Genomic DNA, 115343 nt, shown 5'->3' on the forward strand with positions numbered 1-115343 from the left:
CAAGAGAAAAGAAAAAGAGCAAATCAAAAGAAGTTGTCTATGACGAGACAAACGAAGACTGGCTGATGATGCAGGATGAGCTGAACACATTCATCCCTGACACAACGGCCATGCTGGAAAAGCTCCTTGCAGAAAAAAGAAAGAAAAAAGTGTTCGGACGTGATATCTTCAACAACAAGGACCTTACGTTCGAGCCCAACATGAACATCGCCACCCCGCAGAATTACATTTTAGGCCCGGGCGACGCTGTTTATATCGACATATATGGCGCATCACAAAAGACTATAGAAAGCACCGTTTCACCCGACGGAGAAGTAACAATAGAAGGTTTCGGCCCCGTACAGGTAAGCGGTCTGACCGTGGCACAGGCAAATGCACGCCTGCGCTCTACGTTAGGAGCAAGATACAGCAGTTCGAAGATAAAGCTAACTGTTGGTCAGACACGCTCGATAATGATTAACGTGATGGGTGAGGTGAAAAACCCTGGAACCTACACTCTTCCTGCGTTTGCAACAGTATTCCATGCCTTGTATATGGCAGGCGGTACAAACGATATAGGTACGATGCGTAACATCAAGGTATACAGAAATAACCGACTGGTGTCTGTTGTGGACATCTATGACTATATCCTGAACGGAAAACTCACAGGCAACGTCAGACTTGCCGACAACGACGTCATTTCCGTTGGTCCTTACGACTGCTTGGTAAATATTACCGGAAAGGTGAAAAGACCGATGTACTATGAAATGAAGCGAAACGAAAGCGTTGGTACCTTGCTGAAATACGCCGGAGGATTTACAGGAGATGCATATAAGAAATCTGTACGCATTGTCAGAAAGACAGGAAGAGAATATTCTGTCTACAACGTTGATGAATTTGACATGAGTGCATTCCATCTTGCAGACGAGGACTCTGTAAGCGTTGACTCTATCCTGCCCCGCTTCTCTAACATGGTTGAGGTCAAGGGTGCCGTGTTCCGTCCCGGAATGTATCAGGTAGGAGGCGACATCAACAGCGTAAAAACACTTATCGAACACGCCGACGGTCTCCGTGAAGAAGCCTTTACTGCACGTGCCGTAATGCACAGGATGAAGAAAGACCGTACACTCGAGGTCGTTCCTGTTGACGTGGAAGGCATATTGGACGGCACCGTTCCTGACATACCTATACAAAACAATGACGTGCTGTTCATCCCGACTAAACAGGAGATGATGGAGGAACAGACAATCACAATACACGGAGAGGTGCAATACCCGGGTATTTACAGATATGCCGACAACGAAACCCTTGAGGACTTCGTCTTGCAGGCAGGAGGCTTAAAGCAGACAGCCTCAACAGTAAAAGTGGATGTGTCAAGACGAATTGTAAACCCGAAGGCACTGACAACTGACTCAGTCATTGCCCGCACTTACACATTCGCCCTGAAAGACGGTTTTGTGATTGACGGCACACCCGGCTTCAAGCTCATGCCGTTCGACGAAGTGTATGTCCGCAAGAGTCCCGGCTACTACAAGCAGCAGAATGTTGTCGTTGAAGGCGAAGTAATGTTCAGCGGTACATATACGCTCTCTAAGAAGAATCAGCGTCTGAGCGACCTTATAAAGAGTGCCGGCGGCGTTAACGGCCGTGGCTATGTTGCAGGTGCACGCCTCGAAAGAAAGGTGAACGAGAGCGAACGCGCACGTATGGAAGCCGTGCTCAAAAAAGCCAAGGAAGAGGCAGAACAAATGGAAATAGAAGCTGCTAAGGAAAACAAGAAAATAGATCTTAAAGACAGCGAGAAAATCAAGAAATTTGAAATACCTGAGTTCTATTCTGTCGGAATAGAATTAGACAAGGCCCTAGCCAACCCCGGATGCGATGCAGATATCGTTTTGCGTGAAGGCGACAAAATCATCGTACCGCAATATAACGGAACAGTAAAGATAAACGGTGCTGTGATGTATCCTAACACCGTAGGTTTCCAGAAGGGCAAGAAGGCTAAATATTACATTAACCAAGCCGGCGGATTCAGCGAAAAGGCAAAGAAGAGCCAGACATACATTGTTTACATGAACGGCACTATTGCAAAGGTTAGCCAAAATGCCAAGCCAAAGCCCGGATGTGAAATTGTTGTACCTGAAAAGGAAATCAACAAGATGACTATTGCTGAAAAGATGACTATCGGAACATCTGTTGCATCAATAGCAACAATGATTGCGACACTGGCAAATATATTGTAAAAAATAAAAAAATGGTTGAGAATATAGAATACAAGCTCAGGGAAATAGACCTGAAAAAGCTTCTTAACAGAATAAAGACACATAAGAAATTATTTATAATAAATCTTTCTGTTGCATTTGTTGTAAGTGCATTCTTAATTTTATGTGTTCCGAGATTCTATGTCTGTGAAGTTAAACTGGCACCAGAAACCACCACTCCAAATATAGGTGGCCTTGGTGCCTTGGCGTCGAGCTTCGGCCTAAACATGTCTAATATGGCAAATCAGGATGCCATTGTGCCAGAACTGTATCCTGACCTGATGGAATCTGCCGACTTTCAGACAAGCATGTTCCCCATTAAAATAAAATCAAATGACGGGAAAATAGAAACTACATATTACGAATATCTTGAGAAGTACCAGAAATCAGCATGGTGGGAAAAGATAATAGGTTTTGTAAAAGACTTGTTTAAAGACGAGGATGCTGAAGGCGGAGCTAGCGCAATGAAAGTCAATCCTTTCAAAATGACAAAAAAGCAAAACGACATAGCCAAACTGGTTGGGCAAAAGATTAAATGTAGCGTTGACAAGAAGACCAGTGTCATCACTATAAACGTAGAGGACCAGGATCCTTTGATCTGTGCCACCATAGCAGACTCTGCAAGGGTAAAACTGCAGCAGTTCATCATAAAGTACAGAACAAACAAGGCACGTATAGACCTGGAGTACACAAAAAATCTGTATCAAGAAGCTAAAAGACAGTATGAACGTGCAAGACAGGTATATGCGGTGTTCTCTGATGCCAATCAGGACTTGGTGCTTGAAAGCTACAAGGCAAAACTGGAAGACCTTGAAAACGAGATGCAGCTGCAGTACAACAACTATCAGCAAATAAGTCAGCAGCTTCAACTTGCAAAAGCGAAATTACAGGAAAGGACGCCTGCGTTCACAACACTACAGTCGGCATCTGTGCCACTTAAGCCTACAGGCCCCAAACGCATGGTGTTTGTTGCGTTCTGTATGATTCTAACATTCATAGGAACATCTGTCTATGTTTTCAAAAAAAATATTTAATGGTAATGAACGCACAGCTTTAATAAAAAAGAACATTGCCGGTTCCATACTTATAAAAGGCTGGAACTGCATTGTTCAATTATTGCTCGTGCCCATTACATTAAATTGTCTGAACCAATACGAATATGGAATTTGGCTTACCATCAATTCCATTTTGTTATGGATAGACCAATTTGACATAGGCCTGGGAAACGGACTCAGAAATAAGCTTGCAGAAGCATTAGCAAAAGGCGACAAGGAAAAAGCCAGAAGGCTTGTCAGCACAACATTCATGATGCTGATCATTATTGTAATACCCATTGTTCTCATTTTAAGAATAATAATTCACAATATTGACCTTCATTCGCTATTGAACATAAACAGCGCCACAGTACCAAACTTAGAGGGTATATTTGTTATTTCCATTGTATTTGTAGGCATAACATTTATCTTCAAATTTATCGGAAATGTCTATCTTGGGCTTCAACTTCCGGCAATAAACAATCTCCTAGTTGTTTCCGGCCAGACGCTGGCACTGATCTGCATATTTGTTTTGTCGCTAATATATAAGCTCACATTATTCGACGTGGCCTGCATCTACACATTGTCGCCCTTGATGGTCTACCTGATTTCGTATCCGCTGACATTTTGCAGATACAAATATCTAAGGCCTTCATTCAGGCTGTTTGATAAAACGGAGCTTAAAGAACTGTTCTCACTAGGAATATTGTTCTTCATTGTTCAGATATCAGGTCTGATAATATTTGCCTCTTCAAACGTACTGATTACGCGCATATTATCTCCGGCAGAAGTTACGCCATACCAGATTTCATACAAATACTTCAGTCTGACGATAATGGTGTTTACAATCATCACCGCACCGCTCTGGTCTGCAACAACTGATGCGTATACAAAGAATGACTGGAAATGGATAAACAACATGATGAATAAGATGAATAAAATAATGCTGGCGTTTCTCGTTCTTCTGATACTGATGCTCGCATCATCTGAATTCATCTATAAAATATGGATTGGCGGTAAAGTTGAAATAGGCTATCTGCTGTCTGCATTAATGGCAATATATATGTGTGTACTTATTTACAGCACATGTTACTCTAACATACTCTTCGGAATAGGAAAAATACGTCTGATTACAATAATAACAGCGTTAGAAGCTATAATATACATCCCGTTGGCTATATTCTTAGGCAACAGATTTGGTCTTTACGGCATCATCAGTGCACTGATATCCGTTAATCTGATATGCACTATATGCAATAAGATTCAGTTTGAAAAGCTGGCAAACAATAAAGCAACGGGAATATGGAATAAGTAAATAAAGGCAAAATGTTGACAAACATAATAATATTAATATTTGTGTTCGCAGGAATGCTGTCTTTTTTCCTGCTGTCACCCAGATTCTGCTCTTATCTTCCAAAACGTCAGATATTCTCACCATGGAATACAACTCTGATTGTATGGATTATAATTCTCACGCTCTATACTTTTGTTCATAAGGAGCTGTATGCTGTTTCTGAACAATTTGTATACGGCTTAACCATTTGGGTATTTACCTTTGTCATTACATCCGCCGTCACCTTTGTAGTTTTCCCTTCATATAAAAAAAGCCCATGGAAAGTATGCGAAAAGAATGTTGACATAATAACATTAATTACGCTGATCCTTGTTCCTATGGCCGTGTATAAAGCTGTGCAACATGCATTTATGCTCGGTTCGCCCGAAGGCCTGTTCTACACGTTAAGAGAACAGGCTGTCAACCCTGAAGAGAACCAGCTTGGCATTGTAAAATATTTTGTATACGTCATAAACACTCTGCTAATCATAGAAATATGCCGCAGCAAAATAAGGAAATGGCGCATGTTGCTTGTCATATCGCTCTGCTTTCTCTTCTTTATTGCGACAATGGGAAAGATGACATTGTTCATGTACATATTTACGAGCCTTTATCTGCTTTATGAGAAAGGAAGAATATCATTAAAGCCTATATTTTGGGGATCAGTGTTTCTTATTGCATTGGTACCGCTGATGTTTATTCTAAGAGGAAGCTCAGACACCGAAACAGATGCCGAGGTTATTGGAGACTTGCTGATAATTTATTCTGTAACATCTATCATCGCATTTGGACAACTGTCTCCATGTTCGTCTACCCAATGGGGTGAAGTAACTCTTCGCTTCTTCTATGGACTTTTTGAATCACTCGGATTCAACATAAACACCCCTCCCCCTATCGTTCAGGAATTCTGTACAACGCCTCTGCCAACTAACGTATATACAATAATGTCTTCATACTTCAAGGACTTTGGGTTTACCGGAATTTTTGTATTTGCCTTGATTGATGGATTAATTATTGGCGCAATATACAAATATTCAAAAACAGGCAACAACCTGATGATGTATCTATATGCCTATATTTTTACATTATTAGTTACCCAGTTTGTTGACGAACAGATATTCCAGGGTTTGTCATCAATCATACAGATGACCGTACTTATCTTTATTTGTCACATCAATTTGAGCTATAATAAGGAGTGATGAAAGATGGATAAATTTACAAGAAACAACAATCCTGCATCAATTGCCGTTGTGGTGGTGATTTACGGGTCGAAATTAACCAGCTGCAACGTATACAATACATTAATAAAAAATAATATAGACAACATAAGCTGTTTGCTTGTTTTTGACAACTCGCAGACAAAACAATACGAAAAGATAGATCTCCCTAATGTGAAATACGAATATGTATGGGATCCTTCCAACCCTGGACTATCCATACATTACAACGAAGCAGCAAGGTATGCCAGACAACACGGATATGAATGGATTTTGTTATCAGACCAAGATACGACATTTCCACCGGAAGCAATGGCTGAATATCAAAAGGCTTTGACGGAGAACCTTGACTGCAGTCTGTTCGTACCCATACACAAGATATCCGGCGACAGATTTCTGTCACCTGTCAGATCGTGTATTTGGAAACAGACGACATGCATAAAACCAGGCATGCATAAAATTAAAGAATATGACATTATAAATAGCGGGATGCTGATAAAAGTCGCCGACTTTATTAAAGTGGGCGGATATAAAGAAGACGTAAGCCTCGACTTTTCTGATTTTCAATTTATTGAAAGACTGAAAAGAGTCACTAAAAACTTCATCGTATTAAACATCGAATGCATACAAGACTTTTCGAATAACGCTGAAGACAAAGCAAAACTTATCAGCCGCTTTAAGAAATATTGCCAAAATGCTGCCAACTTCGAGACCAGAAGCATATATACAAAAGCCAGGATATCGTATCTTGTCTTAAAACATACTATAGCCCTCTCTGTAAGATGTAAGACAACAGAAACGTTCAAAATATTAGTCAAAAGTATAATAAAGAAATAAAGTTGCCATGATTTCAGTCTGCATAGCCACATACAACGGTGAAAAATTCATAAAACAACAATTGACTTCCATACTGGAACAATTAGCCCCCGCCGATGAGATAATCGTATCGGATGATAATTCTAAGGATAATACAAGAAATATAATTGAGGAATTAAATGACGGCAGAATAAAGATTATTGACGGGCCCGGCATGGGTTCACCCACAAAAAATTTTGAGCAGGCACTGAAACATGCTAAAGGAGACTACATCTTCCTTGCCGACCAGGATGATGTATGGAAAGAGGGCAAAGTTTCTATATGTATGAAATATCTTAAAGATTATTGTTGTGTTGTCAGCGATGCAACAGTAACCGACGGTGATTTAAAGGAGACTTCATCTTCTTTTTTCAGGCTCAACAACACAAAATACGGGAAATGGTATAACCTGCTTCTAAAGAACGGATATCTTGGCTGTTGCATGGCTTTCAGAAAAGAACTGCTAAACGCTGCCATACCATTTCCTGAAGACACCCCTATGCATGACATCTGGCTTGGAAATGTCGCAGCATTCAAATTTAATGTATGCTTCATACCCCAAAGTCTTATCCTGTTCAGAAGACATGGGCACAACAGTTCGTCAACAGCAAGAAAAAGCACCTCGTCGTTAAAAGACAAAATAAATTTCAGGTATGCGATATGCAAAGGCCTCATAAAACTGTGACGGACAACCGCTATGATGTTTTGTTACATCTAAAATATTCAAAAATTTGCTCAAAATATTTATTTTGATTAACTTCGCATTTAATTTAGAGATGGCTTAACTGCAGACAATTGAGCCTGTCATGATAAAACTTGCCTAATATACAGAAAATGATTAAAGTATCAATAATAACAACTACATATAATAGTGCCAAAACGGTTGCAAGCACGATAGAATCTGTATTAAGCCAGACATATCCTAACATTGAATATTGGATTATTGACGGGAATTCGTCCGACAGGACATTAGACATAATAAAAAAATATCAGGAACGCTTTAACGGTAGGCTGCATTATCTGTCTGAAAAAGACAAAGGTATATACGATGCAATGAACAAAGGCATCAGCAAAAGTTCGGGAGACATCGTCGGCATTCTCAACTCAGACGACTATTTCACATCAGATGACATCATAGAGAATGTAGTAAAGGCTTTTGCTGACAACAAATTAGATGCTGTCTACGGAGACATACATTTCATCGACGGAAGCAACCCCGACAAAATTGTAAGGTATTATTCGTCTGCCATGTTCAAGCCATTTTGGCTGCGCTTCGGCTTTATGCCCGCACATCCGTCATTTTACGTAAAACGTGAAGTTTATGAAAAATGCGGCAATTATTCGTTAGATTATAAAATAGCATCTGACTATGACATGATGGTCAGGCTATTTCATAAATACCAAATTAGAACAAAGTACCTTAAAAAGGATTTTGTAACGATGCGAACCGGCGGTGTCAGCACTAAAAGCATCAAGAACAGAATACTGATTACGAAAGAAGACGTTAAGGCATGCAAACGTTACGGAATATACACAAATATGTTTTTTATCTCAATAAAGTATCTTTACAAAATATTCGAATTTAAACGCTTTTCTGTAAAATAACTCGGCTGCATGAATTTATAAACGGCAATTTATAATACAGAATATATAAGTCAGCCAAATTGCTCTTTTTTGAGTTCAACTCCATATCCACTTATTTTGTTTTTACGGGCAACAAAAGTTTAATTGCATTTAAACTAAAAAAATCTGAAAGTAATAGACGTATTTTCATTAAAAGTTATACGAAACACGACCTATTTCAATAAAGACTTTAAGCTAAACCACATCCATAGGTTTCAAATCATTAATCTATTGTTTATGAGTCAAAACTCGGCCACTTTTGATGCAAAAGTGGCCGAGTTTTCTGTTGCAAACAAGTGATTATTTTTGAGCAAATCAGATATTTCGGGCTCGCCGATTTATTTTCTATATTCGGACTGCCGCCATTTTGGCAGAATAAAGCCTGCATATACCGAATAACACAAGCTTTAAAAGACTTATCTACTAATATCCGGCACAATACAAAAAAGAGTATGAACGCTATGAGAAATCATACGCGCCCATACTCCGCCTTATTTCTAATTCAAGCCAGCAAACGTCTATCAGTGAGACGGATGCTCCTGAAGATAGTTCTTAGCCTCTATTGCCGCACGGCAACCGCTTGCAGCAGCTGTGATTGCCTGACGATAGTGAGGATCGGCAACGTCGCCGGCAGCAAATACGCCGGGCACATTGGTGCAAGGAGTATTGCCTATGGTCTTGATATATCCTATCTCGTCGAGGTCGAGCCACTCTTTAAACACATCGCTGTTAGGCTTGTGACCGATAGCAAGGAAGAAGCCGTCGATAGGCAGATCATATTTCTCCTCGTCGGGTTCGCCCTTGCGCTTAACGAGGTGGGCACCCTCAACACCGTTCTCACCATAAAGGCCGAGCGTGTTGTGCTCAAACAGAATTTCTATGTTCTCAGCCTCCTTTACACGGCGCTGCATAACCTCTGATGCACGGAGGAACGGCTTGCGCACAATCATGTAAACCTTCTTTGCAAGACTTGCAAGATAAAGAGCCTCCTCGCATGCTGTGTCGCCGCCGCCTACAACGGCAACAACCTTCTTGCGATAGAAGAAGCCGTCGCATGTGGCACATGCAGACACGCCTTCGCCCTTATATTTCTCCTCGTCAGCCAGTCCGAGATATTTTGCCGAAGCACCTGTGGCAATGATTACAGTGTCGGCAGCAATAACATGTCCGTCGTCTGTTGTCAGCTTGTAAGGAGCCTCGCTCAGGTCGGCCTTAACGATAACGCCGTCGCGCATGTCTGTACCGAAGCGCTCTGCCTGCTGCCTCAAATCCAACATCATCTGATTGCCGTCCACACCCTCGGGATAGCCTGGGAAATTCTCTATCACTGTAGTCTGTGTCAGCTGTCCGCCAACCTGCAGACCGCAATACTCTACCGGATTCAGGTTAGCACGTGCTGCATATATCGCAGCCGTATATCCTGCCGGACCGCTGCCTATGATAAGGCAGCTCACTCTCTCTGCGTTTTCCATATTAATTTATAGTTTTTTTAAAAGACAAAGAAAAGCCAACAATACACCACCATGCCCCATAAGGTTGCACCGCGCTATATCATTGGCTTTTCATTTCATCTTATACAAATATGAATGTATATGTTTTTATTTCTTCAACAGTTCTTCAATCTGCTTCTCTATGTTCTCTATCTTCTCTGTAGGCTCGAAACGTGCCACAACTACACCGTTCTTGGCAACAAGGAACTTTGTGAAGTTCCACTTGATGTCTGCCTTGCTCTTATAGTCGGGATCTGCCTTTGACAGCATATCGTCAAGAATCGGAGCTATAGGATGGCTCATGTCCCATCCGGCAAAGCCCTTCTGGCTTGTAAGATATTTGTACAGAGGATCTGCGTCTTCTCCGTTAACCTTCAGTTTCTTAAAGCGGGGGAACTCTGTGCCATAGTTCAGCTTGCAGAACTCATGTATAGACTCGTCTGTGCCCGGAGCCTGCTGTCCGAACTGGTTGCAGGGGAAATCGAGAATCTCAAATCCCTGGCTGTGATATTTTTCATAAAGTTTCTCCAACTCCTCATACTGCGGTGTGAATCCGCACTTTGTTGCTGTGTTTACAATCAGCAGCACCTCGTTGGAATACTCCTTTAACGATACGTCTTTTCCTTTTCTGTCCTTGACAGTGAAATCATAAACTGTTTTCATCTTTTGTTTTTATCGGTTTATATATAAAATCTTCTACAAACTTTATGCCAAACGCTGCGACAACTGTTTATCAGTAAACTTTTGGCATGATATTTTTATCTTCTGCAAACTTACACAAAAGTTTTGAATATCCCACATCCTTTGAAGAAGTTTTTTGAAATATTTATGTAATTGCACAAAGTCAAAAATACCTTTATATCTGTTTCCGTAATACAGGAATATTTACAAACGACGGCAGGCATACTAAAAATAAGGCGGCTCGGCTATGACAAAATTCAAAAAACTACGTCTTTTATTTGACTTTGCTCTCGCCTTTCACTATCTTTAAATAAGATAGGAGGCGGCTCGGCTATGACAAAATTCAAAAAACTACGTCTTTTATTTGACTTTGCTCTCGCCTTTCACTATCTTTAAATAAGATAGGAGGCGGCTCGGCCAAGACAAAATTCAAAAAACTATGTTTTTTATTTGACTTTGCTCTCGCCTTTCACTATCTTTGTATGTCATTAAAAAAACTATATGTGCCAAAAGCCTGATATGAAACAATATGCTAAACACTACGGCTCTGCCGTTACAAAAGACACAAGACCACAGATAAAGCTGTGCCGCAAAGAGGAATTTGAAAATCTGTGGCCACAGATAAACGATATATTCGACAAGGCGCGGCAATATATGCGCCGCAACGGCAACAACGTGCAGTGGACTAACGGCTATCCGCAGAAACAGACCGTGGCGAGTGATGTTGCCGACGGGTGTTTCTATCTGATATGCCTCAACAGCCGCATTGTGGCATGCTTCTGCATGCGCCCGTCGCCCGAGCCTACTTATGCCAAGATATACAACGGACAATGGCCTAACGACGAGCCTTATAACGTGATACACCGACTTGCGTCTGACGGCACCATAGACGGCATAGCACTGCTTGCCATAAGGTTTGCCCTTGACAAAGGCAACCTGAGAGTGGACACTCACGAACTTAACTCCACGATGATCAGTATCCTAGAGAAAGAAGGATTCATAAGATGCGGCACTATTTACGTTGCCGACGGCACCCCGCGCATAGCATTCCAAAAACAAGGAACAAGACATACAAACCAAATAAACATAATGCCATGAACGAAAATGAATATAATCTGCAAAGATTCGTCGATGCACAGGAAACCGAATATGCAACAGCACTTAGCGAAATACGCAGCGGAGGCAAGCGTAGCCACTGGATATGGTACATATTTCCGCAGCAGAAAGGTCTTGGGCACAGCTACAACTCTGAATATTACGGACTCGACGGCACCGGCGAAGCACGCGCATATCTGGCACACCCGCTGCTCGGAGCGCGACTGCGCGAAATATCAGGCGCACTGCTCGAGCACAAAGGCCGCACCACAATACGAAGACTTATGGGCTCACAAATCGACGTACTGAAGCTGCGCACATGCATGCAGCTGTTTGACAGCATATCGCCAGGCGACATATTTGCCGAAGTACTCGACGCCTTCTTCAATGCCAAAGAGGAATAACCAGTGGCCAGCAATGCGGCAATCAGGGTTTTATCCTGACTCATTACATACCGAAACATATTTAATATAACCATAAAACCAAGCAAAACGATGTTAGCATACACATACATAGAGCGCGGACGGTTTGAACTTAAAGAAAAGCCCGTGCCGCAAATTAAAGACGCGCGCGACGCCATTGTGCGCGTAACCCTCGGAAGCATCTGCACAAGCGACTTGCACATAAAGCACGGCAGCGTGCCGAGGGCCGTGCCCGGTATAACCGTTGGCCACGAGATGGTGGGCATAGTTGAGCAGGTGGGAGCTGAAGTAAGAAACGTTAAGCCGGGCGACCGCGTTACGGTGAACGTTGAAACATTCTGCGGCGAATGTTTCTTCTGCAAGCACGGCTACGTGAACAACTGCGAAGACCCCGACGGAGGCTGGGCGTTAGGTTGCCGCATAGACGGCGGACAGGCAGAATATGTAAGAGTGCCGCACGCCGACAACGGACTCAACCGCATACCCGACAACGTAACAGACGAGCAGGCACTCTTCACAGGCGACATACTTGCCACTGGCTTCTGGGCAGCACGCATATCCGAGATTACGTCAGACGACACAGTAATGATAATAGGTGCCGGTCCGACAGGCATATGCACCCTGCTGTGCGCCATGCTCCATAAGCCACGGCGCATAATCGTCTGCGAGAAGTCGGACGAGCGCATCCGTTTTGTACGCAGTCATTATCCCGATGTACTCGTAACCAAGCCCGAAGACGCCGAAGCCTTTGTAAAAGCCAACAGCTGCCGCGGCGGTGCCGACAAAGTGATTGAAGTGGCAGGAGCCGACGACACTTTCGAACTGGCATGGCGATGCGCACGTCCCAATGCAATAGTTACCGTTGTGGCTCTTTACGACAAGCCGCAGACACTGCCGCTGCCCGACATGTATGGCAAGAACCTTACGTTCAAGACAGGCGGCGTTGACGGTTGCGACTGCGACGAAATTCTGCGTCTGATATCCGAAGGCCACATAGACACCACCCCGCTGATAACCCACCGCTATCCGCTAAACGAGATTGAAGAGGCTTACCGCACGTTTGAAAACAGGCTTGACGGAGTGATAAAGGTGGCAATAACCGAGAAGCAAAGGCCATAGGCAGCGCATGCCTTCACGTTGCCGGCAGGCACAGCTGAAACGGCTCTGCAGCCGACATCTCAAAGAGCCATGAAAAAAGTCTGTAAAAGTGGTTAATCTATCCGTAATCCATATCCTCTACACACAGTTATTTATTGCTAACTTTGCAAAGTGAAAGAAACATTTTGCTAAACATAAAAACGAAGGTAACATGAAGACAATAAAACTGAACAACGGAATAGAGATGCCACAGATAGGCTACGGCGTATATCAGGTTTCGCCCGACGAATGTGAACGTTGCGTTAGCGACGCACTGAAAACAGGCTACAGGATGATTGACACGGCACAGGCCTACCACAACGAGGAAGGTGTGGGACGTGCCGTGAAGAACAGCGGAATTAACCGGTCGGACATTTTCATCGTGAGCAAGGTGTGGATATCCAACTACGGCTACGAAAAGGCAAAAGCATCGATAGACGAGAGTCTGCGCAAGCTGCAGACCGACTACATTGACCTGATGCTTCTTCATCAGCCATTCTGCGACCGCTACGGAGCCTACAGGGCACTCCAGGATGCCTACAGAGAGGGCAAGCTGCGCGCCATAGGCGTGAGCAACTTTTATCCCGACCACTTTATCGACCTGGCCAGCAACGTCGACATTGTGCCTGCGGTCAATCAGGTTGAGACGCATGTGTTCAATCAGCAGACTGAAGCACAGAAGATAATGGAGGAGTTCGGCACACACATCATGTCATGGGGTCCGCTTGCGGAAGGCCGCAACAATCTGTTCAGCAACGAAACTCTCACAAAGACAGGCAACAGTCACGGCAAGAGCGTGGCACAGATTGCATTGCGCTGACTGATTCAGCGTGGCGTGATAATAATACCGAAGTCTGTTCACATAGAGCGCATGGAGCAGAATCTCGACATCTTCAACTTTGAACTTACAGATGAAGAAATGGCAGAGATAGCCACACTCGACACAGGCAAAAGTCTGTTCTTCGACCATCATGATGCCGAAACTACAAAATTGTTTATGAGCTGGCGATAGATCAGAAAATTAGCCGCTCTGATTTTCGGTTGTTATATTTAATTCCGGCAGATTCTCAGCTACGCACAACAACACCCGCGCAAATCAGCCGGAACGTTTGTCTCGTTGATTATCATCCTAACAAAGACACCATAAACAATCAAAGGGGACGTTTTTTGATTCGCTCAAAAAACGCCCCCTTTGATTTTCTTAATTCACAAAAATATTATTTTTCTGCAAGTTTTTCCTTAAACCATCTAACCACGCGGTCGATGACAGGCTGCTGAAACCAGTACATGTCGCCATGCCCGGCGTCTTCAACCTCTACATAGCTTACGTCGTTGTCTGCTTTCTTCAGCGCGTCATACAGCTGCCTGCTCTGCACAGGCGACACCAGTGCGTCTGCCGTGCCGTGCATTATCAGGAACGGAGGCAGTCCCTTGCGTATATGCCCCATCGGACTTGCCTTCATGGCCTTTGCCGTATCGCTAAGAATGCTTGCGCCAGGATAAGAGGCAAACGCCGTTCCGTGAACGAGCAGCGCCTCGGTAACGGCCTTCGATGCATGTATGTCCTGTATCTCCTTTGAATACCCCTCGCCTATGTTCATCAGGTTGCTTATGCCATAAATTGTCGCTGCGGCCTGCACATCCGAACTCTGGTCGAGATAGTCGCCCTGATCATATTCCTTGTCGCCGCCCGTAACACCTACCATCTGTGCAAGATATCCTCCTGCCGAATCGCCTATCACGCCTATGCGCTGAGGGTCGATGCCAAACCGACGGGCATGGGCACGAAGATAGCGGACGGCCGACTTGCCGTCGACCAGCAAAGCCGGAAACATGTCGGGCACGGTGCGATACTCTACTGATGCCACCACAAAGCCGGCCTCAGCCAGAGCCATGCGCATCTCTACATATCTGTCGTGTGCTGCCGAAAGAAATCCGCCGCCGGGATAATATATTATGGCCGGTTTTGGCTTGTCCGTACACGGCACGAGCAAAGTCATCTGCAGCGTGCGGTTGTCTGATGCCGATGTAATCTGCGAATATACTATGCCCGTAACGGCATCAATGCGCCCGCGCTCAATGTTCACCTTCATTGTTTCGTGTACGGCCTGCGCCTGTGCGCACACCGGGGCAGCCATAAGGGCTGCTGCCATGATCAAGTGTTTCTTGCTTTTCATCCTTCAGTCTGTTTATTATTCTGCACGAATGCAAAGATACTAAATTAAACGGAGCTTTAAAAACTTACTCCCCACTATCTCGCGCTACACCGGACAATAAAGCCTTCTGCCGTTATCGCGCCCTCACTTCTGCGCGTCTCTCACAGCACGATTCATCTATGAAAGTAGGCTTTTGGTAACATAAAAATAGGGAAATTCCTAAAAACAATATGGATTTATGCTTGCACAGGCAGACACAATGAATTATATTTGCAACAGAATATTTAAAACAGCGAAACAGAATATTAATAATTTAAAGCGATATATTATGAAAAAGTTTACATCTATCCTTGCTATGATAATGATGGCAGCCATGTCATTGACATTCGTAAGCTGCGACGACGACGAATACATAGCCGACACACTGTGGGGCGTTTGGGAAGGCGACATGTACGTAACGAGCGAGTGGAACGGACACACCTACTACTCTTCTTACTCAATCCTGGCCTTCGACAAGGATCCTTACGAGTATGCTTCGGGCACAGGCTACTGGATTGACTATTACAGCGATGCTCCGTGGGACTATTTCGCAAGCCACATAGAATGGAGAGTGAACAACCGCAACATCGAAATTTACTCACGCGAGGACGACACCTACTTCACAATATACGACTACTCGCTATCTGAAAGCTGGTTCAGCGGAACTATCATAGGCGAATATGGCGACCCCATGCAGTTCAGGCTGCGCAAGACGTCATCACCTAACTGGGGTGACTTCGAATGGGGCTGGGACAGCTGGTATGGCTACTCTTATCCTGACTACTCGCCTTCAACACGTGCTGACGGCAGCAACAACGCCGACAGACCTGTAAGAAAGTTTATGAAGAAAACGGCTGAATAACAAAATCTTTATTATCATATTCTATTTCCCGTAAGCACCCAGCTGTGCTTACGGGGAGTTTTTTATCATAAGACAGCTGTGGCTAAAAGCTTAAACACAAACCGCCTTATGCATATAATTTAATTATAAATTCTCAGTTTTATCATAACCTTATGGATAGCATAAAAAAAGTCATAGGATTACGACTAAAAACTCGGCCACTTTTGAGGTAAAAGTGGCCGAGTTACGATGCATAAACGATAGGTTAATGATTTAAAACATTTGCACATAATTTTGCTTACAGTCCACATTAACAATATCACATTTTCAGGCATACGTTAAGCAAAACAATGTGATTTAGTTACGATTTTCAGCGTCTTTTTCAATAACCGGTCTGTATACACCTAAAAAAGACCTAAATACCGAAGCCCAATATGAAGTTGGCACCATTATAATTGTCTATGCCGGCTGTGCGCGAACTGATGTGACGGAATCCCACACCGACGTTCATGTGTATTTTTCCGCGCCCTAATTTCATCATCAGCGCAGCGTCGTATATAACATTTTTCCATTCAGAACTAAGTCCTGCTGCCACCATGCCACGCACTTCGAGAGCCACGGCATCTGCTTCATATAATGTATAGCCTACTCCACCTCCGTAAACTTGCGTCCTTGCGTAGCTTTCCTGTTCGTCATAATGCCCATACAGCGTTTCTGTGTGCAGGAACAAAGACATACGAGGAAGGAGCTTATAACCTAAATTTACACTTGGCGAAAGCAGCGTGACGCCATTACACTTAGTTCCGCTAACAACTGCAAAATCAGTCAACAATCTGTCGTAAAACTTTTCCGCATTTGATGCGTTCTGCGCCCCGGCTGATGTCATTACAGCCAAAAGCATAAATAACATGATGATTTTTTTCATAATACTTTTTTTAATTTTGCTACTTCCAAAATTAGTGTTATCCAAAATTACATCCAAACTTTTTCGGCTTATCTTTTCGTGTGTGTTACATTTTTTATTTAGGCATAAAGCATTACACATCAATACTTTAGCGTCTATATTACAGAGTTTGTCAAACTAAAAATGTAACACGATGCAATGATAAAACGTTCATTTTTCTTGCTCAATTGGTATTATTTTCATACCTTTAATCAAAATTCTGAAGCAATGACAAAAATTATACTCTGCCTTATTTTATCCGTTTTAATATTAACAAATTGCAGTAACGACAACGACACACATGAAAAGCTGTCGGAAATAGAAAGACTGCTTGAAAAGGAGAAATATGAACTTGCCATGAATAACCTGTCGGACATAAATGTCAAAAGGCTAAACGAAGAAAACAAAGCATATTATGACTTGCTGATGACGCAAGCAAATTTTTGTCTCGACAAGCAAACAGATTCTGACTCCTTGATTAATGAAAGCATAAGGTTCTATGAAGAAAACAACAACAAGATTTTACTGGCCAAGGCATATTATTATAAAGGCATAACATGCTATCAGAGGGGCAACAAAAGCGAAGGCATAAACTTAATAAAAAAAGCGGAACACTTGGCCAAAGGAACAAGCGACCTTAACTTCATTACGAAAATATACATCAACTTATCTTTTATAAATATCGACACCGGCAATTATCAAACCGGACTAAGCTATGCAAAAAAGGCTCTTCAAACAGCCCGAAAAGCTAACAACAAAATTCTTGTCGCCTTGTCAATGAATAAGATTAACGCAGCATTTAATTGTATGGGGAAGATTGATAGCTGCCTAGTATATTCTCAAAAAACAATTCCTTACATAAAGTATCTTAACAAAAACGACAAATTAGAGGTTCTGACAAACATCAGCATCGGCTTTGTGAATAAAGGGCTGTATGACGAAGCTATCCTTTATGCGAAAAAGTCTTTGGAAATTAAGCCAAATGCGCACGCATATTATATCATAGGCTCAATTTATTTTGAAAGAGGAGAGAACCGGAAGGCATGGCAACTGCTGAACGACGCACTAACCACTAACGGACTTGAACTTAAGGCAGAAGTGCTGTTGTGGATGGCTGACCTTAAAAAAGAAGAGGGAAAATATAAAGAGGCGTCTGAACTTGAAGAAAGGGCTTTGGCCACAAAAGACAGCATAAAAATTAAGCAGCAGACAGAACACATGCTCAGTCTGCAAAACAATGCCGAAAGAAAGGCGGCTGATGCGCAAGCCCAAAACAGGCTCGTGATTGCCATATCAGCCGTAATGGTTTTTGCAGCGGCTGTAATGATATCCATGCTTGCATATAACCGCCGAAGAAGAAATGCGACAAAACGACAAATTGAGGACATAAGCAGAACGACGGAACAATACAGACAGAAGATAAGCGAACTCGACAAGGAGAAAGACAAGAACGAAAAGGAAATAGAGAAACTGAACAAGAAAATTGAGAGTCTGAAAGAAAGGAGAATGACGATTCTCGGCCACGGACGCATGCTTTACGATGAACTGGAAAAAGGAGGTAAGACCATAACATGGAAGAAGGACGATTATGAGGCCGTGATTGAATATTACAGGACTATAGACCCTAAAACCATAGAAAGCATAGAGCATAACTACAAAAAGCTGACTCCATATAACATTTTCCTGCTGATAATGATTAACAACGGCAAAACCAACGACGAAATTATGCAAACCACCGGCATATCATACAGCGCACTGAGAACAATGAAACACAGAATAAATAAAGTGAAGAATGAAGAGTGAAGAACAAAGAAACAGTGCTCGACGTTAGTCAATTCAAATGCATAGTAATTGCCAATAAAATCTATACGGCAAAGCTATTGAATTCTTCGTTCTTCACTCTTAGTTCTTCACTTAAACCCTTCTATCTCACGCAGTTTTTTTACGGCTTCGCCAACGGTATTAATGCCCATAACCATCATCATGCGCTTGCCGGCCACTTCCTTCAGATTGCATGTTCGCGGATTATGACCGATATAGTTTAAGACTGTGTCGAACACGTTGCTGCGATAATATGCGCTCATGGGGTTGCTCACAAACTGCATGCGCATCTGTCCCTGACGCAGGATAATCTTCTCACAGCCAAGACGCTTGCCTATACGCCTCAGCGGAACAACATGCATAAGTTCTTCGCCCTCGTGAGGCACAGGACCGAAACGGTCGACAAGACGAGAACGGTAAGCGTCGAGGTCGGCATCAGTCTGAATGTTGTCAAGTTCACGGTAAAGGAGCATACGCTCGCTGCTGCTAGGCACATACTGGTCGGGCAGATACATCTCGAGGTCGCTCTCAATGGCGCAGTCCTCAACAAAGTCGTCACCCGTAAATGTCTTGCCCTCGGCCATCTCGTCCTCATACATATCGCTGAACTCATCGTTCTTCAGCTCGGTTACGGCCTGATTCAATATCTTCTGATAAGTCTCATACCCAAGGTCTTCCATAAATCCGCTCTGCTCGGCTCCAAGCAGATTGCCGGCTCCGCGGATGTCGAGGTCCTGCATAGACAGGTTAAATCCGCTGCCAAGTTCAGAGAACGTCTCGAGAGCCTCAAGTCGGCGACGGGCCTCCTGCGTAAGCACCGACTTAGGCGGAGCAAGCAGATAACAGAATGCCTTGCGGTTGCCACGGCCGACACGGCCTCGCATCTGATGAAGGTCAGACAGTCCGAAGCGGTGAGCATCGTTGATAATTATGGTGTTGGCGTTGCTTATGTCTATTCCATTCTCAACGATGGTGGTAGACAGCAGCACGTCGTATTCATAGTTCATGAAGTCCATTATGATCTTCTCGAGTTCCTCGGGCTTCATCTGTCCGTGACCGATGGCCACGCGCGCGTCGGGCACATACTTACGTATCATGGCGGCAAGCTCCGGCAGGTTGCTTATACGGTCGTTAACGAAATACACCTGTCCGTTGCGGCTCATCTCAAAGTTTATGGCATCGGCTATCACTTCCTTGTCAAAGGTGTGCAGCTCGGTGCATATAGGATAGCGGTTGGGTGGCGGAGTCTGCATTATACTCATGTCGCGCGCACCCATCAGCGAAAACTGCAGCGTGCGCGGTATCGGCGTTGCCGACATGGTCAGCGTGTCTACGTTCACTTTCATCTTGCGCAGTTTCTCCTTTGTTGCCACACCAAACTTCTGCTCCTCGTCTATTATGAGCAGTCCTAGGTCTTTAAACTTCACGCTCTTGCCTATCAGCTTGTGCGTACCGACAATGATGTCAATCTTGCCGTCGGCAAGGTCAGTCAGCACCTCACGAGTCTTCTTTGCGCTGCGTGCGCGCGACAGATAATCAACACGCACGGGAAAATCCTTCAGTCGCTTAGAGAACGTCTGATAGTGCTGATAAGCCAGAACGGTGGTGGGCACAAGAACAGCCACCTGCTTAGAGTCGCACGCAGCCTTGAAGGCCGCACGCACAGCCACCTCGGTCTTGCCAAAGCCTACGTCACCGCAAACAAGCCTGTCCATAGGCCTGCGGCTCTCCATGTCGGCCTTAACATCGTTAGTGGCCTTCAGCTGGTCGGGCGTGTCCTCATATATAAAACTGGCTTCAAGCTCATGCTGCATAAACGAGTCGGCACTGAAGGCATAGCCCTGTTCGTGTCGGCGCGCCGCATAGAGCTTTATAAGGTCGCGCGCAATGTCCTTTATCTTCTTCTTGGTGCGCTCCTTCAGCCTGTCCCATGCCCCAGTGCCGAGTGTGCTCAGGCGTGGCGGAGTCTCGCTGTCGCGGCGCTTGTATTTTGATATCTTGTAGAGCGAGTGGATGCTCACGTCCACCTTGTCGTTGTTCTGATAAATGATGCGTATCACCTCCTGATAGCTGTTGCCTGCCGGCACACGCACCAGTCCGGCAAAGCGCCCGATGCCGAAATCCACATGCACGATATAGTCGCCCGGCTCCATCTCCTGCAACTCTTTCATGGTGAGCGCCATCTTGCCGCTGCGTGCGGCGTCAGAGCGCAGACTGTATTTGTGGAAGCGGTCGAATATCTGATGGTCGGTAAAGAAACATGCCGGCATACTGTTGTCGGCAAATCCTTCATGCAGAGTCTTGTCAACAGGCAAGAACTCTATCCGTCCGGCTTTGCCTTCGTCTGCCAGCGTGGTGAAGATGTCTTTCAGGCGTTCGTTCTGCTTGACGCTGTCGGCAAGGATATAAAGTTTATATCCGCGCAGCATATAGTCTTCAAGAGCCTTTGTCAGCAGGTCGAAGTTCTTATGGAACAGCGGCTGAGGCGTCATGTCAAACTTCAGCGTTGCCGTCGGTGTGCCCGTCGGCTTAGTGCCCATCTCCATACGTCTGAAACCAGAAACATCGGTCATAAAGCGTGCTCCGCTTATCAGCATGGAGTCGGCCCTAAGCTCCTTCATCACGGCCTGCTGCTCCATCTCGGTCAGTCCCTCGAGACGTTCTTTCTTAGCCTGCTGCGAAAAGCCGTCATGATAGGTGCGGTCTATAACGTCGCGCACATACAGAATGTCTTTAGCCACAATGATGGTGTCTTCAGGCAGAAAGCGCATGAACGACACTTTCTCGTCGGTCAGCGTTGCCAGTTCGGGCACTATCTCTATGCGCTCGCGCTTGTCGCGCGACAACTGGCTCTGCACTTCAAAGGTGCGTATAGAGTCTATTTCATCGCCGAAAAAGTCGATACGGAAAGGATATTCGCTGCTATATGAGAACACGTCGAGAATGCTTCCGCGCAGGGCAAACTGGCCCGGCTCGTAAACATAGTCAACCTCTGTAAAGCCAAAGTCGCGCAGCGTTCTTTCCAGTTGTATAACGTCGTGCGTGTCGCCTGTGCGCAGCAGCAATGTGCGTTCGTCAAGTTTCTTGCGCGACACGACAAGCTCGCTCAACGCCTCAGGACATGTAACCACATAAAGAGGATGGCCCTCAAGCGGCGCCGACAAGCGGCTGAGCACTTCGGTGCGCAATATCTCGCTGGCCGGATCGCGCTGTCCGTACTTCACCTGACGCCGATAAGATGATGGAAAGAACAACACGTCTGTGTTGCCCATAATCTGAGTAAGGTCGTGATAAAAATAGCCGGCCTCCTCGGCATCGTTAAGAACAAAAAGACACATAGGACTGACACGGCGTGCGGCCGACGCAAACATCATTGGAGCGGCCGACGCAACAAGTCCCTGCAGGAAAACGGTCGGAACAGACTTGTCTTCCAGCAACCTGACCAGTGCCGCAACCTGCGGCGACTTGGCATATAAATCAGAAATTTCCTGTATATTCATCGCGAATCCGCCGACAAAGATACAACATTAAAACGAAACGTGAATACAAATCGAAAGAAGAATGCAAAAGAACAATTCACAATTAGCTGCGCTGAACTTCGTTTCATAATTTATAATTGGCTGCACTGAACTGCATTTCACAATTTAATTAAAACGAGCCATATTTCTTAGCTATTCATCCTTAATAAAAAAGTTTCCGCCATGTCAGAGATTCATCACCTCATTTCATGGCGGAAAAAATTGTGAAACGTGGTTCGGCGTAGCCAATTATGAATCACCATCGTATCTTCCGGCCATCCTGCGTATCACCTCAGCAACTTTTTTACGGAAACTTTCGGGCGATACCACCTCTACATCCGAGCCGCACGACAATATCTCCTGTATCAGGTCGCACGTAGGGCGCATATAATACTCAAACACCGAGTAACCTTCGGCAGTCTCAACTTCCTGCTGCGAATGATGCAAAGGTTGGGAGCGCATATACGACGCATGCATTCCATACACCTTCAGACGGATTTTTACCGGATTGTCGTCACTTATAACTATGCCGAAGCTGTCTTCAAAAAACTTCTCCGGATTAAAGTCCTTGGGATAGACAAACTCCTTGTCGGTGATGTGCATATCTATTATATGGTCTAACGCAAATGTGCGTATAGAACCACATTCGACACACTGCCCCACCGCATACCAATGCTGCTTGAACAACTTTACGCAATAAGGTCTAAAAGTATAACATCCTGTCTCTTCACACCAGTAACACCTATATTCGAGCCGTGCCTCATGTCCGTCGCGCATGGCTTCAAGAATCTTTTCGAGATGCACTTTGTCCGAAGGCATATATTCAAACAATATGCGCTTGTTGAGGTTATGCCCGTCTACAAGCAGATTATTAACCGAAAAGGTGTTCAGCAGCCAGTTTCGCAACCCGTTGTTTTCCAGGTCGTCTACATTCTCGATGTAATAATAGTAGCCTCCTTTTCTGTTGCATTCAATGTTTATGTCGAAAATCTGTTCTATGGCCGCACGCCAGTTGTGGAATGTCCTTAAAGGTATGTCCTGCCCGTCGCTCAGGCTCGACCTGAGCCACCGTTCATTGATTTCCTCAAACGTTATTTTTCGCGAGCGGTAAATTACATCAACAAGCCATATATACTTGTCGAATAGGTCTTTTGTCATAATTATAGTTAAAAAGAAATGGTTTGCGAATTACACAAACGAAATTTGAGAGTTAGAAGTGACTCCAACTCTTCTTTATAGTTTCCGATATTGTCGAAGAAATCCTTGATGGCCTGTCTGAATTTCTCTTTTGTCCTGTAGAATCCGGTGTTAATGACCTTCTTCCTGAGGAACTTCCAAAGCCTTTCAATCAAATTGAGGTTCGGCGAGTAAGGCGGCAGGAATATCTGTTTGATTTTCGTCCCGTTTACCCATTCCTTGAGCTTTTTGTTGTGATAATAGCGGGCATTGTCGGAGATGATATAGATGACGGAAGCTTCGGGATGCCTTTCCAAGGCTGACTGATAAACATCCCGGGTGGATTCGGCATTGACGCTCTCACAGTCATGCGCTATCACATCTGTCACGTCATATGCATTAAGCAACCCGTTGATGTTCACCCTGTCACGACCGCTGACGGTCGGCTGTTCAAGTCTCTCGCCTTTCTCTATCCACGCATAAGTGGAACGGCTGTTGTGGGTCGGATGGACACCGTCCGCATAATAAACCACCGCATCTTCCGGCATACCGGAAAGAATTTCTGAAAGTTTCCCGGCAAAGGCCGCCTGCCTTGAGGCATCAGCCTCACAAGGGACTTCCGATGTCTTCTTATAGGTAAATCCGATGCGGTTCAGCAAGTCTGCAACCCCCTGGGGAGTGTATTCAACGCCGAATGCGGACTTTATCCAGGCCGCCACACCTTTGGCATCCGTATATATGTGCTCGCGTAGTTCCTTGCACAAGGCTGCCAGCTGACGGCTGTCAAGAAGCCCCCAATAACCCTTGTAACGGTTTTCCAGAAGTTCATCAGCACCACCATGTAAATAAGCGGAACGATAACGGTATACAGTGGAAACGTCTATTCCAAGACATGAGGACACGAAAGAGGGCGTATTACCCATGCCCAACATCAGAATGCAAGTCACACGGGCATAGTCGGAACTTCCGGCTAAATTCCGTTGAAGTTTACGCAAAACTTCCATTTCTGATGTCGACAACTGAATTTCCATAGTGCAAAGATACTATTTTTTGAATGATTTTTCGCATTTCACTTACTTTTGACTATAATTGTCTATTTATTTTTTGGTTCTAATATCAATACACAACCGACATCAGCCGTAACAATAACGGCTGACACCGGCAACACAGCATCAACAACAGCCAGCTATTTATTATTTATACGCCAAGCCACAATCCGCAACGTACAAAAAATGTAAGCCGCAACATGCACGTGCCCACAACCATGCAGACAATACTGCAGCCTGTGTACGCCAAACATGCTTATTCATAAGAAACAAAAACCCACAGCCCACCCATTTCTTTCGATTGCAAACAATATCTTACCCAAAAACAAAACCTATCGCTTCTTCTAAGCATAAGCTTATCATTATGCAAATAACAAAGCCCCGCAACATACGGATATAATCACAGAAACTGCCTCAACGGCATCATTATCCTGCCAATATTGTCTGAAATCAAGAAATTACACCATGACATCACCTAACCAAAAGTCCAATTAAGTCTTATATTTCCTAAAAAATATTTTCTTAATGCTGACTCATTTTTTATATATGTGTTTGAAAGTATCATACGAAGTTATTTAATTTTTGTGCAAAAATAAATGCCACTTATGCCAAACCGCAGCATAAGCAGCAAAAATTTTTCGATGAATTATATGTTTTTAATCCATGTCAAGTGAGAAATTCAGGCTGTACCCATACTGTATACACTATACAGCCTGTCTGTATAGGCATGAAAACCGCCTCATACGGCCTACAGCCTCATTCCTCATAATAATATTTGCCGTTGCGCAGACAGTCGCAGAAGATTATCTTGTTGTCATTATATCCGCAGCGCTCCGTAATGTCGTCAACGCGGTTGTGGCCAACAATCTGCGTATATCCATGCAGCGGGTCGGTCAGTTCGCTTATGTCTGCCCAGAATATTCCTCCGATTTTGCCTATGCGTCCTCCCCTGGCATGTCCAAGGCGCAACATGGCGTTAAACTGGACTGACTCGGGATTATTCAGCTGATGCGCTATAGGCTGAGTAAGGTCGCCCTTAAAGTCGTCTACAAACCAGCTGTGCTGTATGCCGGCATGCGTAAATATCCGGTTGCCCTGCTGATAGGCATACTGAAACAGCTCTATGTTGGCGTTGAACATAGCCTCGGCAAACCTCTCTATCTGAAAGTCGTAGCGCGAACCGGGCAGGGCCCTGTCGCAGAAATAATGCAGGTCATGGTTGCCAAGAAGCAGCACCACGTCGTCCATGCGCCGCTTCTTAAGTTCTATGATGTCACGCAGGTTGTCCAGCTGTTGCCTGCGCGTAATGTATTCATACGGGTCGAGATAGTCACCCAGAAACACGATTGTGCAGTCTTCGTGCTCATCAACTATGCTTCTCCATTTTTCAAGACCGTGAACATCTCCTATGGCTACAATAGGTTTCATTTTTCTTCTTTGTTTAGCAATTACACACTCGACTTGTTTTCTTACTCCGTCTTTTATTCATTCTCAGTATATGTGCCACAACATTGCAGTATCACAATATCTCTCTTGCAATCCATGCACAGGCCTCGGCATCAGCAAGGGCATTGTGGTGCATCGTTAGGTCGTAGCCGCAAAGGGCAGCAACAGTATGCAGCTGATGATTCTCTGCACCGGGAAAAGCCCTGCGGGCAGCGGCAAGGGTATCGTAAAAGCAGTAGTCGGGATAATCCATCTGATAAACCTTGAACGCGGCTTTAAGGCAGCCCTCGTCAAAGCCTTTGTTATGAGCCACTAGCGGCAGCCCCTCAATGAGCGGCTCCACCTGCTTCCACACCTCGCTGAACACCGGTGCCTCTTCGGTATCTTCGCGCGTCAGGCCATGCACTCTGCTGCACCAATAGGTGTAATAGTTTGGCTCGGGCTGTATAAGCGAGTAGAACGTGTCGGCAATCTCACCGTCACGCACAACCACCACGCCCACGCTGCACACCGAACTGCGCTCGCCGTTGGCCGTCTCAAAATCTATAGCCGCAAAATCTTTCATCTACACAATACTTGTTTCTGCCGCAAATTTAGCAAATTCTACACTTAAAACGTAAGCTATTTAGTTTTTTAACTCATACAGTTGTAAAGATTTATTTTCTTGTTTCCGGTTTAGCTGTTAATTCTATGCGTTATATCATCGCCCTGTCGTCATCATCCGCCGCCCCATATTCAGGCTCTGTCTCTGCCGCCATCATGCCGCAGTCGTCTTCCGGGAGAGAGTATCTCACGGTGCGGTCGCCAAGATATATATGGTTCAAGGTGTATTCGAGCGACGTCAGCGTCTGTTCACGCCTGTCTGTCTTCAGCTCACACTCCCACACCGTCATGCAGTGCCATCCCATGGCGGCCAGCTCCTGCTGCACCCTTTTGTCGCGCTGCCTGTTGCGGTTTATCTTGGCTGCCCAGAAGTCAACGTTGCTCTTTGGCATCTTGAAATACTTGCACCCTTCATGTCCATGCCAGAAGCAGCCGTTCACAAAAATGCACGTGCGATACTTGCGCAGCACTATGTCTGGATGTCCCGGCAGGCGCGGATGATTCAGCCTGTATCTGAATCCGCGTGAAAACAGATACTTCCTGACTATCATCTCCGGCTTTGTGTTTGCCGAATGTATGGCGGCCATGTTTTTGTGCCGCTGCTCCTTAGTACATCTGTCCATCCCCGCCCCTTTTCGTCAACTGTATGCTGCCGTTTTTGTCCGGCATAATGCCGTAAGCCTTTCAGTACGCCGTTATGACATGTACGGGTTTTCTGCCCTTACTTGTCTAACTGCAAAGATAATATTTTTTTATTCTTCATCAAAAACATCCGTACTTATTTTCTGACGGCAATAAAACAAAACTGCCACAAATGTTCTCATCCATATAAGCCTGCATAAAAAGCCTCATAGAATTTAAAGGCAAAAAACTGAAAGGAAAATGCATATTCTTCATTAAGAAACAATCAGAGAAAGAATCTCCATAAAGAAAACTGTAAGCAAAACAACGAGTATATGTTTCAAATCATTAACCTATCGTTTACGGTCTAAAAACAGGCCACTTTTGATGCAGAAACGGCACAGTTTTTACCGGCAAACAGGCCGGTATTTATGGCTGTCAACTACAGTCAACATTCCAGCCTGTACATTTATGCCGCTGACACATTTTTCTTATGCCGAGTTTAGGTTTACATTAAAGCCAAATCGTTATAAGGATTCGGTCTGTATTTTTGTTTTATATCGTTCTTCGTCATTTTTTTGCAGACACTTTTATAATTTGCTAACGCCGAACAGCGTTTCATAATTAGCTGCGCTGAAAACGAAGTTCGACGTTAGTCTAGTCAATGTTTTACTACAAGAAATAGGAAGTAATCGGATTAAATAAATCCTGATACTCAATTCCGGCAGATTGCAAATCAGCCGGCACAATACCAAACGTAGTGCTTGCGAATGGAAAACACATGGCGCTTTGGCTTTACATTAAGCTGATTTTCATCAGACTCTTCTTGATATAGCGGGCTATGTCAAGAAAAAGCAAACAATAAGACGGGCTGAAAACGTTAATGCACAAAATTGATAAAACTATGTACGGCATAATTACCGATTTCAGTTTAACACCTTGAACTTTTCATTTTCCTTTTTCGCCACATTAGTGAAGAAGGTTATAACATGCGGATAGAAGTTCTCGAAGTTTCCATACTTGTGCTGTTTCTTCTCATATTTTCTCAGCAGGCTCACCAGCTCAGGCATCCATCTGAAGTTGCGCTGAATCTGCTCCGACAACTCCTGTTTCACTTCTTCCGGCTTATAATCATTGTCCAACATATAACAGATTACGGCTGCGCGCACCAGCGATTCGTTTATCATTGTCTTCCAGTTGCCGTATGCCTGCTTTGCCATAGCCCATTTAGACAGCTCAAATATCTCAGTTGCCGCCTGTTCCATATCTTTCACATGACCGGGATATCGTTTCTCATCAAGCAGATAATTTACAAAAGAGTGATTAAACTCATGCACAAGCGTAGGCAGATAGTCCTTGCTGTACATCGGCTTGTCTTCCTTATCAACATAATAGCCCACAACGGCAAACACTTCTTTCTTGTTGCCTCTTACGTGTCTGTTAACTCCATAGTTTCCACCGCCGTTACAAAAGCCAATAATCACAGAAAATACTTCCTGCGGCTCTTTACCATAAAAGGCAGAATACCAGTTTGTGTCAAGATACTTTATCACATTCTCACGATAAGCCTCAAGTCCTTTTTCATACAGGGCTTTATGTGCATTGAAAAAGTCGTTGAACCTTGTATCTTTATAAAAGTTGCCGAGCTGTGTCAAAAACTCCGTCTTGTCCACCTTGCCCCATCTCTTTTCAAGCGTCGGCACTTCTTCGTCTATCAGCGAGAACGTGCCGTTCTGATTATTAAGATGTATCGCCATCGACATCACGGCATCAAAAGATATGCCGTACTTGTTTCTGAGTTCTTTCATATACTGCACAGCCGGATGCTTCGTTTGACTCTTAAAATGTTCATCCATGTCTTTTATATATTGCCCTGCCATGTCCATGTTATATTCAGGATATCCGGCCATACGTGCCAATATACTCATCAGTTCAACATTCTCATTCACCTCAGGTTCTATTGTCTGAGCCTTCGTGTCCAGCGCGTAAACGCAGAAAAGCAAAATACATAATATTATTGTTCTCATAATTTTAGATAATTATTTATGCCGTTATCGTACCATTCATCATACATACCCCCTTTCAGGTGTTTTCAATAAATTTGTCAAGTTATTTTTTGAACAGCTCCAGATGACATTTCCACGTACAGTTATTTGTATTTACAGGCAAAAATAATTTAATATAACCATAACGGCAAGAAAATAGACTTTTATTGTAATTAATTTATTATTTTGTCAATAACATTCTCTGTAACTACAGATAAAGTATTCACACTTAAAAGATACCGGAAATAAAGAACGAATTAAGAAGCACGCCAACTTTAACAAGGTGATAAAAAATAAAATCAAACATAAAAACTATACCTTATGTGAACTAAAGTTATTCATTTTTTCAGAAACAAATCATAGTATTTAACACAAGAACTAGAATCATGATTAAATACTTTCATTTTGTCTTACAATTCATAATGCATCATTTTTTAATACGATCTTATTTAATTTCTAATTTGGCTACAAAATCATATATTTTATGTACATTTGCAGTCATCATAAAAAACATATTTTTATATGAATCTTATACGTCTCAGACAAATAAATTAAAATAACATGAAAAGATTTTACGTTAAATATATTTTTCTGATTGTATTACTTATATTACCTCTTTATGCTAAAGGACAAAAGTATAATTTTATGCCTATTGATAAAGAATTTGACTCCATTGCAAGTAAATTATGTCGCATGGATTTTGAAAACAATCGTGTTAAAATAGAAATAAAAGACCTTGACAAACTATATAAAATTGCTGAGGAAAAAGGGAACAAACAATTAAAAGCCCGAGCTTTATTTTGGAAAGCCAGGACTATACAGATGAATGCATCGGCCCAACAATGCATACCTTTATTAGAGCAAGCAAAAAAGCTTTGTTCAATCAACTATGACTACGACATGGCATGCATTAATTACCAATTGGCAGGAAACTATGAACGCTACGGAAGATATCTAGAAGCATATAACCTGCTAAAATCAACCATACCTGTTTTTCAAAAATACGAAGATCATTACTTTCTCGGTAATGTATATTTACTTTTTGTACAATTATATTTAGATATTAACGATCCTGAAAACGCCAAAAGCCCACTTATGCTTGCAGGCAAAGAATATGAAAAAGTAAAATTTCCTCTTAACAGAATATATTTTTTTCAAGCTTACTTTGCTGAAGGAGAAAAAAAGTTACAACTATATAAAAAATCTGTTGAAAGTGGCAAAAAAGACTGGGGTATGACATTTCAAGCATTAACGAATATAAGCATGCTTTTCCTCGAAAAGAACCAAATTGACAGCGCAGCTATATATGATAACCATGCATTAAGCATTTTGGAAAAGAATGCTTACGGAAATCTTATTTTTACCACGCTATATAATATTAACCACATAAAGGTTCTATATGCGCAAAAGAAATACTCTGAGGCCTTGACATTGCTTCATGAGCAAGAAAAAATTACAGAAATGTTAAAGGGAGAACAGTTTCTAACCGAAATATATGAAATGCTATGGAAGGTATCAGACAAACTTGGTAAAAAAGATGAAGCATACAAGTACCTTGAGAAATACATGAACGAATATAAAGCAAGAGAAACAGAGATACGAAATCAGGACCTGCCCAAGGCTAAGGCAAGAGAGGCAATCGCGCGAAGCAACGACAGAATAAACCTACTAGAAAAAGATGCCGAGCTAAACCGTACATTAATGTACGTTATGATTCTATCTATAATTATTTTAATACTTGTCGCCGTATCTGTATTTGTATATTTATACCAACGCTATAAAATAAGGAAGATAGAAAACCGAGAATTACGAAACAGCTTACAGCAAGAATCACTTATTTACAGTATAAACCGACAAAATTTTGAAAGAGACATAAAACAAAAAGACTGCGAAATAAGTTCATCAACATTACTTTTAGCAAACAAGAACGAAGTGTTACAACAGATAAGTGACATAACAAAACGATATTCAGAGCAAAACCTGATACCAACGGAGTATGTCAAGCAAATTAATAGTGTCATTGGCGACAGTCTTAAAAATGATGACGAATGGTCTCGTTTTAAGCTTCATTTTGACTCTGTTCATCCTGGATTCTTTGTAAAGTTGAAAGAGATAAGTGCAGAACTTACAGAAAACGATTTAAGATTATGTGCGTATGTCAGAATTGGCATAAGAGCAAAACAGATAGCCGGTATGTTGTCTGTAAGTCCAGACAGTGTTAACAGCAATCGCTACAGATTAAGAAAAAAGCTCGGCTTACAGCACGGAGAAAGTCTTGATGATTTCATACGCAAGATATAACATCTTACTTACAATCCGGCACTATAATAAAAAAGGCACTATAAAATATTTTGCATAAATGGACAAATATTCTATAGTGCCTTACAACAAATACGTCTCAGTTATTCAAATATAACAATGGCATTATTATTTTAAGATTTTCTTACCCTTGTGAATATATATACCTTTACCTGGATAATTCACACGCATGCCATTAACATTATAATACGCATCATCTTCATTTGCGACATTATCATACCTTACTGTATAAATACCGGTTGTAAGTCCATCAATGGCTACCTTATCGGCGTTATCAATTATTCCATTCTTATTTATCAACAACACTATAAGCTCTGTGTTTTTCTTTTCAAGCAAATTCTTTGGTATCTCAAAAGAGCATGAATATGAAAAATGGTCTCCTTCTTTTATTGTTTCCGGTATAACTCCAGATACACCATTATAATCAGGATATATTGTTCTTGCCACATCATTATACCACATCTGATCTGCAGGAATCGTTGACGGAAGGTTTTCAAATCCGCCCATCTCTCCCATTGCGTTATCTGCATAATAATTATTCTGCTCATATCCTGTCGGTTTTCCTTCCGGAACACCAATGTCTTCATTGGTACGATGTACGTTGTTTTCAACGAGAACGTATGCCAAACGATAATCAGCCTTATCTATGTCTGCAGCAAAATAAATGTCCGTATTTGCAATAATCTCATTTGTAGCCTCATCATACGAAGCATTAAGCTGTATACCGCAGTTATTTGTCGAATTATCCATAATCTGCTTATAATATGTTTCCATATCTCCCGGATCAATCGAATACATTGTATTTCGGTTATACACACAACGAGGATACCCAGAAAGATTACATCTTGAGAAAAGCAAGTCATGATAGTCTTCAACACCAAATGACATCGCATCTGTCCATGCTGCACTACTGCAGTGAATAGCGATGCCGATGAATGAGTCCGGATATTTTTCGTTCATCTCTTTCATTGCCACAATACCTCTTACACAATAACCACACCATGTTCCGGTAACCTCTTCTGACACAAGTTTTCTAGGATATGCAGACACACGCCCTTTTACGCCAGTGCTGTCTGTGCCGCTCTTTATCCATACTTCATATTCAGAAGTCTGATTACGCGAGATATTAAATTTCTTGTCTAGGACGAAATCTGTCTTTTTGCCGGGCTCCAGTGTTCCGTCAAACTCCTGTTCATAAGTTTCACCGTTAATTCTATATCCTACTTTATAGGACGTTATGCTTTTTTCCCCTGTGGCAAAAACTTGTCCTGATACAGCCACATCACCATATTGCTGTATCACACGTCCAAGATTTGTCGTCAATCCGACATTAGACTCCACACCAACAAAGATATCATCGACATAAAGACAATTTTTATCCTGACTGTCGTTAACAAAAGCTATATATACAGTTTTTCCTGCATATGCCGAGAGATCTACAACATGTTCAGTCCAGCTGTAGCTTTCTTTTGAAACTTCAAACAAAGGCGCAGACTTGTCAAAGTCTTCAACTGCAGTTCCTTTTTCTGATATATATATTTTATATCCGTCACGATAATCCTTGTCACTAGCTCTCGAGCGCCATGAAAGCACTGTCTTTTCAGATTCTATTGCTATGGCTCCTGTCACCATCCAGTCGTCCGATTTACCTGCATTTTTATACCAAGACGTACTGCATGCCACCATATTGCCGTCATTACCCTCCTCGTATACAACCCATGGAACACCAACAGCAAATCCGAGGTTTTGCATATCCGTTGATGGTGTACGTCCGTCAACATCATGCAAAGTAAAAGCTGACGGCATGCCTTCATCAAACCCTGTACTAAAATAAGTAATCTGTGCCTTCGCACTGCCAGCAAGCAGTAAGGCCGTACATGCAATAATAACATTCTTCTTCATGTTCATAATATTTAGGGTTAATATGTTGCTACTTTTCTAACAGAATTTCCTTTCTTAATGATATAAACACCGGGAACGTTCATATTTTCAACCTTTCTTCCATCGATGGTGAAAATACTTACAGGTGCATTGTCTAAACCATATTTATCATTATCGGGCATCGTTATAGCCGATGACTCGTCTGTATAAACAACCACTTCTTCAGAGAATGCCGATTCAGCATCACTGCTTACAGCTTTTACTGCAAATGCATAATATGATTTTTACTCCAAATTCTTGAACGTATAATAAAGTTCTTTCACGCCATCAACTGTAACAGTGTCTGTATGCAGGAAGTCTGTATCTTCAACTTCACCCTCAATTACTTCAGGTTCGCCGCTTACCTCAACCACTTTGGCGTCATCAAACAATCCATCGTCTTCACCTCTTACTATTGTTATAGAATCTATTATGGCACGTCCTAAATTAGTGGCAAAAGTAACAGGTGTTTTTGAAATACCGTTGTTGAAACGGAACAAGTATGTACGGCATACGCTGTTTATTCTTGTCTTGCCGCTCATTCCATTTGCGCTGACGCTGAAAACAGGCGTTTCACCAGAAGCAGCCTTTACCGTTACTGCCACCGCGAAATTACCGTCATATCGTTTAAGATTCAACACAGGTGTGATGAGCATACCGCCTTCTGAAACATTTCCAATCTGACACCAGCCGCCTGCCTGATAAACCTTACTTCCTGTCCAGCCTGTTTCAGTTACATAATCATCAATACTTTCACTTATATCTGTAGAATTTGCTGATTCAGAAGTTCCTGATGCCATCATAGAAAAACCTTCCTGCAAAGCAACCTTCTGTTCTGATTTATATCCTAACTTATAAAGGTTGACCACATAACTGCTTGCATGTTCAACCATATCCCAAGACGCTGTAAAACCATCATTGCCATTTACATCCGCCTTGATATTTTTTGGCGTTTTAAGATGGTTTGACATAAAATTGAATACAATAGTCCCATTATCATCACTTATGTCTGTAATCCATTTATCTAAAGTTTCCCCCGTATATGGCTGTGCTGCCGGAGTTGAAATGTCCGTAAAACTGTTATTAGACGAAATAGGATACAAATCCTTTTCCTCTGTATTACCACCGGCAACAGCATTATACGCAAGATGATTATCTGCAGGAACTAAATGGAATCTCGGGTGTGATGTGTCGTCGTTAACACTATTGTTATTCCATACATTTTCATTATAGTCAACATGTGTTATCATGAGTCCTCCTGACGGGATATATCTGTCCCAGCCTTGCTGCTGACGGTTCTCCATGAGATAGAATTCATTTTCATTGCTTGTTGTAAGTATATATGCAGAGTTTGTCTCAGCCAGATGCCCCATCGTAACATTGTCTGTAGGTTCAGTCAGCTCTACTGGAGTCAGCCAGCCCAAAGTCATACGTTCAAATGCATTATATGACGGAGGCGTCTTGCCGTCATTATTATAAGGGCCATACTCCATTATATCATATGAACCAAGTTTATAATCCGTGGCATCTAATGTGTTATAATGATCCGCAAGCCCCAGCACATGGCTGAATTCATGACAAACTGTGCCTATACCTGACGACTGCACACCACTGTTGCCGAAAAGTTCAGACGAACAGGCATACGTGTCAACCGTCTTGCCATCTAGATTCAAATTTATGTTATATGCAGACAAAAGATATTTATGTGGCCAGATTGTATTAGAGCCGCCGCCGGCATGCTGCCCATAACCTGCATAAATAACATATACCATGTCCACCTTTCCGTCACCATCACCATCATATTGCGAAAAGTCTATTTCATATTCTGAGTCTGCCAACTGACATGCCTCTTTTATCATAAGACCTGCATTTTGATCAGTTGTCATAAAACTGTCACTACCATAATATGCCGTATTGTGCGATAGTTTTATAGGACCTACGATATCAAAATGTGGTACGAATACCCCACTTGACTGTGCAATGTAATAGTCTCTCGCAGAGCCTGTAGCTCCATTGTCGCTAAATCCGCTTTCATTGAGCATACGGTCATGAAAGTCCTTGTCAAGAGAAAAATCCTTATCTGCAAATTCTACCAAAAGTACAAGACAACGTCCCTCTCCTATAGTAGGATAATTTCCCACTTTAAAACGAGAGTTGCTGCTATTCTGCTTCATGGCCTTATTCATTCTGTCTGGCCTTGATATATTATTTATCAATTCTGTTGCTTTTTTCAGCTTGCCTACATATCTTATTTCTGTAAGAGAGCGCATATCTGGATTATGCGCCAAAGGCGAATCCTGAATTGTCAGCATATTTTTATCTGTCAAGCTTGCATACCTGTATCCTCCGTCTTCGTCCTGCTTGAGCAGATATCCGTCAGTGCTTATGCATTGATGCCAATGCTCATCACCATTTATATAAAAAGTGATGGTTGTTCCGTCTGGCTGCAAAGCATTTATCGCACCACGATATGCCGGCACTGCTTCCACTGTCATGACATAGATGAAAGCAAAGAATAAAAATTGCAATAATCTTTTCATAGTTCTATTTTTTTAACGTTTAACTGTTTGCAAAGTTACTAATTTAAGATGACTTCATAATAGCAAAATATCACAATTTTTCAGTTACAACGCTCAAAAGTATATAGATAAAAACTGACAGCGGCCATTTTTTATACATTTTGTTACAACAAACAATGTTTTTTATTTATCTTTGTATTGAAAAAATCAGTTAACTGATATAGTATTAATTTAAATTTTAAACACATGAAAAGCAAATTACATTATTATCTTGTGACATCGCTTTGCGTGTTATCTGGAGTCTTATGTCAAGCTTTTGCTTCAGATGTCAAGACGGTTTATGCACTATCTGACAACGAAGAGTTTGGCAAAGGTATCTATACATTTGAATTGAGTGATACCCTCAAAAACGTAAGTCTGTTTCAAACAATGACCTACAATATGGTCTGTGGCGGACAGATTGTAGACAACACCTATTATTATTTTGAATACGAACAAGTTTATAATGGTATCAAAGTCCACGGTCTTTGGGCTTTTGACATGGAAAGTAAAACGCAGAGACAGATTGCTGATTACGGTGGCGTAAATAACGGACAAGCAGTAAGCAACTTTTCGTATGACTATCAGAGCGGAACGATGTATGGCCTTAACAGTTTCAACGGTGGCGACGGTCTTGTTAAGCTTGACCTCGAAACCGGTACTATAACAAATGTAGGAACCTTAACTTATGACGTCATCAATTCTGCTGCACAAGCATCAGACATGGAAGAACACATGCACGTGATGACATCTACCTATGACGGAGAAATGTATGGCATAAGCTACTGGGGATCTTTATACAAAATTAATCAGCACACATGCGAATGCCAATATATAGGAACACTTGACTATAACCCAGGTGATGCCTTCATGTATAGTGGTGACTGCCTGTTTTATGACAACGACAGCGGACAACTTTATCTAAGATTCACCACTTATAATTGGTCTACATCATCATGGATTTACGATGCAGTCATGATTGACACGAAAACAGCACATGTAACTCCATTTGCGAAGTTTAAGGACAACAAGGAATCTTCTCTAATGGGTATATCAGTACCTTTCACTGTAGCTGAAGCCAGCGCTCCGGCAAAAGTGCAAAATCTTAGCATCACAAGAGGCCAAAATGGTGCGCTCACAGCAACACTTGAGTGGGACAACCCGTCAAAGACATATGGCAGAGGAGGTACACTTGAGGAGCTTAGCTATGTGCTTGTGCTGAGAGACGGTGTTAAAGTAGACTCTATCGTCAACCCGGCAATAGGAGGTCATCAGACATGGACTGACAATAACATCACAGAACGTGGATACTACACATACAGAATAATTCCGGGCAACAGCATTGGCCGCGGAGACAGAGCCAGCGTAGGCTCATATGTCGGAAAAGGTGATCCTCTAGGAGTTACCGACGTCAAGCTTCTTGCCGACGGCGATAAAGCCAAACTCTCATGGACCGCACCTACAGAGGGCAAGCTGAGCTCATATATCGACGTAAATACTCTGAATTATGATGTTATCAGATTTAAGAACAGCAGTCTTGAAGGCGAAAAGGTTGCAACAGCAATAAAAGAGACATCATTCACAGACGAGACTCTGACAGAAATGGGAAGATATACCTATGCCATAGTTCCGCATACAGACAATGCCACCGGCGACAGCGTAAGATCAGAAACAGTTATCCTCGGACCGGCATACACAAGCCCTATTACCTTTGAATTTAACAATCTCGATGAGTTCAAACTATGGACAACTATAGACGCTAACGGCAATTATGAAACATGGGCATGGTCAGACGGAATGTTCGGCACATTAAAAGGAGCAACATGTTCATATAATTATGATGAGGTTGTCGCTGCAGACTGGCTGATATCACCGCGCATAAAGTTTGAAGCAGGCAAGAGATATAAGGTTACATTCGATGCACTGCCAGGAAGCAATAAAGTAATGGAGACACTGGCCGTATCATTCGGACAGGGAACAGACATAGCTTCACAGGACAGCATCAACCAGTTTGAAATCGTATCTGATCAGGTTGTAAGCCTGCGCGCAAATCTTCCTGAGATTAAAGCTACAGGAGAATACAACATCGGTTTCTTATACCGCACATATTACGCAAACTATAAGCTGAGTGTCGGCAATATACAGGTAAGTGAAGACCACGAAGGGTATGTTGAGGGTATAATAACCTGTGACGGCAAACCCGTAGCAGGAGCAACAGTCATCACTAATGGCGGAAAATTTAAATCTGTTACAGACAATGAAGGCAAATACCGTCTAGAGTATCTCCCCGAAGGAAACTACGACATAGACGTACAGGCCCTAGGATATGAAAATGCATCAGCATCAGCATCAGTAACCGAACACAATGTTACTCAATGCGACATCGAAATGACCGCACGGCCTACATACAAGATCAGCGGTACTGTTGTCGATGTTGCAGACGAACCGGTAGCAGGTGCAAAGGTTGTTCTGAGCGGATACGACAACAAAGAAACAGAAACAGCCACAGACGGAACATTCAGCTTTGCTGACGTATTCAAAGACGATAACTACGCTGTAAGTATAACAAAGAATAAGCTTCTCGAGGGAACTAAGAACTTTGGAGTTGAAAGCGACACAGACCTTGGTACAATAACACTTCTTGACAACCAGAAGCCAGCCGGCAAGGTTACTGTCATTGAAGACGGAACCTCTGCTAATGTAACATGGAACGCTCCTTCCAACGACGCAGTATTGCAGCGCATTGACGACGGAACCCTGACCACATCAGTTGGAATTGGAACTGCAACAGAAAATTCGATGTTCGGTGTTGTAAAACGCGAACCTTCAAGCATACACGGAGTAGAATTCTTTGTTAACTCAGCTTCTAGTATGTACAGCGTACGTCTGAGCATCTTCGATCTTGACGAAAACGGAGAGCCAACCGACAAGTTGCTCTACCAGAACACCTATGTACAGGCTACAGACGGACAGTGGAACTCATACACACTGCCAGCTCCAGTAGACGCCCCCAACGGCTATTATCTGGCTATATCTAACTCTAATTACGTTGGCATGACTGTCGGCATTGACGGTGCCGGAGACAAAGAGAAGTATCCTTTCGTGGAAGGCGTAAACTGCTTCACTGCTGATTATACTACGGGAGAGTATCTTTATCTTGAAGGACAGGCTGACGAAAGATTCCACAACAACTTCCTCATTCGTCCTATAGCCGCTCCGTTCACAGTGCCTGAAGACTCTACAGAATTCAAGTCTGCTGCAAACAATACGAAACGTTTCGTATACAGAAACAGCGCTGACAACAACGCTACTTACGTTGAGCTTGAGTCAAGAGACTGTGATGTTCAGCCTAATCTTGATGAATCTCCAATGATGAAGACTCCGCAGAGCCGCATACGCTATAATGTCTACAGAATGAAGTCATCAGACATTGCCAACGAGGCAAACTGGAAGCTGCTTTCTGAAAATCAGCAGGCACGCAGTTATGAAGACAAAGACTGGCAAAGCATGGAACAAGGCGTTTACGCTTATGCGGTAAAAGCGGTATACACAGGTGGCGATCTTGCAACAGCGTCTGTTTCAGACACTATCGGAAATAAAATGAACACTGATATTACATTCCGTATAACTACAGATACTCCTGAAAATGAGGCTTACGGCGCACATGTCGTTATTTCAGACGGAATTCACCAGTACACAGGCACAGCCGATGATGCAGGAGTCGTTGTGATAGAGAATGTATGGAAGAGCATCTATGACATGAGCATCGTCCTCGACGGCTTCAACACGCATACTGATAAGATAAATGTAAGCACTGACGACTCTTACGAATTTGTATATAACATCACTGAAAATAGAGTTAAGCCTTACAACCTGATAATTGAGGAGGGTGCCAACGGCAATGAGCGCGTATTTATGTGGAATTATCCTAACGTGTTCTTTGATGACTTTGAAAGCCATGAAGACTTCGCAATAAACTCTCCGGGCGCTATCGGATGGCAGTATATCGACGGCGATGGTTGCGAGACTGGCGGACTCATGGGATATGAATGGCCGAGTATATTTGAGCCTATGGCATACATGGTTTTCAACCAGAGCGCTACTACGCCTTCATCTACAGATATATCTTATCTTGCACCATACAACGGAAGCAAATGCCAGACAGCATGGGCTTCTTATGGAGACTCTAATGACGACTGGATGATCACTCCTAAGCTCTACTTCAAGGAAGACTTCAAGTTCACATTCTATGCTGCAAGCGCAGACTATTCTTATCTTGAAAACTTTGAGGTTCTGTATTCAACAACCAATATGCAGCCGGAAAGCTTTGTAAAGGTACAGGAGGCAACTGAGGCACAGAGCTATTGGATGCAATATTCATATGACATACCAAAAGAAGCCAAATATGTGGCAATACGCTGCATATCAGACCAAAAACGCGTATTCCGCATTGACGATGTACGCTACGGACTCGCAGATGCATTGGCTGCACCAGCTTACATAAGCAGAAATACAGGTTATAAATCTCCGTCTCTGCGTTCTCCTTCTTTAGACGGTTTATATGAGGTTTACCTTGACGGCAATAAGGTTGCTCAACAAGATGCTACTACATACACGTTCACAAACCTTAGTGCAGGCAATCACACTGCAGGCGTGATAGCATCTTACACTTCAGGAAAGACAGAAATGAGCACTATCGACTTCTCTGTTGACGCTAGTGGCATTGTTTCTGTTGAGAATGGCGGCTTTAACATCTCTGCTGACGGACGCTCTATTACTGTTAACGGAGAATACGACTACATCGAAGTATTCTCAACAGGCGGAATGGCAGTCGCTGCCACCGAGGTTGCTCCAGGCAGTTACAGCCTTGGCAATGTTCCGGCAGGTGTTTACATCGTTAAAGTTTACATCGACGGTAATGTAAATACAATGAAGTTTGTCGTTAAATAACAATTTCACAAATAGTTTTCATAGGGGTTGTGCGCAAAATAGGCACAGCCCCTATTTTTCATCCAAATCGCTTATTATAATCCGGTCTGTATTTTGGCTTTACATTAAGCGGATTTTCGTAAGATTTTTCTTGATATAACGGGCTATGTCAAGAAAAAGCAAACAATAAGACGGGCTGAAAACATTAATGCACAAAATTGATAAAACTATGTGCGGTCTAATGACCAAATTACATTACATCTCTGTTACTGCTGTACAAAAGTTTCGTTTTCCGTTTTATTTCTTAAATTTATTACGCTATCTTTGCAGCATCATGAGATGCCGGTGCCGTCAGCATCACTGAAACAATGGCTCTTTTGCAACAGAGCCGCGAACGAAATAAGTCAGACAAAAGAATATACACTGAAACATGGGAAACATAAAAAAGACATTTCTCCACAAGACATTACGCATAGCAACATTATTTATTGGCGGAATAGCCATAGGCTTCGGGGTTGGTTTCGTCATAGGCAAAATCATCAAGCCTGCGCTTCATGCCGACATATCAGCCGCCGACGTGTTTCTCACGATACTCCTGGCAGCGATATTCTTCATCTTATCTTTCATCATACACATCGTCATCCACGAAGCAGGCCACATGCTTGCTGCCATGGCGCGCGGCTGGAAGTTTCTGTCGTTTATGATCATGGGCGTTGTCCTGAGCCGTCGCGACGGCCGTTTCCGCCTGTCACGCTTCAGTATGGCCGGAGCCGCAGGCCAGTGTCTTATGCTGCCGCCCGAAAACGGCGACACACCCTTCGGCATAGCCCTATATAATGCTGGCGGCGTGTTGGCCAACCTTATGCTCACGGTGATTGCATCTGTCATTATGTTCATGCCGTCGGCACATCATTCGCTCGTCACAACGGTCTTTCTGCTGTGCATCATCATCTCCGGACTGTATCTCATTGTCATGAACGGCATCCCGAACAAGCTGGCCGGACTGCCCAACGACGGTCTCAACATGCTCAATCTTCACAAAGACGAGTTTTCCACGATGGTGTTTCTGCGCTCCATGCGCCTCATCGGATATCTTATGCAAAACGACACATCACGGCTTGAGGCCATGACATACATGTGCGACGACCGCGACATCAACTTCAGCAACCCCATACACGTCATGGCACTTTCGTCCGACTTATCGTTAGCCATGCTGCACATGGACTTCGACAAGGCCAACGCCATCATGCAGCGCGCCGAGCCGCACATGAGCCGGATGGTTACTATCTACCGCAACGAACTGACCTTGGAACGCATTTACCTCACGCTGATACGTCCCCACTATCCCGAAGACATCAACAGGCTGCTGGACAAGTCAATCAGCAAATACCTGCAAGTGCAGTCTGTCTTCCGTCCTTCAGCCCTGCGCGTTCAATACGCCCTCGCCATGATACACGAGGCAGATAGCAGCAAGGCCGAAAAGATATACGAGAAGTTTCAGCGTGTAAGCCGTAAATATTACATTCAGGGCGAAGCAGAATACGAACAGCAGCTTGTTGATTTTGTCAGAAGCGGCAGATATCTGCAACAATTATCTTTCACGCGGATGATAGGTTAAAACCTGCTTTTATCAAAGATAAATGACCATAAGGTCATCACCTGACACCATCAATATGAAATGCTCCTCATCTTGCCCCAATTTACAGAAGTTTTACCATTCTTGTTCCAAAGACATTCCCTCACTGTTATGACCCTGCTTTCTGTATCTATGCATACCACCTGATATGAAAGCAGGCTTTCATCGTCTGCCGACAACTCTCCCTTCATCGGCGAGTCAACCCTGAACACAGGCAAGGATATGCTTCCCTCCGTGCCCTTCCAGTCATAGAATTCATTATAGTTGCAGTCTCCGTGGAAATATGCCTTTATCTGAGGATGAGACTTAAAAAACCTCTCCAGCCTGTTCCAGTTGCCAACAGGCCTCATGTCAATGGCATTTACGCTACACGTATCGCCCAACAGATTTTCAAATTTATCCTTACTGTTTATGTCATACGGAAAGTTAGGATTTGTAAAGTGTTTGGCATCAGCCTCAACCGGATCATGTGCGAAGAGTATTGTGGATGTTGTTGGGTCATCTTTAAATATGCTGTCTAACCAACTACGCATAAAGCCGTCCGGCCATATCCCCACAAAGGCAAACCGGAGATTGTCTTTTATAAAAGTGTAATGAACTTTATTGGCTGTATAATCAAAAGACGAAATTTTCTGACAGCCAAATTCCGGCATGTTATGATTGTATATTTCTATAGCACTTGTTTCATCCTTGGCAGGTGTAAGCGCCTTCGGATATCCTATGGCATTTGATATGTCATGATTACCGGGAACAAGATATATGGGACATCCGAGGGTTTCTATCCAGTCTTTTTCAAACTGCCTCCATGATCTGCATGCCTGCCACACCCCATCATGCATTCTGTTCGATATATCGCCAGTACACACAACAAAATCCGGCTCGCCAAACTTTGTTCCCTCACCTACTCCTCCGTCAGAGGGCAAATCTGTTTTATTGAGCAGACAAAACGACTTCACCATCTCGCCAATGACCTTATAGGCATCAACCTTCTCTCCCCGAAACTGTCGCTTTATTCCGTAGTGAAGGTCAGAACAATAAATAAATCTTATCTCATGGCCGTTTGCGGCAAATGCACTGACAACACCTACGAGGCATACAAAATAAAATAATATTATGCGTCTAAGTTTCATAATAACTTTAACTATTTTCAAAATTCAACCTGTAACTGCAATCAAATTATAATTATGAATAAGTTCGTAATTTTATAATGCCAAAACTCTCTCTCTATTCTTCAGGCTCAGTTGCGCTGATTTATCATCAACCAATTACAGGGCCGTATAAACGAGCCGGCCATTGATCCGTTCCGACTTCATTACATAAATCTTGCTTACAGTCATGCTTTCGCTCTCCACGTCGATGTCAAGAGGCATTTCCGACGGTTGGCGCACAAGGGTGATATGCGGACTGAACTTACCCTTTGCATAGTCAATGCCGCGTTGGTCAAGATTGCGTCTCAGCTGTTGCGCTATAGCCTTCACCTTGTCCTCGCCTTCTATGCCGAGCCACACCACCCTGCTTCTGCCGTTAAAGCATCCCATCTTGCCCGTTCTGATTACAAACGGCTCAAACTTAACGGCATCAACAGCGGCCTTTATCTCCTCCACCCTTTCCGTCTCGCCGATAAATGCCAACGTAAGATGCAGGTTCTCCGGCTGCGTATAGTTGCCCCTTACTCCATATTCCTTCAGTCCATCCTGTACATCCAATATTGAAGACTTGAACGCTTCAGTAAATCGTATTGCGATAAATATTCTCATGTCATTATAATTTTATACATATGCCGGCAACAAAGTGACATTAAGATGTACACACCCGCCCTGCACATTAATTAGATTTTATCCACGTGTGGTTATTTGTATTTAACTCACATTTATATTACAGCTTAAAGTCCTTACGCTCTATATCTGCTCTGAATCCTTCTTCAGATACATTTTCCTTGCTTCCTGCTCTACCTCGTTCATGATACGTCTGATGTTCTATCATATCAGATTGTGAACACGTGTGTTCACAATCTCCGGATTCTTGATATGCAAATATAATTTGCGGTAATACACCAAATTGCGTTTACTATAGTTATTTTCGCATATAACGGAAATCCGTTCTGCCGGATTAGCTCAATGTTTTAAACAAATAATAATAGAATACAAAATTATAGAATCTTTCTGTATTGCGGATGCCTTTTGCAGAACTTTTTTTGACGCTCATATAGAGAAACATCAACTGATTACATCTTACATACAGAAGTCTCAATACGTTCCATAGGAGTGATAGTTACAGTAAATTTGCTTTCAATATCCGATGCAGTATATTCACAATTATGATATTCGGCACTTTCTAAATTAATTGGTATGAGTAATCATTTTGAACATAGGAAAAGAAATTACTGTAAACTCAACTCTCTGAAAATCAATGATTACATATATATTCTTGCACTTCGTACTATTCCGATTTTTTGCAGCCAAAACTTCAATACAAATATAGTGAAATTTGGATAAAAACAATTCGAAAATCTAAGAATTACAATCTGCCTTTATAATTTAATGATAAAGTTTTTCAAAAAAATTAGTTTTATTCTCAAAAATTGCATAGCTTTGCGTTTATAACATTCACAATATTGAAGATTAACAACTAAAAACAAGCATAACTATCATCATAATGATATATAAATAAGAATAATATGGTAGACTTTTATGAATACTCTACGCCTGAGCTTGTAAGGCTATTAGGCAACAGATTCAAAGAATATAGAATCCGTTGCAATCTTACTCAGAAAGATGTTTCAGAGCAGTCAGGCATTGGCCTTACAACCATACACAAATTTGAAAATGGTACTGCAGGCAATATTTCGTTGTCAACATTTATCTTGCTGCTGAAAGTAGTCGGTCAGATTAACACGATAGACAACCTTCTTCCTGAGTTGCCTGAATCTCCTTATCTGATGCGTAAGGATGATAAAAAGGCGCAACGTGTCAGACACTCTAAATAACGTAAACTTATGGTACAGTTGTTAAAAGTAATCCTTTGGGATGAGGAAATTGGCAGATTGGCTTGGGATGCCAGACGTAGGTTATCATATTTTATGTATAATCCGTCCTTTCAGAAGAAAGGTCTCAATATTTCTCCATTAGTAGCACCCGTGGATGGAGGCACTATAAGATATTTTGTGTAAATGGAAAATATTTTATAATGCAGCCTTGATATCCTTTTGCAGAACTTTTTTGACGCTCTAATAAGGAAACATACGCTGATTACATCAGCAGTCTGCCGTTATCGTTCCACTCACCATACATAACGCCATTTCGGGTGTTTTCTATAAATTTATCAAGCCGTTTTCTGAACAGCTCGGGCTGACGTTTCTTTATCTGGATGGTGTCAATGCGCACACGCTTATACAGCTCGGGCAGGCGGCAGAAATTCTGCCACACCACAGGGTCCGACTTCAATTCTTTCATTACATCATCGTCTATCACAAAGCCCTTGTCCGTCATACCCGGCAATGCGGCTCTGCCGGCATCTGTCATCAGTCCGAGCCGTTCCATCCTGCGACATCTTTCCTTGTTCAGTTCCGACCAGTTGCTGCGCCGCTTTCTCGGGCACAGCCTCTGTGCCGTCACCCCGTCTGCCAGCTTCTTTGTCGTGCTGTCTATCCATCCGAAGCACATCGCCTCTTCTACAGCATCTATATACCAGAACGTGCCGTCGTCAACTGGTCTTCCACGTTTCACCACTACCCAACATTCCGGCTCCTTATCATGATTCTGCATAAGCCATTCGCGCAGTTCAGCACGAGACTTGACGTTCAGCAAATTATTTATTGTCATATACTATCTTTGTTCAAACACGCATACTGATAACAACAGGCTTAACTTACATACAAGTTGCCTATAATATAATTAATTATTTCCTTTTATTTCACTACTCTTAAACTCTTCCGATTGTTTAATTTTTATCATGTCAATAAATCCTTGATCTTTTCGACGCCATCTACGTACAACGTAATCATTAAAATTATATTTTCTTAGATCCAGATTATCCGCATGGTCTGATATTATAACCTGAGGCATAAATCCATATTTATTTTGCATAGAATATAATGTATTAACAATTTGAATAAAAAGATTTGTAACTGCTCGCAAGTCATCATCTGCCTCTTTCCCTTCTTTCTGTTTTAAATCCTTTGCATTAAATTCAGGTGCTGTATCTATTGTTGCAGGAAAATAAACCTGGCTAGGTTGGTCAAGGAACAAAATTGTTGGAACAGTTGATTTATCTCCTAATGATACAAAGAATTCTAGAATACCGAAAAATAAGCAAATATGTGAATATAACCAATTTGCACCACTTCCCATATTTCTTAAATAAACTTTTGTCCCATTGTTTTTCAAATGATACAATTCAAACGTATGAATGTCAAAATGCAGATTTATTGGCTGATAAGAACTTTCAAAATCAAGATTTTTACCCATATCATTCATTGCCTTATTGATAAATCTTTCTGCATTTTCCAACTTTTGTTGTACATTATATCTTGTCTGCAGAATATATTCCAGTTGCTTGATTTGTCTTTTAGTTTCTTCAATTTTTTTGCTGTCAAATTGAATGAACATGTTTTTTGTCCATTCCAATTCGTTTTCAATTCTAAGTTTTAATTTTAGCGATTGCTCTTCCAATGACTTGTTTTTCTCTAACTTATTGTTTATTTCTATAATTCTATTTATTTTGGCATTAATCTTCCTCAATTCTGAATTTATTAAAGATATTTCTTTTTCGCATTCGCGTTTTTGCGGCAAGAATGAATCTTCTCTTTGAGGTGATTTCCTTAACTCTTCGTTTAGCCATTCAATAGCAATCTTTAATTTATTGGCTGCATCTTCTGTTGCATTTGACTTATGATGACAGAAAGGGCATACAGTTTTTCCTTTTATTGCTTCCGTAATAGGTTGGTATTTGTCTATCTTTTCAGCGTAGTTTTTAACATAATTAATTGAAGAGTTTATATTTTCTAATTTTAGAGATAGTCTTCTTCTTTGTGCCAATAAATCATTCTTTTGTTGTCTCAATTTTAAATACAATTTCTTATACTCATCAGAATCTTCATTTACTTCGATTTTAATTTCCTCCAACTCATCAATATAGATTTGTGGCGCACTTAACATGTGAACACTAGTAATCTTAGGGAATAATTCATATCCGCTAATCGAAAGATATTCAGCTCTGAGCCCGTCAATCTTTATAGCCCTTTCGTTTTTCTGCGATTCAAAGTTGCTAAACTCTCTGTTGAATTTCTCTAATTCTAGGCGTTTTTCTTCTAACTCTCTGTTGATAATATAGTATTGTTGATCAACGAATCCAGCAAATATTTTAAACTCATCAATCACTTTTTCCCTTTTTTCTTTTTCATCAAAACGATAGAATAGCGAATGTTTGTTTGCGATCAAATTCTGATGCTGAAGCATGAAAGAAACCATATTGCGGAATGATGGCCTACCTTTTTTGGCTTTGAATTTCAACGCTTCTTCGCTTTCGTCGGTATCGGAAATGTTAATTCCAATGAATCGACCAAGCTCATCTCTAAAACTTTTTAATTGAACAAAATATTCCTGCTTAAAATAATCTCTATCAAGATGTTCAATATCAATTTCATCTGTCTCAATTTTATAAAAAGCCTCAGTTGATTTTTTATTTTGTGTACGAGCAATAACCAGGTATGTCTCTTTTGCATGTATAACAACAAAATATAATTCAGCATTGTCAGTTATCACACCTTCAGGAATCGTGTTTTCGGAATTGCCCGTACAATAGTCAAACAATTCGATAATCGCACTTTTACCCGTAGAAGAACGTCCTGTTATGATATTAAGTCCTTCTTTCAAACTGATGTAATGACAGTTGTCTGATTTGTCTATTACACCAAGATATTTAATATAGCTTCTCATAATCTGTAAATTCCAAATGCATAATATGTGTTTATAACATTTCGTGTAAATATTTTATGTAGTTGCGATGCAAGATTGAGACTTTTTGACAATCCGCAATCTGTTTGAAGATTATTATCTACTAAAACTGTTACACTCAAATCGTCATTTATTTTTATATATCCGCACTCCAACGCATATTGAAGACAGCGATTAGTAATATCTTTGAAATATTCGAACCGTTCTTCGAATCCTGCCATTATTTCTTTATCATTTGTTATTCTGCTTAGTCTAGATGCTCTCGAAATAGTAGTGATTTTCTTTAAAAAATCAGAGTTCAAGACCAATGGAAATACAAAATATGCTAAAAGAATATTTTTGTTCTTTGGCTGCAGATTCCTATAAAATGAGACAAGAATCGGCGTAAGGATAAAAATATTACTTTGTAGAGTGGATATGTTTTCAATAAGCTTACTCATATTTATGTTATTTTAAAAGCCAAACAATGTCATCCTTATCATTTGCAAGTATTTGCATAACTCCATTATGAAAATATGAAGGCACAGAATTGTAAGTGTGAAATGTACCATCGTTTGCCAATGTTACATTATCATATAGGTCCTGAGATCTTTCCATGGTGTCTTTTATTTCGCAATTTCTAATTGCCTTACGATATTCTGTTCTATATCGTTTTTCTACAGAATTTTCATATTCTTCAAATTGAGTTCTTATCGCTAATGATTCTCTCAGTTCTTGTTCTATTAATAAAACCGTATGCACATAGTCACCTACTGCATCAGGAATAACTACTTCATATTCTATATCTTTTATCTTCCTAACAAATGCATATTCTTCATATTCTTCATGTTTTATATCTTTCAATTTTAATTTATCTGGAAACACTACAGTATTTTCTCTTAACTTTTCTGCAATTTCCTGCGCTTCTTTCTCAAATGCTTCATTGGAAATAGTCCAAATCTTTTGTGGTCTGATAATCCAACCAAGTAAAGAATTAATGTATTTCTCTTTTTGAATATTGGGAATAGATTTGTCTCGGTTTAGGAGACTCTTGTAAAACTGCTCGTCATTTGTGTCCAAACAATCAATAAAGAGCTTTTTTGCGATTTCTGCCAATCGTTTACTTTTCGATGCATCAAATATGTCATCCATCATTGATGTCAGTTTCTCAGACTTCCTCTTCTTTGTGTCAAAATGTTCTTTTATGCGATTAAGCGTCTTTAATTTATCTTCTAATCCTTTTTTATTCCAACCTCCCCATTCGGATTTTTTTCCTGCCTTTTGAGTTGTTAGCAAAAATAATGAACTAAACTTTTCTATAGGAAAATTATCTCGCATCCAATTATGAATAGTGTTCCAAACATTCTCATCTAAATCAGTTAAATCTGTTTTATAACATTTTGATTCAATCTGTGTAGGATTATCTCCACCCAACACAGAAACATCACCAAACGTTTCAATATAAACAGACTCTCCTTCATGCATTTCAAAACATCTATCTAATGCAACAAGGAACTGAAATACAATACCCTTTAACGTTGGTGTCGAATCAAAACTTAGTTTTTTCATTATATCCTGTCTTTTAAATAACCATTTCTGTCTTTTAATATGTCTAGCAATAATAGGTTAGAAGGACAATTATAGTTCTGGCACACATAAGAATACGCTTTATATATTGAATCAAATCCTTCGTTTAATACAGTATCAGTTCCATCTACTACTATTTTGCAGATTTCGCATTTGCTATAATAAGAAATGCGCCGTTGTCCATTGTATTCTAATAATTGGATCGGTTCTCTCCTTCTCATAGACACAAGACATTTTTTACCATCTAGAGCTTGATATTCAAAATAGAAATCTTGTTTACATTTTATTGTCTTTGCTCTATTTATTTGAGCTAATAATGCAATAGCCTGCTTACATATTTTAACTTCATTCCGATAAAATGGTGAAGTTATATCATTATGGGCAGTAGAATTCAAAAATAAATCTTTATATATTTTTAAATCCTTAAATGGAGTATAATCAATATTCTCGAAACGACAAAACTCTTCAAGTGAACCTATTAGTTCATCCAAATTTTTTGAGATACTTTGTTTTGTCCTTGGCTCTTCTTTAACTCTATACGACTCAGGTAGCAATTCATTTAAACAACATTCACATTCTTTTCTAAGGAGAATTCCACAAAGAAAATAGTCATGACATTTATATGCGTCCTCAATTTTTTCTATCTTTGTTTTATCATCAGGCACATAATTAGGTTCGTTTGGCATAATAGAATCATCTATATAGATTCCTCCAAACAACCATTCTGAACTTTTATATTGAGTTTCAATTATACGTTTCAACGTATGGTAAAAAAGCCTATCGTGTGTAAATACATATAATGTATATTTTGAAGCAACTACGTCTAGTAAATATCTAATAACTTTCATCCGATTACTCATATCAAGACTAATGAGCATATCATCCAGGGCCAAAAATCGACCATCGGGAGCAGCCACTAAATCTAACAATGAGAATCTTATTGATAGAATTATTGCTGTCAATTTAGCTTCATTAAGCTGTGTTTGAGGCTTTTCTATATCACCCCATGTCCCGTCATCGTTCTTTTCTTTAATTGTCAGTCTAATAACAGGGGGCAGAATTTCTAATTTGCTGCTAACACATTCTTCTATTAACCTGTGAGCTATAGTTGTTTGGTGATATCTGTATCCATACCTCAACCAATAAGATTTATCTTGTTGAGGAATTTTATCCTGATTATTCTCATAATTGAGTTCTATGGATAATTCTCTATCGTCTAACTCTCTGAAATGATTATTATATATATTACTTACTAATGATGGAGCATTTATATTATCTTTATGATTAATCATTTCAATGATTCTCAAAACCTCCTGATTAAATTTTTCAATGAGTCTATCGTATTCAGGATCAATTCTTCGCCCTCTACCTCTTCTTTGAATTTTAGCAACAACCTCATCATAAAGTTCACTGATATATTTAGAACCGTCATTGGTAAATGTAAATGGTAATATATCTTTAATAAAAACAGGGAATAGATCTATATATTGAGAGTTACGAAAACTAAAACTATTAAACAGGAATTTATGATTAATAAAAACACATTCAGCATTCATATCTCTTAAAGGAGAGATAGCTTGTGCGGGAAGTTCTTTATATCCATTTTTTGATAAATGATATTTTGTATTACTTCCCTCTAACTCTATTTCAATATATGGATCTGCTGTTGTTGTATCTTTATTTACAAGACTCTCAGGGTTGTTTTTATCAAAATATATAGCACCCTTGTCGTGGTATTGACTTTGTAGAAGTGCATGTAAAGCGTAATAAATAGAAGATTTTCCACTTCCATTTTCACCATACATAAGTAAATTCTTCCCATCAAGAATTAATTCAAATTCTTTTGGGAAAGCCTTGAATCCGTCTATTTTTATTTTAGATATTGCTGCCATATCAATGCTGTATTATTGGTTTTAGAAATTCTTGACTGCGTGAAACAAAAAGTTTTAGCCTTGTTCTCACAGGATTGTCTGTCATGAAAATGCTACTATGAACAGAAATAATAGTATTATTCTTATCTTCATCAGAAAGTCCATCTATTGGTATGATCTTCTGATACAGATAGCTCATAATATCTATTTCACGTTCTTTCATGTGTTCTCTAAAAAATAATTCATAAACACAACCATCTATGATTTTCTCAAATAGATCTACAAACATTGAATTTATGGAAACAAATGGTTCTATCTGTTTGGGATTCTTTAAGAATACCAAGTAATCATATAATATTGACAATAGGTTCTGTTCTTCTATTGTAGCATCGGGTATATAGAGTTTTCGAACATTAGCTGGTTTAACTTGAGCAAAAGTTCGTCCTTCTTCTTGAGTTAGATTCTTATATAAATAATCTGTAAGAGTAGAGTTTAGAACTGCTACTATATACTTATAGCAATATTGGTCCGTATTCTTTTTAAAAACCAGAATACTATCTAATACATAGAAACTACTATCATCATAAACGCAACGAATGCTATCTGATGTTTGGCGCATTATGATCTTAGGTTCTTCAAATAATTTTTTATATCTAGGCCAATGCAAACACCACCAAGGAAGTGTTCCTTTTACTGTTTCACGTTTTCCTGATAACTTAACCTGATGGGGTAATAAATATTTATAGATATTATCATACTTATAGATATCAATATCTTTTGTCGTATAGATTATAACATGATTCTTATCATTAATCAGGTAATTATCTATTTCCGCACCAACAAGAACTTTATGTAAAATTTCTTTTTCTAGATGTAATTCTTCCGATTCTTCTGTACTGATTCTAAATATCTTATCTCCACCAGAAGATATTCCACTTGCCATTTCTTCAGCAATAGAATCAATCAATACCCCGTGTCGCTTAATTTCGTTGATAATTCTAATATTTACATTTGATAATCCAAGAACATATGATGGTACTGTTTTTATTAATTCTATTGATATTGATTCATAATCCTTGTTCCATTCAATATCACTAATATTATATTTTCTATAATCGGAATATTCAATATCATAAATTTCGTTTCTTTTTGATTTTGCAATAAAAATACAAGTAGGCACATCGGCATTTTCAAATGTATTATCTCCTAAATTTATAGCCCTAATAAGTTGGTGATTAAACAATATAAGAGAACGAGTCTTTTCATTTTCATTTTGAAAAAACATGTTATTAGGAACAATATAAGAAACAATGCCATTAGAATTCACTAATCTAAAAGCCAACGAAATAAAATAGCAATATGTCTCTGGTGTACGCATGTGTACATCAGAATAATATTCCTTAAACAAGTTTTTTTCTATGGGTAATAGTTTAGCTCCAAATGGAGGATTGCCAATAATAATGTCGAATCCTAAAAACATTCCCTTATCATCCAATAATGCAGGAAATTCAAAACGCCATTCAAAAGAATGCTCATAAATTTTATTGTTTTTAATATCCTCATGCTCTTTTTCTATTTGGACTAATAGCTTTCGTAATTTTTTTACTTCATTCTTTTCCTCTTTTGTCCTTTCTCCGAGAAGTAACGGCGTTTCCAGATTAAAGATTTTCGTCTTTATCTTCTTTACTTTCAATAATTCTTTGTCCGATAAATTTGAGCGAAATGCAGTTTTTACCTGTTCAATAATATTTTTGAATTCATCTTTTTCTTTATGATCTGATGTCTCAGTATATTTATATACCTTTTCCTTGTATTTGGAAAGAGACATTTTCTCATCATCGGATTTGTTTTTATTATATTCAGTAAAGACATTCTCAATAGGTACGTCAAGCGAAAACCTATGTAATATAGAGTTTCCACAAGTAATCTTATAATCCAAGTTTGGAAGCGGCTGTGGTTCATCTGCATCAACCACCAATGCCAACCAAAAGCGCAAACGTGCAATGTCTACAGCACCCTGCTCTATATCAACACCAAAGATGTTGTTCTGAATGATTTCACGTTTTGTTTCGGTTGAATCAAAGCTCCCTTTTGGCTCAGCATGCGGCTGCAAATTATGAATAGCATAATACAAGACATACAATATACCCATTGGGAAAGCACCAGAACCGATGGCAGGGTCGCATACTTTTACCTCTTTGAGTAGTTTCATAAATCGTGATGCAACATCCTTTGTTTGAAGTATAGGCATAACGATTCCATTGTTTATCAACTGCTCTATCGGTTTGGCATATTGTTCATCAGGTTCGTGAGCTTTCAAATACTGAATTACACTCTGACGGCACATATAATGCACTATTTCCTTTGGAGTATAGAATGCCCCTTTATCCTTATTGTCTTCCAAAAGATTCTCAAAGATATGCCCTAACATCTCCGGATCGATACCCACCTCACTATCATCAGGATCGTTTTCATCTATAGTGAAATTATACATATCGAAGAAATCTATAAGTTCCTTAAAATAAGAGTAAGGAAAGTCTATATCCAATCTATCGATGTTATCTTTCTCGAACAAGCCACCATTTAGGTATGGAATCTTGATATTGTCACCCAACCGTTTATCCGCAATATCACCATTCCTTTTTTCATTCAATGTGTTGAAAAATATAGTCAAAAGTAAGTGAAATGCGAAAAATCATTCAAAAAATAGTATCTTTGCACTATGGAAATTCAGTTGTCGACATCAGAAATGGAAGTTTTGCGTAAACTTCAACGGAATTTAGCCGGAAGTTCCGACTATGCCCGTGTGACTTGCATTCTGATGTTGGGCATGGGTAATACGCCCTCTTTCGTGTCCTCATGTCTTGGAATAGACGTTTCCACTGTATACCGTTATCGTTCCGCTTATTTACATGGTGGTGCTGATGAACTTCTGGAAAACCGTTACAAGGGTTATTGGGGGCTTCTTGACAGCCGTCAGCTGGCAGCCTTGTGCAAGGAACTACGCGAGCACATATATACGGATGCCAAAGGTGTGGCGGCCTGGATAAAGTCCGCATTCGGCGTTGAATACACTCCCCAGGGGGTTGCAGACTTGCTGAACCGCATCGGATTTACCTATAAGAAGACATCGGAAGTCCCTTGTGAGGCTGATGCCTCAAGGCAGGCGGCCTTTGCCGGGAAACTTTCAGAAATTCTTTCCGGTATGCCGGAAGATGCGGTGGTTTATTATGCGGACGGTGTCCATCCGACCCACAACAGCCGTTCCACTTATGCGTGGATAGAGAAAGGCGAGAGACTTGAACAGCCGACCGTCAGCGGTCGTGACAGGGTGAACATCAACGGGTTGCTTAATGCATATGACGTGACAGATGTGATAGCGCATGACTGTGAGAGCGTCAATGCCGAATCCACCCGGGATGTTTATCAGTCAGCCTTGGAAAGGCATCCCGAAGCTTCCGTCATCTATATCATCTCCGACAATGCCCGCTATTATCACAACAAAAAGCTCAAGGAATGGGTAAACGGGACGAAAATCAAACAGATATTCCTGCCGCCTTACTCGCCGAACCTCAATTTGATTGAAAGGCTTTGGAAGTTCCTCAGGAAGAAGGTCATTAACACCGGATTCTACAGGACAAAAGAGAAATTCAGACAGGCCATCAAGGATTTCTTCGACAATATCGGAAACTATAAAGAAGAGTTGGAGTCACTTCTAACTCTCAAATTTCGTTTGTGTAATTCGCAAACCATTTCTTTTTAACTATAAATATTCAAGAACTTCTGTAAGCAGACGATTGTGTCCTTCATAGTGTTCAATTAAATGAGCAAGATAATTTTTATCACCACCTGTCCAATCCGGCCTTGAGGCAGGAACACCCATCCAACCTTTTTTCTGAAGGAACTGTAAGAACACTATACGCCCAAGCAGTTTCTTGACATAATCACGATTAGGTTTAGTATCAGAAAGTTGTTGCAGGAACTTGTTATACTGTGCCTTGTATCCGGCAAAGAATTCTTTGTTCAATCGCTCAACAGAGAATGCTTCTGTCACGTCCGCCAAATAGATTGAACTGTTTTTCCTTTTAGAAACCAACTCATACAGACGGTCTGCAGCTGTCCTGCATGGCTCGTTTTTACCTAAAAGGAACGTGTATCTTTTAGGGGCTGTTTCAGATTTTACAAGTTCTCCGTATTCGTTGAACGATGTCTGCTTTGCAATGAAAGTCAAACGATAGTCAGGAACATTTTTAGAATAATAGAAAGCTAAAGCACCATGAATGATTGACTGATCAATGGTCTTAGCCGCTATGTCACGCAATCCTTTACGATTACGTTCAATAAGCACGTTATCTTTTACCTCAAATACATAAATAGCCAACGAACGTCCGTCATCAAGACGAATCATACCAGTCTGACCTCCCTCTTTAACCAAATCATGGGAAATTTGATTGATTTGAGTAAAGTATTCAACTTTTGGGAACATTTCAGTCAATATGTTCTTCCATTGTTCAAAGTCAAATACAGAAGATAGTATATTTTTAAGCTTCGATTTATCCATAATTATTTATATTTCAAGTTTTTATTCAAACAGATTTATATCATCTTATTCATTTAATATTGTCATCTGTTGAATTGTTATTTTATTTCTTATTTCTAATATTTTATGAAGTAAAAAAATCATATTGCAAAACTCTCAGAAATTATTATTTCCGGCATTAAATCTTTTTTCACTTTCATGTTATTTACAGCCTGAGCACCATGAGTGTTCAGTTCAATATGCTCAATAGGATAAGATGTAATGATCTTCATGAGTTTTTCCAACAATACAACTATTTTAACCGGTGTTTTCTTTGTTGCACTTTGCAACTTATTTATATCACGCTGCAACTGCTGGAATTTTCCAGTTGAGATTGCACGTTGAGCCTTTCTTATCAAAACAACCTCTTCATCGGTTATGTTAGGAACACTCACAAAGCCGTCAAGATAAGCCAATGCTTTCTTCTCATTCGGTCCTTGATTGTTAACCACTTTCTTGGTGGCAGCCTTAGCCGCTTCTTCTTTTTCTGAAAAAACTTCTATAGCTTTTGCCACTTGTTCATGATGTTTGTCATGCAAAGGAATAGCTTTCTCGTCCACCCTTGCCTCAAATTCTTTCACAGCTTCAAGGAATGTGAGTTCCTCAATGCTTCCGTCTTCACGGACGAAAGTAAAGGCATCCCTTCGTTTATTGCGAATAAACGTGATAGTACTCATAGGGATAAGTTTGCTCTTTCTGCCAACACGGGCTCTTAAAGGCATCTTATTTATCCGTTTTATTAAATCAGGATCATCTTCTTTCAACTTCCTTAACCACATAAGATAGCGTAATTTTTCATCCCGTTCTTCATCGACATTCTTGTCAAACAATCCAAAACTTTCAGGATTTTCGTCTGTAGAATAAATCTGACTATCTTCGCCGAGTGCAGCATGAAAGGCAAAAAGTTTCATCTTGGCTTTCTTCTCCAACTCTATATCATTATTAACATTAGTTGTTGGGAAAAAGTTGAATATGTGCACTTCTTTTGCAGTACTTCCTATACGGTTTACACGTCCGATTCGTTGCATCAACCTAGTAGAGTTCCAAGGCGTATCGTAATTGACTATTACATTTGCACGATGCAAATTTACACCCTCTGCCAGCACCTCCGTAGAAATGACAATATTATAATCGTTCTTCTTTTCCCCTTTATAATTGGCATCGAAATTAGCTTCAAGAACAGGCATCTTATCGTTCCTGTTATCACTCTGAACAGTCAAGATACGATTGTATCCGTTTGCTTTCAATGCATCAGACAAATATTTGGTTGTCTCTTTACTTTCTGAAAAGATGACAAGCTTGCCTTCCTGATTGATGGACTTATCAAAAAGTTCATTTTTCAGATATTTGTTGATAAAAGCCTCCAACTTAGGATCGTATGTTATTTTGTCCCATGCGTCTACCAAATCTTTCAATATCCGTCCATCATCTTCCAATCCTTCTTTAAAGCCATCCACAAAATCATCTGGTGTACAAACTTCTATGGTCGGATCTGTATATTGTGCTTCTTCTATCTGCTCTATCAGTTCGTCTTCTTTTCCTTCACTCAACAGTTCATTAACATTCAAGTTGGGGGCAATGTATATTACTCCTTTTTCAAACATATCAAGCATAATTTTATTTGCCTGATAATACCTTCTCAAAGACTGCTTAAAAGCATAAAAACTACTATCTATTCGTTTGACAAGAAGTGTTTTCATAATAGTTGCCAATTGAACAGATATCATATCAGCCTTATTGTATTTAGCTTTCTTTTTCGGCCTGAGATATTTTATAGCCTGATACCGATAGTATTTTAAGGCATTTTCTCCATTACCGCCCAAAGACCTAATAGTATCATCATACAATTTATCAAGTACTTCATCTAATTGATAATACATCTTATGGGGAGGCATAACATCAGGGAAATGAACATTTTGTTCTTCTAAATCCTTTCTGTATGCATCATTTTCCATCAAGTCTGTGCGTGTACGGCGCACTGTTAACGGCTCAACAACCTTAATTCGAATCTTTTCATAAATTGCTTTTATGCCATTAGATATAACATCAATATCTTTTTGTTTCTTTAGTTTCTTATATTTATCAATCTGCTCACGGAAGAAACGCTGCAAATTTCCTTCTTCCAAGGTGCTGTCTTTAGAATCCTGAAACAGATAAACCAAGTTTGCGATATCTTCAGGCTTATTATTTAATGGAGTTGCAGATACAAGTATAACCTTCTTGTCATGCAGACTACCATCAGCATATTGTGTTTTAGTCTTACATAATTTCTGCAATTCATTATACATTGAGGCTGTATCACTTCTAAACTTGTGGGCTTCGTCTACAATTATCAAATCGTATAATGACGGATTTTTCAATTTATGCAAACTCCCGTTTGTAACAATAGTATAATTATCAAGTTTAAATTCAGCCAATGTTCTTTCCCATCCTTCCTTCATCGCAGGCGGAACAATAACCAATGTATGGGAACGATGCATTGGAAAACCGTTCGCAAAGAAAAATTTCTTCGCTATAAGTGCAGAAACAATAGTTTTTCCTAATCCAACTACATCAGAAAGGAAAAAACCATTGTGTTTCATCATCTTTGAATATCCGTCATTCACGGCATCAATCTGATAAGATAGTTTTTTATAACCCTTAGGCAAATCGGATACAGAGTTGGGATCAAAGTCTATACTTTTACCGAAATATTCTAACAGAAATTTCAGATAAACCTCGTATGGGGTGAAATTTGTATTAAGGTATGACTCTTCCTTTATCTGCTCGATATGCTTTATATCTATTGCAACAGATTCTGCCCACAATTTTTCAAATGTTTCCGTAGCAAATTTAATATCATCATCATATCTGAGTTCTACGTTAAATTCAAAATTTTTCTCTAGTCCAGCCTCTGTAAGATTGCTAGAACCAGTGATAACTGAACCATAGCCGTGAGGGTGATAAACCTCCTCACGGAATATATATATCTTAGCATGGATGTTCTGCTTTGGATGAATACGCATTTCTATTCTCCCTGAAGTTATGTCTTCAATGAATTGATACATACCATCCTCAACATCCTTATCATACTTAGCTTCTTGAATATTCTTTTTTATATCATTAAAGAATTCTTCCTGCGACTGTTCTTCATTCGGATTAAATAACAATCCCTGCTGATTTGCCTGATACGTTAACTTATCAACATTTATACCCACCAAAATCCTAATATGTGGTGTTTGCTGAATAAACTTACGGATTCTGAAATATCCGGAAGCTCTAAAATAACCTACAAGCGCATCAAAAAAATACACTTTCTTATATTTAAACACACCCTCTATTTTTTCAAGAAGTGTATTCTCTTTTTCATTAGTGAAGAAATTAGTCCCCATGTTTAGATATCAAATAAAACTCACGTAACCTTATACTCAACAAATCAGATTTAGTTGAATGAATTTTCCATTGCAGGAAAGAATCTAGTAACGCAGAATTAAAGATTTAGATTATACTGCAAATTTAACAAATATCTTCGAGAAAGCCCCACTTATTAATAAAAAAATGCAATATCAGCAGCAACTTCAATCCATCTTATAGAATAAATACAAGCACTATAAAAAAATAGGATACATAGATAAACCCTAATAGTTCAATTTTATTGTAATGTACAATTCATCGTAACAATAAATATTATCTTTGCCGGCACCTTATTTGCCTAAATGCGAAATTTGCATAACGTGCTGGCTTTTCACGCGAAAACATTTTGAGATGATGACATCTAAAGAATAAAAGGAGGTTTCACTCTATCAATACGCAAAAAATGCGTGTTGTTCTTATTCTCCACTTCGCGGATATAATCCGCCCAAGCGCTTGTAGTTTGTCTTACTCATAATTGTTCTTGTTTATCAGGTTTACAACTACTTTCACCATCACGTCTTTTTCTTCCGTGCGGCTCTCGGCTATCATCAGCGTAAGGGCAACAAGAGTGTTATCGGCAATGCGCTTCGTGCCGTCAGGATTATAGAGAATGCCGTTACCTGCCATAAACCATAAGAAGAGTGTTGCAGCTATACTCTGCCCAATAAGGTAACAAGCTGCTTCAGCTCCGTATAGCGTTGTTCTGTCAGAGCTTTATTGACGGCATAACCTTTAATTAAATATTCTTTCAGCACTTTGTTTGCCCATCGGCGAAAGTCCACACCTTTTTTTGATTTGACCCGATAACCGACAGAAATGATGACATCAAGGTTATAGAAACGTACATCATGTGTCTGGCTTTTACCTTTTATCGCACCATGTTCTGTGGTTGTCGCAAAATTTGCGACAACCACTTCGCCAGCTAGTTCTTCTTTTATGGCATTGGCTATATGCTTACGGATTGTTTTTGAATCGCGCCCAAACAGTTCGGCTATCTGATAAGCATTCAGCCATACCGTATCTTGGTCTATTCTGACCTCAAGCTGTGTTTCTCCGTCTTCTGAACTATCCACCTTATTATTTCCCAAAAACAAACCTATGACTTACGCATAAAAAACCTATGACTTTTGATGCAAAAGTGGCCGAGTTACGAGGCAAAACTCAGCCATTAACAGTTTAGAAGTAAATGCATTGAACTTGCTTAACAAGAAGCCACATACAAAGACACAATCTTTCAATTTAAAACATAAAACAACGCAAATGCTTACGATTTTTCGGAACTGTTTTTATGATGCGAATGTATGGACATGAAAAGGCGAGCGGACTGGAGAGCTGACAAATATTAATCGGGCGATTGGGGATAAGAAGTGACGCTCATGTCAATGTTACGGACGACGGGGCGACTATGGTTCATGGTATTGCAATTGATAAAAAAGTCATAAATAATGTTACGCAAAACGTGATGTAATAAAGCAAATTGACTGAAAAACGTCATTTTAAAAGGCAAGGACGAAAAATAATGGCTCCGTTGGCAAATTTTTATTTTGTAGTTATGCCAATTTGCATTATCTTTGCATAAGATAAGCTGCATCTCGGCATAACATTCAAGCAAGACTTGATGATTCTGCTCTCGGTTTGCATTATCTCTGCAATAAGATAAGCTGCATCTCGGCATAACATACAAGCAAGCTTGATGATTCTGCTCGCGGTTTGCATTATCTTTGCATAAGATAAGCGGCATCTAGGCATAACATTCAAGCAAGACTTGATGATTCTGCTCTCGATTTGCATTATCTCTGCAATAAGATAAGCGGCAGACAGGACTGACCGGGGAGACAGGACGCACGGACACGACTGAGAGCTGCTTTATCTGAAGAAGAAGACAACAACGTTGAAGGCTCCATGACGACGCCAGCCGGAGGGAGACAAGACATATATAGCACGCATAAACAAAAGACATTCAGGACATGAACAAAAGCGACAGCATAGTCATTATACCTACGTATAACGAGAAAGAGAACATCGAGAAGATTATAAGGGCGGTGTTCTCGCTTGAAAAATGTTTTAATATTCTCGTAATAGACGACGGCTCGCCCGACGGCACCGCGGCTATAGTTCACCGACTGATGGAGAGCGAGTTTGCCGACCGTCTGTTTATCATTGAGCGCAGCGGCAAACTGGGCCTAGGCACGGCATACATAACGGGCTTTAAATGGGCCCTGGAGCACGGATATGACTATATATTCGAGATGGACGCCGACTTCAGTCACGACCCCAACGACCTGCCGCGCCTCTATTCGGCATGTCACGACGAGGGCTACGACGTTGCCATAGGCTCGCGCTACGTGAGCGGAGTGAACGTGGTGAACTGGCCTATAGGACGAGTGCTGATGAGCTATTTTGCATCTAAGTATGTGCGCATGGTGACGGGCTTCAAGGTGCATGACACCACTGCGGGATTTAAGTGCTACAAGCGCCGCGTGCTCGAGACCATTGAGCTGGACAAGATACGCTTCAAGGGCTACGGCTTCCAGATAGAGATGAAGTTTACGGCATACAAGATAGGCTTCAAGATTAAGGAAGTGCCTGTGATATTCGTCAACAGACGTGAAGGCGTGTCGAAGATGAGCGGCGGCATATTCGGCGAGGCTTTCTTCGGCGTGATGCGTCTGCGCTGGGACGGATGGACACGCAAGTATCCCAAGATTAAAGACTGACAGCAGGAAGGGACATGCAGCAGGGCCGCTGCCCTGCTGCAACACCATAACCACAACAACGCTGCTGCGCAAAAACGGCCTGTACGGACGCAAGGCGATACAGCCATAAAGCGCAAGCCGCGCAATATCAGAAGACGAGCAAGGGGAAAGAGCGCCCCGGCTTATCAGACACGACAACGCTCACCGAGGCAGACTAGGCTGCCACTGATGCAGCAGGCATCACAGACAGGTTAACCGCAAATATTATTCTAACGAAAAAACGATAAAAACAACTAACAATGAGATACATCTACCGAATATATCAAATATGCATCGCGCTGCCGATAATACTCGTGCTCACCATACTTACGTCGCTCACCACGAGCGTGGGCTGCGTGCTTGGCAACGGTCACTTCTGGGGCTACTATCCGCCTAAGCTGTGGGCAGCAGCCATACTCAAGGTGCTGTTTCTGCCGGTAAAGGTTGTGGGACGCGAGAACCTGAAGCACAACGAGTCGTATGTGTTTGTGAGCAACCATCAGGGCTCGTTCGACATATTTCTGATATTCGGTCATCTGGGACGCAACTTCAAATGGATGATGAAGCACCAGCTGCGCAAGATTCCTCTCGTTGGCTTTGCCTGCGAGATGTCTCACCAGATATTTGTAGACAAGCGCGGCCCGAGCAAGGTAAAGGAGACATACGACAAGGCACGCCACACGCTGAAAGACGGAATGAGCGTGGTGGTGTTCCCCGAAGGCTCGCGCACGTTTACAGGGCATATGGGTACGTTTAAGCGTGGCGCCTTCATGCTTGCCGACGAGCTTCAGCTGCCCGTAGTGCCGCTGACCATCAACGGCTCTTTCGACGTGCTGCCAAGGACAAACAAATGGTTTTGGGTGAAATGGCATCCGCTGACACTGACTATCCATAAGCCGATATATCCCGAAGGACAGGGTGCCGAAGACATAAGCAAGCGCATGGACATAAGCTATAAGGAGATTATGGCCGGCCTAACTCCGAAATATCAGGGGTATGTGAAGAATCCGAATCAGTAGATTCGTTTTAAGTAGTTAAAGTAGTTAGAGGAGTTATCGCCAACGGAGTTGGCTAGGAGCATATTTAAGTGAAGAACTAAGAGTGAAGAGTGAAAAATCCAAATGCAAACGTATTGCTTACAAGTAGAAACCACAATACATTTGGATTTTTCGTTTTTCACTTTTAACTTTTCACGTTCGTAAGACGCACCACGTTGCTATTGTGCCGGCGGATCTGCGCTCCGCCGGAATTGAATATAAGGATTTATTTAATCCGCTAAAAATTAAGACGCACTACGTTTGGTAATGTTCCGGGGAATTTTCAATTGTCGTGCAAGTGAGAGCAGAAGCAAATCTCATTTGGTTATGCCGAGAGCAGCCGACAATCAATGAAATTAATCCGCCGGTAAGAAGTATAAGAAACAGAGTTCAGCGTTAGCCAATTTTCAATCCGCTAACTTCCTTTTTCACATTATATCACAATTTTACGCTAACATTGGTATTGGATTTTTAGCTTTTCGTTTTTCATTTAAATTAGCGGTATTTTAAGCGGATCAGGAAATTAGCTGCGCTGAACTTCGTTTCTTATATTCGATTCCGGCGGAGCGCAGATCCGCCGGCACAATAGCAACGTAGTGCGAATCAACAAAGCATTTGACTCTAACTACTAGCCAACTCCGTTGGCGATAACTACTCTAACTCCTTTAACTCCAAATGACAATACCCAACAATGCAATTGGATTGACTAAAGTCGAACTTTGTTTTTTCACTTTTAATTTTTCATTTTTATTTGCACTTTTGCGCCAGCTCTTCACTTAAGCCCCTTCCTGTGCAGCGTAATAACCGATATCTCGTGGCTTGCTCCGAAGCGGAAGGGGATGAAGCCGCCGGTGCCTACAGACACGTTGATGGCACGGTTGCCTTCATGATACAGACCGCCCCACTCTCTATACATCAGTCTGGCCGGCGACATGCCGAAGACGCTGAACTGCATGGCGTGAGTGTGACCGCTCAAAGTAAGCTGCGCCTTGCTGTCAGGCAGGATTTCCTTGCGCCACAGACGCGGATCGTGAGCAAGCATAAGCACAAAGTTTGAACTGTCTACTCCGGCCATCGCCCTCTTAAGGTCTGTACGCTTTGGCTCACCGCCACGGCCGTCGTTCTCAACGCCTGCAACAATTATCGAGTCGTTGCCGCGCTTAACGGTCTTGTTCTCGTTGAGCAATAGCGTCCAGCCAAATTCACGCTCACGACTGATAATCTCACGCTCATTGGCCACCTTAACAACGTCGTCGGCCTTGATATAGTCAGAATAGTCGTGATTGCCGAGAACAGAATAAACACCGTCCTTGGCGCTAAGGCTGCTCAGAAGCGGAATAAACTCGTAAAGTTCCTCGGGCGACATATTCTGCAAATCGCCCGTAAACACTATCATGTCGGCCTTCTGAGCGTTGATGCTGTCGACAATACGCTCAAACACCTTCTTGTCCTTTCCGCGGTAAGTGCCGAGATGGGCATCGCTAAACTGCACTATGCGATAGCCGTCGAAGGCCTGAGGCAGGTCGGCAGAATAAAAGTCTTCATGGCGTATGTCTAGCTTCCGGAAGCCTATGGTGCTGCCGTAGACCACGATATATATCTGACCTATGGCCAGCAGCAGTCCGACAAGGTTGCCCCAGTTGTTCTTTGTGTGATGATAGCGGCAATGTCCCCAGCCGAGCAACGAGCATACGGCGAAGATAAACTTGGGGATGGCCAGCACACCGAAAAGAAACAGATAAACGTTGAGCAACTCGATGCGCTCGGGCGCAAAGTCGCGCGAGAACGTAAGCACCAGCGTATAGACAAAGAGAATGATCCCCGGAGTCCACCACAACAGGCGCTGCCACCACAAATACCTGGTCTTACGGCGCAGCAGTCTTCTGTCGATGTAGATGTCAGACAGGATTATCATCAACACCAAAAGCACGAATATCCTTGCAATCATTTTTTCAGAAGATTAATTTTTAACTAAACATCAACTACAGCCCCTTATCTGAAGGCTATCTCCTCACCACGGCAAGAGTCGAGGAAACGTCCGTCGTCGTAGACATGCACGCCGTTGCAGAACGTGTGAACCACGCGCCAGTTGAACGTATGTCCCTCCATAGGGCTCCATCCGCACTTGCTCTGTATGACGTCTTTCGTAACCGTCCACGGACTGCCGGGGCGCACAACAACGACATCGGCCTTATAGCCCTTGCGGAGAAAACCGCGCCCTCGCACATCAAAAAGGCGTGCGGGATTGTGGCACATAAGCTCTACGAGCCGTTCTATCGGCATAACCTTATTATCTACAAGCTCGAGCATGGACACGAGCGAGAACTGTATCATGGGCATGCCTGAGGCTGCACGGGCGCATCCGCCCTGCTTGTCGGCCCACTGATGGGGGGCATGGTCGGTGCCTATTACTGATATGCGGCCGTCGGAGAGCGCACGCCTCAGAGCGTCGCGGTCGGCAAGTGTCTTTACAGCCGGGTTGCACTTTATCCTTGTGCCAAGCGTGGCATAGTCGGCGTCAGAGAAAAACAGATGGGCAACCACAGCCTCAGCCGTTATATCAGGCATGGCATCGTGCCACGGCTCAAACAGCTGCAGCTCGCGAGCCGTTGTAAGATGAGCCACATGAAGACGCGCACCATGCTTGCGCGCCATGCTTACGGCAAGCTCTGTAGACTTATAGCAAGCCTCCTCACTGCGTATCTGCGGATGCAGGGCCACGTCGGGATCGTCGCCGTGAGCAGCCTTTGCAGCAGCCATGTTGGCATTGATTATGCCGGTGTCCTCACAATGTGTCATGACGGGGACACGGGCTTCGCTGAATATGCGTTCGAGAGCCTCACGGCGATCCACGAGCATGTTGCCCGTTGACGAGCCCATAAACAGCTTTATGCCGGGCACACGATGAACGTCGAGCCGGCTGAACAGGTCAACATTGTCGTTGGTTGCACCGAAGAAGAACGAATAGTTGACGTGGCTCTTTGCCGCCGCCAATGAGCGCTTCTTTTCGAGAGCCTCAAGCGTAGTGGTCTGCGGCACGGTGTTAGGCATGTCGAAATAAGACGTAACACCGCCATAGGCCGCAGCACGGCTCTCAGAACTTATGTCGGCCTTTGCCGTAAGGCCTGGCTCACGAAAATGCACATGGTCGTCGATAACGCCCGGAAGCACGTAGCACCCCGAAGCATCAACCACCTTATCAAAATGTTCACTGCCAGAAATAAAATTGTCTTGGAGAATGTCTGATATCAAACCATTCTCCAAGACAACCGAGCCACGGAACGACTTTCCCTCGTTGACCAGCGTGGCGTCTTTTATCAATAATCTCATAATATCTTTTAAAGCCCCTGTATATGTTCCTTTTTTGCGGTTAAGCCTGACTCCCTTGTCACTCTGCTCCTTCAACAGCCTCGCTCAGAGAGTCTTCTGATCCCGGCTGTGCCAGTTCGTTGGGCGTAGGAGGCGCCAGCGTCGGGTCGTCTGTTCCGTCGGGCATTGCCGTACCGTTCATTATAGCCTGGTTCTGCTGTGCCTTGCGGTAATAGTCGCGCACGTAAGGATCGTTCTTGAAGTTGTCAGTTGCCTTGCTCATTATATCCTCAATCCAGGGTGAAAGCTCGGGATATCTGTGGCCGGCTGTAATCATGAAGAACACGCCCGGACCCAGCACGTTGTCGAAATTCTCAACGATGAACGACGTTACGAGCTTGTCTTCCTTCTCAACAATCTGTGCAGCCTTCTGCGACAGCTTTGCGTTCACCTCGTTGATGTCGTGTCCGTCCATTATGGCCTGACTCTGCAGGTGGCCCAGTTCGCCTACCTCGCTCTCCAGCTGGTTGTACTTCTCGATAAACTTAAACAGCTTGTCGTTAAGCGGCGTTCCGCTCACCTTCTGCTGCGTGTTGTCTATCTTTATCTGTATTTCGCCGCTCTCGAGCGCCACCGGCATAAGACTCTCATCGTCCATGAAGAGAGTTGCTATACGCGTAGAATCGAGCGCCCCCGAAAAATGAAACTGTCCGTGAACGATGTCGCAAGAGTCGATATTCTTCAGGTCGTCGCCTTCATAAACCTTAAGAAACAGCATACGGCCGTCTAACGTAGGAACATTAGATGAACCTTGAATGTTGTAAGAGTTTACACACGACGTAAACACGGCAAAAGCCCCCAGAAGAGTTAAAAGAGTCTTAACCATAACCTTATTTTGTAATATTAGCACAAAATTACAACGTATTATCGATGTAAGAAAAATTTTTCATGCAATTTAAAATAAATACACTGACTTTTAGAGTTTTTTTGCCTCTTTAGCCAGCTCGCCTGATATTCTGTGAGTTGTATAAATCTCAAGCATGGCAGCAACGAGGAGCAGGAGCACCCAGTTGTTGTGAACATAAGTGACGTAATTGAAGTATCCGTCGGGCGAAAGCTTGAGGAACAAGGGCAGCAGCAGGCCATAAGAGTTTTCGACCATCAGCAGTGCCGAAAGAATAAACAGCACGTCGCCCGTAACCATGATACGGCGCAGACGCCTGATGGTGAAGTTGTTGCCGCTGTAGGTCTGCATCATCTGCATAGAAGCAAAGCACAAGGCACCCACAAGAAATATCCACGAAGCCATGAGCATCGTGCCAAAGACATAAAGTCCGGCACCGGCCACCATGAGCACCGCACCCGAAAGCAGAACAATAGTCTGCAGTTTATTTAGCTGTTTCATCGTTATCTGTTACTGGTTTTTGGTCATCACTAAGCACGAATATATCCTCGTCGTCGGCTTTCATAAAGTAGTTCTCGCGAGCTATCTTTGTGATGGCCATGGGGTTGCGCTTCAGTTCCTTTATCTTCTGTTCGTCCTGCTCATACTGCATGTTGTAGGCATCAATCTGCTCCTTCAGCTCGCTCACGAGTATTCTATTGCGCACATGCTTCAGCAGGCTGTTCTCATCGAGGAACCCGACAATGAGAACACCGAAAATTATCACAATCCAATATTTGTTGTGACTTATAAAATTCAGAATAGGATATAAACGTCTGCTCATTAAATTTACACGGTTTCGTTACGCAACGGCAACAGTACACACGACATATAAACGGGCTTTAGCCGCCGTAACGCTGCATATTTTTGTGCAAAGATAATGCAAGTTGGGAATATAACAAAATAATAAAGGTCTTTTAACCCAAATCAGTCATTAGGATTCGGTCGGGATTTTTGCTCTATATTGAGCGGATTTTCGTTAGATTTTTCGCAGTCATAACGGGCTATGTCAAGAAAAATCTGACTAAAAGACGCTAATAGAAACAAAAAGACCGGCTGAAAGCATCAATGCACAAAACTGGTAAAGTAATATGCGGTCTAATGACCGATTTGGGTTAAATTGTAACAAACAAATGTATCGCGTGGTGTCATTTTGAACCGGTACAGACACCCATCAATGACACAATACTGCGACATACGGCCGTATTTAAGTTTATTTGAAAGCAAAAGAGCGTATTTATATCACACGGCAATCTTCAGCGGCAACAATAAATACGGCAAACGGAAAGACGGACATGGGCCGCTATACACTAAATAATGCCATAAAAAGGCTGGCATAAAGGGGAATACTGACGACAACGCATCAGATATAAATCAACAATGCATCTGAACCGTGACGTCTGTTTCAAGACAAATCAGAAGCGCGTGAGCTGCAGCGTGGCATAATCTGAGCGCAATACAAGATTGTCGCCGTCGGCAACCACCACATCAAAGGTTGTCTCAGTAGAATTGATTCCGAACGGCAGCAGGTCTTCCACGGTAGCGTCAACACCGTTGTCGCTCGTAGCAGCCCTCTGCTTAAAGTCTTTCATCACCACCTTTGTCTCTCCGTCCTCATAGCCGAAGCGGCCTATGTATGTGCCGTAACCGTTGGGACCCTGCTTCTCGGACACCTCAACCACGTATCTCGTTATGCTGTAATAAAGGCGCGTACACTCGTGCATGCGTCCGTCGGCCCTCGTCTCAAAGCGTTCCAGTTTCCAGAATCCTTCTATATCGCTGTTTACAGGCTCCTTAAAGTCGCAGCCCGACATAGCCAGAGCCATGACGGCAGCAACGATCCATCCTATTATCTTGACCATAAAACTCCTGTTTTGGTTATTGTTATCATGCAGCCCATGCTGTCGCCTATATAGCTGCCCTTGTCGTATCCGCAGGCCAGTCTGAAGTTCCATCCCGCAGCCTTGCGCGGACTGTATGCCACTTCTGCCAGCGTGCTTCCATGACGCATCATGCGGTCGAGCGGCACTTTGTATGTTCCCCAATGGCGCATGTACGACAGCAGCAGGCGATACGACCACTCGTCAGACGGATTGCCGCCAATGCCTATATGGTGGGCCTTTACGCGGTTGCTCCTGAACATATTGGTTCCGTCGGCATTATATATTGGTCCGGGCAGAAACGGATGGCCCATTCCCATACCCCAGTGTTGCCAGTTGTAGTCGTGGTTATAGTAGTTGTCGCCGCCGCTCATCTGTATCTCATGAAACGAACCGCCAACACCGTCATAAAGCAGCGGTCCGGTCTGATCGGTTGTGCACAGCCCTTCCCACAGCAGAGTTGACACAAAAGGATTCTCCGGCAACGTTAGTTCCACGCCTATATGTCCGTCTTTCCAGCGTCCATACTGCCACGTTAGCTGCGAGTGGTCATCGAAATAATGCTCGTAATAGCATCTCAGCTTCCATGTCGGCGCCGTATAGTTGAGCGCAAAGTTCCAGCTTCCCACATGGTTGCCCTCCACGTTCTGCAGCGTGCTCTCCTGTATAGGTATGATGGCCTTCAGATATTCTTTTATCCCGCCGGGCATCTTTGCCACACACGTTGTGGTTCCGTCGTCATTCTTGCGCCACTTGCTTCCGCCAAACTGCGCCGCCTCGATCATTCCGATTTCCATCGTAACTGGTATCTTCTTTGGATTTCCCACTCTAAGCATAGCCGACTTGCTGTGATATATCACACCTCTGGTGAACGTCTCGCCTGGCTTTACAAAGTCCGACCGCCAGTCGCCGTCTGTCAGCCATCCGTAGCCGAAATGAAACTTGGCAGCCACCCATCCTTTGGTGTAAGGCAGATTCTGATATTCCTTCACCTCAAGACGCACCTGCGGCACAGGACGTGCCCCCGGACCTTCAACCATCATGCCGCTGCTTAGCCTCATGTTCTTGTCCAGCGGAAAGGCTTCGCGCTCCTTGCTGCCTATGCTCAGCGTTATATTGCGCCATGACACATCGACAAAAGCCTGCTGAACGACAAAGTCTGAAGTCTGATTAACGGCTCCGGCCAAGTCGAGTCCTGCCTCCAGACGCCAGTCGGCACCAAACATTCCGGCATAGTCTACACCCGCTCTGAGATATCCGCTGCACGGCTCTACACCCGACAGGCCATAGCGGTTGGCCGTAAACCACATAGGGGCATAGTCGCCCGTAGACACATTGGCCGACGTCTCCAGCTTATATCTCAGCGTGTCGCCTCCGGCAAATGCCGCGGCAAGAGGCAACATACTCAGCAATAATAACAGTTTAAGCGATTTCATCAGAATTAATCTTTCACCTTAACTAAACACCTTGATGCTCTTTATCTAAAAGGCATGCTACATATTATAAATCTAGTTATACCGTTGTCCTGCAAACATCCATGAGCCTTCTTTACGCAAGTATTAAGGCAATTAACATGCCCGTTCTTACCAGACATGGCACAGTTGTCCTATTGTTACAATAAGTCAAGATATGCAGGAATGGTTTGAAGGACACCAATAATCTAGTTACATTTGATTTTCAGGGCGCAAAATTACAATAAAAAACCTGACAGATAAAAATATTTTTGTTAAAAACATAGTAATATTTTTAAAATATACGCACTTGTATGCTTGCATTTTGCACACTCTACTTAACATAATCGGGACACATTCTGCTCACGCACATTACAAAATGCAATATGGCGACACTACACAAACGGCACAAGCTAAATAAGAGACAAAATAAAAGCAGCCACGAACAATGGCTGCATATAAGACAAAAAGTGCGCAATGCGGCATAACACCTTATGCCGCGATTGCGCAAAAGCTATATTTATTACTAACATCTAATACTTTCCGCAGGCTGTTTGCCGGCCTGTGGTCAGAAGCCTATTTCCTGCCCTCGGGCAAACACGCGGCGTATCACAGGCGACGTGTAGGCATAAGGGATGTAGTCAATCGAAGGTATCGGCTCTGTTATAAAGAAGTTAGCCACCTTGCCCACGGCTATCGAACCGTAGTCGCGGCTGAGCCCCATAGCATAAGCCGAGTTTATCGTGGCGGCATTGATGGCCTCTGCAGGCAGCAGTCTCAGCTTGATGCATGCCAGAGACACAATAAACTTCATGTCGCCCGACGGAGTTGATCCGGGATTATAGTCGCTGGCAACGGCTACGCCAAGTCCGGCGTCAACCATCTTACGTGCCAGTGCATAAGGCAGATTAAGGAAGAACGACGTGCCGGGCAGCACCGTAGGCATAGTGCCGCTGCCGCGCAGCAGCTCTATCTCCTCTTCGGTCATGCTCTCCAGATGGTCTACAGACAAGGCATTGCGCTTCACGCCTACCTCTACACCGCCCGACGATGCCAGTTCGTCGGCATGTATCTTGGGCAGCATTCCCCATTTTGCTCCGGCCTCAAGTATGCGGTCGGTCTCTTCTGGGGTAAAGAAGCCTTCGTCGCAGAACACGTCTACATAGTCGGCAAGATGCTCGCGCCCTACCTCTGGTATCATCTCCTCTACAACAAGACGTACATATTCGTCCTGGGTGTACTGGCGTCCTACTGCATGCGCACCAAGGAAGGTAGACACCACCTTTATAGGTGCCGTCTCCTTTATGCGCTTTATCACGCGCAGCATCTTCAGCTCGTCTTCGGTGTTAAGGCCGTAGCCGCTCTTTATCTCAACGCAGCCCGTACCCTTCATCACCACCTCGCGCACACGCCTCATGGCCTGCTCATAGAGCTGGTCCTCTGTCATGGTGTGCAGCAGGTCGGCTGAGTTGAGTATGCCTCCGCCGCGTTTGGCTATCTCGGCATAGCTCAGACCTCTTATCTTGTCGACAAACTCGCCCTCGCGACTTCCCGCATACACTATGTGGGTATGCGGGTCGCACCATGACGGCATCAGCGTTCCGCCTTCGGCGTCGACAACGGTGTCTGCAGCAGCTTCAGCATCCGTCAGACTGTCCATCGTGCCGAATCCGGTTATCAGTCCGTCTTCGGCAGTCAGATAGGCGTCGTTTATCTGCTCCAGCGTCTGCATCTCGCTGCCCTGCAGCCTCAGCTTGCCGTGCCGGTCTATTCCGGCCAGTGTCTTTATATTCTTTACAAGCAGTCTCATCGGCTTGATTATTTTACGTTTTCCTTAGCGTCATGCTTATTCGGCATGCTCTCTCAGGAAGTCAATAGAGTTCTTTATGTGAGGATACATCACTTCGTCGTTCACGATGAATGGCACTACCTTGCGGTATTCATCATGCAGCTTCTCGATTACAGGCGACGACTTCAGCGGACGTCTGAACTCAAGAGCCTGAGCAGCATTAAACAGCTCTATTGCCAGCACACGCTCCGTGTTGAGCACCACCTTATAGAGCTTTATTGCAGCGTTGGCACCCATGCTCACATGGTCTTCCTGACCCTGGCTCGAAGGTATGCTGTCTACTGATGCAGGCGAGCACAGATTCTTGTTAAGGCTTACTATTGACGCAGCTGTATATTGTGTAATCATAAATCCGCTGTTTACGCCTGGAGTTGCAACGAGGAAGCTTGGCAAGTCTCTTGTGCCCGACACGAGCTTGTAGATTCGTCTTTCTGATATATTAGCCAGTTCGCTCAGTGCCATTGCAAGGAAGTCCATTGGCAGTGCGATAGGCTCTCCGTGGAAGTTTCCGGCTGAGATAATCAGGTCTTCGTCAGGACATACAGTCGGGTTGTCTGTTGCCGAGTTGATTTCAGTGTCGATCACTGACTTAACGTATGCCATTGAGTCCTTGGCTGCGCCATGAACCTGCGGAATGCAGCGGAACGAATACGGGTCCTGAACATACGATTTGGGCTTCTCTATTATCTCGCTGCCCTCAAGCAGTTGCCTCATGTTTGCGGCTGTCTGTATCTGACCCTTGTGAGGTCTTACCTGATGTACGGCGTCTGTGAAAGGAGACACCAGTCCATAATATGCGTCGAGCGACATGGCAGCAATCTTGTCAGCCCATTTGCTCAGGCGTTCGCCCTGCAGCAATGCCCATACGGCAAACGAACTCATGTTCTGTGTTCCGTTGAGCAGAGCCAGACCTTCTTTAGATCCGAGCTGTATCGGCTCCCATCCGTTCTCCTTCAGCATCTCTGCTCCTGTCATCACCTTACCCTTATACTCTACGTCACCGAGTCCTACGAGCGGCAGACAGAGGTGTGCCAGAGGCACAAGGTCGCCGGATGCGCCAAGTGAGCCTTGCATGTAGACAATAGGATAAACATCGTTGTTGAAGAAGTCGACAAGTCTCTCTACGGTATCAAGCTTGCAGCCTGAGTATCCATAGCTCAGCGACTGTATCTTCAGCAGCAGCATTATCTTTACTATATCGTTAGGCACGCGGTCGCCTGTGCCGCATGCATGCGACATCATCAGGTTTATCTGCAACTGCGAAAGCTGGTCGTTGCCGATAGACACGTTGCAGAGAGAGCCGAATCCTGTTGTTACGCCATAGATAGGCTTCTCTGTCTCTTCTATCTTCTTGTCGAGATATTCACGGCAGCGTACGATGCGCTTGCGTGCGTCTTCACTAAGTTCGAGTTTATAACCTTTTTCTATTATCTCACCGATACGTTCAATCGTGAGATGTTCTGCTGATATTTGGTGAATCATTGTGTATTTAAATTTAAAGTTATGTGTGTGTGTTTAGGAGTTAAAGAAGTTAGAGTAGTTAAAGGAGTTAAAGTCATATGTCTTGTGGACACACAATTATAAATTATAATTCATAATTGACTAACGCCTAATCTTGTTTCATAATCAGGACATTGTTTCTTAGTCCTTAATTATTTACTTAATTACTTCAAGGCATTTGACTTTAACTACTTTAACTCCTTCTAACTACTTTAACTACCGTATTTACTTCACTGCGTTATCTATTATCTCATCATCCACGAAGTTAGGCATCGTAACCTTCAGGTTCGGGGTGCGTGCCATTTCGCGCTCAATGCTGTGTATAGAGCCTTCGTTGCGTGCCCAGCTGCGGCGTGCAATACCGTTGTTTACGTCCCAGAACAGCATTTCGCGTATGTGGCGTGCGCTGTCTTCGCCTCCGTCTATCATCATGCCGAAGCCGCCGTTGATAACTTCTCCCCAGCCTACTCCGCCACCATTATGGATAGATACCCATGTGGCACCTCTGAACGAGTCGCCTATAACGTTCTGAACAGCCATGTCGGCACAGAACTGCGAACCGTCGTATATGTTACTTGTCTCACGGAACGGAGAGTCTGTTCCTGATACGTCGTGATGGTCGCGGCCAAGCACTACCGGACGTGTTATCTCGCCCTTCTTTATTGCCTCGTTGAATGCCAGAGCTATCTTTGCGCGGCCTTCGGCGTCGGCATACAATATACGTGCCTGTGAGCCTACTACGAGATGGTTGCGGCCGGCCTCCTTTATCCAGTGGATGTTGTCTTCCATCTGGTGCTGTATCTCCTCCGGTGCTGTCTTGCATATCTCCTCGAGCACCTCTACAGCCAGACGGTCGGTTACAGCCAGGTCTTCGGGCTTGCCTGATGTACATACCCATCTGAACGGACCGAAGCCGTAGTCGAAGAACATCGGACCCATGATGTCCTGAACGTATGAAGGATATCTGAACTTGCCGTCGGCAGCCATGATGTCGGCTCCAGCACGCTCTGACTGCAGCAGGAATGCGTTTCCGTAGTCGAAGAAGTACATGCCGCGCTCTGTCAGCTTGTTGATTGCAGCAACCTGCCTGCGCAGAGATGCCTGCACACGCTCACGGAACAGTTCAGGATTCTCTGCCATCATCTGCTTCGACTCCTCAAATGTCATGTCAACAGGATAATATCCTCCTGCCCACGGGTTGTGCAGTGATGTCTGGTCGCTGCCAAGGTCTACCTTTATGTTTTCTTCTGCCAGGCGCTCCCACAGGTCAACCACGTTGCCCACGTATGCCATAGACACAGTCTTGCGCTCCTCTACGGCCTTTCTTATTGCCAGTATCAGTTCGTTCAGGTCAGAGTGCAGTTCGTCCACCCAGCCCTGATCATAGCGTTTCTGTGCAGCCTTAGGATTAATCTCGGCAACAACGCTGACCACTCCGGCAATGTTTCCTGCCTTAGGCTGTGCACCTGACATACCGCCAAGACCTGACGACACGAACAGCATGCCGTGTATGTCCTTGCGGCCCGGTTCTTTCTTCATCTGCATGCGTGCAGCGTTGAGCACGGTTATCGTTGTGCCGTGAACGATGCCCTGCGGACCGATATACATATACGATCCGGCTGTCATCTGTCCATACTGGCTGACGCCAAGTGCGTTCATGCGCTCCCAGTCGTCTGGCTTTGAGTAGTTAGGTATCACCATACCGTTTGTAACAACCACTCTCGGAGCATTCTTGTGCGACGGGAAGAGTCCCAGCGGATGACCTGAATACATCACGAGTGTCTGCTCGTCTGTCATCTCGCTCAGATACTTCATAGTCAGCAGATACTGTGCCCAGTTCTGGAATGCGGCACCGTTGCCTCCGTATACGATAAGCTCATGAGGATGCTGAGCCACTGCCGGGTTCAGGTTGTTCTGTATCATGAGCATGATGGCAGCAGCCTGTTCCGACTTGTGCGGATACTCGTCAATGCTGCGTGCATACATGTCGTATGTAGGTCTGAATCTGTACATATATATGCGTCCGTAGTCGCGCAGCTCGGCAGCAAACTCCGGTGCAAGTGTCTTGTGGAATTTCTTAGGGAAATATCTCAGGGCATTGCGCAGTGCAAGCTTCTTTTCGTCTTCTGTAAGTATCTCCTTACGCTTTGGCGCATGGTTCACTTCTTTGTCATACTCACGCGGCTCCGGCAGCACGTCTGGTATGCCGGCACGTATCGCCGCCTTAAATTCCTCGTTTGTCATAATATTTAGGATTTTTCTGTTGTTTATTCGTTATGTTTCTCTCGGTCTTGCCTCAATCAGTTTCCGCTGATTACCCGCTCAACCATCTGCATTATCTCAGCCTCCTGCTTTGTAGCCTCAGCCATCAGCGCCTCAGCCTCACCTATCAGAGCCTTGGCTGCATCCTGGTCTTTCAGCGACGAAGCGTTTATCTTGACGTTCAGTCCGGCACCCATCACGGCTGCTCTTGCTGCCAGTGCGCCAACGCCTGCGTCAGATACGCTGTTCGGGTTGCCGGTCTCTACCATTGCCCTGCACAGTTCAAACACCTGTGCCGATGTCTTCATTGTCTCCAGCGGCACCTGTGCAGCAAACAGTGTTGCCTTCTGTATAGCCTCTGAGCGCAGCTGCTTCTCTTCGTCTGTTCCTTTCGGCATTCCGAAGGCTGCCATTATGCGGTTAAAGGCCTCTGTGTCGTCGTCAACGAGGCGCAGCAGCTCTGTCTCGAGCACCATGCCCTTGTCTGCCCACTGGCTGAACTCGTTCCAGCGGTCGTCCCATCCGGGCTTGTGTGCCGACAGGTTAGCCACCATCGTTGCCAGTGCAGCGCCCAGTGCTCCCATGTATGCAGCCACTGATCCGCCGCCGGGTGCAGGAGATTCTCTTGCTGTCTCGTCAGCAAATCCTTTCACTGTCAGCGCCGTCAGTCTCTTTGCCTTCTTCTGGTCGGCCTCGAGCAGCATCTCCACAACCTTCTCCTCGGGTACAAACGGACGCAGGTCGTCGAGTCCCATCGACTTCACGGCTATGTTCATTATGTCTTCTTCAGGAATGCCTGTCGATCTGTGCTGTTTCTCAAGGAAATACTTTCCGGCGTCTACAATAGAGCGTTTTGGCACAAGACCTACGATTTCTGTTCCCGTTACTCTCAGTCCTCTGTTCTGAGCGCAGCGGCACACCTCGTCGAATGCCACATGCAGCGGCGTAACGTTGATGTTAGTTATGTTCATTGACACCTGTGCGATGCCGTATTCCTCGATAAACCATCCTATGGCCTTTGTCGACTTCAGCGTACCGGGCTGCATTATCGTCTTTCCGTCTGCGTCTTTCTTCACCTTGCCTGTTATCGGGTTGCCTTCGCGCACCGGTCTTCCCTTCTCTCTCACGTCAAAGGCCACTGCGTTTGCCCTGCGTGTAGATGTGGTGTTAAGGTTAAAGTTTACGGCAATCAGGAAGTCGCGTGCTCCTACAGCCGTACATCCCGTGCGTGCCACGCCCTCGTCAAAGGGTCTTGCACCGAAGTCGGGAGCCTTGTCGGCGTCGCCCATCTTCTCCGGCAGCGCCTCATACTCACCGGCTCTGCACACGGCCAGATTGCGTCTTTCAGGTTTCAGAGCGGCCTCTTCATAGCAGTAGCATGGTATCTGCAGCTCGTCGGCAATGCGCTTTGCCAGTTTTCTTGCCAGCTCGGCACACTCTTCAAGAGTTATTCCGCTTACCGGCACCAGCGGCAGCACGTCTGTAGCGCCCATACGCGGATGAGCACCGTGATGCTTGCGCATGTCTATAAGTTCACCGGCCTTCTTAACAGCCTTGAAAGCAGCCTCGACAACAGCCTCGGGCTCACCAACAAAAGTAACCACCGTGCGGTTAGTAGCCTCACCCGGGTCAACATCGAGCAGTTTTACGCCGCCGGCTTCCTCAATCACATCGGTAATCTGTTTTATAACATTCTTGTCGCGTCCTTCGCTGAAGTTGGGCACGCACTCCACAATCTGTTTTATCTTTGCCATAGTATTATTAAAATATTGTATAGTTTCTTTATGTTTTTCTTATTAGATGCATGGCAGAATGTTGCTGCCGGCCGTCGCCTCAAAGACGCCACAACATGCCGCAAACCTTCTCTCTGCCTTTACAAAGATAGGATTTTAGAATAAAAGTCGCAAAAAATATGGGTTAAAAATACAAAGATTATTTCATTAAATTTTAAGGCTGGCCGCCGCCTCACGCCGTCTTAAAATATCAATTTAAAACAAAAGACGGCGATATCAGAACACTATCCCCACTCATTCGCAGAAACAGCTTTAAACATTGCAGTTTACAGCCACGATTACTTACAATACGCCATTTCATCTTTCATCATACATTTATGCCGCCAGACGCCATCAGTCCTCACATTTTTAGTCTTTTTTCAGCGCATCATGTCCCGTCATCACGCCCTCACATCTGACACATTTCTCATTCCTCACCCCATAATCACACAAAAATAAACGGCTCTTCATCCGAAAAGCCGTCAACATCATATAATAACATAACAATTTGCATCCCCTCCCCGTTCGTCATACCATCCATGTCATAAGGGTATTTTTAGCGGATTAAATAAATCCTTATATTCAATTCCGGCGGAGCACAGATCCGCCGGCACAATAGCAACGTAATGCGTCTTACGAAAGTGAAAAGTTAAAGTGAAAAACGAAAAATCCAAATGTATTGTGGTTTCTACTTGTAAGCATTACGTTTGCAATTGGATTTTTCACTCTTCACTCTTAGTTCTTCACTTAAATATGCTCCTAGCTCACCTTAGTGAGCGATAACTTCTCTAACTACTTTAACTCCCAAAAACAATAGCACTGATCCGCCGGCACAATACCATGTCATTAGGAATCCAAATGCTAACGTAGTGCGTGCAACAAGAACCAACAAAGCTAATGTGCCGGCTGATTTGCAATCTGCCGGAATTGAATATAAGAAACGAAGTTCAGCGCAGCTAATTTCCTGATCCGCTTAAAATACCGCTAATTTAAGTGAAAAGTGAAAAATGAAAAGTTAAAAATCCAATAGCCAATGTTAGCATAAAATTGTGATATAATGTGAAATAGGAAGTTAGCGGATTAAATAAATCCTTATATTCAATTCCGGCAGATTAATTCTATTGATTGTCGGCTGCGCTCGGCATAACCAAATGAAATTTGCTTCTGCTCTCACTTGCACGACAATTGCAGATCCGCCGGCACAATAGCAAACGTAGTGCGTGCGCTTCGTCGATTATTGTCAATTGTATTACATTGAATAGAATCAACAAGGCATTTGGCTTTAACTACTAGCCAACTCCGTTGGCGATAACTCCTTTAACTACTTTAACTCCAAATGATAATACCAACAAATCACATGGATTTTTCACTTTTAATTTTTCATTTTTATTTGCGCTCCGCGCCTGCTCTTCACTCTTCCCTCTTCACTCTTCACTTAAATCAGTAGTTCTTATTATCAATATACACCTCCAACAGCTTCGACACGCGGTCTTCGTTGTTCGGCACAACGTCCATGTCGGCAACGCAGGCAGGCACGAGGCAGCTCATGCCCTTTGTCAGATGCACCTGCTTTATCTCAGGCTCCTCGCCTTTCCACGACCTTATCACGATGTCGCTGCTGCCCTCAAGACACATATACACCACGAAGCTGTCATACTTATACAGTTTTCTGTGGAAGGCACGGTTCACCTCCAGCAGCTTCACCGTAAAGAACCTGTTCTCCGCCAGCAGCACCGGATAGTTCATCTTGCGCGTGTAGTGCGTGCGGTAGTCGTCCTCCACCTTATAGTCCAGCGCCTCCGATGCCAGCGCCGTGTGCAATGCCCTTGGCTTGCCGTCAAGTCCCGGACGGTTATAGTCGAATATGCGGTATGTCAGGTCAGAGCTCTGCTGCACCTCAGCCAGCAGCGTACCGCTGCATATCGCATGGATGCGTCCCGACGGAATGTAGAACACGTCGCCCTCCTTCACGTCGTGCGATGCCAGCACGTCACAGATGCTGCCGTCCTCTATGCGCTTGCCGTATTCATATTTCGATATCAGACTCTTAAAGCCGCTGTAGAGCTTAGCTCCCGGCTTTGTGTCCATAATATACCACATCTCCGTCTTGCCGAACGAATCGTGATATTTACGTGCCATCTCGTCGTTGGGATGCACCTGTATCGACAAGTCCTTCGCAGCGTCGATAAACTTTATCAGCAGCGGAAACGTCTCGCCGTACATGTCATACACCGTGCGTCCTATCAGCTCTTCCTTATATTCCGTCACAAGTTCGTTAAGCTTGCGTCCTTGCAGTGAGCCGTTGCCCACTACCGACTCCTTGCCCGGCACGGCACTTATCTCCCAGCTCTCGCCTATAGGCGTAGGGTCATTGTCTTCTATGCCCTTAAGTTTCTTCAGCAGGCTTCCGCCCCATATTTTCGAAAAGAAGTTGTTTCTAAATAATAATGGATAAAGCATGGTTTAGTTATTTAATTGTTAGTATCTCTGTTCAATCTTACGGCGAGCCCTGTCGCCATATCAACGCGCCATCCGCCCTTCATGCAGCCAGCATCTCCGGGCTTCACCACGCCACACAGTACATCCGCGATAAGTCTCAGCACACACCACGCCCGCCGTCCTTTGCCGGCTTGCCCATCAGTCACCAATGTCTGGTTGCAGAATACATAATACATTTCTTTCATAGTGCCAAAACAATTTATTAACAGTCCCGAAAACTTATCCGGACATTACAGAAATGCAAAGATAGTGAAAGGTGAGTGAAAAGACAAATAAAAAACGTAGTTTTTATTTTTGACATTTCCGAACCGAATCCTATCTTATTCAAAGATAGTGAAAGGCGAGAGCAATACAAAATGAAAAAACATATTTTTTTATTTTTATTGCCGAGACGCAGTTCGTGCGAATTGTTTCGCACGAAAATGAAAAATTAAAAAGTAAAAATTCATGTGCATTGTGGATTTTTTGTAGGAGTTAAAGTCAATTGCAAACGTAGTGCTTATTTAAGTGAAGAGCAGGCTGTAAGCACAAGTAAAAATTAAACAGCATTACTCAGGGTTGATTGTAGGGACGTACCCCAGGTGTGTCCAACTGATAAAACCCTGTATTTCAACGATTTACGATATAACAAAAATGCTAAATGAAAGGTGGACGCACCTGGGGTACGTCCCTACATTGCGCCACTAGGGAAACAATCCATTACCATTAGTAGTTAAGTCCGAAAGCCCAGAGAGGTATCACGTTTGCGTATCCGCTTTCAATATCGTCTTTCACGATGTAGCCGTCGTCTGCACTTTCTATCTGTTTTTGTCCTTTTTTCCGTCCTCCAATTTCAAACACCTTGCCGTCTATCTCAAAATATGAGATGTCAGAACTTCTCACGTCGTTACATACCCTTGTCTGGTTCATAAAGAACGTCTCTCTTACGTTTCCTATATCAGCACGTTCCGGTGCAAGGGTATAAATCAGGTTCGTGTTGTCAAGATACAGTTTCTCCACTTTGCCTAGGCCTCTCAGTCCTCCGGTTGCATTACGCAGCTGACTTATCATTCCGGCACGTTCCATGTATATCAGATAGTCAGGAATGTCATTTCTGCTGATACCAGTAACATCAGCCAGTTTCTGCATCACAGGCTTAAAAGGAACACTTTTAGATACAACCATTATCAGACTCTTCAGTTTTCTGCCCACAGATATGTTGGTCTTTATGTGCATTGGTATGTCTATTTCCATCGTCTGGTTTATCACCTGCATCAGCTCAATTTCAAATTCAGCGTCGCGTCCGAACGGATAATAGCCTCTTTTAAGATAATCATGAAAAAGTGGAAGGGGATGTTCTACACCACTAATCACTGCTTTGTGCGTAAGTATGTCTTTCAGACTGTAAACTGGTACGTCTATACTATGAAATAGGCGCAAATATTCTCTGAACGACAACCCCTGCATCTCATAAATAGGCATACGTCTGCTAAGATCTGCCATGCCCTTATAAATGTCAAGTATCGAAGAGCCGGAGATCACAATCTGCAAGTCGTCATAACTGTCATAAATCTGTTTCAGCTCTCTCGACCATCCTTCATATTTGTGAATCTCGTCGATAAACAGGTGTTTGCCTCCCATCTTTACAAAACGGTCAGCCAGGTCAACAAGTTTGTGTTCTGCAAAATAAAGATTGTCAGCCGATACATACAGCGTATCTTTTGTGTCCAAATTCTGTTTGATATATTGCAGCAGCATAGTAGACTTGCCTACGCCTCGTGGGCCGACAAGTCCGAAAGCTCTACTTTCCCATTTTATCTGGTTATATTTATATCTGAAAAACTCCACCGGAGTATTTTTCAGTTTTCTATAGAAAAATTCATACAGCCTTTCCATACCCATCCTATTTTATATCATGACAAATATACTGTATTTTACAGGAATTGCACAAAATAAATGCAGAATTCCGCCAAAATTGCATGAAATTAATGCAGAAATCCATTAAACTTGCACGAAATAAATGCAAACATAGTGATTGTTTAAGTGAACAATGAAAAGTGAAAAGTGAAAAGTTAAAAGCGAAAAACGAAAAGTGAAAAAACGAAAAATCCAATTGCCAACGTAGCTCTTGCGATAAGAATCAACATGGCATATGACTCTAACTACTAGCTCACCCAGGTGAGCGATAACTACTTTAACTACTCTAACTACCAATAACAATACCAAACAATGCACATGGATTTTTCACTCTTAACTCTTCACTTCCGCCAGGCGTTTTTCACTTTTAATTTTTCATTTTTAATTGCGCAAGCCTGCTTGCACTCAGCGCCTGCTCTTCGTTCTTCACTTAAACAAGTGGTATTTTAATCGGATCAGGAGATCCTGATATTCAATTCCGGCGGAGCGCAGATCCGCCGGCACAATAGCAAACGTAGTGCGTCTTACGAAAGTGAAAAGTTAAAAGTGAAAAACGATAAATCCAATTGCAAACGTAGTTCTTGCGATAAGAATCAACATGGCATATGACTCTAACTACTAACTCACCCAGGTGAGCGATAACTACTTTAACTCCTTTAACTCCAAATGACATGTGCCATTTCGACACTTAGCCATACAACGCAAAAGAGGTCATGCCACTACCCCGTCAGGAGTAATGGCATGACCTCTTTATGTATAAATATAGTGAACAGGAGACTGTATTAACAGCCTTATGGCCTATGGAGCTACTACATGTGCGTTGCATATTATTATCGCACGCACTACGTTAGCATATGGCTCTAACTCCTAGCCAACTCCGTTGGCGATAACTACTATAACTACTTTAACTACCTAAAAACAAAATAGGAAGTAATCGGATTAAATAAATCCTTATATTCAATTCCGGCGGAGCGCAGATCCGCCGGCACAATAGCTTTGTTGGTTATTGTCGCAAGCACTACGCGAATTTATGATAAGAATCCACAAAACATTTGACTTTAACTCCTAGCCAACTTGTTGGCGATAACTCCTCTAACTACTTTAACTCCAAATTACAATATACCCCTCTTACCTCCTTCGCTATCTTGTCCCAGTCATACTTTGCCATGTCGTAGTCTATGTGCTGTGGCTCACGGCTTATCACCTCTTTCAGTTTCTTCGCCAGCTCATCCACGTTGCCCACCGGGAAGTAGTCGTCTTTGTCGAGGCCCACCTCCAGGTTTGCCGGTATGTCGCTCACTATCACCTTCACGCCGTAGCTCATCGCTTCAAGCAACGCTATCGGCAGGCCCTCATGACTCGACGGCAGACAGTAGCACATGCAGTTAGTCAGCAGCGAGTGCAGCTTACGGCCCTTCACAAATCCCGTCAGCACCACGCCGTTCTTCCTCGCCATCTCTTTCAGTCCCCTTGAGTAGTCGTCCTCAAAGTCTGTGTCACCAGCCAGCACCAGCTTTATGTCATCGTCACCGCCGTCTTTACTTTTTAATTTTTCGTTCTTAATTCTACTGAACGCTTCCACCAGATGGTGCAGGTTCTTTTCCGGCACAAAGCGGCACATCCCCAATATGTAGCGTCCCTTCCTGATGCCCAGTTCCTCAAAATACTCGGGATAGTCGCACACCTCAGGCTCCGACACGCCGTTATATATCAGATGCACGTTCTTTGTACGTCCGTATTTCTCCTTAATCAGGTTGCGTATCACGTCGCTGATCACTATTACATCGTCAGCAAACATACACCCCATGCGCTCACCCAGCTTCAGCACCGCTTTGGCAGCCCTGCCCCATTTGTCCCTGTCGTAGTCAGGACCGTGATGCGTAAACACCACCTTCATGCCCAGCATCTTGGCGTATGGCACCAGCAGAGCCGGCCCTATGGCGTGTATGTGCAGTATGTCTGCCCCCAGTTTCTTCGCCTTGTTTATGGCTCTGTACGTATGTATAATGGCTTCAAACGACTTCTTTTTCGGTGTCTCAATGTCCACCAGCTTTACGCCTTTCCATTCTTTCAGGCCGTCGCTGACATAGCTTTTACGCCTTATCACCGTTACGTCTTCGCCCATGGCTGCAATTCTCGGAAACAGTTCCTCACAGTGCGTCTCCACTCCGCCCATGACATTAGGGATGCCACGGGTACCGGTAACAACAATTTTCATCAAATTTTCCGGATTAAAAATAAATCATTACTTTTGCCTCGTCATAAGCAAAAGTCCATGTCAAAGTTTTTTCTCAATATAAAAGAATCAGCCCAACACGCCGGCATAATTCTTCTTTCGTGCCTCTCCGCCCTTTGGCTGTTGATTAGAGGCAGAAGGATAAAGTAAATACGTTTATATTTTTATAAACATTATAATCCAAATAATGTACGTGTAAGCTGCCAACGTTTTAAAACATATCTATGTAACAACATAGGAATGATTACACCTACAGCTATAACCACAATCGCTTCAGGCAAAAATACATACCATAAATTGCTGTCTAATGGTAATTTTCTGAATACAGCTTTTGCAAATCCTTCAAATGTTGTGTGAAATAGATATATTATATAAGACGACATAGACACAATCATCAGAATATGATTTTTGCCCACTTCTTGATATTTACAGATAAGTTTTGATATTTCAATTACAAAGAATATTCCTATGTAGGGCAGTAGAATATTTAATGTTGTTTTCAGCACATCTGAATTTAAGTCTGAAAAATATAAATATTCACAAACAACAAAAGCCACTATTGCAAAAATAACTTTGTTTATTGAATAATCCTTTAAGAATTTATGTATAAAGCCGTTTTCAAAAGCAAATACACCTAAAGTAAAAAATACTATCATGTTTTTACATTCTGCTATACAAAACTCTTTAGGCAATGCCATAGGTATGTAATGAATAATTAAGCAGATTAAAAATAATATTGTTCTGCTCCTTTGGGTTTTAAATATCGGTAACAATACGAACATCCACCATAACGCCCATATAAACCACAAGAAATAGCCTGCTTCAGGTAAATAAAACATTTTAAAATATGACGTCCATGTAACAGGATTATCAACGCTCATATTTCCTTGTGTCAACATCTTTATGCTTATCACTATGACAGATGTCGTAAAATATGGTATCATCAATCTTTTTATTTTCTTTACTAGGAAATCACCATATCCGATATCTTTTTTAGTAGCAATATATACGTATCCGCTTGCGAACATAAACAACGGCATGTGAAATGTATATATCACGTCATGTATTAATTTATACCATTCTGGAGAGTTGTCCGGGATGTAATGTCCAACTACTACAAGAATTATACAAATAGCTTTAGCTATATCTAATGAAACAATTCTATTTGTTATCATACTTTATTATTTAACAACTAATATGAAAACACTTTCTATTGAAGAATATGGCCAACATAAATTTTTCATGCCCCCTTTCATCTGGCCAGAAACAAAAGGAAAGATAATCAAATAATTGCAAAATTGTTTTTAGATAATATTTTACAATTACTTCTTTTGAAGAAGTTTATTTTCAACCTTATTCATCACATAATATTTCATTATGTGAGCAAAACAAATAACTCCACATATTGTTAATATTGACGTAACAATATATAGAATATCATTTTGACTAATGTATTTTTCTAAATGAACCTTTTCAATAACTCTATATATTAACATATGTGATAAATATATTTCCATACTGATATTACTGAGATATTTCAGAACCCGATTACTTAACAACTTTGTATTTGTTCCTATCGCAAATAATATCCATAGTGCAAACAGGCACAATTCTGCAATGTATCCTAAATTGGCAGAAAATAGATGCTTAAATGCAAAATAACATATAGTGAGTAAAATAGTTACAATTGCACATAGAATATTATATCTTTTAGCAAATTCAACGATTCCATGTCTATACAGATAAATTAGTCCACCTGCTAAGAAATAAGGAGCACAGAAAATAAAATTTCCTCTAGTAACCCCACCTGATACAAACTCTGCGTTCATTGCTATTATTACGAATAATAATGAAACAAGAAAAGAGCCCCATGCCCGTTTCTTAGTGTCAAGCATAAACACAAAGAACGGAAATAATAAATAAAACAAAAATACTATACCAAGAAACCAACCGACACCTATTACCGTGATATTATGTGCAGGCAAAAGTCCAAAACATAAAGTTAGATTTGCATATACCTGATAAAATGTTTCTACGCTTGGTTCAATCAAGAAATCTAACAAACATAAAAATGCGAAAAATGGCAATATTCTCAAATATCTTTTTTTGTAAAAAGAATTTGGTGAGATACTGCCTTCTTTTATTCTTTGATAATATCCACAACACATCGAAAATGCACTTACCAGCATAAATAACAATGTAAAATCTGTAAAAAATGGTATCAATGTTTGCGTACAATAGTTCTCAGATGGCTTTACAGATATATTTGCCAATATGTGCATCAATACTATTCCTATTGCTGCATATGCTCTTATTCCGTCTAAAGATGAGTAATGTTCCTTTGTATTCATGTTTTCTTATATATAGATCTTGCTTTATTGTCTAAATCTGTTTTTAATTACTTCTTATGGCGTCAAAAAGAGTTGGCATATTGTCCCAATGAACTTATGCTCCATCAGAACAATAGCCAACATATTATTTACGAAGAAAAAGAACTTATACGAATAATATTCACAATACAATTGAATTTTTCACTCTTCGTTCTTCGCTCTTCACTTAAATTATTATCTGTCAAAGTCCAAGTCTCCCTGTTGCGGGTCTTGTCCTACTTCGCAGTATTTAAAGTCTAAGCAGGCAGGTTTGCCTTGCATTGAACGTAGTTTGTTCTTCAAAGCCCACTTCAGCGGATACTTTATATATTTGTGCATCACAGGACTTGCCGTGCCAACCATCCAGCAGTTCTTCGGGCATTTGCGCACCTTTGCACGCACTCTGGCAGCCTGTTCGCTGTTCCATATAGTCATAAAGTCGGCATCGTGTATGTTGCCCATGCTCCAGCTCTTCGGCGTGTCGCTTCCTGCCGGTTTCAGTTTGTCGTTCGACACGTTGTTAGGATCTGCAGCCAGTTTCTCGTTATATTCTGCCACAGTCATGTCGTCGCCGTCCAGCTTTGTCTTATTTCCGGCGTTCTTGTCGTCCATTCTTGTCTCCAGTCCGTTACACGGCATCACCTCTCCCCACGGGTCAATAAAGAAGTTAGCCGTACCGGCCTCACATGGCAGCATGCGGCGGTTACCTTCAATATAGTTTATCAGTCCCATGTTAAACCATGCACGGAACCAGCTCTTCGGGCTTTTCTCCTTCAGCTGCCAGTCGATGAGTTTCCTGAAGTTTCCGCACACCTCGTCATGGTTTGTAATCTTGTTATCCCCCTTATGGAAATAATAAGAATTGTGGAAAGCCGCAGTTGCAAACTCCAGTCCCATTGACAGAGAGAGCTGATATAGTTTGAGCATGTCTCCAGAGTTATAGTTGCTCACAGTACAGCCAAAGCCAATATCCTTCAAACCCATACTCTGAAGAGTCTTTAATGTCTTGATAGCTTTGTCAAAAGTTCCCTGACGGCCTCTAAGCTCATCATTCTTTTCTGCAAGTCCTTCAATAGATATGCGAATACCGATGTTCGGAAATTTCTTAGCCAAAGCTATTACCCTATCCTGAAACCATCCCGACGTAGATATCACAATGCGGTCAGTATGCTTATAGCACTCTTCAACTATTTCATCCAGGTCTTCACGGATGAAAGGTTCACCACCTGTCAGGTTTATGAATTTTAATTTGGGAAGCGAACGAAGGTCAGAGGCTTTTAATTCCTCTTTCTTATCAGTAGGATTTTTCCAAATGTTACACATCACGCAACGCATCGGGCATCGATACGTCAGAATAATACTTGCGTCTGTAGGACGCGGCACATTCATGTTTGCCATAATCTTTTTACTTTATATTGTATTTAAATAAGATGCAGAATTATAAGACTATTTCTGTATTAGTATTTGTAGTTAAAGAAGTTATCGCCAACAAGTTGGCTAGAAGCATATTTAAGTGAAGAACGAAGAGGGAAGAGTGAAAAATCCATGTGCAAACGTAGTGCTTATAAGTAGAAGCCACAAGACTATTGGATTTTTCGTTTTTCACTTTTAACTTTTCACTTTCGTAAGACACACTACGTTGGGTAATGTTCCGGGGGATTTTCAATCCGCCGGTAAGAAGTATAAGAAACAAAGTTCAGCGTTAGCTAATTTTCAATCCGCTAACTTTCTATTTCACATTATATCGCAATTTTATGCTAACGTTGGCTATTGGATTTTTAACTTTTCATTTTTCACTTAAATTAGCGGTATTTTAAGCGGATTGAAATTAGCTAACGCTGACCGTTGGTTCCTAATACCCAATTCCGGCGGAGCGCAGATCCGCCGGTACATTACTCTTGTGGATTCTTGTCGCAAGCACTACGTTGGCTATTGGATTGACTAACGTCGAACTTTGTTTCTTCCCTCTTCGTTCTTCACTATTCACTTATATACCTCCATTATCCTCTCATAATAGCTTTCGCTGTTATATCTCTTTTGTGAAGTCAGGGCTATATCTTTATAGTCGAATGTATGTTGCCACATGGCTTCAATCTTGTTTGTCAGATCATCCACGCTGCGGCTTTCAAAGGTCATGCCTGTTACGCCGTTTTCTATCAGTTCAGGTATTCCGCCTATACATGCGCCCAGCACCGGCGTACCCAGACATTGCGCCTCAATCACCGACAGCGGGTTATTCTCATACCATTCTGACGGTATCACCGTGAAGCGCGCCTTACCCACAATGCTCTTTATCTCGTCCCACTGCTTATAGCCCAGGAACTCAACATTTGCTTTTAATTTTTCACTCTTAATTTTTAAATCTTCTTCAAGCGGTCCTCCTCCAATCACTTTTAGCTTATACGGCAGGTTCTTTGCTGCCTCTATCAGCGTGTTCACGCCCTTTTCGTGGCTCAGTCGTCCCACGTAGCAATAATAGTCTTCCTTGCCGTATTCGTCTTTCTTGCATTTGTCCACGTCAATAAAGTTGCACAGTGTCATCAGCTTCTTCTTGTCAAATCCTCCCTGTGCCATTTTCTCTGCCATAAACTGGCTGGGACATACAAACACATCCGTGCATGCCTCCAGGCGCTCCCTGTTCCATTTTACGGCCTCTTTATATCCAATCATCGATGCCAGCGCAGAGCCTTTCATGCACTTATACGTCTTGCAGTTACTCTTGTCGCCGTTGAAGCACAGCTCACATATATCGGTGCCGTTGCGCAGGCAGTCATATCTTGGGCACAGCAGCTTATAGTCGTGCAGAGTCCATGCCACCTTTATCCCCCGCTTATGCGCCAGTTCCGCCATCACAGGCGACAGCTGTGTGTGTATGTTGTTTAGATGCACTACGTCCGGCTTAAAATCGTCCAACAATCTGTTAAACTTCGTCTTCACCTCGTTAGAGCCGAACGGACGTGTAAACGCCATCAGCTTACTCATGTTCTGCGGAAAATATTTGCTCCATGGCGTACTTATATTTTCCGGATATTCCATAGCAAACACTGCCACTTCATGACCGTGCTGCTTTAACAGCTGCTCTAAGTTGAGCATGTATATGCAATCACCGCCACGGCGGTAATAGAATTTATTGGAAAGTAAGATTTTCATTGTGATAGGTAATAAAAAAAGTACTTATTTCTTTTAATCACATAATATTGATAAATAAAATTAAGCACTATATTTATTGTAATAATATCTGTTTGATTATCGTTTAAATCTTTTTTAATATTCTACGATAAAAATCCATAAACTTTTATGAAATTTTGGCATGCTCCATCCCAAACAAGTTGCATTTTAATCTTATCCGAAGCATTTTTTCCCATGTTTTTCAATATTTCTGGCGTAGTAAAAAGTTCATGTATCTTATTTATCCATTTATCAGCATCAAGGTTACCATCAATTATTATTCCATCTTTATTATTTTCTATTAAAACTTCTGAACCGGCTGTCATCGTTGATAATACAGGACATCCAAAATACATTGATTCTAATATAACCATTCCATATATTTCATAGCTAGAAGCTATAAGAAACAAATCAGCAGAAGCATAAAGAGTTGGTAAATCTTCTTGATTTTTCTTACCTAGAACTATAACATTATTAATGTGGTCATTCGTTATTGTGCATTTTATTTGTTCAAATAACGGCCCGTCACCAACAAGAACTAAGCAATAATCATCAGATAGCTGTTTCATTAGTTTTAATAGAAATAATGGATTTCTTCTTGATTCCATTTTCCCAATATATAGCAAAAGTTTTTTATTTGTCAGCCCATATTTTTGTCTGAAATCATTTTCTATTCTACAATTATTAAATTTGCTTTCATCCAATCCTATAGGAGTAATTACCACTTTTTTATTGCTATATTTATTTACATATCTTTCAGCAGCATCTGTTTTACATCCTATTGCATCAACATTTTTTAATATACTTTTTCCAAATGTACAATTAAAAATTTTCTCAAGTTGCTTTAATACAGGTTTTTGTGTGGTATTATAATTACCTTGTATCAACACACATCGTGTATTGTTATTCTTTGCCCATTTTGAAACTAGAAACGACATATACATGCCAAATTCATGTATTTGTATGACATCAGGCTTTAACAGATTCAAAAGTTTCTTCCAACCATTAAATATACATAAAGATTGATTAATAGAATGATATTTTAGATAGTATATATCTAAATTACAACTACAATTTCCATATTTAATATGATTTGATTCTGGTCCTCCCATAATCAATGAAACCTTATATCCTTTTTTTATGAGGGCTTTAGCTAATCCTAGTTCTTGACAATTGTAAGTGTTGTAATCAATATAGGATCCTGAAGTACGGAAAATAACAATGTGAATATTCTTTGTTTTAATTGTATCCAGCATATTGAAATTAATTTTCAATTGAAAACATATTCGAAATAAATATCATATTTAACGAAGGCATGATTTGTGACTTATCGTATGATAAAAATGATTTTTATATTATTGTTTCTACTATTATTGATAGTAGTTATAAAATCATCTTATATAAGTAATGCAATATAAAAAGACATATAGTCTGATACATTATTATTTGCATTAATTATGTATTAAATACCAAAAATGCAATTCAATCTGTTGTATATCAGAATATTACGTCAAGCCAATTTGAATTTATATTATCTATATTTCTTATTATGCGAATGAAAATAGTATGTCTGCTTATTAAGCTTTTATCTTATTAGCAATATTTATTTTATAAGTATAATTAATTTTAATGGGAAAGCAATGATTTAATTTTATTTATTTTTCTTAATAAAGATTGATACTTAAATTTAAAATATGGAAAATATAATGCATGATGCTTAACAGCATTCTTTAAAAAAGAAATATTTATATTATTTTCATACGATAAAAATTTATTGGGTATAATTATAAATGATTCATCAGGATATATATTTATTTCTAGAATTCTTTTTTGAAAATGGACATACATAATTTCTTCTTTCTTTAAACATTGATTTTCTATAAATACTCTGAACAATTTACCTTTGTTGAAAACATAAATAAATTTCTGTCTTCCTCTATCTTGTTGCTTTTTATGGACGGTATGAAAATTGTATTTTAAGTAATCTATATCATCAAAAAGAATTACATCATAAAAAGTATCTCTATTATTCTTGTACCAAAAATCGCCTATTCCATTTGTTTCATCAAAACAAAAACTTTCTGGAGAGGAAAAAACTTTTTTATACGTAATAGGATGTATTTTTTTAAAATAACTATTTACCTTATCTGTGTTTCTATACAATGAAAAATGACCACGTCTTAAAATTTTATCATACTTGTCTAATATATCATTTGTGATAAACTTTCTGATGTCACCGAAAATAAGATCTTCATCACAATGTCCCCAAAAATCATATTCATTTATGTATTTTTCAAATATATATCCAAACGCAGGTCTGAAATCACATAATTTATAAGCTTTTGGAATACATATAGGAAAATCAAATTTAGATTGTATATAATCGACTAAATCAACAAATGATATATTGATAATCTTTAAGTTTTTAGGAGTATTTATAATATTTGTTTGATCTGTAATAAGAATAAAATCAATTGATGGATTATATTCTATACTTTTTAGCCAAAATTCAAAGTAATTTCTAAACTTACCATACCAAATAAGTAACAATACTATTTTTTTCATCTTTTGCCAAGAAAGTTAAATTATAAAATCATTTATTAAAAGAAATCTATAAGTAAGTTATTATTAGCCCATTTCGTAATAGCATCAATCTGAATATCATTCTTATCATGATTAACATTCTCTATACATAAGGCTGTTTCTTGTGATGATAACACGGTAATAAAGCCAAACCTTGCTCCTGTATGAACTACTTTCGTGCCATTAAGTCTACACATAAAATTCAGCCATAGATCATCACCATTTATACACGTTGATTTAATTGCCTCAATATTAAAAATATTGTTGTTATAACAATGTGGCGGATAAAGTACTCCTCCAATACCTGTTGGCATGATATTACTCACGGGAATCATAAAATTATCAACCTTATCCCAATTTCTGTACGATTTTTCTTTATTAATTTTAATCCCTCTATTACATATTACACAATCAGAATATTTATCGTGAGCATCTAATAATGTCCTTAAAAGTATAGGAGAATACAGAACGTCATCATCTACAGTTACAACTATGTTGTTAGGATACTCTTTAAAAGCATAATAATACTTTTTATGAGACTTTAAATCATCACTGACAAAACGTATGTCCAGTCCTTTCTCAATCAAATTAGTCAACGATTTTGGCAATGAATCTAAACCTTTCGGAAACTGATTTTCAGACAGCCATAATATTACTTTAAAATTATCAACGAGTTTCTGATTTAATAATGTTTCAATAACCATCCACAATTTAGATATTCTTGCTGGATATGACGTTAAAGACACAATTAGCGTATCGTCACTAATATAAGTCTTATCCGTTTTTGCCCTCAAAGCATATCGCACATATATATTAGCAGAAACCCTGATTGCATATCTTAAAATTCTCAATAAAAGATAATTCGTTGAGATTTGACTGTACCATTTATCAAAATACTGTAACATATTAAATATTCTTCAATGTTTCTGATAAATCCTGCTTTGTCCACCCTTGTTTATTCATATTCCAAGAATGATATTTTGAATAAAATGGCATAAACTTCTTTATACTATTTTTTATCTTTAATTTTTTGTAATTAATTTTCAATCTATCGATAATTTCTTTTGGCGCAGAAAATTTTGATAAAATATCTATATTTTCAAGAATACTACGATCATAACTATCTGTTGATGCACCAGCATTATTATCAAATAAACCAACTAAAGTATCTATATATTTGTATTTTGCTCCATTCTCAAATGCTTCAATAAAGAAACAATAATCTGCACTGTTCTTATATTCTAAATGAAATGGATATTTTAATTGTAATGTTCTACGAATAAAAGTAGACGGATGATTAACAGGCATTGCCTCAAAGTAGTGACGATGCAATATAGAAGGCTTCATGTCTTTATAACCATAATCTTTGAAATAACGGGAATTACATAAAATAAAGTCCTCACCATTATCTCTATATTCTGAAAACACTTTGTCTATAGCATCGGGAGTTATAAAATAATCGCCACAATTACGAAATATTATCCACTCACCTGTTGCTGTATTTGCACCTTTCTGCATGGCATCATAAATGCCTTTATCTGGTTCACTTATCCAACGTAGCTTACCTTCATATCTCTTTATAATATCTAATGTACCATCTTTGCTCGCTCCATCAACAACAACATACTCCAAATTTGTATATGTTTGCTTTAATACATTTTTTATTGTTTTCTCTATGTTCTTTACATCATTATAAACCACTGTTATTACTGATACTTTTACATTACTTTTCATAGACACATCTTTTATTTAACAACTTCATTTTATCCATATATACAATTAGCATCATTGGTAAAACTATATTTTCTGTATACGATATTGTAGCTCCGGAAAATGAACCAAAAATATAATTGAATAAATATAAGAACAGGCAAAATACAATCATATTAATCTTCCTGTTTTTATATGCCTGAACTAGCATTATTCCCCATATTACAAGATATATGGCCATACCTACAAATCCCAACCTACATATTAGATTTCCATAGGCTATATCTGGAGTTGATAACTGAACAACCTCTCCTGTTTCCCTATTCTTTAATCCTATATTAAAATGATACATTTTACGAACTAATTCTTTTTGTTGATCACTCAACAATCCCATACCAAAAATCTGTTCTCCTATAGAGCGGTCTGCAAGATATGCCATTCGTTCATATACTAATGCAAATCTATATGTCATAGTTCCAGCAAATTGCCCATTAACATTCATAAAATCTCCAGATATAATAGCTTGTAAATCACCTCCAGTAGATTTATCATCGCTTTCAAAACGTTCCATTAATATAGGCATAAAAGGTGTAATTGCTATTAGTCCTAAAAGCCCATATTTTACTATTTTTTTGTAAGAACCATTTAGATATAAACCAATCAGTATAACCATTATTGTTCCTGCAATTTGAGTTCTGCCTTGTGTACATAATAAGGCAACAAACATTATTGCTATAACAATTGTATTTTTCCATCCTTTAAAATATTTTGAATAGAATATAAGTAGGAATAATGAAATATCCAAGAATGGTGGAGCATTATAATATCTAAATGTACCATCCACACTGTCATTCGAATAATTTTGTTCACTATCAGGCAAAGTAGGCAGACCTGATTGACATTGTATGATATATAGTACAGATGTTATAAGTGTGATATAAATTATTTTTTTTAAAATCCATTCTAAATCAGAACTTTTTATTTTCCTTATAAAGAAAAATGCAAATATTATGAAATACCGTCTACCTCCTTGAATAATTTGTATTATATCTAATTGATAAAATAACATAGAAAATAATACATTAAAGAGCATAAAAACAAGAAATATCTTTAGCCATTTTTCTATATTAATATTGTGGACATATTTTATATGTTTTTCATTGAAATAAGAATATAAAAATATTATTACAAAATATAATAAAGCAGCATCTTGATTTTTAAAACCAATAATATTATCGGTTAATAAGACAAAGCCTCTACTACAAAATGACAAAAAAATCAATAAACTGTATTTCTTTTTACCATTTATATACAGAATTATTGATATTAACAGTAACGCGATACCAAGCATTGTATTTTTATTTAATAGTGTTCAACTAAATATCCGTAATTCGTAAGCTTTCCATTTAGATATTTTATATAATTTCTTCTTCTTTGTAACTTATTATAAGGATTATTCTTCAAATACACTTCTAAAGCATTATTATTACAAGGCTCATTTAATATTGAATCCAAATGAAATATATTTATATTATTAAACTCTACATTATCTAATTCATTTTTGAAAGTCTCTATCTGCCTTAATGATATATCTGTGAAATAATCTGTAAGGAAATAATCTATTAAGACTGTTTGATTTTGCCAATAAGTAATAAGAGCTTTATAAATAAAATTTGCATATTCATTTCCTTTTGGAATATACATAAGAGCAATGTTCCACCTACAATGTGATACACACTCTATTTCTTTTTCATATAATTTTGTAGTCCAATATTTTGATGTATCTGAAATAGATATTTGTTTTGTAACAAATGTTGTAGCATCAATCCATAATCCACCATACTTATTTAATAATGCAAAACGTAAAATATCAGAAAATTCTGTTAATGTAATACTTGTATTGTTTAGTTTTCTCCAGATAAATGATGGAAGATCGATATATTCTTTTACGTTAGATAATGAAAGTAAATGAAAATTCCAATCATTGCAATTTCTTTTTATACTATTAATACATAATTTTATCAATTCAGGAGCATTGTCAAATCCTTGAGCCCAGAAAACCCATAACTCATTTGATGGAGAAACTTCATTAGTGTTATTTATATCATTATCATAATTTATTATTTCTTTACAAAGCCATTTCTCAATATAAAAATGTTTAATTTTTATAATTTCTTTTCTAAATCTTTTATTCTTGCATATGCGTAATAACGTCTTTATAAAAAATAGTTTAAAGCCAAAGCTATATAAATATAAAATATAATTTTTCATTCAATCAATATTTATTATAATAGTTTTTCAGTTTTTCAATATTTGATAAATACAACCAATTCTTACTAAACCATTCAATTTTATTATTCCACCATTTACATTCTAATAAAAAGTTTATTGTTTCTTCATCAAAACGATATTTCATAACTTTAGCTGGTACGCCACCAACTATTGCATAAGGAGGCACGTCTTTAGTTACAACAGCACCTGTCAAAACCATCGCACCATCTCCAATCTTGACACCCTGTACTACTTTAACATCATACCCAATCCAACAATCAGAACCTATCACTACAGAATATGGCTCTTCTTGATAAAGAATTTCGTCATATAAATTCTTATTTGCAAACGTATAACCATTTTGTTTTCTAATAGAGAAAAACATCGGGCATGTCGTTGCAAATGGATACGTATATGGATGTCGACCAACAACAGTACAAAACCTTCCTCCTATAGAAGTAAACTTTCCAATTTTTCCATAACATCTGCTTTCTTCTCCTATATATGAGCCATAACCCATATAACCTTTAAACTCTGTATTATATCCGATTTTGTTTGCTCCTTCAAATATAGAATCTTTAGATATTATAGAGTTATAAGAAAAAATCAAAATATTACGCCATTTATGCTTCAAATAAATATAATCAAAAATTTTCTTTATATTAAATATCATCATTGGACAAAACTCTTAAGTTTATCATACCATCTCTTATATGCACTATCTTTTAAATGTATTCCATCTTTAGTTAAGGACATAGGCATTTCGTTATTTTTTACATATAAGCTAAACAAATCAACAAACATACAATGTTGTTTAACTGCAAGCTTTTTTATCAGCTTATTGGCATCAGCTATTTTATCATTACTTCCATAATCAGTATTTCTAGAACTATTTACCGGCAAAATACTTTGTAAATAAATATCCGCATCGGGTACAGCCTTTTTAATAGAATCAACCAATAATTTATACTTTTCATAGAACGTCTTTAGCTCCATGTCTTTTAAACCGTTAATTCCAGCCATAACAAAAACTTTTTCAGGGGAAACTGCTTTTATAGTTTCTATTCTCCTCATCATGCCGTTTATTTTGTCTCCCGGATATCCAAGATTTACAACTTTTTTATCAGGAAAAGCCTTGTTAAAGGCACCATAATATGTTATTGAATTACCCAAAAAAACAATATCAGCATCATAGTCTAATTTTTTTATAGTATTTTCCCAACCTTTTACAGCCCAATAATCAGGCTCTTTTTCGGGGGGGGGATAAAATACCCATTTTTATTTTCAATTTATGTATATAACCACTTTTCTTTGCTACATAGCCCAATATTAATAATGTTACTATATTCGTTATCACAAAAATTTTATTTATTTTTTCCATAAACCATGAGCTTTTTGATTCAATATCTTATTAATCTGAATAGTAAAGAAAATACTATATATAATATTTATAAATATCATCGAACACAGGACACCATACGCACCAATGAAATTTCCCAATAACAAAGACAATGGTATATGTAAAACTAAGCCTATAAGAGTAACATACAATTGAAGTTTTATAGTTCCTATACCATTAATTAGATTCACCTGTAATGAATCCCAATTATTAATCATCATATATAATGCTACGAGCAATGTCATCAAGAATGGAATATCTGCTTTATCCCCTATCCATATCCTATAAGCAATAGGAGAAACCACAACCATTATTATCATAATAACAACAGACAACAAATAAACTTTTGTCATTTTTCTGTAAACAGACCTCATCCAGTTAAAATCTCGTTTTGTATATGCATCAGTAAAGGCTGGCCATAAAGGAGATAATATTATTGTGTATGCCATCATTGCAATTCCTATGTATTTGTAAGATATATTATAAGCTGTAACTTCTTGAGGACCAGAAATATTGCTAATTAAAATATTAGTACACTGAAAAAGTATTACAACTTGAAGCTGAATGATAAAAAAACTTGCTCCAAGATTGAACAGGTCTTTTATATATTTTTTTTCAATCGCCTTTATACTTGGTGCAACTTTATTAAATTTTTTATGATAAAGTATTAGCGATGCTATAATCACAATAATAACAGGCATCATTGATAATGCGAATGCCAATGCCATTAATGACGGTGGACATGTTTTTGTAAGTATAAAAATAGCAACTAATGATAAAATATTACCTATAACAGGAAATGAAGATGATAATGCAACTTTCTGATAGGCCGCTATTACTGCAGTTAAAACATTAACTATCATCTGCAAACAAAAACAAGCTGACAAAACATACAATGCTTTTATTATATCATCATTATATACTTCTTTTACATTTAAAAAACTGGCCCAATTAATATGCGGTATTATTATTTCCAATATTATACATAATGGTATGAAAATCAATACCATCATAAAATAGGTGGTGCTGACCAGTGCCTTTCCACGTTTCCAGTCGTTTAAAGCTATAGCTTCAGCAAGTTTGTTTTTTAATCCCAAGGTGAAACCTACATCAAAGAATCCAAGCCAAACCATTATCGAAGATATTGTTAACCATATTCCATATATCTCAGACGATACATATCCTAAAGTTAACGGGACCAACAATAAAGATACTATTATACTTATGCCTTTAACAAAGAATGAACCTATAATATTTTTCTTTACCGCTACGCTACGCGAGTTTCCTCCTGTTATTAATTTCTTTATACTTAAATCCATACGATTAATTAAAAACCTAGAGAGTACATTAATACACGCAATTTTAATTAGTGTTTAGCTCTATCGCTATATTTATTTTTGTATTTATGAAATCAAAGTCTATTACTTGAGAGCTTCTTCTATATAATTTCATCAAACAAAAATCTTAGTCTCTTCTAAATATATCTCTTGTATAAACCTTGTCCTTTACATCATCCAGACAGCTGTCGTATCTGTTGGCAATGATAGCCTTGGACATCGACTTGAATTCGTCCATGTCGTTAACAATCTTAGAGCCAAAGAACGTGCTGCCGCTTTCGAGCGTTGGCTCGTAGACGATTACCGTCGCACCCTTTGCCTTTATTCGCTTCATGACGCCTTGTATTGAACTCTGGCGGAAGTTGTCGCTGTTTGACTTCATCGTCAGGCGGTAAACACCGATTACGGTTTCCTTTTCCTTGGATTCGTCATAGCAGCCGTTTGCCTCATAAGTGCCAGCCATCTTCAACACCTGGTCGGCAATGAAGTCCTTACGTGTGCGGTTGCTTTCAACAATGGCATGTATCAGATTCTCAGGCACGTCTGCATAGTTTGCCAACAGCTGCTTCGTGTCTTTCGGCAGGCAATAGCCGCCGTAGCCGAAGCTCGGGTTGTTATAGTGTGTGCCGATTCGCGGATCAAGGCATATTCCCTGAATGATGGCCTGAGTGTCAAGTCCTTTCACCTCTGCGTATGTGTCAAGTTCGTTGAAATAGCTTACACGCAGAGCCAGATATGTGTTGGCAAACAGCTTTACAGCCTCTGCCTCTTTGAGTCCCATAAACAGAGTGTCAATGTTCTCCTTTATGGCACCCTGTTGCAGCAGTTCGGCAAAGGTCCTGGCCTTCTCTTCCAGATTATCGCCCGCAATGGCCATTATAGCCTCGTTCTCGTCATCGCGTCCTGCGATATGTTTCGGATAGCCTACGATGATACGGCTGGGATAAAGATTGTCATACAATGCCTTGCTCTCTCTCAGGAACTCCGGTGAGAACAGCAGGTTGAACTTTTTGCCCTGCAGCTTTGCGTCGTTCTTGAAACGCTCTGCATACTTGACATAAAGGCTTCGGCAATAGCCTACAGGTATGGTGCTCTTTATCACCATCGTGGCATCAGGATTCACATCAAGCACAAGGTCGATAACCTCTTCTACATGACTTGTGTCGAAATAATTCTTCACAGGGTCATAGTTTGTCGGAGCTGCTATAACCACATAGTCGGCTTCCTTATATGCTGCCGCACCGTCAAGCGTTGCAGTCAAATTAAGTTCTTTTTCTGCGAGATACTTTTCTATATAGTCATCCTGTATAGGACTTATCTTGTTGTTTATTTTCTCTACCTTTTCAGGTATTACGTCAACTGCAGTTACTTTATGGTGCTGGCTTAAAAGTGTTGCGATACTAAGTCCTACGTAGCCTGTTCCGGCCACAGCAATCTGTAAGCTATTAAAATCTTTCATATCTATAATAATTATTTTATTGATATATTTTTCAACTGATTTTTAATTAAAAATTAACTGTTTTCTGTTGCGAAACTCAGCGGTTTATGTTAGAAAAACAAATGAGTTATAAGAGCCCCACCAAACCTCCCCCGTGGGGAGGCTTTTGTTTCTCGGTAGTTAGAGTAGTTAGGGCCATATGCTTTGTGTTCTCTTGTCATAACTTCATCGTTTTCACTTCCGTTCTTGGTAATTTATCTTTACATATTGAAAGTATAATCACCTTGTAGTAAGGTTGTATATGTTTTGTTCTTTATGTAATATTTATTGTTCTATATCAGAAAATCTTTTTCCGGTTTTGAAAAAGATTTTGAAAATAAATATTTACATTTTATTTTTCGGTTTTATTTTTTTATTTCAAAAAAGATTCGGCCTTTTTCGCGTTTTTTGCTACAAGTAGTGATTAAAGCCTGCAGTGCTCTGTCAAAGGGTAACCACACAGATGTAAGTCGCTGTATATATGCGTGTTATGTTTGTTTCTTATGCCGTTTTCAGCCTCCCAGAGCACTGTAAGAGTGATAGGGTGGTAAGCTGTTTTCAAAACTTTTTATATATATGCGATAAAATAAATTATCGGCATGTATATATATTCATTTTATTTTTTTTTGCGCGTATATAATATAAAAAGTTTATAAAGTAGGTGGTAACCCTGTCACTGCGTGAGTTAAAAAGCCCCACCAAACCTCCCCCGTGGGGAGGCTTTTGTTTAGCCATATGCCTTTATTGCTTCTTGTCAGCATCTGGACTAACTTTCTTAATTTTTAATTGCTCAAGCCTGCTCTTCACTTAATAATGCTTCTTTAACTCCTAATTCTTTGTTTTCTTCTCATTTTCGCCCGAACTGCCATTCACTTTATTTCCTCTTCCGTCTTGAAGTTGCCGCGCCAGGCGATGGAGCCTTTGGTGATGAGGCGTTCCATGGGGAGACACTCGTAATAGACGAAACTTCTGAGGAAGGCCAGTATGCTGTTGTCGTTAGACTTTTTGGTGCCGGTGGTGAGGTCGATAGTGTATGACTCAGTGAGATGGCCATGATCCCATACTTCATAGTCGGTGCGGCACTCAGGTGTATGCGAAAGATCCATGGTCCATGTGCCGTCGGGACGACCTTCGGCATCACAGCGGCCGGTGAAAATCTCGCCGGAGAAATGACCGTTTATGGCACCACAAGGATGACCGTCGCTCATTTCCACAAAGAGAAGATTGTCAACGGCATTTCTGCCGTTCTTGCCGGATGACTTATACTTATAGATGCCATTGTGACGGCCCTCGAAATAGTCGACGTAGAGCAGCTTGTTGGAACCGTGGCGCTTATGATGGAACTTCCAGCGGCCATGTTTGCTGCTGTGCAGATAGGTGCCGCTGACATAGTCTGTCGTCTTGCCGTGAGGGTGGTAGTAATATTTGCCCAGATAATAGAAGCTGCCTTCGTAAACGCGGCCGTCGGCACGCTCGTCGTAGTAATAATAGGCCTTTCCGTCGAGATAGCGGCCGGCATAGTGCTTGCTGCCATTACGTATTTTGTGGATAAAGGGAAATTTAAGTAGTTCCTTAAACTGCCTGGACAGTGTGTCAAACATATTTTTTCTTTTTGTTTTATTTGTGCCCTCCCGGCTGTGGAGGGCATTAAACATCTACGATGGCGTCAGCCGCAACGGGTCAGCAGAAAATAGTCAGTAAGAATGAATTAACCGATGTCGATGATTGATATTAAGAGTTAGTCGGTTTAATGTTATATGATGTATTTGTTTTTCTGTACTGCTGACACGTCATTACGCCAGATTTATCATTCTTGCAATATTGTGGTTTGTATATTGTTGAAGGCAAGGCCTCAGCATCAGGACAAACTTTCTTAATTCTTAATTGCTCAAGCCTGCTTTTCGTTCTTCACTTAGAAAAATCGAAATATAAGCCTCCACACGGGGGAGGTTTGGCGGGGCTCTTTAGTTGCGCTTTTGCGCTCTCGTACTGTAGTTTTAAAAACTTTTTGTCCCCGTGGGGACAATTTTGTTAATGCTACAAAATGTTGTTATATATTTGTGGCCATCGCAGACAGTCTGCGTGGCAAAAAAACTAAATCTAAAAGAATAATATGCAATCTACTATCTTCAAAAACATGTACAGCCAAGACTGCCGGAGCATTGAGTGGCAGGAGATAATAAACATCATTACCGGAAACACTCTTGCCGGAGATACTGCAAAATACAGATATTACTTAAGCTGCAAACTGGACGATGATGCACAAAAGCTGAAAAAGCGCATGCCGGCATTTACGCCTGCCGTGGTGTGCAACGGCGGCAGAAAGCCGGAAAACTTTGTAAGCCTGACAGGCGTGGGTATGTGCGACTTTGACCATGTGGACGATGTCGAGAAAGCCATGGCTGCTGTCGCGGACGACATTCACACGATGATGACTTACAGGACTATATCGGGCAATGGTGTAAGAGTGCTGTTTCGCTATGAGCCTTCAAACGGTGAAGCATGGCCGGCCAACGGCGACGCCAGAGGCATGGCAGAGATGTATGACAGGGCCTTTGCCGAGGGTAATGCCTATTTTGCGCGTCTGCTGGGATGTGAAGCCGACGGACAGTGTAAGAACCTTGGGCGGCTGTCGGTGTTATGTCATGACGAAAAAGCAGTCATGAAGCCTGACTGTGTGCCTTTTGTGATAAGCCGCAGCAAGGACGGCACGAAAAAGGAAAACAGAAAGGCCCAGGGACGGCGACCCGTGTTGGGCAACGCCATAGATGCCATAGAGCAAAGACTCGATGCCGACGGAGTAAGGTATATTAAAGGCTCATACAACAGATATGTGTCGCGCACAGGATATTATCTCAACATGCTCGGCATAGACGAGAACGAGGCTACACAATGGGCGGTAAGCAACTTCAGCGACTATGACGAAAAGGACGTGAGAAGTATATTCAGGTCGTGCTACTCACACACTGACGAGTTTGGCTCGCTGTCTATCAATGCCTTAAAACGCCATGACCAGACCGACGGCAAGCGCAGGCGCAAGGCTGACGCTAAAAGCGGCAGGCCGAAGGCAGACTATGCGTCGGTGGACGATATTGAGAGTTTTCTGGGCAGTCAGGCAAAATTCAGATTCAACATCATCACGAGAAAGATAGAGACTAACTTCAACGACAACGGCGACAGATCCGGACGCTTCAGAGAGCTTACTGACCGCGACGAGAACACACTGTGGTCAAGGATGTGCAAAAGCGGCATAAAAGCCAAGAGCTGCGATGTGCACAGTGTGCTGGGGTCTGAATTTGTGGCTGAATGGAACCCGTTTAAAGAGTATTTTGACAATCTGCCCGAATGGGACGGCACCACTGACCATATTGGCACGCTGACGGCTATGGTGCACGTCAGGAAGGGCGACTTATGGGATGACACCGAAGACCCGCAGGGCCTGTTTGACATGTGTTTCAGAAAATGGCTCGTGGCCATGGTGGCGTCGCTGCTCGACAAGGAGGTGGTGAACAACGTGATAATGGTGCTGATAGGCCGTCAGGGCATATACAAGACCACGTTTTTCAACTATCTGCTGCCGGAAGAGCTGCGGCCGTATTTTTATACTAAGACCAACAGCGACACGATGACGAAGGACGACAGGCTGTCGCTGGCGGAATATGCTATCATTTGTCTTGAAGAGATCGACTCGATGCGCACGCCGGAACTGAACCAGCTGAAGGCTCTCGTAACGACGAAGACGATAAACGAGAGGGCGGCTTACAGCAGGTATAAGGAGAACAGAGCGCACATAGCCTCGTTCTGCGGCACGGGCAACAACATGCAGTTTCTGACGGATCAGACGGGCAACCGCCGCTGGCTGCCCTTTGAGGCTGACTATATCGACGACCCGCGCACCGTGAGGTATGACTACCAGGGCATATACAGTCAGGCGCTGGCACTATGGCGCAGCGGCATGGCTTACTGGTTTAACGGGTCGGAGATTAACACCATGGCGCGCCACATAAAGTCGTTCGAGGTGCCTAACGTTGAAGAGGAACTGATAGTGACCTACTACAGGCTGCCGCTGGAGAACGAGCCGTATAAGCTGGTGAACGCCACGAATATCATTGAGCATATCAACATCTTCATCAAACGTGCCCTCTCGACCATCAAAGTGGGCGTTGCCATGAAAAAACTTGGCTTTAAACAGAAAACAACCAGTCGGGGACGGATGTATATGGTGGTAGAGAGGGAAAAATAAGAGCCCCTCCAAACCTCCCCCGTGGGGAGGCTTTTGTTTCTCGGTAGTTAGAGAAGTTAAAGAAGTTATCGCCAACAGCGTTGGCTAGGAGCATATTTAAGTGAAGAACGAAGAGTGAAGAGTGAAAAATCCAAATGCATTGTTGTCTTTTTTCACAAGCACAACGTTGCTAATGTGCCGGCGGATCTGCGCTCCGCCGGAATAAAGTATAAGAACCGAAGGTCAGCGTAGCTAATTTGTGATCCGATTACTTCCAATTCTGTCATTATCATGCTGTTTTAAACTCGCTTAGACATTTAGATTTTTAACTTTTAATTTTTAATTTTCGCCAGAACTGTCCGATTACTTCCTATTTTGTATTGTCATGTTGTATTAAACTCGCTTAGACATTTAGATTTTTCACTTTTAGTTGCACTTTTGCGCCTACTTTTCGTTCCTTACTTTCGTAAAAACAGCGGTATTTTAAGCGGATCAAAAATTAGCTACGCTGACCTTCGGTTCTTATATTCTATTCCGGCAGATTGCAAATCAGCCGGCACATTAGTCTTGTTGGTTATTATCAATTGCAATGCATTGGCAATAGCCTCCGTTCCTTACTTTCGTAAAACAGCGGTATTTTAAGCGGATCAGGAGATCCTTATATTTAATTCCGGCGGAGCGCAGATCCGCCGGCACATTAGTCTTGTTGATTATTGACGCAAGCATTACTTTTGCACATGGATTTTTCACTCTTCGTTCTTCACTCTTCACTTAAATATGCTACTAGCCAACTCCGTTGGCGATAACTCCTCTAACTACTTTAACTACTAATTACAATACCCAACAAAGCAATTGAATTTTTAATTCTTAATTTTTAATTGCGCAAGCCTGCTTGCGCACTACGGTTCCCCTAATGCCTCTACGATCAGTTTTACCTGTGCGGGCGTATAGGTGCGCGACTTAGGCGATGCGCCTATGGCTGCGAGTTGTTCACGAAGGTTAGGATAGCGGTCTATCCATAACGAGAGCTTATGATAGGCGGCACGGGGATTCATGTCGGGGCAGTAAGCCTGGGCAAGCTCCATGCGGCCGTATGTGCGTATCTTGAAATATTCCATATCTGCTTTGACTTAAAGACTCCGTCGCTCCGTAGAAAGGCGTGAGATGCCTGCGGCAACGGGGACTGTTATTATGTAGCTAAGATACGAAAAAATTGCGAGATAAGCAAAGGTTTATGTAACTTTAAGTCACTGTAACTCACCATTTTACACATTATCTCATTTCTGACTTTTGCTGCTTTGTATCTTTGCAAAAGAAAGTTCAGTAAATTGATAATTATGAAACGTAGTTCAGCGTAAGCTAAAAGAAGTTCAGCATAAGCTAATTGGTGAAACAGGAAGTAAGCGGATTGAAAATCCTGATACTCCTTTCCGGCGGAGCGCAGATCCGCCGGCACAATAGCAAACGTAGTGGTTGCGACAAGAATCAACAAGGCATTTGACTCTAACTACTAACCAGCTCCGTTGGAGATAACTACTTTAACTCCTGACAAGAAACGGAGTTCGGCGCAGCTAATTTGTGAAATAGGAAGTAAGCGGATTGAAAATCCTGATACTCCTTTCCGGCGGAGCACAGATCCGCCGGCACATTAGCAAACGTAGTGGTTGCGACAAGAATCAACAAGGCATTTGACTCTAACTACTAGCCAACTCCGTTGGCGATAACTACTATAACTACTTTAACTCCTGACAAGAGGAGCACAGACGCCAACTAATTATGAATTATGAATTGTGAATTGTGAATTATAATCGTATTATTAATCTTTAAAACTTTAAAAACTATGATTCGTTACAAATTGTATCAGAACAAGATGGAAGGCAACACGGGGTATAACCTATGGTACGCCCGCGCCGTGTGCGACGAGACTTACGACACGGAGATGCTTGCCAAACACATGTCTACTCACAACACTCCCTACTCGCCCGGAGTTATACACGGTGTGCTGAAAGACATGATTGCATGTATCAAGGAACTGCTGCTCGACGGCAAGAACGTTAAGCTGGACGACCTGGCGATATTCTCCGTTGGTATAAGGAGCAAGGGTGCCGCCTCTGTTGCCGCCTTCAACGTGGCTGAATATGTCAGCGGTCTGAAACTCCGCGCACGTGCTACCGGTAACCTCTCGACCTCTACCCTGAAACAGGACGCCGTGGTGAAACAGCTCACGAAATACTCGGTAACTGACACCGGCGAAGGAGGAGGAATTTAAGTGAAAAGTGAAAAAACAGAGTTTGACGTTAGTCAATCCAATTGTATTGTAGGTCCTTTTCGCAAGCATTATGTTTGCCGTTGACTCTAACTTTAACTCATGGTTGAATTGAACCCACAAGACATATGGATTTTCATTCTTAAGTTTTCACTTTCGTAATACTGCGATAGTTTAAGCGGATTGAAAACAGCCCTACGCAGAGTGACGAAAAGAAGCCACTTAGAAGCCTCCCCACGGGGGAGGTTTGGAGGGGCTCTTTTTCTTTAACTTAATATTAAATTTATAATAAATATGAACGACCAGAAGAAAACTATCTTTAAGATTATTATTCAGACTGTAATCAGTGTGTTGTCGGCCGTGGCTGCAGCTTTCGGCTTACAGAGTTGTATGTAAACTTACATGACCGATGAGAACAATTACTCTTATCATCATTCACTGCTCGGCGACTCCCGAAGGGAGGAGCCTGAGCTTTGAGGAGTGCCGGCGAGACCATATAATGCACAGACACTTCCGGGATATCGGATATCACTTCTATATCACACGCGACGGCACCGTGCACGACGGACGACCCATAGAAAAGGTCGGGGCGCACTGCGAAGGCCATAACTCCCACTCTATCGGCATCTGCTACGAAGGCGGACTTGACGCCAACGGCAAGCCGGCCGACACCAGGACTGAAGCCCAGCGCAAAGCCTTGAAATCTTTAGTAGAGAGAATGCACCGTCTGTTTCCTAAAGCCCTTATCGTTGGGCATCATGACCTAAACCCACGCAAAGCATGCCCGTGCTTTAAAGTGGAGCCATAATTGGGTTGGACCGAGCTACGTTTTTGTATGGAGTTAAAGTAGTTAAAGAAGTTATCGCCAACGGAGTTGGCTAGGAGTTAAAGTCATATGCAAACGTAGTACGTGTTTAAGTGAAGAATGAAAATCCAAATGCATTGTTGTCTTTCTTCGCAAGCACTACGTTGCTTATGTTCCGGCGGATCTGCGCTCCGCCGGAATGGAATATCAGGATCTGAGATCCGATTACTTCCGCCGGAACATTAGTTAAAGCCATGTGCCTTTATTGCTTCACGTCAACTGCAAGACTAACTTCCTTAATTTTTAATTGCGCAAGGCCTGATTGCGCTTTTGCATCTGCTTTTCCTTCCTTACTTTCGTAAAGCAGCGGTAGTTTGAGCGGATCAGGAGATCCTTATATTCGATTCCGGCGGAGCGCAGATCCGCCGGAACATTAGTCTTGTTGATTATTGTCGCAAGCACTACGTTAGCATTTGGATTTTTCACTCTTCACTCTTCGTTCTTCACTTAAATATGCTCCTAGCTCACCTTAGTGAGCGATAACTACTTTAACTTCTTTAACTCCAGACAAGAACGCTGTTCGGCGTAGCTAATTATAAATCATTTCCCTATTTTCTCCAGATCCGTTGGCGATATGTTCATGCGGGCACAGCCGAGGATGTCGAGCTGCACTACGATGTCGAAGTTGGCGGCAGCGGCTGAGTCGTGGCTTTCGCATCTTACGATGTTGCCTTCTAGTCCAAGGAGTTTGCCGCGCACGACACGCACCTTGTCGCCAAGACGCAGCGGCAGGGGCTCGATAGTGATGGCGGCGTCGGAGTTGTAAAGGATAAAGCGGAGCTTCTCTATTTCACGGTCGGGCACGATGGCTACGGGATGCCAGCCGTATTGGTTGGTGGCAGCGGCGCGGTTGACCATGAAGCGCTTTACGAAAGGAAGGTTGACAACATGATGGCGGCGGTCGGCCTCGGTGCAGCGCACAAAGACGGCTGCAGGAATAACAATACGGTCGATGATTTTACGGCGCCCGTTCTTCCAGCGGCGCAGCTCTTTTTGTGTAGGAACGTATGTGTCGTAGCCCAATGCAGCTATCTTTTCGGCACACACTTTTTCGGTGTTATTGCTGACTATCGCAACGTACCATCTGAAAGGTTGAGATACGCCTACGGCGTCGCCAGCGTCATTATTAGCCGTCGCAAGATTGTCGTTCGAATTTACATTTCCGTCCATGAAAGTCCGGTTTATGTTTGCTCTTTTATGATGCCCCACGTTATTATATAATATGTGAAACACCGGTGCAAAAGTAATATTTTTTATATAAATAAGTAAACAAAAGCGGCATTTTTTTTGAAGCCGTACTGTAGGCGGAACAAACAAAACGAAAAAACAGACAACAACGCATGCACGTAAGCATCTGACATAAAAGAATTTACAGACATAAGCATCCAGCAGCCAACCACCTTGGTGCATAATGGTTCATTTGCATCGTGAGAAAACAAAGGTGCTGAAAGTCCCAGACAATAATGGTATTGTAATTAGTAGTTAAAGAAGCATTTTCTAAGTGAAGAACGAAGAGTGAAGAGTGAAGAATCCAAATGCCTTGTTGGGTATTGTCATTGGGAGTTAAAGAAGTTAAAGGAGTTATCGCCAACGGAGTTGGCTAGTAGTTAAAGTCATATGCCTTGTTGATTCTTTTCTTTGTAATAGAATTGATAATAAACGACAAGGCTATTGTGCCGGCGGATCCGCGCTATTGTCATTGGGAGTTAAAGAAGTTAAAGGAGTTATCGCCAACGGAGTTGGCTAGGAGTTAAAGTCATATGCCTTGTTGATTCTTTTCTTTGTAATAGAATTGATAATAAACGACAAAGCTATTGTGCCGGCGGATCTGCGCTCCGCCGGAATTGAATATAAGGATTTATTTAATCCGCTTAAAATACCGATTGTTTAAGTAAAGAGCAAATGCAAAAGCGTAACTAAAAGTGAAAAATCTAAATGTCTAAGCTGGTTTAATACAGCATGACAATACAAAATAGGAAGTAATCGGACAGTTCTGGCGAAAATTAAAAATTAAAAGTTAAAAATCTAAATGTCCTGTGGCTATTGCCAATGCATTGCAATTGATAATAACCAACAAGACTAATGTTCCGGCGGATCTGCGCTCCGCCGGAATTAAATATAAGGATCTCCTGATCCGCTTAAAATACCGCTTGTTTAGGTGAAAAGCTGACACAAAAGCGTAACTAAAAGTGAAAAATCAAAATGTCTAAGCTGGTTTAATACAGCATGACAATACAAAATAGGAAGTAATCGGACAGTTCTGGCGAAAATTAAAAATTAAAAGTTAAAAGTTAAAAATCTAAATGTCTAAGCAGGTTTAAAACAACATGATAACGCAAAATAGGAAGTAATCGGATCGCAGATCCTGATATTTCATTCCGGCGGAGCACAGATCCGCCGGCACAATAGCAAACGTAGTGCTTGCGAAAAAAGACGACAATGCATTTGGATTTTTCACTCTTCACTTTTCATTCTTCACTTAAACACGTACTACGTTTGCATATGACTTTAACTCCTAGCCAACTCCGTTGGCGATAACTTCTTTAACTACTCTAACTACCGATGATAACCATCAAAGCTCATGGAGCGCAGATCCGCTGTAATAATACCAAACGTTGTGCTTATTTAATTTCTAACAAGAACCACAAAAACGTCAGACATAAATCAAAACATTTGATAAGATTTTGTTTTTCGTACGATTTGAAGTATCTTTGCATAAGATATACTGCATCTCTGCATAACATTCAAGCGTGGCTTAATGATTCTGCATTCGATTTGCGATATCTTTGCATAAAACATGCGGCATCTCAGCATAACATTCAAGCATGGCTTGAAGATTACGCACACGCAATGAGGACGTTATCTTCGCTTTGATTTTTTTGTATTATGAAAGAATATATTGTTTCTGCGCGCAAATACAGACCTATGACCTTCGACTCGGTTGTGGGACAGGCGGCTCTTACCACTACGCTGAAAAACGCGGTGAAGAGCGGAAAGCTGGCTCATGCCTACCTGTTCTGCGGACCCAGGGGCGTGGGCAAGACTACATGCGCACGTATCTTTGCCAAGGCCATCAACTGCCAGAACCCTACTGCTGAAGGTGAGGCCTGCAACGAATGCGAAAGCTGCAAGGCGTTCAACGAACAGCGCTCGTATAACATCTTTGAGCTCGACGCTGCCAGCAACAACTCGGTGGAGAACATCAAGGCTCTGATGGAACAGACAAGAATACCGCCGCAGGTGGGTAAGTATAAGGTGTTTATCATCGACGAGGTGCACATGCTGTCGACAGCGGCATTCAACGCCTTTCTGAAGACTCTTGAGGAACCGCCTGCACACGTGATATTCATCCTGGCGACGACAGAGAAGCACAAGATTCTGCCTACCATCATATCACGCTGTCAGATTTATGACTTTGAGCGCATGACGGTGCCCAACATCATCAACCACCTGAAGATGGTGGCCGACAAGGAAGGCATAACTTATGAGGAAGAGGCGCTGAACGTGATAGCGGAGAAGGCCGACGGCGGAATGAGAGACGCGCTGTCGGTGTTCGACCAGGCTGCAAGTTTCTGTCAGGGCAACATCACATATAAAAAGGTGATTGAGGACCTGAACGTGCTCGACGCCGACAACTACTTTAACATCATCGACCTGTGCCTGGAGAACAAGGCGGCAGACGTGATGGTGCTGCTGAACAACATAATAAACAAGGGCTTCGACGGCGGACACCTGATAAACGGACTGGCGGTGCACGTGCGCAACGTGATGATGGCAAAGGACGAACAGACGCTGCCGCTGCTGCAGGCGAGTGCATCGCAGACGGAGAAATACAAGGCGCAGGCTGCCAAATGCAGTTCGGCGTTCCTGTATAAGGCGCTGCGTATTATCAACGACTGCGACATAAACTACCGCCAGAGCAGCAACAAGAGACTGCTGGTGGAGCTGACGCTGATAGAGATAGCGCAGATAACTCAGCCTGACGACGAAGGGGCCGCCTCGGGGCGTTGCCCTAAGAGACTGAAATCCCTGTTTAAAAGACTTATGGGCGAAAGGCCAAAGGCGGCTATGCAGGTGGCTGCGGCCGAGCCCAGCGTTAACCGCCATACGGCCATTGCCAAGCACAATGCCGAGAAGGCGGCAGAGAGCGTCGTGTCTGCAAGCGAAGGCAGCAGCACCGACAACAGCATGAGCAAAGGCGACGGAGCAAAGGCCGCACAGCCGGCTATGACGACGAATCTGCGAAAACTGAAACTGGGCAGCATCGGCAAGACGTTTGCCAACCTGAGACGTCAGGGCGAAGAACCGCAGATAGTGGCGGAGCAGGACGTAGAGGTGGTGGACAACGGTGAGCACAACACGTTCACAGAGGACGAGATGCTGACGCAATGGGTAGGTATGTGCAACCGTATGCCGCAGCAGATGACGGGAATAGCGGCGCGCATGAAGAACATGATGCCGACAATAAAGGAGTTTCCGAACATCGAGGTGGTGGTTGACAACGAGATTCTGCTAGAAGAGATAAACAAGATTAAGGGCAGAATACGCAACACGCTGATAAAGGCACTGAGAAACAGCGACATAACACTGACGCTAAGACTGGCAAAGCCTGAAGAGATAAAGCGCATACCGACAAACCGCGAACGCTTTGACGAACTGAAAAATACAAACAAGGCCTTCGAACGACTAAGCGAAATACTCGGACTGGAAGTAAGCTAGGAATTCATAATTACGTTCTTGTCAGGAGTTAAAGGAGTTGGTTTAGGAGTTAAAGGAGTTATAGTAGTTGGTTTAGGAGTTAAAGGAGTTATAGTAGTTATCGCCAACGGAGTTGGCTAGGAGTTAGAGTCATATGCCTTGTTGATTGTTGTCATAGAAAGACATACGAATTGACTTGCGTCCAACTTCATTTTTCTCGCAACCACTACGTTGGCTATTGTGCCGGCGGATCTGCGCTCCGCCGGAATGGAATATCAGGATCTGCGATCCGATTACTTCCTATTTTATATTGTCATGCTGTATTAAACCAGCTTAGACATTTTGATTTTTCACTTTTAGTTGCACTTTTGCATCTGCTTTTCACTTAAACAAGCGGTATTTTAAGCGGATCAAAGATCCTTATACTTTATTCCGGCAGATTGCAAATCAGCCGGCACATTAGTCTTGTTGATTATTGACGCAAGCATTACTTTTGCACATGGATTTTTCACTCTTCGTTCTTCACTCTTCACTTAAATATGCTCCTAGCTCACCTTAGTGAGCGATAACTACTATAACTACTTTAACTCCCAAGTCTTATGCTAGCTTTGCATTCATATTTTCACTTTTAATTCTTAATTTTTAATTGTTCAAGCCTGCTTGCGCTTTGCGCCTGCTCTTCGTTCTTCACTTAAAATTATATAATCCCCATTCCTAATTCTTCACACTCTTTTCTCATCTCTTCGGGCCATATGCTGGCCTGTATCTCGCCTAAATGGGCTTTGTGGAGCAGCACCATGCACAGGCGGCTCTGCCCTATTCCGCCGCCGATGCTCAACGGAAGTTCACCGGCAAGGAGCTTTTTGTGGAAATACAGACTCGAACGATGTTCCTGACCAGTCTGCTTCAGCTGGTGCAGCAGTGCTTCTTTGTCAACACGTATGCCCATTGACGACAGTTCGACGGCACGGGCGAGCGTGGGATACCAGATAAGGATGTCACCGTTGAGACCGTTGCGGCCGTCGCTGTTGGGCGTGGTCCAGTCGTCATAGTCGGGAGCACGACCATCGTGCGGCTTGCCGTCAGACAGGTTGCCGCCGATGCCAATGATGAACACGGCGCCATACTTCTTGCATATCAGGTCTTCACGTTCTTTCACGCTCTTGTCGGGATACATCTGCAGCAGGTCTTCGCTGTGGACGAAATGGATGTCGGAAGGCAGAAACGGCTTAAGTGCCGAATAATGCTCGCACACAAGATACTCGGTGCGGAGGATGGCGGCATAGATGCGGCGGACAACGCTTTTAAGGAAGTCGAGATTGCGCTCGGCGCGCGTCATAACCATCTCCCAGTCCCACTGGTCGACATAGAGCGAATGAAGATTGTCCAGCTCCTCGTCGGCCCTGATGGCGTTCATGTCGGTGTAGATGCCATAGCCCGGCTCAACGGCATACTCTGCCAAGGTGAGCCGTTTCCACTTGGCAAGCGAGTGGACCACCTCT

The 115343-nt window shown here is 41.8% G+C and carries 81 protein-coding genes and 3 pseudogenes (2 of these 84 only partly in view); 26 read left to right on the forward strand and 58 right to left on the reverse strand.

The annotated features are described in order from the left end of the window. The 7 genes from EJL04_RS07380 to EJL04_RS07410 all read left to right on the forward strand — a co-directional run. Positions 1-2222 carry the 3' portion of an SLBB domain-containing protein gene (locus EJL04_RS07380; RefSeq protein WP_125104537.1) on the forward strand. 349 nt of this gene lie to the left of the window's left edge, so only the last 2222 of its 2571 coding nucleotides appear in the window; the start codon falls outside the window, past its left edge; the stop codon is at positions 2220-2222. Between the two features lie 11 nt (positions 2223-2233). Then, complete coding sequence (locus EJL04_RS07385; protein ID WP_021855386.1) at positions 2234-3274, forward strand: chain length determinant protein; 1041 nt, start codon at positions 2234-2236, stop codon at positions 3272-3274. Next, a complete protein-coding gene (locus EJL04_RS07390) occupies positions 3252-4589 on the forward strand; it encodes a lipopolysaccharide biosynthesis protein (RefSeq protein ID WP_021855385.1) in 1338 nt (445 codons plus the stop codon). Before EJL04_RS07385 ends, EJL04_RS07390 begins: the two co-directional genes overlap by 23 nt. A gap of 11 nt (positions 4590-4600) precedes the next feature. Continuing rightward, a complete protein-coding gene (locus EJL04_RS07395; protein WP_125104538.1) occupies positions 4601-5806 on the forward strand; it encodes an O-antigen polymerase in 1206 nt (401 codons plus the stop codon). Positions 5807-5812: 6 nt separating this feature from the next. Further along, complete coding sequence (locus EJL04_RS07400; RefSeq protein ID WP_125104539.1) at positions 5813-6661, forward strand: glycosyltransferase; 849 nt, start codon at positions 5813-5815, stop codon at positions 6659-6661. A 7-nt stretch (positions 6662-6668) separates the two neighbouring features. Beyond that, on the forward strand, positions 6669-7364 hold the full coding sequence (locus tag EJL04_RS07405) for a glycosyltransferase family 2 protein (RefSeq protein WP_125104540.1): 696 nt from the start codon (positions 6669-6671) through the stop codon (positions 7362-7364). A 152-nt stretch (positions 7365-7516) separates the two neighbouring features. Then, positions 7517-8284, forward strand: a complete 768-nt coding sequence (locus EJL04_RS07410; RefSeq protein ID WP_125105321.1) for a glycosyltransferase family 2 protein — start codon at positions 7517-7519, stop codon at positions 8282-8284. A gap of 539 nt (positions 8285-8823) precedes the next feature. On the opposite strand, the gene trxB is transcribed toward EJL04_RS07410, so the two are convergent. Continuing rightward, positions 8824-9774, reverse strand: a complete 951-nt coding sequence (trxB, locus tag EJL04_RS07415) for a thioredoxin-disulfide reductase (protein WP_053398621.1) — start codon at positions 9772-9774, stop codon at positions 8824-8826. A 126-nt stretch (positions 9775-9900) separates the two neighbouring features. Beyond that, entirely contained in the window at positions 9901-10455 is a 555-nt protein-coding gene (locus tag EJL04_RS07420) for a glutathione peroxidase (protein WP_021855379.1), read from the reverse strand. A gap of 537 nt (positions 10456-10992) precedes the next feature. Here EJL04_RS07420 and EJL04_RS07425 point away from each other — a divergent pair. The 4 genes and pseudogenes from EJL04_RS07425 to EJL04_RS07440 all read left to right on the forward strand — a co-directional run bounded on the left by EJL04_RS07425 (position 10993) and on the right by EJL04_RS07440 (position 14139). Continuing rightward, entirely contained in the window at positions 10993-11571 is a 579-nt protein-coding gene (locus tag EJL04_RS07425; protein WP_125104541.1) for a GNAT family N-acetyltransferase, read from the forward strand. Further along, on the forward strand, positions 11568-11972 hold the full coding sequence (locus EJL04_RS07430; RefSeq protein WP_125104542.1) for a DUF1810 domain-containing protein: 405 nt from the start codon (positions 11568-11570) through the stop codon (positions 11970-11972). The genes EJL04_RS07425 and EJL04_RS07430 overlap by 4 nt, the downstream gene beginning before the upstream one ends. 90 nt (positions 11973-12062) lie before the next feature. Then, positions 12063-13109, forward strand: coding sequence for an alcohol dehydrogenase (locus tag EJL04_RS07435; protein ID WP_125104543.1), 1047 nt, complete (start codon positions 12063-12065; stop codon positions 13107-13109). Positions 13110-13299: 190 nt separating this feature from the next. Further along, positions 13300-14139 (forward strand): annotated as a pseudogene (locus EJL04_RS07440) (aldo/keto reductase). Positions 14140-14344: 205 nt separating this feature from the next. Here EJL04_RS07440 and EJL04_RS07445 read toward each other — a convergent pair. After that, entirely contained in the window at positions 14345-15304 is a 960-nt protein-coding gene (locus tag EJL04_RS07445; protein ID WP_125104544.1) for an alpha/beta hydrolase, read from the reverse strand. Positions 15305-15611: 307 nt separating this feature from the next. Here EJL04_RS07445 and EJL04_RS07450 point away from each other — a divergent pair, with 307 nt between their 5' ends. Beyond that, complete coding sequence (locus EJL04_RS07450) at positions 15612-16184, forward strand: hypothetical protein (RefSeq protein WP_053398618.1); 573 nt, start codon at positions 15612-15614, stop codon at positions 16182-16184. Positions 16185-16578: 394 nt separating this feature from the next. On the opposite strand, the gene EJL04_RS07455 is transcribed toward EJL04_RS07450, so the two are convergent. Next, entirely contained in the window at positions 16579-17088 is a 510-nt protein-coding gene (locus tag EJL04_RS07455; RefSeq protein WP_125104545.1) for a hypothetical protein, read from the reverse strand. Positions 17089-17334: 246 nt separating this feature from the next. Between EJL04_RS07455 and EJL04_RS07460 the strand changes: the two genes are divergently transcribed. Then, entirely contained in the window at positions 17335-18909 is a 1575-nt protein-coding gene (locus EJL04_RS07460; protein ID WP_164511731.1) for a tetratricopeptide repeat protein, read from the forward strand. Positions 18910-19016: 107 nt separating this feature from the next. Here the strand turns inward: EJL04_RS07460 and mfd are convergent, their stop codons facing one another. The 7 genes from mfd to EJL04_RS07495 all read right to left on the reverse strand — a co-directional run bounded on the left by mfd (position 19017) and on the right by EJL04_RS07495 (position 29364). After that, positions 19017-22427, reverse strand: a complete 3411-nt coding sequence (gene mfd, locus EJL04_RS07465) for a transcription-repair coupling factor (RefSeq protein ID WP_125104547.1) — start codon at positions 22425-22427, stop codon at positions 19017-19019. Between the two features lie 267 nt (positions 22428-22694). Next, positions 22695-23603, reverse strand: coding sequence for a helix-turn-helix transcriptional regulator (locus EJL04_RS07470; RefSeq protein WP_125104548.1), 909 nt, complete (start codon positions 23601-23603; stop codon positions 22695-22697). A gap of 8 nt (positions 23604-23611) precedes the next feature. After that, a complete protein-coding gene (locus EJL04_RS07475; protein ID WP_125103825.1) occupies positions 23612-24652 on the reverse strand; it encodes an IS630 family transposase in 1041 nt (346 codons plus the stop codon). A gap of 771 nt (positions 24653-25423) precedes the next feature. Further along, a complete protein-coding gene (locus tag EJL04_RS07480; RefSeq protein WP_021855365.1) occupies positions 25424-26095 on the reverse strand; it encodes a metallophosphoesterase in 672 nt (223 codons plus the stop codon). 91 nt (positions 26096-26186) lie between these two features. Continuing rightward, a complete protein-coding gene (locus EJL04_RS07485; RefSeq protein ID WP_125104549.1) occupies positions 26187-26678 on the reverse strand; it encodes an exonuclease domain-containing protein in 492 nt (163 codons plus the stop codon). 130 nt (positions 26679-26808) lie between these two features. Beyond that, positions 26809-27339: a very short patch repair endonuclease gene (locus EJL04_RS07490; protein WP_125104550.1), complete on the reverse strand. Its 531-nt coding sequence runs from the start codon at positions 27337-27339 to the stop codon at positions 26809-26811. Between the two features lie 924 nt (positions 27340-28263). Further along, a complete protein-coding gene (locus tag EJL04_RS07495; RefSeq protein WP_125104551.1) occupies positions 28264-29364 on the reverse strand; it encodes a DUF4932 domain-containing protein in 1101 nt (366 codons plus the stop codon). Positions 29365-29943: 579 nt separating this feature from the next. Here EJL04_RS07495 and EJL04_RS07500 point away from each other — a divergent pair. After that, entirely contained in the window at positions 29944-31683 is a 1740-nt protein-coding gene (locus EJL04_RS07500; protein WP_053398609.1) for a tetratricopeptide repeat protein, read from the forward strand. A gap of 126 nt (positions 31684-31809) precedes the next feature. Here the strand turns inward: EJL04_RS07500 and EJL04_RS07505 are convergent, their stop codons facing one another. Then, entirely contained in the window at positions 31810-33609 is a 1800-nt protein-coding gene (locus tag EJL04_RS07505; RefSeq protein WP_125104552.1) for a choice-of-anchor J domain-containing protein, read from the reverse strand. 257 nt (positions 33610-33866) lie between these two features. Next, positions 33867-36161 (reverse strand): M6 family metalloprotease domain-containing protein, encoded by a 2295-nt coding sequence (locus EJL04_RS07510; RefSeq protein WP_125104553.1) that lies wholly within the window; start codon positions 36159-36161, stop codon positions 33867-33869. Positions 36162-36386: 225 nt separating this feature from the next. Here EJL04_RS07510 and EJL04_RS07515 point away from each other — a divergent pair, with 225 nt between their 5' ends. Both EJL04_RS07515 and EJL04_RS07520 read left to right on the forward strand, forming a co-directional pair. Further along, entirely contained in the window at positions 36387-41129 is a 4743-nt protein-coding gene (locus EJL04_RS07515) for a choice-of-anchor J domain-containing protein (RefSeq protein WP_125104554.1), read from the forward strand. 409 nt (positions 41130-41538) lie between these two features. Then, positions 41539-42726, forward strand: a complete 1188-nt coding sequence (locus tag EJL04_RS07520) for a M50 family metallopeptidase (protein ID WP_125104555.1) — start codon at positions 41539-41541, stop codon at positions 42724-42726. A 50-nt stretch (positions 42727-42776) separates the two neighbouring features. On the opposite strand, the gene EJL04_RS07525 is transcribed toward EJL04_RS07520, so the two are convergent. Further along, the gene (locus EJL04_RS07525) at positions 42777-43874 is read right to left on the reverse strand and encodes a metallophosphoesterase family protein (RefSeq protein WP_125104556.1); all 1098 of its coding nucleotides are present in this window, start codon (positions 43872-43874) and stop codon (positions 42777-42779) included. A gap of 135 nt (positions 43875-44009) precedes the next feature. After that, positions 44010-44501 (reverse strand): RNA 2',3'-cyclic phosphodiesterase, encoded by a 492-nt coding sequence (thpR, locus tag EJL04_RS07530; protein ID WP_125104557.1) that lies wholly within the window; start codon positions 44499-44501, stop codon positions 44010-44012. Between the two features lie 920 nt (positions 44502-45421). On the opposite strand from thpR, the gene EJL04_RS07535 reads away from it, so the two are divergent. Both EJL04_RS07535 and EJL04_RS07540 read left to right on the forward strand, forming a co-directional pair. After that, positions 45422-45730, forward strand: coding sequence for a helix-turn-helix domain-containing protein (locus tag EJL04_RS07535; protein ID WP_125104558.1), 309 nt, complete (start codon positions 45422-45424; stop codon positions 45728-45730). Between the two features lie 9 nt (positions 45731-45739). Next, a pseudogene (locus EJL04_RS07540) lies at positions 45740-45889 on the forward strand (HipA N-terminal domain-containing protein); the annotation flags it as partial. Positions 45890-45992: 103 nt separating this feature from the next. On the opposite strand, the gene EJL04_RS07545 reads toward EJL04_RS07540, so the two are convergent. The 6 genes from EJL04_RS07545 to EJL04_RS07570 form a co-directional block, all read right to left on the reverse strand. Then, positions 45993-46565: a YdeI/OmpD-associated family protein gene (locus EJL04_RS07545; RefSeq protein WP_125104559.1), complete on the reverse strand. Its 573-nt coding sequence runs from the start codon at positions 46563-46565 to the stop codon at positions 45993-45995. 72 nt (positions 46566-46637) lie between these two features. Beyond that, positions 46638-48680, reverse strand: a complete 2043-nt coding sequence (locus EJL04_RS07550; protein ID WP_125104560.1) for a DUF3732 domain-containing protein — start codon at positions 48678-48680, stop codon at positions 46638-46640. Further along, a complete protein-coding gene (locus EJL04_RS07555; RefSeq protein ID WP_125104561.1) occupies positions 48677-49138 on the reverse strand; it encodes a three component ABC system middle component in 462 nt (153 codons plus the stop codon). Before EJL04_RS07555 ends, EJL04_RS07550 begins: the two co-directional genes overlap by 4 nt. Before the next feature lie 7 nt (positions 49139-49145). After that, positions 49146-50246, reverse strand: a complete 1101-nt coding sequence (locus EJL04_RS07560) for a hypothetical protein (RefSeq protein WP_125104562.1) — start codon at positions 50244-50246, stop codon at positions 49146-49148. After that, complete coding sequence (locus EJL04_RS07565; RefSeq protein WP_125104563.1) at positions 50246-52156, reverse strand: AAA family ATPase; 1911 nt, start codon at positions 52154-52156, stop codon at positions 50246-50248. Before EJL04_RS07565 ends, EJL04_RS07560 begins: the two co-directional genes overlap by 1 nt. A 1-nt stretch (position 52157) precedes the next feature. Continuing rightward, a complete protein-coding gene (locus EJL04_RS07570; protein ID WP_241209960.1) occupies positions 52158-54788 on the reverse strand; it encodes an Eco57I restriction-modification methylase domain-containing protein in 2631 nt (876 codons plus the stop codon). 69 nt (positions 54789-54857) lie between these two features. Here EJL04_RS07570 and EJL04_RS07575 point away from each other — a divergent pair, with 69 nt between their 5' ends. After that, a complete protein-coding gene (locus EJL04_RS07575) occupies positions 54858-55898 on the forward strand; it encodes an IS630 family transposase (RefSeq protein WP_125103825.1) in 1041 nt (346 codons plus the stop codon). On the opposite strand, the gene EJL04_RS07580 is transcribed toward EJL04_RS07575, so the two are convergent. The 3 genes and pseudogenes from EJL04_RS07580 to rhuM all read right to left on the reverse strand — a co-directional run bounded on the left by EJL04_RS07580 (position 55899) and on the right by rhuM (position 61201). Further along, entirely contained in the window at positions 55899-56696 is a 798-nt protein-coding gene (locus EJL04_RS07580) for a hypothetical protein (RefSeq protein ID WP_241209961.1), read from the reverse strand. 119 nt (positions 56697-56815) lie between these two features. After that, positions 56816-60085, reverse strand: a complete 3270-nt coding sequence (locus tag EJL04_RS07585) for a helicase-related protein (protein WP_125104565.1) — start codon at positions 60083-60085, stop codon at positions 56816-56818. A gap of 487 nt (positions 60086-60572) precedes the next feature. After that, positions 60573-61201 (reverse strand): annotated as a pseudogene (rhuM, locus tag EJL04_RS07590) (RhuM family protein). Positions 61202-62074: 873 nt separating this feature from the next. Between rhuM and EJL04_RS07595 the strand changes: the two are divergent. Both EJL04_RS07595 and EJL04_RS07600 read left to right on the forward strand, forming a co-directional pair. Next, the gene (locus EJL04_RS07595; RefSeq protein ID WP_021855654.1) at positions 62075-62824 is read left to right on the forward strand and encodes a polyprenol monophosphomannose synthase; all 750 of its coding nucleotides are present in this window, start codon (positions 62075-62077) and stop codon (positions 62822-62824) included. Between the two features lie 278 nt (positions 62825-63102). Next, entirely contained in the window at positions 63103-63861 is a 759-nt protein-coding gene (locus EJL04_RS07600; RefSeq protein ID WP_125104566.1) for a lysophospholipid acyltransferase family protein, read from the forward strand. 790 nt (positions 63862-64651) lie between these two features. On the opposite strand, the gene EJL04_RS07605 is transcribed toward EJL04_RS07600, so the two are convergent. The 31 genes from EJL04_RS07605 to EJL04_RS07750 all read right to left on the reverse strand — a co-directional run bounded on the left by EJL04_RS07605 (position 64652) and on the right by EJL04_RS07750 (position 103391). Beyond that, positions 64652-65827, reverse strand: coding sequence for a metallophosphoesterase (locus EJL04_RS07605; RefSeq protein ID WP_125104567.1), 1176 nt, complete (start codon positions 65825-65827; stop codon positions 64652-64654). Between the two features lie 44 nt (positions 65828-65871). Beyond that, complete coding sequence (locus EJL04_RS07610) at positions 65872-67209, reverse strand: dihydroorotase (RefSeq protein WP_125104568.1); 1338 nt, start codon at positions 67207-67209, stop codon at positions 65872-65874. Positions 67210-67267: 58 nt separating this feature from the next. Next, a complete protein-coding gene (locus tag EJL04_RS07615; RefSeq protein WP_125104569.1) occupies positions 67268-68074 on the reverse strand; it encodes a DUF4369 domain-containing protein in 807 nt (268 codons plus the stop codon). A gap of 90 nt (positions 68075-68164) precedes the next feature. Beyond that, on the reverse strand, positions 68165-68593 hold the full coding sequence (locus EJL04_RS07620; RefSeq protein WP_021855645.1) for a hypothetical protein: 429 nt from the start codon (positions 68591-68593) through the stop codon (positions 68165-68167). Further along, a complete protein-coding gene (locus EJL04_RS07625) occupies positions 68577-68915 on the reverse strand; it encodes an FtsB family cell division protein (protein WP_125104570.1) in 339 nt (112 codons plus the stop codon). Before EJL04_RS07625 ends, EJL04_RS07620 begins: the two co-directional genes overlap by 17 nt. 631 nt (positions 68916-69546) lie before the next feature. Continuing rightward, positions 69547-69993, reverse strand: a complete 447-nt coding sequence (locus EJL04_RS07630; protein WP_021855643.1) for a lipocalin-like domain-containing protein — start codon at positions 69991-69993, stop codon at positions 69547-69549. Continuing rightward, the gene (locus tag EJL04_RS07635) at positions 69981-71447 is read right to left on the reverse strand and encodes a capsule assembly Wzi family protein (RefSeq protein ID WP_125104571.1); all 1467 of its coding nucleotides are present in this window, start codon (positions 71445-71447) and stop codon (positions 69981-69983) included. Before EJL04_RS07635 ends, EJL04_RS07630 begins: the two co-directional genes overlap by 13 nt. 583 nt (positions 71448-72030) lie before the next feature. Further along, a complete protein-coding gene (hutI, locus tag EJL04_RS07640) occupies positions 72031-73272 on the reverse strand; it encodes an imidazolonepropionase (protein ID WP_125104572.1) in 1242 nt (413 codons plus the stop codon). A 36-nt stretch (positions 73273-73308) separates the two neighbouring features. Continuing rightward, positions 73309-74793 (reverse strand): histidine ammonia-lyase, encoded by a 1485-nt coding sequence (gene hutH / locus EJL04_RS07645; RefSeq protein ID WP_125104573.1) that lies wholly within the window; start codon positions 74791-74793, stop codon positions 73309-73311. A 243-nt stretch (positions 74794-75036) separates the two neighbouring features. Then, positions 75037-77055 carry a urocanate hydratase gene (locus tag EJL04_RS07650; RefSeq protein ID WP_125104574.1) on the reverse strand — a complete coding sequence of 673 codons (2019 nt, stop codon included), beginning with the start codon at positions 77053-77055 and terminating at the stop codon, positions 75037-75039. Between the two features lie 56 nt (positions 77056-77111). Continuing rightward, positions 77112-78827, reverse strand: coding sequence for a glutamate formimidoyltransferase (ftcD, locus tag EJL04_RS07655; protein ID WP_021855638.1), 1716 nt, complete (start codon positions 78825-78827; stop codon positions 77112-77114). Positions 78828-80285: 1458 nt separating this feature from the next. After that, entirely contained in the window at positions 80286-81305 is a 1020-nt protein-coding gene (locus tag EJL04_RS07660) for a type I phosphomannose isomerase catalytic subunit (protein WP_125104575.1), read from the reverse strand. Positions 81306-81316: 11 nt separating this feature from the next. After that, entirely contained in the window at positions 81317-81529 is a 213-nt protein-coding gene (locus EJL04_RS07665; RefSeq protein ID WP_125104576.1) for a hypothetical protein, read from the reverse strand. 520 nt (positions 81530-82049) lie between these two features. After that, positions 82050-83219, reverse strand: a complete 1170-nt coding sequence (locus EJL04_RS07670; RefSeq protein WP_125104577.1) for an ATP-binding protein — start codon at positions 83217-83219, stop codon at positions 82050-82052. 1117 nt (positions 83220-84336) lie between these two features. Continuing rightward, a complete protein-coding gene (locus EJL04_RS07675) occupies positions 84337-85458 on the reverse strand; it encodes a glycosyltransferase family 4 protein (protein WP_206429371.1) in 1122 nt (373 codons plus the stop codon). A 191-nt stretch (positions 85459-85649) separates the two neighbouring features. Then, positions 85650-86651, reverse strand: coding sequence for an acyltransferase family protein (locus tag EJL04_RS07680; protein WP_125104579.1), 1002 nt, complete (start codon positions 86649-86651; stop codon positions 85650-85652). Positions 86652-86798: 147 nt separating this feature from the next. After that, positions 86799-87827: an acyltransferase family protein gene (locus EJL04_RS07685; RefSeq protein WP_125104580.1), complete on the reverse strand. Its 1029-nt coding sequence runs from the start codon at positions 87825-87827 to the stop codon at positions 86799-86801. A 213-nt stretch (positions 87828-88040) separates the two neighbouring features. After that, a complete protein-coding gene (locus EJL04_RS07690; protein ID WP_125104581.1) occupies positions 88041-89243 on the reverse strand; it encodes a radical SAM protein in 1203 nt (400 codons plus the stop codon). Positions 89244-89828: 585 nt separating this feature from the next. Then, the gene (locus EJL04_RS07695) at positions 89829-90995 is read right to left on the reverse strand and encodes a glycosyltransferase (RefSeq protein WP_125104582.1); all 1167 of its coding nucleotides are present in this window, start codon (positions 90993-90995) and stop codon (positions 89829-89831) included. Between the two features lie 122 nt (positions 90996-91117). Next, positions 91118-92269, reverse strand: a complete 1152-nt coding sequence (locus tag EJL04_RS07700; RefSeq protein ID WP_125104583.1) for a glycosyltransferase family 4 protein — start codon at positions 92267-92269, stop codon at positions 91118-91120. A 370-nt stretch (positions 92270-92639) separates the two neighbouring features. Further along, positions 92640-93578 (reverse strand): DUF6625 family protein, encoded by a 939-nt coding sequence (locus EJL04_RS07705; RefSeq protein WP_125104584.1) that lies wholly within the window; start codon positions 93576-93578, stop codon positions 92640-92642. A 35-nt stretch (positions 93579-93613) separates the two neighbouring features. Beyond that, positions 93614-94300 carry a hypothetical protein gene (locus EJL04_RS07710; protein ID WP_164511732.1) on the reverse strand — a complete coding sequence of 229 codons (687 nt, stop codon included), beginning with the start codon at positions 94298-94300 and terminating at the stop codon, positions 93614-93616. A 202-nt stretch (positions 94301-94502) separates the two neighbouring features. Beyond that, positions 94503-95330 (reverse strand): glycosyltransferase family 2 protein, encoded by an 828-nt coding sequence (locus EJL04_RS07715; protein WP_125104586.1) that lies wholly within the window; start codon positions 95328-95330, stop codon positions 94503-94505. Beyond that, on the reverse strand, positions 95320-96657 hold the full coding sequence (locus EJL04_RS07720; RefSeq protein ID WP_125104587.1) for an O-antigen polymerase: 1338 nt from the start codon (positions 96655-96657) through the stop codon (positions 95320-95322). The genes EJL04_RS07715 and EJL04_RS07720 overlap by 11 nt, the downstream gene beginning before the upstream one ends. 11 nt (positions 96658-96668) lie before the next feature. Next, entirely contained in the window at positions 96669-97577 is a 909-nt protein-coding gene (locus EJL04_RS07725; protein WP_125104588.1) for a capsular polysaccharide synthesis protein, read from the reverse strand. A 4-nt stretch (positions 97578-97581) separates the two neighbouring features. After that, positions 97582-98253 (reverse strand): CatB-related O-acetyltransferase, encoded by a 672-nt coding sequence (locus EJL04_RS07730; RefSeq protein ID WP_241209962.1) that lies wholly within the window; start codon positions 98251-98253, stop codon positions 97582-97584. Next, the gene (locus EJL04_RS07735) at positions 98250-98750 is read right to left on the reverse strand and encodes a GDSL-type esterase/lipase family protein (protein ID WP_164511733.1); all 501 of its coding nucleotides are present in this window, start codon (positions 98748-98750) and stop codon (positions 98250-98252) included. The genes EJL04_RS07730 and EJL04_RS07735 overlap by 4 nt, the downstream gene beginning before the upstream one ends. A gap of 67 nt (positions 98751-98817) precedes the next feature. Beyond that, the gene (locus tag EJL04_RS16350; RefSeq protein ID WP_164511734.1) at positions 98818-98958 is read right to left on the reverse strand and encodes a hypothetical protein; all 141 of its coding nucleotides are present in this window, start codon (positions 98956-98958) and stop codon (positions 98818-98820) included. Further along, positions 98946-100295 carry an oligosaccharide flippase family protein gene (locus EJL04_RS07740; RefSeq protein WP_125104590.1) on the reverse strand — a complete coding sequence of 450 codons (1350 nt, stop codon included), beginning with the start codon at positions 100293-100295 and terminating at the stop codon, positions 98946-98948. Before EJL04_RS07740 ends, EJL04_RS16350 begins: the two co-directional genes overlap by 13 nt. 145 nt (positions 100296-100440) lie before the next feature. Next, positions 100441-101772 (reverse strand): nucleotide sugar dehydrogenase, encoded by a 1332-nt coding sequence (locus EJL04_RS07745; RefSeq protein ID WP_125104591.1) that lies wholly within the window; start codon positions 101770-101772, stop codon positions 100441-100443. 887 nt (positions 101773-102659) lie between these two features. Then, positions 102660-103391 carry a hypothetical protein gene (locus EJL04_RS07750; protein WP_125104592.1) on the reverse strand — a complete coding sequence of 244 codons (732 nt, stop codon included), beginning with the start codon at positions 103389-103391 and terminating at the stop codon, positions 102660-102662. Between the two features lie 536 nt (positions 103392-103927). Here EJL04_RS07750 and EJL04_RS07755 point away from each other — a divergent pair. Continuing rightward, on the forward strand, positions 103928-106033 hold the full coding sequence (locus EJL04_RS07755; RefSeq protein WP_164511735.1) for a VapE domain-containing protein: 2106 nt from the start codon (positions 103928-103930) through the stop codon (positions 106031-106033). An 878-nt stretch (positions 106034-106911) separates the two neighbouring features. On the opposite strand, the gene EJL04_RS07760 is transcribed toward EJL04_RS07755, so the two are convergent. Then, positions 106912-107130 (reverse strand): DUF4248 domain-containing protein, encoded by a 219-nt coding sequence (locus tag EJL04_RS07760; RefSeq protein WP_125104594.1) that lies wholly within the window; start codon positions 107128-107130, stop codon positions 106912-106914. Between the two features lie 722 nt (positions 107131-107852). Here EJL04_RS07760 and EJL04_RS07765 point away from each other — a divergent pair. From EJL04_RS07765 to EJL04_RS07770, 3 genes are all read left to right on the forward strand, one after another. Beyond that, positions 107853-108281, forward strand: a complete 429-nt coding sequence (locus tag EJL04_RS07765) for an HU family DNA-binding protein (protein ID WP_021853816.1) — start codon at positions 107853-107855, stop codon at positions 108279-108281. 291 nt (positions 108282-108572) lie between these two features. Continuing rightward, positions 108573-108674 (forward strand): smalltalk protein, encoded by a 102-nt coding sequence (locus tag EJL04_RS16810; protein WP_021853815.1) that lies wholly within the window; start codon positions 108573-108575, stop codon positions 108672-108674. A gap of 13 nt (positions 108675-108687) precedes the next feature. Next, positions 108688-109086, forward strand: coding sequence for an N-acetylmuramoyl-L-alanine amidase (locus EJL04_RS07770; RefSeq protein ID WP_021853814.1), 399 nt, complete (start codon positions 108688-108690; stop codon positions 109084-109086). A gap of 597 nt (positions 109087-109683) precedes the next feature. On the opposite strand, the gene EJL04_RS07775 is transcribed toward EJL04_RS07770, so the two are convergent. Beyond that, positions 109684-110313 carry a UpxY family transcription antiterminator gene (locus tag EJL04_RS07775; protein WP_164511736.1) on the reverse strand — a complete coding sequence of 210 codons (630 nt, stop codon included), beginning with the start codon at positions 110311-110313 and terminating at the stop codon, positions 109684-109686. Between the two features lie 1716 nt (positions 110314-112029). Here EJL04_RS07775 and EJL04_RS07780 point away from each other — a divergent pair. Further along, positions 112030-113862 carry a DNA polymerase III subunit gamma/tau gene (locus tag EJL04_RS07780; protein WP_125104596.1) on the forward strand — a complete coding sequence of 611 codons (1833 nt, stop codon included), beginning with the start codon at positions 112030-112032 and terminating at the stop codon, positions 113860-113862. 676 nt (positions 113863-114538) lie between these two features. On the opposite strand, the gene asnA is transcribed toward EJL04_RS07780, so the two are convergent. Further along, on the reverse strand, positions 114539-115343 hold the 3' portion of the coding sequence (gene asnA / locus EJL04_RS07785; protein ID WP_125104597.1) for an aspartate--ammonia ligase. 233 nt of this gene lie beyond the right edge of the window; only the last 805 of its 1038 coding nucleotides appear in the window; its start codon lies beyond the right edge, outside the window; it ends in the stop codon at positions 114539-114541.

It is taken from the genome of Prevotella marseillensis, assembly GCF_900625065.1.
In the GTDB taxonomy this organism is placed as follows: Bacteria; Bacteroidota; Bacteroidia; order Bacteroidales; family Bacteroidaceae; genus Prevotella; species Prevotella rara.

Excerpts from the sequence above, each read along its gene's own strand:
- EJL04_RS07385 (WP_021855386.1), top strand. The coding sequence starts at position 2,234 with ATGGTTGAGAATATAGAATACAAGCTCAGGGAAATAGACCTGAAAAAG.
- EJL04_RS07390 (WP_021855385.1), top strand. The coding sequence starts at position 3,252 with ATGTTTTCAAAAAAAATATTTAATGGTAATGAACGCACAGCTTTAATA.
- EJL04_RS07395 (WP_125104538.1), top strand. The coding sequence starts at position 4,601 with ATGTTGACAAACATAATAATATTAATATTTGTGTTCGCAGGAATGCTG.
- EJL04_RS07400 (WP_125104539.1), top strand. The coding sequence starts at position 5,813 with ATGGATAAATTTACAAGAAACAACAATCCTGCATCAATTGCCGTTGTG.
- EJL04_RS07405 (WP_125104540.1), top strand. The coding sequence starts at position 6,669 with ATGATTTCAGTCTGCATAGCCACATACAACGGTGAAAAATTCATAAAA.
- trxB (WP_053398621.1), bottom strand. The coding sequence starts at position 9,774 with ATGGAAAACGCAGAGAGAGTGAGCTGCCTTATCATAGGCAGCGGTCCG.
- EJL04_RS07420 (WP_021855379.1), bottom strand. The coding sequence starts at position 10,455 with ATGAAAACAGTTTATGATTTCACTGTCAAGGACAGAAAAGGAAAAGAC.
- EJL04_RS07425 (WP_125104541.1), top strand. The coding sequence starts at position 10,993 with ATGAAACAATATGCTAAACACTACGGCTCTGCCGTTACAAAAGACACA.
- EJL04_RS07430 (WP_125104542.1), top strand. The coding sequence starts at position 11,568 with ATGAACGAAAATGAATATAATCTGCAAAGATTCGTCGATGCACAGGAA.
- EJL04_RS07435 (WP_125104543.1), top strand. The coding sequence starts at position 12,063 with ATGTTAGCATACACATACATAGAGCGCGGACGGTTTGAACTTAAAGAA.
- EJL04_RS07445 (WP_125104544.1), bottom strand. The coding sequence starts at position 15,304 with ATGAAAAGCAAGAAACACTTGATCATGGCAGCAGCCCTTATGGCTGCC.
- EJL04_RS07450 (WP_053398618.1), top strand. The coding sequence starts at position 15,612 with ATGAAAAAGTTTACATCTATCCTTGCTATGATAATGATGGCAGCCATG.
- EJL04_RS07455 (WP_125104545.1), bottom strand. The coding sequence starts at position 17,088 with ATGAAAAAAATCATCATGTTATTTATGCTTTTGGCTGTAATGACATCA.
- EJL04_RS07460 (WP_164511731.1), top strand. The coding sequence starts at position 17,335 with ATGACAAAAATTATACTCTGCCTTATTTTATCCGTTTTAATATTAACA.
- mfd (WP_125104547.1), bottom strand. The coding sequence starts at position 22,427 with ATGAATATACAGGAAATTTCTGATTTATATGCCAAGTCGCCGCAGGTT.
- EJL04_RS07470 (WP_125104548.1), bottom strand. The coding sequence starts at position 23,603 with ATGACAAAAGACCTATTCGACAAGTATATATGGCTTGTTGATGTAATT.
- EJL04_RS07475 (WP_125103825.1), bottom strand. The coding sequence starts at position 24,652 with ATGGAAATTCAGTTGTCGACATCAGAAATGGAAGTTTTGCGTAAACTT.
- EJL04_RS07480 (WP_021855365.1), bottom strand. The coding sequence starts at position 26,095 with ATGAAACCTATTGTAGCCATAGGAGATGTTCACGGTCTTGAAAAATGG.
- EJL04_RS07485 (WP_125104549.1), bottom strand. The coding sequence starts at position 26,678 with ATGAAAGATTTTGCGGCTATAGATTTTGAGACGGCCAACGGCGAGCGC.
- EJL04_RS07490 (WP_125104550.1), bottom strand. The coding sequence starts at position 27,339 with ATGGACAGATGTACTAAGGAGCAGCGGCACAAAAACATGGCCGCCATA.
- EJL04_RS07495 (WP_125104551.1), bottom strand. The coding sequence starts at position 29,364 with ATGAGAACAATAATATTATGTATTTTGCTTTTCTGCGTTTACGCGCTG.
- EJL04_RS07500 (WP_053398609.1), top strand. The coding sequence starts at position 29,944 with ATGAAAAGATTTTACGTTAAATATATTTTTCTGATTGTATTACTTATA.
- EJL04_RS07505 (WP_125104552.1), bottom strand. The coding sequence starts at position 33,609 with ATGAACATGAAGAAGAATGTTATTATTGCATGTACGGCCTTACTGCTT.
- EJL04_RS07510 (WP_125104553.1), bottom strand. The coding sequence starts at position 36,161 with ATGAAAAGATTATTGCAATTTTTATTCTTTGCTTTCATCTATGTCATG.
- EJL04_RS07515 (WP_125104554.1), top strand. The coding sequence starts at position 36,387 with ATGAAAAGCAAATTACATTATTATCTTGTGACATCGCTTTGCGTGTTA.
- EJL04_RS07520 (WP_125104555.1), top strand. The coding sequence starts at position 41,539 with ATGGGAAACATAAAAAAGACATTTCTCCACAAGACATTACGCATAGCA.
- EJL04_RS07525 (WP_125104556.1), bottom strand. The coding sequence starts at position 43,874 with ATGAAACTTAGACGCATAATATTATTTTATTTTGTATGCCTCGTAGGT.
- thpR (WP_125104557.1), bottom strand. The coding sequence starts at position 44,501 with ATGAGAATATTTATCGCAATACGATTTACTGAAGCGTTCAAGTCTTCA.
- EJL04_RS07535 (WP_125104558.1), top strand. The coding sequence starts at position 45,422 with ATGGTAGACTTTTATGAATACTCTACGCCTGAGCTTGTAAGGCTATTA.
- EJL04_RS07545 (WP_125104559.1), bottom strand. The coding sequence starts at position 46,565 with ATGACAATAAATAATTTGCTGAACGTCAAGTCTCGTGCTGAACTGCGC.
- EJL04_RS07550 (WP_125104560.1), bottom strand. The coding sequence starts at position 48,680 with ATGAGAAGCTATATTAAATATCTTGGTGTAATAGACAAATCAGACAAC.
- EJL04_RS07555 (WP_125104561.1), bottom strand. The coding sequence starts at position 49,138 with ATGAGTAAGCTTATTGAAAACATATCCACTCTACAAAGTAATATTTTT.
- EJL04_RS07560 (WP_125104562.1), bottom strand. The coding sequence starts at position 50,246 with ATGAAAAAACTAAGTTTTGATTCGACACCAACGTTAAAGGGTATTGTA.
- EJL04_RS07565 (WP_125104563.1), bottom strand. The coding sequence starts at position 52,156 with ATGGCAGCAATATCTAAAATAAAAATAGACGGATTCAAGGCTTTCCCA.
- EJL04_RS07575 (WP_125103825.1), top strand. The coding sequence starts at position 54,858 with ATGGAAATTCAGTTGTCGACATCAGAAATGGAAGTTTTGCGTAAACTT.
- EJL04_RS07580 (WP_241209961.1), bottom strand. The coding sequence starts at position 56,696 with ATGGATAAATCGAAGCTTAAAAATATACTATCTTCTGTATTTGACTTT.
- EJL04_RS07585 (WP_125104565.1), bottom strand. The coding sequence starts at position 60,085 with ATGGGGACTAATTTCTTCACTAATGAAAAAGAGAATACACTTCTTGAA.
- EJL04_RS07595 (WP_021855654.1), top strand. The coding sequence starts at position 62,075 with ATGAACAAAAGCGACAGCATAGTCATTATACCTACGTATAACGAGAAA.
- EJL04_RS07600 (WP_125104566.1), top strand. The coding sequence starts at position 63,103 with ATGAGATACATCTACCGAATATATCAAATATGCATCGCGCTGCCGATA.
- EJL04_RS07605 (WP_125104567.1), bottom strand. The coding sequence starts at position 65,827 with ATGATTGCAAGGATATTCGTGCTTTTGGTGTTGATGATAATCCTGTCT.
- EJL04_RS07610 (WP_125104568.1), bottom strand. The coding sequence starts at position 67,209 with ATGAGATTATTGATAAAAGACGCCACGCTGGTCAACGAGGGAAAGTCG.
- EJL04_RS07615 (WP_125104569.1), bottom strand. The coding sequence starts at position 68,074 with ATGGTTAAGACTCTTTTAACTCTTCTGGGGGCTTTTGCCGTGTTTACG.
- EJL04_RS07620 (WP_021855645.1), bottom strand. The coding sequence starts at position 68,593 with ATGAAACAGCTAAATAAACTGCAGACTATTGTTCTGCTTTCGGGTGCG.
- EJL04_RS07625 (WP_125104570.1), bottom strand. The coding sequence starts at position 68,915 with ATGAGCAGACGTTTATATCCTATTCTGAATTTTATAAGTCACAACAAA.
- EJL04_RS07630 (WP_021855643.1), bottom strand. The coding sequence starts at position 69,993 with ATGGTCAAGATAATAGGATGGATCGTTGCTGCCGTCATGGCTCTGGCT.
- EJL04_RS07635 (WP_125104571.1), bottom strand. The coding sequence starts at position 71,447 with ATGAAATCGCTTAAACTGTTATTATTGCTGAGTATGTTGCCTCTTGCC.
- hutI (WP_125104572.1), bottom strand. The coding sequence starts at position 73,272 with ATGAGACTGCTTGTAAAGAATATAAAGACACTGGCCGGAATAGACCGG.
- hutH (WP_125104573.1), bottom strand. The coding sequence starts at position 74,793 with ATGATTCACCAAATATCAGCAGAACATCTCACGATTGAACGTATCGGT.
- EJL04_RS07650 (WP_125104574.1), bottom strand. The coding sequence starts at position 77,055 with ATGACAAACGAGGAATTTAAGGCGGCGATACGTGCCGGCATACCAGAC.
- ftcD (WP_021855638.1), bottom strand. The coding sequence starts at position 78,827 with ATGGCAAAGATAAAACAGATTGTGGAGTGCGTGCCCAACTTCAGCGAA.
- EJL04_RS07660 (WP_125104575.1), bottom strand. The coding sequence starts at position 81,305 with ATGCTTTATCCATTATTATTTAGAAACAACTTCTTTTCGAAAATATGG.
- EJL04_RS07665 (WP_125104576.1), bottom strand. The coding sequence starts at position 81,529 with ATGAAAGAAATGTATTATGTATTCTGCAACCAGACATTGGTGACTGAT.
- EJL04_RS07670 (WP_125104577.1), bottom strand. The coding sequence starts at position 83,219 with ATGGAAAGGCTGTATGAATTTTTCTATAGAAAACTGAAAAATACTCCG.
- EJL04_RS07675 (WP_206429371.1), bottom strand. The coding sequence starts at position 85,458 with ATGAAAATTGTTGTTACCGGTACCCGTGGCATCCCTAATGTCATGGGC.
- EJL04_RS07680 (WP_125104579.1), bottom strand. The coding sequence starts at position 86,651 with ATGATAACAAATAGAATTGTTTCATTAGATATAGCTAAAGCTATTTGT.
- EJL04_RS07685 (WP_125104580.1), bottom strand. The coding sequence starts at position 87,827 with ATGAATACAAAGGAACATTACTCATCTTTAGACGGAATAAGAGCATAT.
- EJL04_RS07690 (WP_125104581.1), bottom strand. The coding sequence starts at position 89,243 with ATGGCAAACATGAATGTGCCGCGTCCTACAGACGCAAGTATTATTCTG.
- EJL04_RS07695 (WP_125104582.1), bottom strand. The coding sequence starts at position 90,995 with ATGAAAATCTTACTTTCCAATAAATTCTATTACCGCCGTGGCGGTGAT.
- EJL04_RS07700 (WP_125104583.1), bottom strand. The coding sequence starts at position 92,269 with ATGCTGGATACAATTAAAACAAAGAATATTCACATTGTTATTTTCCGT.
- EJL04_RS07705 (WP_125104584.1), bottom strand. The coding sequence starts at position 93,578 with ATGAAAAAAATAGTATTGTTACTTATTTGGTATGGTAAGTTTAGAAAT.
- EJL04_RS07710 (WP_164511732.1), bottom strand. The coding sequence starts at position 94,300 with ATGGTTATTGAAACATTATTAAATCAGAAACTCGTTGATAATTTTAAA.
- EJL04_RS07715 (WP_125104586.1), bottom strand. The coding sequence starts at position 95,330 with ATGAAAAGTAATGTAAAAGTATCAGTAATAACAGTGGTTTATAATGAT.
- EJL04_RS07720 (WP_125104587.1), bottom strand. The coding sequence starts at position 96,657 with ATGCTTGGTATCGCGTTACTGTTAATATCAATAATTCTGTATATAAAT.
- EJL04_RS07725 (WP_125104588.1), bottom strand. The coding sequence starts at position 97,577 with ATGAAAAATTATATTTTATATTTATATAGCTTTGGCTTTAAACTATTT.
- EJL04_RS07730 (WP_241209962.1), bottom strand. The coding sequence starts at position 98,253 with ATGATGATATTTAATATAAAGAAAATTTTTGATTATATTTATTTGAAG.
- EJL04_RS16350 (WP_164511734.1), bottom strand. The coding sequence starts at position 98,958 with ATGGAAAAAATAAATAAAATTTTTGTGATAACGAATATAGTAACATTA.
- EJL04_RS07740 (WP_125104590.1), bottom strand. The coding sequence starts at position 100,295 with ATGGATTTAAGTATAAAGAAATTAATAACAGGAGGAAACTCGCGTAGC.
- EJL04_RS07745 (WP_125104591.1), bottom strand. The coding sequence starts at position 101,772 with ATGAAAGATTTTAATAGCTTACAGATTGCTGTGGCCGGAACAGGCTAC.
- EJL04_RS07750 (WP_125104592.1), bottom strand. The coding sequence starts at position 103,391 with ATGTTTGACACACTGTCCAGGCAGTTTAAGGAACTACTTAAATTTCCC.
- EJL04_RS07755 (WP_164511735.1), top strand. The coding sequence starts at position 103,928 with ATGTACAGCCAAGACTGCCGGAGCATTGAGTGGCAGGAGATAATAAAC.
- EJL04_RS07760 (WP_125104594.1), bottom strand. The coding sequence starts at position 107,130 with ATGGAATATTTCAAGATACGCACATACGGCCGCATGGAGCTTGCCCAG.
- EJL04_RS07765 (WP_021853816.1), top strand. The coding sequence starts at position 107,853 with ATGATTCGTTACAAATTGTATCAGAACAAGATGGAAGGCAACACGGGG.
- EJL04_RS16810 (WP_021853815.1), top strand. The coding sequence starts at position 108,573 with ATGAACGACCAGAAGAAAACTATCTTTAAGATTATTATTCAGACTGTA.
- EJL04_RS07770 (WP_021853814.1), top strand. The coding sequence starts at position 108,688 with ATGAGAACAATTACTCTTATCATCATTCACTGCTCGGCGACTCCCGAA.
- EJL04_RS07775 (WP_164511736.1), bottom strand. The coding sequence starts at position 110,313 with ATGGACGGAAATGTAAATTCGAACGACAATCTTGCGACGGCTAATAAT.
- EJL04_RS07780 (WP_125104596.1), top strand. The coding sequence starts at position 112,030 with ATGAAAGAATATATTGTTTCTGCGCGCAAATACAGACCTATGACCTTC.